This window comes from Pantoea sp. Sc1 (assembly GCF_000255315.1).
GTDB classification, from domain to species: Bacteria; Pseudomonadota; Gammaproteobacteria; order Enterobacterales; family Enterobacteriaceae; genus Pantoea; species Pantoea anthophila.
Genome location: NZ_AJFP01000003.1, coordinates 1 through 115,343 on the forward strand (window position 1 = coordinate 1; position 115,343 = coordinate 115,343).

Below are 115,343 nucleotides of genomic sequence, written 5' to 3' on the forward strand. Positions count from 1 at the left end.
TCGGTCAGTTGCAGAAGCTGATAGCCATCAAACTCAGCAGGCAGATTCGGCAGGAATAGCGTCACCTCTTTGACGGGAGGCACCCGTATTGCCTGCTGAACCCCGAAAGCCGCCAGCCCCATCGCCAGCAGGACGGTCAGATAGCGCGCACCGGGCGACAGCGGCAGCGGATGTCGCAGCAGCAGGGCAAGCAGCATGACAGCATCCAGCACGATCTGAAACACGGCCAGCAGCAGCACGGTGCCGTAAGCCCAGTTAAACAGAATGATGATGGCGCGGGGCATCTCGGCCGAGAAGATCCCGCCGGATGTGAAGCGACTCACCAGCAGATATTGAGAGGCCAGCAGCGCCAGTGCAGAGAGCAGGATTTTTACGGACAGGGGCAGGGACAAAGGAATAATGACGCGGGCAATGACATACCAGCTGGGTAAGCTGAAAATCAGGTGAAACATGGCAATCTTCCGGTGAGGCGCTGACGGTCAGCGCAGGCAGTTAAGAGAGGATAGCGAATGAAACCGTTTTAGCACGGTAAGGTATAGGATGAGTTTGCCGGGTCTGCTTCACGGCAGGTGCTCTGGCCGTGTTCAATCCGGCGCTGCGGGGCGCCTGGCCGGGACGAAAAAACCCGCGTGACCGGCACGCCGGCCACGCGGGTAACATCAGGTCTCACCCTTTGCGACACGCGGGTTCAGCGCAGCACACCCGACGTTGTCTGCGTCTCATCCGTCACGCGCGTCATGGCGATCGGAATGCTTTTGTAAGCCGGAATGCCGCTCTGCGTGTCGTGGCTGTCGAGCGGCACCATCACGTTGGCTTCCGGATAGTAGGCCCCGACCGATCCGGGTGCCATATCGATAATCACAATCGTCAGGTTTTTCATCTGGCGGGAGGTAGGATTGCCTTCAGGGTCCAGCGCCATCAGATCGACACGGTCGCCCACCCGCAACTGGCGTTTTTCCGCCTCTTCGGCATTAATAAACAGCACATCACGACGGCCCGTGACGCCACGATAGCGGTCGTTCAGCCCATAAAGGGTCGTGTTGTACTGGTCGTGACTGCGCAGGGTGGTCAGCACCAGGTCATGGCATTTCAGCGAGCGGGGATCTTCATTGATGCCCTGCATCACTTTGAACTGCGCCTTACCGGAAGGCGTATGCCAGACGCGTTCCGATGCGGCGTTATAGAGCCGGAATCCACCAGGGTGCTTAATCCGCTCGTTGAAGTTTTCGAACGCCGGAAAGACCGCTTCGATGGCGTCACGGATGCGGCTGTAATCGGCTGCCATCGCGGACCAGTCCACCACGCTGTCTGGCAGGGTCGCTTTAGCCAGCGCGGCCACCAGTGCCGGTTCCGATTTGAGATGCGGCGATGCCGGATCGAGCGAGCCGCGCGAGGCATGCACCATGGACATCGAATCTTCCACCGTCACACTCTGCGCGCCCGTTGCCTGCACATCCGTCTCCGTGCGGCCCAGCACCGGCAGCAGATAGTTATGCCTGCCGAGCAGCAGGTGTGAGCGATTCAGCTTGGTCGCCATATGCACAACCAGATCGAGATTGCGCATCGCCGGGAAGGTGACCTGGGGATCGGAGATCGCTTCTGCCAGATTACCACCCAGACAGAGCAGCGCTTTGGCTTTGCCATCGCGCATCGCCTTAATCGCCTCAACGGCACCGTGACCATGCTTCTGCGGCGGCCGGAAGCCAAACACTTTCTCAATACTGTCCAGCAGCGATTGCGGCGGGATCTCCGTGATGCCCACTGTGCGATCGCCCTGAACGTTGGAGTGACCGCGTAACGGACAGATACCTGCACCGGGTTTACCGATGTTGCCGCGCATCAGCAGCAGGTTGGCAATCTGCTGCACATTCTGGGTGCCGTACTGGTGTTGAGTGATCCCCATGCCGTAGCAGATAATCGTGCGTTCAGCGCTGGCATAAAGCCGGGCAACGTGCTGGATCTCTTCACGCGTCATCCCCGAGACCTTCAGGATATGATCCCAGTCGGTGCTCTCCAGGTCGGCTTTCAGCGCGTCGAAGCCTTCGGTGTGCTGAGTGATAAACGCCTCATCAATGACGCCCGGTTTGCCTTGACTCAGCGCTTCTTCATGCAGGGTCAGCAGGATTTTCATCACCCCTTTCAGCATCGCTGCATCGCCGCCCACCCGTACTTTGTAATAGGTTGAGGCCAGTTCAGTCGAGCTGAGCGACAGCATCTCTATCGGGCTTTGCGGTGAGGTAAAGCGCTCCAGACCGCGCTCCCGCAGGGGGTTGATCGCCACAATCGTGCCACCGCGCTTGGCGACTTCGCGCAGCGTCCCCAGCATGCGTGGGTGATTCGTACCGGGATTGTGACCAATGCATAACACCAGGTCGCAGTGGTCGAAATCCTCCAGCTCCACCGTGCCTTTGCCGACGCCGATGGACTCCGGCAGTCCGACGCTGGTGGGTTCATGACACATGTTTGAGCAGTCGGGGAAATTATTGGTGCCATATTCGCGGGCGAAGAGCTGCCACAGAAACGCGGCTTCATTTGAGGCCCGGCCGGAGGTGTAAAACTCCACGCTGTCCGGGTCTTCGTAACTGCGCAGGTGTTCACCAATCTCACGAAACGCGGTTTCCCATTCGATGGGCTGATAGGTGTCAGATGCGGCATCGTACTTCATCGGATGCGTCAGGCGGCCTTCGCCCTCCAGGTGCAGTGCGCTGCGCTCCCATAGCTCTGTCACCGTATGGGCGGCAAAGAAGGCGGGTGTGGTGCGTTTGCTGGTCGCTTCCCATGACACCGCTTTTGCCCCGTTTTCGCAGAATTCAAAGGACGAGGCATGTTGTGGATCCGGCCAGGCACATCCCGGACAGTCAAAGCCCTGCGGCTGGTTAACTTTGAACAGGGCGATAACATCCTGTTTTACAGACATCTGGCCGCGGATAGCATCGGCAACCGCCTTTAATGCACCCCAGCCACCGGCCGCGCCACCATAAGGGGCAATGCCATTTGTGCGATTTTGCTCTTTCATAATGCTCCACATTGTCTCTATTGTTATCGGCTAAGTCTGGTACAGAAAACCGTTAACCGCGTGGATTCTGGCTAATATGTCGCGAAATTCTTTCTCAAAATGTTTCGGTGGGTGCTGCGCCATCCTTTTCAGCGCGAAAATAAGCAGAGCGCCGCGCTGTCTTTGTCAGGAAATAAGCGAGGCGGACTGTCATGACTTAACAGGAATATCGTGCGTAATTTAAGGTTGGTAAGCATTGGTATCGCTCTTAACTTTTTAACTGACTGTTATTATTTATTTTAATAGAAGTGAATGGCTTGGAAAGTACCCGGAAATTAATTAGTTTCTGATAGGGAAAGTTGTGTCAATGAATTTCCTGACCTGTATTAAAGCGGCAATAATATTCACAGCCGCAGAAGGGAGATATCAGCAGAGGGTGCAGCGTGCGTGTTCAGCGTAAATATGACGGCAGCGTATTCTTGTGTTTCGCGCCTGCCGTAATGACAGAGGCGGTTGCTCAGGCTATATCTTCACGATCCCCGCGCGTCGTGGGATGCGAAATAACCAGAAATTCGACCGCTGCATCACCGTTATTCTGCGCCTGATGTGCAGATTGCGGGGGGATTTCGATACCCTGTTGCGCGCTGATATCCTGCACGGTGCCGTCAAGCTCCATCGTCAGCACTCCGCTAAGGACAAAGAAAAACTGTCTGGACGCCGCATGATAGTGCCGTTTCTCACGTGTGCCGGGCGGCATTTTTTCATGAATGATTAACATATCCTGGCGGTTGACCAGGTACCAGCCGTCGCATCTGTCACCCCACTGATAATGTTCCGCATTCTCTTTTGAAATCATCGTTCTGCTCCGGCGTCGTCGCTCATCTTCTCTGGCTGACTATAGCTGGCCAGGAAATTGATTTTCAAACATTTATTTCAGCCATCGTTTTCTTCCTGCGCAGCCTGATATTCTGAGTGGCGAGCGCCCGTTGGCAATCTGGCGCATGATCGCTGGCGATGAGTGGCAGGCTGCCACGGAGGATAAGAGATGCAGTGGTGTAATCAGGCGCAGTCTGACATCCGTCTTGAGTGGGGGCCCGCGGCCGTCGGTTACGTTGCTCAGGATGTGGACTGTATTGTGATCGTTGACGTCATGTCATTTTCCACCTGTGTCAGTCTGGCGGTCGACCAGGGCGCACAGGTTTATCCGTACCCCTGGAAAGATGCCTCTGCGTTGACGTATGCAGACAGCATTGGAGCAAGGGCAGCCAGCCCTGACAGGCTGAGTGGTTCAGGCGGTTTCAGTCTCTCTCCGGCGTCGATGCGAAAACTGGCCGCGGGCGAAAAACTGGTGCTTCCCTCTCCCAATGGTTCAGCGATTTCGTTCCTGGCGCGGGAGAGTGGCGTGACGGTATTCAGCGGCTGTTTCCGGAATCTCTCACTCACTGCCAGAGCCTGTCGTGACTTCCGGCGCGTCCTGGTTATCCCCTGCGGCGAGCGTTGGCCTGACGGCACGCTTCGCCCTGCGATCGAGGACTATCTGGCCGCAGGCGGCATTATTGACGCTATCGGACGTGAACGCTGTTCCCCGGAAGCGCAGGGGGCGGTCGCCGCCTGGCAGCAGATCAATCCGCTATCCCTTCGCGAGTGCTCTTCAGCCCGGGAACTTCAGCAGCGCGGATTTGGTGAGGATGTCGATCTCTGTCTGGAGGTGGACAGCGGGCAACAGGCATGTCAGTTGCAGGGTGATTTTTATACCGCCCGGCAGTGAAGGATCTGAGCCTGTCAGTGCGCGTTCAGCGACCCGACAGGCGGGAAGGGCAGAAGTTACTTCTTCTTATTCATCATCGATTTCAGGTCAGCAAAAGGATTGTAGGTGGCTTCACCGACATCCTTTTGTGCATCCTCGCCTGCCACGACGCGGGTGCCGTACTGGTCCGCCTCGGTATACTTCGAGTGCTCATGGTCATGACAATAGAGACACAACAGTTCCCAGTTACTGCCATCTTCCGGGTTGTTGGTGTGGTCATGGTCAATATGGTGAACCGTCAGTTCACGCAGGTTTGAATAAACAAACTCGCGCGAGCAGCGACCACACACCCAGGGATAGAGTTTGAGTGCTTTTTCACGGTAGCCGCTTTCAAGCCGCGCATAGTTTTTAGGGATTAAAGCCATTGCCGAAAGTACCTGTTATGCAGAGAGGTTCACGAGAGTGCTGCCAATATATCCCACAATCGGAGAGAAGAAGAGATCATCCTCTGCTGTTGTGAAGGAGTGGGTAAAAACAGCCATTTATTTCAATCGGATAGCCGGAATAAATGGCTGTTTTGCGCTTTGCTTACGGCGTTCCACTAAATGTAATGCATAACACCATAAACGGCCCAGAAAATGGCGTTAGCACCAAGATAAGTCCAGCATCCCCAGTAGGCAATGGGTTCGCGGCGAGTGCGAAGTTTAGGCAGAAAGGCCAGTAAATAGAGTGCAGAGGCAATAAGCGAAACGAAATAGAAAAATTTCATCGTTCTCTCCTGATTAATATCCTTTATTTCAGGATAGTCAGGACTGACTATTTTGCGCGGTGCTTCATCAGACGAATGATAAACCCTCCCTCTGCCAGCCTGTATCGGCAACGTTCAGAAGGAAACAGAGCGAAACGGCGGAGTGAGAGCACCGGACATCGTCGGCAGAGATGCCACTCCATGGCGTACAAACTCCTAAAGCGCTTTATTCAGAACTACTTAGAAGGACGGCGACTAATCTTGCCTCCTTTCCGACCCGCTTCCCTGGCTTTTTCATGATCATTCTTGAAATTGCCCCCACTGACCTTGCCTCCTGCACTGCCAGCTTCACTCGCGCGTTCTGGATCGTTGGCAAAATTACCGGCACCACCTCTGTATTTCTGTTGTGTCATAGAAAGACCTCCTATCAGTGTTCCGTGAGATAAAAAGGACTAGCTAGTCACAGCAGGAAGGATAGTCGTCCGCTTCGTTTAAGCAAAGGCTGACCATGAATTCCTTGATAAGCGGAGGGGTAATGAATGAATTTTTAGCGCCGGCAGGGTCATGGCAGTTGAACTACGCTTAAAAGCCTGACGAAAAAGGAGAACGCAATGCGTAATGACACCTTAATCGACACGCTGGAGCTGGGTTCCGGTGGACAGAAACAGAAATATGAAATTTATGGTGATGATGACCAGATGCCCACTTATGCCGTGATCTACCGGCAGCAGGGCGAGAGCTGGCAGGCCCTGGAGGAGAAGCTTACTTTCGCTGCGCAGGATGAACAGCAGGAGGCAACAGGAGCAATGGGCTACGGCTCCGGCGATACATTGCCAGATTTGCGCGATCTGCCCGCTGAAGCGCGGGCGCGGTGCGAAGAACACTGGCAGGAGCAGAACGAAAGGTAGAAGGAAAGTGTGCCGCTCAGTTCCTGAAACCGTGCGGCCACGTAATTTATCCGGATGCGGCGGAAGAGAGGCCCGCGCAGCTTTATATCTTCCTGGCCTGCCGCTGCCCGGGGTTACATTATGCTAATAAAATGTAACAAATTCATTGATTAAACCACCTGCAGCAATCGTTAAAGGTTTTCCCACTACGGGCGATAACCCATAGGCGTTGAGCCCGCCGATCATTGACGAAACCGGTACTCAGCGCCGAGTTCTGAACGCGAACGGACCTGCATTTAGCCCTCCTTTTACACACCAGTAAACGCAAAATTTATGCGTAAGTTAATCTTATAAAAGCGAAAATAATAATATGTCGATCATCAAGACGATCAAAAGTCGCCTGCCTGCTGCGCGTCTCCGGCGTAGCAGCCAGCCTGCAAATGGCACTTACGATTGCCGTGCAATGCCTGCTTCACTCTCTTCCATCGGCCTGAGCGCACGCGCGGGCGGGATCCTGATGACCTTTGTTCCGCCTGAGGCGGATTTCCGGCGGGTCAGTCAGGCCTGGCAACGCTTTACGTCTGCCGATCTGACGGTGCTGACACTCTCCTCTAATGGCGCGCTGAGCAGCAGCCGTCCACAGAGCACCTACTGTGAGGGGAATGGTCCCGAAGGGAGCTATCTCTGGCTGCCGGACACGCTGATCGCCCGTCATGAGACGCACATTGTCGATCTTCATGTCGCCGATACGCAGACCGCCAGCCAGCGCATCAGCGCCATCCAGCAGGAGCTGGCGCGATTGCCGGTGCGGATGCCGCTCTCTGCCGACCGTACTTTCGCCATGATTTACTGTGACGGGCTTTCCGCATCAGAAGGTTTTCTGATGCAGGCCTGGTACAACAGCGGCCGCTTCCCCTGCCTGGCCATTGGCGGTTCAGCGGGCGGCCGGATCTCCTTTGATGGCACCTGGATCGGTGTCGGTGGCAAGGTGCTGCAGGGCAAAGCGGTGATCGTTTTCTGCCAGATGGCGCCAGGAAAATCCTTTGCGCCGTTTAAAAGCCAGAACTTTACGCCACGCGATCAGAGCTGGCTGATTGCTGAAGCTGACCCGGTCGCGCGTACCGTCACCTCGGTATTTAACCGTCACGGTCAGCAGCAGCCCTTTGTTCCGGCGCTGTGCGAACACCTCAACTGCAGTGAAGCGCAACTGGCCGAGCGGCTGAAAGGGCTGACCTTTGGCGTTAAAGTCGGGGATGAGTTTTTTATCCGCTCCATTGCCAAAATCGAATCCAGCGGCGTGCAGTTTTTCTGCGACCTGGAGTTTGGTGACCGGCTGTTCCTGATGCAGGAAAAAGATTTCCAGCAGACGACGCAGCAGGAGTGGCAGGCGTTTACCGCTCAGCACGGTAAACCGGCGGCGATTCTGATGAATGACTGTATCCTGCGCCGCGTCGGCAATGCCGACAAGCTGCACAATGCCCATTTCTTTAAAGGGATTGCCGCCGCCGGTTTTTCCAGCTTCGGCGAAATTCTGGGCGTGCCGATCAACCAGACGCTTTCGGCGCTGGTGTTCTTCAATCGCGATGTGAAAGCCATGAGCCAGTTCCCGGTGGAGTATGCCGGTTATGCCGCGCATTACGCGCAACGCGGTCTGCGTCGCTGGGAAGCGCTGAACAGCATCCAGACGCGGGTGCTCGATCGGGTCATCACCTATCAGCAGGCACTGACTCCGCTGATGGAAGCGCTGCCGGTGCTGGAACTGGCGACCCAGAGCCAGGGCGAAACCCTGAGCCTGGCGGAGAGCAGCATCCGTAACATCAGTAACATCGCGACCGAAAGTCAGCAGGCACAGGGCCGGCTGGATGAGGGGCTGGACGATCTGGAGAAAATCTCTAACGGCATCAACGACATTACGCACGGCATCAGCAACATTGCTTTCCAGACCAATATTCTGGCCCTGAATGCGGCAGTTGAGGCGGCGCGCGCAGGCGAGGCGGGACGCGGCTTTGCCGTGGTGGCAGGCGAGGTTCGTCGGCTGGCGCACTCGTCGAAAGAGCAGGCTGAAGCGACCGCCAGTAACATCAGTGAGGCCGTAAGCACCATCTCACGTATCCGGCTGGTGGCCAGTGATTCAGCGCAGACCGCCGCGCAGATGGCAGAGCGCAGCATCAACGCAGCCGACACGCTGGCTGCCATGAATCAGCAGACGCGACATGAGCGCGCCGATATTGCGAAGCACCTCGGAAGCCTGCGTGAACTCACGCAGGGCATGGACGCGATGCAGGAGGCAGTAGCCCAGCTTAAGGTGCTGCAGACGCTCTCCGGCGCACAGGTTAAAGGCTGATTTATCTCGATAAAATGTAAGAAATTGCGATATAAGCGCATCGGCCAGGCAAGCCGCGCCCGCAGTTGTTACACTTGTCGGTGATTAACCACGCAGAGGTATAAATGAAAATCAAAAGTTATGCAGCCATGCAGGCTGGCCAGGCCCTGGAACTCTATGAGTACGATGCCGCCGAGCTGGCAGCCGAAGAAGTTGAGGTCGAGGTCGAGTATTGTGGCGTCTGCCACTCAGACCTGTCGATGATCGACAACGAATGGGGCATCTCTCAGTTTCCGGTGATCGCCGGACACGAAGTCATCGGCCGGGTCTCTGCCCTGGGTGATGCGGCTAAAAACAAAGGACTCTCTGTCGGTCAGCGAGTGGGCATTGGCTGGACGGCAAAAAGTTGTCAGCACTGTGATGCCTGTATCAACGGCGAACAGGTCAACTGCCAGCAGGGCAGTATCCCGACCATCATGAACAAAGGTGGTTTTGCCGAGAAGCTGCGCGCTGACTGGCAGTGGGTGATCCCGCTGCCGGAGAAGCTGGATGCAGCGACCGCGGGTCCCCTGCTGTGTGGCGGGATTACCGTCTTTAAACCGCTGCTGATGAGCAACATTACTGCCACCAGCCGCGTCGGCGTGATTGGTATCGGCGGTCTGGGCCACATTGCGATTAAGATCCTGCACGCGATGGGCGCCGAAGTTGTGGCCTTCAGTTCAACTCCGGATAAGAAGCAGTCAATCCTGGATATGGGTGCGGACGAAGTGGTCAACAGCCGCGACGCTGAAGCCCTGAAGAAACAGGCGGGTCGTTTTGATCTGATCCTGAGCACCGTCGCTGTCGACCTCGACTGGAAGCCCTATTTCGCTGCGCTGGCTCCTCAGGGCAAATTCCACACCGTGGGTGCTGTGATGAAGCCGATTGAAGTGAGTGCTTTCGAACTGATCATGGGTGACAAGGCGGTGACGGGGTCGTCTACCGGTTCGCCAGGGCAGCTGCGTTCCCTGCTGCGCCTCGCTTCCCGGGCTGACATTGCCCCACAGGTTGAGTATTTCCCGATGTCTGACATCAATAAGGCGCTGGACCACGTTCGTGCCGGTAAAGCCAATTACCGGGTGGTACTGAAAGCCGATTTCTGATGGAAGCCTGAATAATCAATGCCGCAGCAGCCTGCTGCGGCATTTTTTTTATCTTCACTGTGTGACTAATCCCTCTTCCAGAGCCGCGGCAATGACGTCATCTGCTGTGACGCCGAACCATTTTTCTATCGGACATGCCCGATGACGACGATGCCAGGCGGCAACCATCTGATAGCCCAGCGTATACCCATACCAGCGGCGATATGCACCGGTGCCGAAGAACCAGGCTGAATGGTCGTACCGGGCGCTTTGCAGCGTCGTCAGTGGGACCGGGTTAGCCTGTAATTCACTGCGCTCGATGGCACACTCCCAGGGTTCTGCCGCTGTTTCCAGCAGCCAGCAGACAAACTGACCGGCCAGACCTTCGCTGACTAATGCCTCGCCCAGCGTCCAGCCATACCCGGGCCCGCGCATGCGCAGACAGTGATGGACCTCATGCACGATCTGCCGTATCAGCCTGCCATTTTGCAGCTCCCGGGACAGGTTCGGGTTTGCCGGATCAATGGCCATGCCGAACAATGTCGAACTGTAAGCCCTGCCTGCAAAACCTATTTCAGGTATCACAGCCTCCGGTACGCACTGAATTAATATATCCAGACGTGGAACGTCTGTTACGCACGAGAGATGGTGGAAGGCGGTCTCAGCTTCCCTGACGATAACCGATTCGTACTGCCTGACCTGACCTGATGCCTCCAGCCAGTGCAGTTTCCAAAGATGGTTCACAGGGAACTCCTTTCAGGGGGATAGTCATTTCTCTATCAGGCAGTCTGGCGTAATCCTGTCGAATCTGAAAGCGATGCCCTTTATCACTGACAGGAGGGGCTGAAAACTTCGACGGGTATCGCATCAGGTATCGACTGCTGTCTTGATATTCTCGCCAGCACGATGACATTGCCATCGTGCTGGCGCATGGTGGTGCCGACTTAGGGGAAGGTAGGCAGGCACAGTTTCTTGATCGACCGATGTTTAATAACATACGCGGCGGGATGGGGCATGACCAGGGCAAGGATCAGACCCTGGTCATGCCTGAATACCGCGATCGGCTGCACCGTGCAACCAGCGTACGGCAGTACGTTCACCCTGATCAGATCAGGAAATCATTCAGCGACTGACCCTTATCAATGGCCGTTTTGATCACGCTGGGCGTCCGACCCTGACCTGTCCAGAAGTGAACCTGGCCCTGATCATCGCTGTAACGGTATTTCGCCGGACGCTTCGCCCGTTTCTTTTTACCGGTAGCCGGGGTCGGGGTGCTGTTGACCAGCTCCGCCGGATTAATGCCTTCTTCCTGCAACAGCTCCTGGTAGAAGGCCAGCTTCTCCGCCTTCTCACGCGCCTCTGCTGCCCGCGCATTTTCCTCTTCGCGACGCTCGTTCACCACGGCCTCTAATTTCTGATGTAACTCTTCCAGCGTGGCCACAGTCAGATGGCGTGCCTCGGCGCGAAGCGTGCGGATATTATTCAGGCTGTTCAGGTTCTTATTCATACAAAATTCTCAAATACTCAAGTTAATCAATAAAGTGCAAATTTTTCAGCGGGCAAGGGTAACACTGACCCGCATGCCATTTGAAGTCTCTCTGTAGATTTATGCACTGCTTTTCCGGTTTTGGGTGTGTTACCTGAGTTGAACCGACGTAATATAAAAGCGAAATCTGCTGATAAAATAGCGATTATCGCTATCGAAAGGGGATTGCGGGATTTACATTTTTGCCGGGGGATAACTGTGCTTAAATCAGTCAACAGGTTTTATTAAGGACAGGCATGAAGTTTCGCCGTAAAAATGATGAGACAGCGTCAGGGATTTCCCCCCTTCTCAGAAGCATTACGCTGTCAGGCGTATTGCTTGCTGTCCTGGTGATTGGATCCGATCTCTGGTCGTTGCGTGAAGACTGGAACAACACCGTCAGGAAAGTTGAAGATACGGCGGTCAACCTGTCGCTGTCGCAGGCGCGCCAGGCGGACGATACATTTTTACAGACCGAACTCTCTTTGCGTGAATTACAGCGCGAGCTCGAAAAGCAGATTGCGACGAACGGGGTGGATGGCCAGGGGCTGAGTGAGACGATGCGCCTGCTGCAGAGCCGTCTGCCTCAGCTTCACGGCCTGTTTTACTATGATGCGCACGGTAAGTGGATAGCAACTTCCATGAATCGCATCCCGCCTGATATCAATAACGCCGATCGCGAATATTTTGCTTATCACCGCTCCAGCCTGCGAAACACTCTGCATGTTGGCCCGGTGCTGCGCAGTCGCACCACGCATGAACTGGTGATTCCGGTGACGCTGCGCGTTAATGATGCCTATAATGGGTTTCGCGGCGTTTTACTGGCTACCATCAAGGTGGACTATTTCCGCCGTTTTTACAGCTACTACGAACTCAGTGAAGGGGATGTACTGGTGCTGATGCTGGCAGACAGTACGGTGCTCTACGCCCGGCCAATGCCGGATAGCTACATCGGCAAAAACCTCTCGGTGAGTCCGCTTTTCCTGCAGATGCTGGCGAATGCCGACAAAGGCAGCGGTCAGTGGACCGCCGCGCTGGATGGTAAACAGCGCATCTTTGGTTTTGTCCGATCGCAGCGCTATCCGCTGGTGGTTGCCGCCGGGTATGACAAACGCGCCCTGTTTCAGCACTGGCTCAGAGGCTGGGTACAGGATCTGATACTGAGCCTCATCCTGCTGGCCGTTATCATCTTACTGGGTAACTTTGTACTGCGTCAGGCACGGCATACGCTGCGGTATCAGCGTGAGCTGACCCGACTGCGCGATGAGCTGACCGCAGCTAACCGCTCCCTGGAAAATCTGGCTCACAGCGATGGCCTGACTGGCGTCGCCAACCGGCGCTATTTTGATCAAATGCTGATGCAGAGCCTGCAGAAGGCTGCGCTCAGCGGCGAGCCCGTATCACTGATTCTGTTTGATATCGACTATTTCAAACGTTACAACGATACCTATGGCCATGTGGCCGGTGATGACTGTCTGAAAAAAGTCGCTGCCGTGCTGGCAGAGAAGACGCGGCGTAAAAACGAACTCACGGCACGCTACGGCGGAGAAGAGTTTGCGATTATTCTGCCGGATCAGCCGCTGTCAGCCGCGCTCCATCTCGCTAAAACCCTCATCGAAGCCGTTAATCAGCTTGATATTCCGCACCTCACTTCTGAACTGCCGCAAAAGCATGTCACGCTGAGTGCTGGCTGTGCTGTAAGCCTGGCGGCTGACTCTCCGTCAGCGCCTCAGGCGTTGATAGCGCGCGCGGACGAGGCTCTGTATCGTGCAAAACGGGCAGGGCGAAACCAGGTTATGGGTGAAGAGCAGTAACGCGGAAGATCAACCATTGAGGGAACTAATGTGGTGTCAGGAGGGTATGACAGACATGCATGACGGGGTTAGTTTCATCGCGTTTCACTTAACAACAGGATGCAGAAAACCCGCCGGGCAACGCCGGGCGGGTTTTGATAAACGCCTGCTGGATTAAATCAGGAAATCGTCCAGCGATTTACCTTCATCAATGGCAGCTTTAATCGCAGAAGGGGTACGGCCCTGACCGGTCCACTGCTTAACTTCGCCATTTTCATCGGTGTACTGATATTTGGCAGGGCGGGGCGCACGCTTTTTCTTCTCTGTCGGCGCAGTCTGCATACCATTTAACAGCTCGTTAGGATCGATACCTTCCTGCAGCAGTAATTCGCGGTATTTTGCTAGTTTTTCTGCTTTTTCACGATTAGCCGCTTCTGAAGCCTGCGCTTCTTCACGACGCTCGCTAACGACAACGGAGAGTTTTTCCAGCATTTCTTCTAAAGCAGCAAGATCAAGTTCGCGAGCGTTAGCGCGAAGGGTACGGATATTATTCAAGCTATTGAGAGTGTCACTCATCAAAGTCACCATAGTCATGTTCAGATAATAAAATACAGAGCGGGTTCACGCTGATGCTTTTCGTCAGACCTGCTTTTTTAGGATGCTTGCCTTCGAAGAATCAAATACAGAACCTGGAGTTCAACACAGCCATATTAATCGCTTTCTGAGAGAGTTGAAACTCTATTTAGCGCATCAGCGTTAAACAAAAGTAAATTTATGCATTTTTACCCTTTTCTCACGTACGCTGTCAAAAAAAACCTGTCAGCCCTCATCGGATAATTCAGTCTGTTACCAGACTTGTTCGCCATTTTTCAAGCGAAGCCGTGTGCTCTCAGATTAGGTTCATGAGCAGAAAAAGATAAAATTATTTACACCGGGCGTCAGATAAACGGCGAATGCTTATCCTGTCAGGAAGGGATAAGCTGTGAAAACCCTTATTAAATAACGCCAGAGCGGTTAATTCCAGGCCGCCTGGTTAGACCGGTTTTATTTGTAACGCACTGTATTTGATTAATTTTATTTGGAGTGGCCTGGTGCTGTTAACATAATCAGGATGCGGATAGTTTACTAAACGTTGTGCCGTTTGGCTTTAATACGTTACGCGAATACGTGCTTAAACCGATGGACATAACTTAAGCGGAATCATGCGACGCTAATCCGTTCTTCAGAGATTATTTACGGTTCTAATTACTCTGCGTACAGGCACAGACTGGACAACTAAGTGCATCAGGGGGCGCTAATGTCATCGTGCGTAATATTATCTGACGGTATTATTGCACAGGATGCATTAAACGTGGCACATCATTGCTGTCTGAGGTGGGTGAGGATCTTATGATCAGCATCGTAAAAACATTGCAAAGCGCACAGGTATCGACAGCCTGTTGCATGACACCCTGCAAAATAGCGCCCCTGACTATCCCCTAACCTTGGCGGGCATTAACAGAGTCCGATGGTTGCCTGATGTAATTAATTTGCTTTTAAGAAGCGTACAGTTTAACGCTGTATATAACAGCCAGAGTACAGATGTCGATACCGGCTCAGGCTTTGATGTGCCCGTTTCGCCAGATAATATGGTCAGATTTTACACGGTTATAAACAGCTGAGACCGTTCTGAGTCTGACGATGACATCATGGATCAGGTGATCCGGAAAACGTTGCGCTGTCGGGTTGAGCTACACTCAGAGAACAGAGGGGTTAACAGCAGCGTCAGGATTGATTAAGCGGGGGAGTAACGTGTTTAAGGGGAATAAAAAGTCATTACCGGTTCGTTACTGTCAAATGTGCAAAAAACCGATGAGCTGGCGGAAAAAATGGGAAAGATGCTGGGAGGAAGTGAAATATTGTTCTGAACGCTGCCGACGCGCGGCGCATGCACAGCGCAGGGATCAAACAGAGAACGATCCTCTGTAAAACGTTATAACGGTGAAACAGAACGGGCCAGAAGGCGTTCTCCTGGCCACGCCTGTCATCAGATCATCACTGCTGAACCTCAATCTGTTGCCAGCCCTGTCTGAACATACAATCTTTCACCAGAATTTCGCGCTGACTTTCGTTCGCGTCACTGGTGGAGTAGTCGGTATCCGTTGTTTTATGCTTGTCGTCGTGAGACGTGTATTTGCCACTGACAATGTTATCAGGCGGCAACTCACGCAGCGCCTGAGCCTGACACGCGGTTTCTGCCATCATCTCCTGCTGCTCAGAGGCATCAGGTTTAACCCATTTGTACTGAACGCATCCGGTCAGACAGAGAGTGAAGAAAAGTAACAGGAAAGGTTTCATCATCTGTTTCTCAGCGATTATTCAAAAGTCATACCGCCACCGACATACGTGGTTTTAACACCGGCGGCTATAATTTCTGGCCCAGTCTCCAGGCTATAGCCCGTTCCTGTCTGAGCAACCTCAACGTCATCTATCGTCTTTTTATCCACTGACTGTCCGGATAGATACCGCTGGAGGAGTGGCCCGTCTCTGCCTCAAGGGTGGTGAAGTGTTTACCCTGTTCTGCGTTGTGGCCTGTCGCCATTGCAGAGGAAGAGGCACACAGTGCTAAGCCAGGACCGCTCAAACGACATTCCATCGAACCTGTTTTCCGTGAAGTCAGAGGATGAGGTAACTCTGCTCAGTGCAGAAAAGGCCTATTTTTGTACAATTTCCTTAACATCATGCTGCTGGAGCTGATGCATATTTCCATCTGTATCTTTATAGGCAATCATGCCGGTCTCTTTGTCTTTAGCCGGCTTGCCTTTGGTGGTAATCATGTGACCATCCGTGGTTGAGATGATGTAACTCCCGGAGCAGGCAGCCAGTGACATGGCTGAGAGCATCATGGCAAGGATAATGGCACTTCTGTGGATAAAGGCTGAGGATTTCATAACCGTTCCCGTATATTCCTGTTTAAGACGATGCCGTATTATGTTTTCGCATTCTTAAACGACGTGATAACAGTAGGGCGTTCAAAAGATTTATGTGAATTAAATTGATCTGGATCATTTATAACAAGCCGAGTCCCCTCTCTTAACGGCAGCCTTATCCAGCCACTACAATCCGCTTTAAATTCTGGCAGAACAATGACACCGAAGAGCACACACGCTTATGCTTGGCGTTATGCAAAGATTTCGCATCGGGATAAAGCCTCAATGTAATTGCACGTTACTATTGGATTTCAAATTAACCCTATATTGCTTCTCACCTGAGTGGTTCTTTTTTACATAAATCGCTAAGTCATTCAGGCGTTATAGCCGACTCAAGGGGAGGGTATTTGCCGAATCAGGGCGAATTTAATGGTGTTACTTGCTTAACAGCCCGCGAGGGATTACGTTTTCAAAGACAATTCAGAGAGCAGGATATAGCATCCATAACAGCATCCTGGCACTTGTACCGGATAATGGAAGCCACGACGGTCTGAGGCCTGATGTGCAGACGGAAAAGAAAGAGCAGATTATTTGTCATCAATCTTTTTATTAGTTACAACAACCAATAAGAGCTGGCAGTATTATCCGAGCTAGCCTGCGCCTCGCTGCCCCTCTCTGACAATTATCATCGAGCTGTTCTGAAACTCCGAGTGCCCTTTGACAAGCCGCCCCGCACGGCCCGGAGGGCCGTAACACCTGTTTTTATAGCATATGCATGATGTAACTAAATATACAGGTGGATGTCAGATCAGATATAGCGGCCGGTCAGTAAACCCAATGCTTAACTTAAATAAAAGGCTCCTGAGGTGTCAGAAACCTTTTCCGGTATCACGCGGTCAGATAATGCAACGATTCGCCCATTGCGCAGGCCGAATCAACTGACCTGAAAAGCAATAAAAAGACCGTTATTGAACCAGGTCACTTTCTCGCCCGCCTCGTTGAGCATCCATCCGGCTTCACCCATAGACGAATTGTTCCAGCTTTTGTATTCAGTCGCGCTGGCCAGACCGATAGCATTAATGGTTTTAGCGGCACGATTATAATTGAAGCAGCAATCTGAATTCAGGCCAGCATCATTCCACATCCCGAGTAACTCTGCGTAGCCGATATCAGCACCGCTGACGCTTTTCGCTTCTGATATATTTAATAAGCGCATATTAACTCCCTCAACATTTAAGTTACATTAACTGGGTATTGCGGCGTCATTTTATCAAAAAAGTCTTTTTTCACGCTCCTGGTCCAATAAATTTGCAGGCCAGAATAACAATTAAATTTTTTCAAAGAGAATAGCTAATCGAACTGCTTCGATTGACATTTTTGCAGGCACACGATATCCACTTAAAAAAGTGAGCCAGGCTTTATTGCAGGTTAAAAAGGTGAACAGAACGTGAGTAAGAACAGCATAACGTTTTGAGCCATGTGCCTTGTGTTTAAATAACGCCCGTTGTAACTCTGCATCGTTGCTCTTGCGCCTGTGGTAGTAAACGTGTCCCTATTTCGGAGTCAGGGCAGATGAAGACAAACTATACCCCTACACCTCATGACGCTATGTTCCGTCAATTTCTGACCCAGCCAGATGTTGCCCGTGATTTTATGGAAATCCATCTTCCGGCAGAGCTTCGGGAAATATGCGATCTCAGCACACTCACGCTGGAATCCGGTTCGTTTGTCGAGGATGACCTTCGGCAATATTTCAGCGACGTGCTTTACAGCCTTAAAATACGCGCTGGCGACGGTTACATTCATGTTCTGATTGAGCATCAGTCTACGCCCGACAAACATATGGCCTTCCGTCTGATGCGCTATGCGGTGGCGGCCATGCAGCGTCATCTGGAAGCGAAACATCCGACGCCCAATCCTTTGTTCGCGAACTGGCACAGCGTGTGTCGCAACACGGAGACGCACTCATGACCATCGCACAACAACTTGAGCAAAAAGGCATCGAGGAAGGGATTCAGATTGGCAGAGAGAAGGGCCATTCTGAAGGTGAACGCGACGCAACCCTGAAAATTGCGCGGACGATGCTGCAGAATGGCCTCGACCGCGATACCGTCATGAAGATGACCGGCCTGACCGACGAGGAACTGTCACAAATCCGCCACTGAGTTCGCCTCATCCTCCCGTTAATCCCGCTGAATTATCCCTTTTACAGCCTGTTGAACTGCCGTTTACCCTGACGGCCATTTTCCCCTGCCTGTCCGACGTCAGATCAAAAATCGAAACGCTTATCATTTGTAGAATAAGTGCTTCTTACTCAGAGGCAGAACAGGGTATGACAATTAACGCAGGCTGCTCCTACCGGATAGTGGGCTATCAACCCTCGGTCAATTCTACCTGGCGTCAGAAATTATTGACGATGGGCATGCTGCCGGGCGCAGTGATTGAAATTATTCGTGTCGCCCCCCTGGGTGACCCGGTACAGATCTCAACCCGTCGTGTCACTCTGGCGGTGCGGCAGGGTGACCTGGACGCAATTATTCTGGAGGAAATCGTCTGATGAAAAAGATAACCATCGGGCTGATTGGTAATCCTAACACCGGCAAAACAACGCTGTTTAATCAGCTCACCGGCGCCCGCCAGCGGGTGGGGAACTGGGCGGGCGTCACAGTTGAGCGTAAAGAGGGACAGTTTTTCACCGCTCAGTCAGATGTCCGGCTCGTCGATTTACCGGGAACCCGCTCGCTGACAACGCTGTCCGCTGAAAGCTCCATCGATGAGAGCATCGCCTGCCAGTACCTTTATCAGGAACATGCCGATGTGGTAATCAACGTCGTCGATGCCTCCCGTCTTGAAAGCAATCTGTTCCTGACGCTTCAGCTGCTGGAACTCGGGCTACCCTGTATTATTGCCCTCAACATGCAGGATATCGCCGCCAGCCAGAACATCACTATCGATACGGAAGCCCTGTCAGCCCGGATGGGCTGTCCGGTTGTTTCACTGACCTCAACCCGGGGTGACGGCATTGCACAGCTTAAGGCGTTGATCGATGAACCGCAGATTTACCGCGCACCGGAGCAGGTGCGCTACCCGGCAGCGATTGAATCGGCCATCGGGCAGCTATGTCAGCAGATGTCCGCCTCAACAGCGCCACAGAAACGCCGCTGGCTGGCCTTACAGTTGCTGGAGGGGGATATCAACAGCCCGAAGCTTTGTCCGGAACTGGAATCCCACTTACCTGAAATCAGGCAGCAGGCGGGCGAAGAGGCGGGTGTACAGATTGCCGACTATCGTTATCGCGCCATTAATGCAATCTGTGCGGCCGTCAGTCATAGCGATCAGGCCGTGCCCGCGAATCTGACCAGCCGGATTGATCAGGTTGTGCTGAACCGCTGGCTGGGCATTCCGATATTTCTGGCGGTGATGTATGTGATGTTCGTGCTTTCCATCAATATCGGCGCCGCCCTGCAGCCGCTTTTCGACAGCAGTTCGGTGGCAATATTCATTCATGGTGCACAATGGCTGGGTGCGGTCTGTCACTTCCCGGCCTGGCTGACGGTGTTTCTGGCGCAGGGGATCGGGGCTGGCATCAACACCGTGCTGCCGATTATTCCGCAGATTGGCCTGATGTTCCTGTTTCTCGCTTTTCTGGAAGACTCGGGCTATATGGCTCGCGCCGCCTTTGTGATGGATCGGTTGATGCAGTCACTGGGCCTGCCGGGCAAATCATTTGTGCCGCTGATTGTTGGCTTTGGCTGTAACGTGCCGTCAGTGATGGGGACACGCACGCTGGACACGCCGCGTGAGCGTCTGCTGACCGTGCTGATTGCACCCTTTATGTCATGCGGTGCGCGGCTGGCAATCTTTGCGGTGTTCGCTGCGGCATTTTTTCATGCGCACAGCTCCAGCCTGGTTTTCTCCCTCTATCTGCTGGGTATTGTCGTCGCGGTCGTGACCGGGCTGGTACTCAAGCATACCCTGCTGGGAGGTGAAGCCTCACCGTTCATCATGGAGCTGCCGGTCTATCACCGGCCCCATCTCAAAAGTCTGCTGCTGCAGACGTGGCAACGGCTGAAAATGTTTGTGGTGCGGGCCGGGCAGGTCATCATCCTGGTGAGCATGCTGATTGGTGTACTGAGCAGTTTTGCATTCAATGGCCAGCTGGTGAATGACATTAACCACTCCGCACTGGCTGCGACCAGTAAAGCGATTACGCCGGCGCTGCTGCCGATGGGTGTCACACAGGATAACTGGCAGGCCACTGTCGGACTGGTGAGCGGTATTATGGCGAAAGAGGTGGTAGTGGGAACACTCAACAGTCTTTACACCACCGAGGCGATTCAGAGCAGCCCGTTCGATCCGCAGGCTTTTGACCTGGGAGGAGAGTTAAGAGAGGCGCTGACTGACACCTGGGCTGGTTTAGCGGCTGCGTTCAGGATTGATGCACTGGCGCATCCCATTGAAGCCAGTAAAGGTGATGGCGAGATGGCCTCCGGCCCGATGAATGTGATGTCGGATAAATTTGGCAGCGGCTTTGCCGCCTATAGCTATTTGATCTTTGTACTGCTTTACGTCCCCTGCGTTTCCGTCATGGGGGCGATTGCACGCGAAGCAGGCAAAAAATGGATGATGTTCTCCTTTTTCTGGGGACTGAACATCGCCTACACCACGGCAACGCTCTTTTATCAGGCGGTCACGTTTGCCCGTCATCCCGCATTCAGCGCGATCTGCATCTTATGTGTCCTGGTGCTGAATGTCATCATTCTGCTGGCACTGCGCAAAGCAGGGAACCGTGTGCAGAACATCCCCATCATGTTCAGGGAGGAGAAAAGACGCTGTCAGGGCTGCCACGGCAATTGTGATAAGCAGGGCGGATATGCCTGACCCGATCAACCGGAGATAGCGTCAGTTAATGACCAGGGGCAAGGCCGGAGATCTGAATATAATGGCGGCGACGCGTCAGGAAACGGCGAAACCGCCTGTTAATCAGTGAGATGGTTCAGGAATAAAGCCCGAAAAGTGCTGTCCCGTACCGGTTTACTCACAGGCTGTCCACTTTTTCTGTGGATAACTTCATCCGCCGAAGACGCTGAACGCGCTTTTATGTCAGCGTTAATCAGGCAATGCGCCGTCAGCATGCTGTTCCATAAACTCCACCATGGCCCCTTTATGGGCTTCGACATGACGAATATAGCGCATCAGCGTCTCCGGCTTTTTCCAGGTGCCTTCCTGCATGATTCTGGCTATGGGGTAGCCTTTGTCTGCCATATCCTGTGCTGCGCCAACCCTTGCGCTGTGGCCACTCCAGCCGGTATAGCGATTTTTATTGGCTTTCACGCCTCCGGTTTTTCCGACGCAGCGCCAGGCGCGTTCGAAAATCTGCTCCAGAGCCCGGGTGCTCATAGGTTTTTCGGCTGGGAGGGAACGCCCCGAGCGGTGGACAGCGGTAAACAGGTAGGCATCGGGCTGGCCGGAAAGCCCGGATGCCTCCAGCCACTCCTCCAGCCGCTGGGTGGAACGCGAACTGAGGGCTTTAATTAATCCACCGGTCTGTACGACGGTTTTGGTCCAGGCCACGTCCAGAATGATACGTCCATCACCGGCACGCATCACATCACGCACCCGTAACCGCGACAGTTCACTGATACGCAGCAGCGTTGCGTATGCGACGTGCAGAAAGGCCAGATCGCGGCGCGCCTGGAGGCTGTCAGCACCTGACCACTGCCTGTCCAGCGCCAGCAGATCGCTCAGCCTGAAGGGCACAGCCTGTCCCGCCCGCTCGCCACTCATCACCGCCACCCGGTTGATCTTCTTCATCGCACGAAAAACCTGCGGCGAGGTGTTGGGCACGGGCAGACCTGCGTTACGGTGTAACATCGAAATCAGAGCCGCATGTGATGTAACGGTGGAGGAAGCCCGCCCGCTTTCAGCCAGGAAAGTAAGATAGTCGCGCAAATCATCGGCGCTCATCGGCAGGAAGCTGCGCTGATTTTCTTCCGACCACTGATTGCAGATCCGCATCACGCTCAGAAGCTGTCGCCACGTGTTAGGCGAAAAGGCCTCTTTGTCCTGCACAAATTGTCTGAGGCGTTCAACGATATCCCCGCTCCGGTTCATCTGCAGTTCAGTTAACGGCACTAGCTCTGTCATTTTTGCTCACTGATTAACCGAAAACGGCGTTGATCGCGCTACGTGAATTCTGAGAAAAAAGCAGGGGGTTAACCGGCCAGAATTTACGTAGCGCTGCCATTTTATAAAGTGGTTTTGACTGTCTGTCATCATAACCCGGCGCATCCATACTGTCATGACTTCGTATAAGAATAATTATACGAAGTTAGTAAGAAGATCCACTTTTCATCAGGAGGCAACGACGGCCGCAAGGAATCTACTGACATTCGCGAGGATATCGACACCGTATGGAAAGTGACAGGAAAGAGGCTCAGGAATGAAATTCAGAAATCGCGCCAGAGGTTTATCCGAATTTAAGCGGGAAGGCAGCGAAGCTGATGGTTTATGTTTAACTGAGAGCCGTCAATATACAGTCGTGAAGTAATTAGCCATCTGGCGTTGATTAAAAAACTGCAACGCTATATTTCCCTCCGCTTTGAATATCACCCGAAACGCTGCGGACACGTTATCTGCGCCCCCTGCTTTACTCCTGAAAAATGCGCCTTAACGCCGTTAAAAATCCGATGAGGAGAACATGAAATCAGCATATAAATCTAAATAATCGCATATCAGAGATTTAAGTTTCATGCAGAGCAGGGCGTAAGGTAACGTTACGCCACAATAGCAGAGCACGTATAGCCAGCATTAACAAAAGAATAACTAAACCCGGCTGCTTTTTATTCATTACGGCATCAGAAAATAATTACATCCTTTACATTTCAGATTCACGATTCCTTATTTTAACCCGTATTTACCGGTGTTCTCTCAGAGATCAGAGAGAGCGCCACCCTAAGCCAGGATGAGTTAATGGAGACTATTTCATGAAAAAAACATTATTATCATTATCCCTGACAGGTCTGCTTTGTGCGCCCGCCATTACGCTGGCACAGCAGCCGGAAACCTGCATTAAAGCCTCTGAACAGGATGTCGCCAGCCTGTTCGACAAGTGGAATGACACGCTGGCAACCGGCGATGCGACGAAGGTTTCGCAACTCTATGTCAGTGATGCAGTATTACTGCCCACCATCTCCAATCAGGTCAGACTCACCGATCAGGAACGGATTGATTATTTCAAAGACTTTCTGAAAAAAGGGCCGCGCGGTAAAATCAACTCCCGCACCATCAGAACCGGCTGTAATAAAGCAATTGATGCCGGCGTTTATACCTTTACGTTTAAAGATAACACGCAGGTAACCGCGCGCTATACGTTTACTTACGTCTGGGATGGAAAAGGCTGGAAAATTTCGACCCATCACTCCTCGGCCATGCCGGAGTCGGCAAGCAAATAATACCTGCACATCATTACCATAAAAATTAAAACCAGCCTCTGAAGCTGGTTTTAATTTCATATAAATCGACACTTCCCCTTCTGTAGTACCAGACATATATGCATTTAAAATGCAAAGCTGCAATATGAATTAGCTTTGCGGATATTGTAATAACCGCGCTATTTACTTCGTTCTGACCAGCTGCCTATTATCGCTTTCAACGTTAATTAATGTGATGCACTCAATATCAGCCTGCCTGATTTGATGTCTCGCTCTTTTACCGGAAGCGCCATGAATCTTATTTCCGATCCACCCGAAACCTTTCAGGCGGCCGTCATAACCTGTCAAAAACAGGCCATTCAGGCTGCGCATGCGCTGGCTGAACAGGCGAAACCGGGTGCTGTTGCCCGGGATCAGCAGCGGCTCTATCCCCGTGAACTGATCAGCCAGTTTACCCGGCTCGGACTGGGCAGCATCAGCGTGCCACGCCGCTTTGGCGGGGGCGGGCTGGATTTCCAGACCGTGGCGGAGGTCTTCCGCATCATCTCTGCCAGCGATCCCTCCCTGGGCCAGATCCCGCAGAACCACTTTGGCCTGATCCAGTTCATTCTTGGCGAAGGCGAACCGTCACAGCAGGAAAAATGGCTGCAGGCGGTGGTCAGTGGCAAGCGACTTGGCAATGGTGGCCCTGAAAAGAACACCCGCCATACGCGCGACATCCAGGCCCGACTGGTGCGTGAGGGTCAGACATCGCGTCTGAGCGGGGTGAAGTTCTACTCAACCGGCGCATTGTTCGCGGATATCCTGGTCACGACCGCACTGCAGGAGGACGACAAGCCGGCCATGGCTTTTATCCCGCTGCCTGCCGAAGGGGTGGAGATCGTGGATGACTGGTCAGGGATGGGTCAGCGTACCACCGCCAGCGGAACGGTAAGGCTTGATCGGGTCATCGTCGGGCCTGACGCAATCATTCCCCTGCCATCGTCAGACAAACCGACCCTGCGAGGTGCGGTGTCACAGCTGATTCAGGCAGCGATTGATGCCGGTATCGCGCAGGGCGCGCTGGACGATGCGCTGGAGTTTGTCCGCCATCACTCACGTCCCTGGGTGGATGCAGGCGTCGCTCGCAACGCTGATGACCCCTATATCCTGGCTGACATCGGGCGCATCAGTACCGAACTGAGTGCCGCGAATGCCCTGCTGCGACGGGCGGCCCGCGTGCTTGATTCGCTGGCCTCGCAGCCTCTGACGGCGGAAAACAGCGCCGCCGCCTCAATTGCCGTGGCGGAAGCCAAGGTGCTGACCACCGATATCGCGCTGCGTGCCAGCGAAAAGCTGCTGGAATGGGGTGGAAGCCGCGCGACGCTGCTGCAGCATGGACTCGACCGCCACTGGCGCAATGCCCGCACCCACACGCTGCATGACCCGGTGCGCTGGAAAACCCACGCCATTGGCAATTACTACCTCAATGCGATCTACCCTGCGCGCCATGCGTGGATTTAAGGAGAAAGAATGAGTCAGGTTCAGCCGAAACAGCCCGCCGACCGCCTCCGCAGTGAGCAACAGGCGCTGGACGTGGCCGCGCAACTGGCGCAGGCGTTCCGTGCGGGTGCCGCCGAGCGGGATCGCGAACGTGAGCTGCCCTATGCCCCCTTGCAGAGACTGTTTCAGTCAGGCCTGGGGGCGATCACCGTTCCAAAGACGTATGGCGGTATTGCGGTTTCAACCGCCACGCTCGCCTCCGTTATCACCCTGCTCAGTGAGGCCGATGCGGCGATAGGGCAGGTTCCGCAGAATCACTTCTACGCGCTGGAAGTCCTGCGCCTCAACGGCAGTGAATCACAAAAGCAACACTTTTATGGCGAGGTACTGGCTGGCGTCCATCTGGGAAATGCACTGGCGGAATTTGCCTCCCGCGCGGCACATCAGCGCACCACACAGATCCGCGATAATGTCCTTAACGGCACGAAATTTTACGCCACCGGTGCGCTGTTTGCCGATCGCATTCCCACGGCAGCGCGCGACGAAGACGAGAAAGAGCAGCTGGTATTTGTGCCCCGACATCAGGCAGGCGTGACGGTTATTGATGACTGGAGTGGCTTCGGCCAGCGCACCACCGGCAGCGGCAGCGTCCTGTTTGAGAACGTCAGGGTGGAGGCAGACGATGTGGTGCCGTTTCAGACCGCATTTGAGCGGCCGACCTCGCTGGGCCCTTTTGCACAGATCCTGCATGCCGCGATCGATCAGGGCATTGCCCAGGCGGCGTTTTATGACATGCTCGACTTTCTGCGTCAGCGTGCCCGGCCGTGGCCAGACAGCGGCGTGACCCGCGCCTGTGAGGACCCCTTAACGCTCGATCGCACCGGGCGTCTGGCGGCACGGTTGCGGGCTGGCGAGGCGCTCATCGCGGAGGCGGGTGCAGCCATTGACGTTGCGCAACAACAGCCTGATGCTGATACGGTGGCGCAGGCTTCGATTGAGGTGGCGAAGGCGCGCGCCTGGACCACCGAGGTCGCACTGGAGGCCGCTAACCTGCTGTTTGAACTCGGCGGCACACGGGCCAGCCTGCGTGAATATCATCTCGACCGCCACTGGCGCAATGCGCGCACTCACACCCTGCACGATCCGGTGCGCTGGAAATATCCCGCGATAGGCAACTTCCTGCTCAATGGCGTACTGCCACCGCGCCGGGGTACGCTATGAGTCAGAAACAGGTTCTGCTCAACGCCTTCAACATGAATTGTGTCGGGCACATTCATTACGGCATGTGGACACACCCTCAGGATCACTCCACCGAATTCAATAGCCTGAGTTACTGGACCGATCTGGCACGCCTGCTGGAGCGCGGGCTGTTCGACGGACTGTTTATCGCGGATATCCTGGGCGTCTATGACGTTTATCAGCAGGGTATCGGGCTGACGGCGAGCGAGTCGATTCAGCTGCCGGTCAACGATCCGCTGATGCTGGTTTCAGCCATGGCGGGCGTCACACAGCATCTCGGTTTTGCGGTGACCGCCAACCTCAGCTATGAAGCACCGTTTCCCTTTGCCCGTCGTCTCTCAACGCTCGACCATCTTACGCAGGGGCGGATTGGCTGGAACATCGTCACCGGCTACCTGGACAGTGCCGCACGGGCGATGGGTAACAAACAGCTGCTGGCGCATGACCAGCGTTACGCTCAGGCGGATGAGTTTCTCGACGTCAGCTATCAGCTCTGGGAAGGCAGCTGGCAGGATGATGCCCTCGTCGTCGACCGCCAGCGTCGTCTTTATGCCGATGCCAGCAAAATTCATCCCATCAGACATCAGGGGGAATTTTATCAGGTTGAGGGGTATCACCTCAGCAGTCCGTCACCCCAGCGCACGCCGCTGCTGTTCCAGGCCGGCACCTCTGCCCGAGGTATTCAGTTTGCGGCGCGTCATGCCGAGTGCACCTTCGTCAATGCCGCGACACCCGCGGCAATGCGTCAGCAGACGCAGCGGCTGCGTGAAGCGGCGACCGCAGCGGGCCGCCGTGCAGAGGACCTGCGTATTTTTATGGGAGTCGGTGTGATTGTGGCTCCGACCGAGCGGGAAGCGCAGGAGAAGCACCGCAGCTATCTCGAATATGCCAGCCCGGAGGCGGGTATCGCCCATTTTTCCAGCTCGATTGGCCTCGATCTGGCAGCTTTCGGTCCCGATGAGCCCATCATCAGCGGTGAAACTCGCGCAATAGAGTCGGTCAGTCAGGCGTACAGCGGCTGGACCCGCCGTCGCCTGCTGGAGCAGCACGCCATGGGCAGTCGTTATCCCCTGATTATCGGCAATCCCGCGCAGGTTGCGGAGGCGCTGCTGCAGTGGATGGATGAGGGAGATATCGACGGCTTCAACCTGACCCGCATTCTTAACCCGCAAAGTTACCGTGATTTTATCGAGTTAGTCGTGCCGGAATTACAACAGCGCGGTCGCTACAAAACGGCTTATCAGCCCGGATCACTGCGCAACAAACTCTTTCAGCAGGATCGCCTGCCCGATCGCCACCCGGCGGCGCAGTGGCGTCATGCCACCGGCCGTCGTTGATCCGCTTAACCTCAAGGAATCATCATGACACGTACAAACAGATTACGCGCCACGCTGGGCGGCTTGCTGCTGACACTCTCTGCTGCCGTCGCCGCTGCGGACTATTCCGGTCCGCTCAAAGTGGGCACGACCGCGGCCTTTGCCCCGCCGCTGGAGACGGCGGTGGCGGAAGCGAAAAAGCAGGGGCTGGCGGTTGAACTGGTTGAATTTACCGACTGGACTGCGCCCAACGTCAGCGTGGAGAATGGCGATATCGACGTTAACCTGTTCCAGCATAAGCCTTTTCTGGAGAACGCTAATCAGTCAGGAGGGTTCCATCTGGTCGCTTATGCGCCTGCTATCATCAACAATATCGGGCTTTACTCTAAAAAGCACAGCGCCATTGACCAGGTGCCGGAAGGGGGCACCGTCGCCATCGCCAACGATCCAATCAACGGCGCGCGTGGATTACTCCTGCTGCAGAAGGCGGGGCTGATTACCCTCAAACCGGGCGCCGGACTGAAATCCACGGTCGATGATATCGTCAGCAATCCTAAGAAGCTGAAAATCATTGAGGTCGAAGCGGTACAGCTCTCACGGTCGCTGGAAGAGGTCGACCTGGCGCAGGGGTATCCACACTATCTGCGTCTGGCGAAAACCATCGATCCGAATCACGCGCTGCTGTTCGACGGGCTGGAACATCCGGAATATGTGATTCAGTTTGTGATTCGGGAGGGGCACCAGGACGATCCGCGCCTGGCAAAATTTGTCGATATCTATCAGCATTCGCCGGTGGTACGCGCCAGCCTCGACAGCTTCTACGGCAAACTCTATCAGCCCGGCTGGAGTCAGTAACGATGGTCAGCCTGGTCATTCCTGACGCGACGGCGTTGCCCCATGCCGCCGCCGCAATCCGCACCCACGCTGCTGCTCACGTCAGGCTGGAAGCGGTCAGTAAACGCTATCCCGGTCAGACGGCCGATGCGCTGCATCACATCAATCTGGAGATCCAGCGCGGTGAGATTTTCGGCATCATCGGCCGCAGCGGCGCAGGTAAATCCACGCTTATCCGCTGCCTGAATCGCCTGGAAGATCCCACCGGTGGACGCATCGTCATCGACGGCACCGACATCAGCGCGCTGGGCGCGCGGCAGCTGGTCGAATGGCGGCGCAGCACGGGCATGATCTTTCAGCACTTCAATCTGCTCTCTGCCAAAACCGTCAGACAGAATATTGAGCTGCCGCTCAGGGTCGCCGGCGTGCCGGCGGCGGCGCGGGCGCGAAAGGTGGATGAACTGCTGGCGCTGGTCGGGCTGGAGGCACGGCAACACGCCTGGCCTGCGCAGCTCTCCGGGGGGCAGAAGCAGCGCGTCGGTATTGCCCGTGCGCTGGTGCACGATCCGGAACTGCTGCTGTGCGATGAGGCGACCTCAGCACTCGATCCCGAGACCACGCGTGCGATTCTGGCGCTGCTGAAAAAGATTAATCAGCAGCGTCATATCACCATTGTGCTGATCACCCACGAGATGGATGTGGTGCATGACCTTTGCCACAACGTGGCGGTCATCGATCAGGGGGAAATCATCGAACGCGGCCCGGTCTGGCAGGTCTACAGCGACCCGCAGCAGGAAACCACGCGTCAGCTGCTCAATCCCGGTTATCAGACGCTGCCCGAATCCGTTGCCGCCCGCCTGAGTGATCACCGGCTGCATCAGGATGCGCGGCTGTTACTGCGTTTGCGCTACACCGGGCAGGGTGCCCGGCCTGATATCGGCGCGCTGGGCGCGCGGGTGCCGGGGGAAATCACGCTGATCCACAGCGCGATTGAGTGGGTGGAACAGAAACCGGTGGGGCAGCTGCTGGTGCTGCTGGATGCACAGCATGAGGCGCAATCCGTCACCGCTCAACTGGCGCACATTGCCGATCGACTGGAGGTAGTGGGTTATGTCACAGGCTATTGATCGTTTGTGGACCGCGTTACTGGACACCCTGCTGATGGTTGGCGTCTCCTCTGCGCTGGCGCTGGCGCTGGGGTTGCCGATGGCGGTGATTCTGGTGGTCAGCGGACGGGGCGATCTCTTTCCCAGTCCGGCACTCAATCGGGTGCTGGGCTGGATAGTGAATCTCTTCCGCTCCATACCCTTTCTGATTCTGATGGTGGCGTTAATCCCCTTTACCCGCTGGATCGTCGGGACGACCTACGGCGTCTGGGCGGCCGTCGTGCCGCTGACCCTGGCGGCAACCCCGTTCTTTGCCCGCATTGCGGAGGTCAGCCTGCGGGAAGTGGATAAAGGGCTGACCGAAGCGGCGCAGGCGATGGGTTTTCATCGCTGGCACATTATCTGGCATGTGCTGCTGCCGGAGGCGCGCCCTGGCATCGTCAGCGGTTTCACCATTACGCTGGTCACCATGATCAACGCCTCAGCCATGGCGGGTGCCATCGGTGCCGGGGGATTAGGGGATCTGGCCTATCGTTATGGTTACCAGCGCTTTGACATGCAGGTCATGGTAACGGTCATCGTGGTGCTGGTCGCACTGGTCACGCTGCTTCAGTTATGCGGTGACCGGCTGTCGCGTCGTCTGAATCATCGCTGAGCGGGTAAGGCCGGGAACCCCCGGCCTTAGCGATCTCACGCGCCTTCGCCATTGCCTATCTGCCAGATGAACGTCGGATCGCTGCCGTTCACTTCCCAGTCACCCACATTGCGGATTTTGTAGATCACCGGATTGTGTGATGAGACCGTGCGGGCGTTACGCCAGTGGCGGTCCAGCGCCTTGCTGACGCGGGTGTCCGACGCGCCAAGCGCATTAAACAGCTCCGTGGCGGCCCGCGTCACCAGCTCCGTGGCTACGGTCTGCGCTTTAGCCGATTCCACTTCTGCCAGCACGTTAACCGCGTGAAGCGCTGCATCATCCGCGCCGCTGAGCTGTAATTCAAACGCCCGCTGCAGTGAGTGGGTCGCGCGCTCAACGGCGGCTTCAGCGGCCCAGGCCCAGCTGCTGATCTGTCCGACCACCTGCAGCACCTGTACATCCTGCCTCACCTGAGGGGCATTGCCGTGGCTGTAAATCCGCTTACGCTGCGCTACCCCCTGTGCCGCATCGCGCACCACCGCCCGGCCAATTCCCGCCAGCGTTGCGAGCAGGACATGCTGGTAAAAAGCGGTCTGATAGCGGAAGCGCTCGCTGAAATCATAAACGTGGGGCTGCTCAACCCCGGCCTGATGAAAGCGGGTGGTGCCACTGCCGGTCAGCCGCTGCCCGAAACCATCCCAGTCGTCATCGCGCTCCACCCCGTTCTGGTGCGTGTTCACCAGCGCAATCACATCACGGCCGTTGTCCGTCCGCTTTGCATAGACATCGATCCAGTCGGCATAGAGGGTTCCGGTGCTGTAAAACTTTTCACCGCTGATCACCCATCCCGCCGGCGCGGGGGAAACCTGGGTGATCACCTCACCCAGCTTCACCGCGCCGACCTCGCTCCAGCCGCTGCCCACCAGCTCACCGTCGACGAAACGCCGGAACCAGCGACGGCGTGCGTCGCTGTCAGGCTGGTTCAGGCGATCCTCGATAAAGGCAAAGTGCGCGCGCAGCGCCTGTGGCAGGTTCGAATCTGCCTCGGCCAGGTCAGTCAGTAACGAAAAGAGCTGGGGCAGCGAAACACCAAAGCCGCCGTCCTCTTTCGGGATTCGCAGTGTGCCGAACCGGGCCTCTTTCAGCCAGCGGATCGGCTCATGCAGCAGCGTGCGGCCGGTTTCCCATGCCGCCGCCTCGCTGGCAATACGGGCAAAAAGCGGTCTGAAATGGTCACGCAGCGCGGCAAATTCAGTCGGGTTGAGTTCAGACATGATCGTCTCCTGTGGCGGGTTGTTCATCAATGTCCTGTCGGGTCGGTTCAAACCGGACGATCAACAGGAAAATAATCGGAATAAGGGCGGCGAGAGAGACAATCCAGAACATATTGGTGCCGTAGCGCGCCTGCAGAATGGGCAGAATAAACAGCGCCAGCGCACTGCCAATGCCGGAAAGCGAGCGGCTGAAGCCGACGCCGGTGGCCCGGATATGCGTCGGGTAGGAGAGTGCCGGATAGATCATCAACTGCGCACCCGGCCCGAAACCTTCAGCAAACAGCCAGAGACCGAGCATCAGCACCGCCACCACCACACCCGTCGTCGCCTGCGGATGGCCAATCAGTGCCAGCGAGATCAGCGCGATAAACTGCAGCGCAAAGCCGGCAATCGCCACATGACGGGAGGGAAATTTCCACGCCAGCCGCATGCCCAGCAGGCCGCCGGTAAAGGCAAACAACGCATTCAGTCCCAGCGAGGCAGAGATGGTTTCGAAGACGCCCGCTCCCAGAAACTGCGCAAGGATCGACGGCAGGAAGAAGGCGATGGCGGTGTATTCAAAGGCGATACAGACGTTCATCACCCCACTGACCAGCGTGCGCTCCAGATAAGGCTTCTGAAACAGCACCCGGAAACTCACTTTCGGCGCCGCCTTCACGGTAACGCCTCTTTCGGGCTGCACTTCATGCGCCTCGATGCCGTAAGAGTCGCGCAGGATACGCACCGCACCACGCAGATCGCCCTGATTAGCCGCCCAGAGAGGAGACTCGTTCATGAATCTGCTGCGCACCGCAATAATCAGCAGGGCCGGTACGGCACCAAACAGCAGCGAGGCGCGCCATAACCAGTCGATGTGTTCAGCAGGCAGCAGAAAATAGAGCGCAAAAATAATGAAGAAACAGGCGGATGAGGCGGCATACCACATCGGGCACCAGGCCGCGAGGCGCGACGCTTTATTGCCTTTGCCGGAGAATTTAGAAAACTCCGCCAGATAAGCCATGGCTACCGGCAGATCGATCCCCACGCCGATCCCCATCAGAAAGCGCGCACCAATCAGCACCCAGACGTTGGGTGCCAGACCCGCAGCGATGGCGGAGACGACAAAGAAGAGCATATCCGCCATAAATACGGAGTAGCGGCCATATTTATCAGTCAGCCAGCCGCCGATCAGATTGCCCACGATAGTGCCGATCATGATGGAGGAGGTCACCAGCCCGGTGAGCACCGGCGTCAGGCTGAACTCCCTGACGACATCATCAATGCCGTAAGAGAGCGTCGTCAGGTCGTAGGCATCAAGAAACACCCCGCCCAGCGCCAGAAACACGATCCAGCGGGCGTAGCTGTTTTTCTCACTTTTACTGTTGATAAGCCGGGCCACGTCGCTCACCGAACGCACCGGCGTGGAGTGGGGCGGCGGGATGGTCAGGGTGTCGTCAATATTCAGTGTACTCATCGTATCCTCGTTATTGTATTCAGCAGGTAACGAGGCTTTTATAGGTATTCCCGGCGCAGTAAACAACCAACAAATATGGATAACGATTATAATAAATTCAATAAGTTAATGCGATTTTACTGGCATGCGAAAGGCCGGATGAAGGGGTTATTTCATCCGGCAGCGTTCAGGTAAATCCGGTGTCAGGCGGCTGTGCGTACAGCCTGATGCTAAACCGCCAGGTTGAGCGTCCGCTGCGCTGAATCAGAACGCCGGCGATAGCCAGCCCCCGGATGTGGCAATGCCAGCCGTGGCCCCTGTCCGAACAGCTTTTCACGCAGCGTTCCTGGCTGATAATCCTGCTTATAGACACCCCGTTTTTGCAGCTCCGGCACCAGCAGCTCCACCACGTCGGTAAAGGTTTCATGCGTTACGGCGTAGGCGAGGTTAAAACCATCCACATCGGTTTCCTCCACCCAGCTCTGCAGCTCATCCGCCACGGTTTCAGCACTGCCCACCAGCAGTGGCCCGAATCCCCCGATCCCGACCCAGTCTGCCAGGCCCTGGACCGTCCACTGGCGGTTCGGATCGGCGGTGGAGAAGGTCTCTACCGCTGACTGAATCGCATTGGTGTGCAGATGCTTCAGCACCTGATCCGGCTGATACTGGCCGAAATCGATACCCGTCCAGCCGGAGATCAGCGCCAGCGCGCCTTCGTAACTGACATAGCGTTTGTACTCCTGCCATCTGGCCTGCGCTGCCAGGTCAGTTTCACCCACAATCACCGTCTGCAGATTGAAGATCAGTATGTCGCGTGGATCGCGCCCCGCCGCGGCGGCTCGCTGGCGAATATCCGCCACGGTTTTTTTCAGCAGCACTTTCGAGGGCGCCGCCACGAACACGCACTCGGCATGTTCCGCCGCAAACGCCTTGCCGCGGCTGGAGGCTCCCGCCTGGTAAAGTACCGGCGTGCGCTGCGGTGACGGTTCGCAGAGATGAATGCCCGGCACCTGAAAGAAGGTGCCCTGGTGGTTAATCGGATGAATTTTATCGGGGTCGCTGAAAATATGGCGTTCGCGATCGCGCACGATTGCGTCATCTTCCCAGCTTCCCTCAAGCAGTTTGTAGATCACCTGAAGATATTCATCGGCATAGTCATAGCGCGCGTCATGATCGGTCTGCGCCTGCTGGCCGATATTGCGCGCGCCGCTCTCCAGATAGGAGGTCACAATGTTCCAACCGATGCGGCCTTTGGTAAGGTGATCGAGCGTGGAAATGCGCCGTGCAAACGGGTAGGGGTGTTCAAACGAGAGCGAGGCGGTGAGGCCAAACCCCAGATGCTCCGTCACCAGCGCCATCGGCGTGATTAACGCCAGCGGATCGTTGACCGGCACTTGGGTGGCCTGGCGAATGGCCGCCTGATTATTGCCGTTGAGCACATCATAGACGCCCAGCACGTCCGCAATAAACAGCCCGTCAAACTTACCGCGCTCCAGCAGGCGCGCCAGGTCGGTCCAGTATTCCAGATCTTTATACTGCCAGGAGCGGTCGCGGGGATGCGCCCACAGGCCGGGAGATTGATGACCGACACAGTTCATATCGAAAGCGTTAAGACGAATTTCACGTTGCGATGACATAGCGACTCCTGAGCGGATGCGGCAATCGCTTGCCGCCCGCGTATAGATTGAGGTTTTTTCAGGGCTGAATTAGTTCGTCAGGGAGCCGGGACATCGCTCACTGAGGGAGGAGGGCGTAATGCTCAGCAGCCTGTGCGCCACCGCTTCCGCATGCTCTGCCACCTGTGGCAGTCCCATCAGCTCGCCAAAACGTCCTCGTGCGGCAGGCCCGGCGACATAGAGATGCGGGTTGGGTTCGCCCCGGGCATCCAGCGTCTGCGACAGCGCATTGACGCTGATGCCCAGCGACAGTGCATCGGGCTGAATCATGCCGTCGCGGTGTAGCTGGCGCAGCAGGGCATTGCTGTTGAGCAGCGCGTTATGCGCCGGGCCGGTCGTCACAATGACCCGATCCACTACCCGGCTCTCCTGATGCGCGCCCCGCAGCCGCAGCGTCAGCCGGAGCGCGTCTCCCGCCGGTTCGGCGACGATCAGACGCGCCGCCCGCAGCGAAAGCTGACCGCTGGCCTGCAGCTGAGTCAGCACCTGGCTGACCTGAGGGGCGATGCGGTAGCGGTGAACGTCCCACCAGGGACGAAGATGCTGCAGAAAACGTTGCTGTTCATGCAGCGGCAGGCTCTGCCAGATACGCTGCCCGTTGCGGCGAATATCATCCAGCACGAGCTGCCAGGGGAGATTTAGCGCCGCAGCCTGTTTAACCTCCTGACGCACCCGATGTAACCAGCCTCGCGCGCTGGCGGGTTGCGGCAGGCGGTAATCCAGCCTGTACTCTTCTTCACTGCCGCTCAGGTTGGCGCGCGGCACCAGCCCGCGACGCGAGAAAACGGTTATCCCGCCGCGATGCCGCTGGCGGTGCAGCGAGGCGACGACATCAGACATGGTCAGCCCTGAGCCGATGATCGCCACCCGCTCGTCTGGCGCAATCCGGGCCAGCGCATCACCCTGCCAGGGATTAGCGATGACAGCGGGGTGCGCCTGCAGCGGCTTCAGCAGCGCAGGCAGTTCAGGCGGCGGATGACTGATCGCCAGCACCACCTGATCGGCCCGGATGCGCTGACCCGAAGCCGTAGTGACGATGCCATCCTGCAGGGAAACCGCGCTGTCCCGTAAATGGTGAAGCGTCACGGGCGAGTGCTGCTGCTGATAAATAAACTGCGCGTTGACCCAGCGGCCAAACTCACCGCGCTGCGGGTAAACATTGCCGTCATGCCACAGCGCGTCCGGATCGTCGCGGAAGTGCGGCGAGGCGCGGTAGTCACGGTCAAACGCGCCGGCTTCATCCCCGGCCAGCTGCATTCTGGCAGCCGGCACATTGATACGATGCGCCGGATCGGGCGTGCCATACGCCACGCCCTGCGCCAGCTGCGCCCGCGGTTCGATCACCGTCACGCTCAACCCCGCCTCGCCCAGCCGGGCGAGATGGATCGCCAGTGCGGTGCCGGTGAATCCACCGCCAATGATGACAATCTGCTGTTGTGACATAAACGAGCCTTTTCTTCTGTTAACTGGCGCTGGAGTGCTTTTCCGGGCGGCGGTCGCCGCCAATGGTTTCGCCAAAGGGCCCGGTATTCACGCTGCGCTGTTTCTTTTCAGCATTTGCCGCCAGCGGTAACAGCGGCATTACCAGATCGGCAAAGCGGTGCGCCTCTTCAAGGTGCGGATAGCCGGAGAAGATAAAGTTCTCAATCCCCAGCGCCTGATATTCACGAATACGATCGGCAACCTGCTGCGGATTGCCCACCAGCGCGGTGCCTGCGCCGCCGCGCACCAGTCCCACGCCCGCCCAGAGATTAGGCCCGATGCGCAGACTCTCGCGCGACCCCTGATGCAGCGCACTCATCCGCGCCTGACCGGCTGAATCCATCCGGGCGAAAATCTTCTGCGCTGCAGCGATCGTCTCGTCATCCAGATGCGAGATCAGCCGATCGGCGGCGGCCCAGGCCTCCTCTTCCGTTTCCCTAACAATGACATGTAACCGGATGCCATAGGAGAGCGTGCGGCCCTGTTCCTGCGCCCGCTGACGCACCACCGCCAGCTTCTCTGCCACCTGTTCGACCGGTTCTCCCCAGGTCAGATAGGTATCGATCTGGCTGGCGGCAACGTCGATAGCCGCCTCCGAGGAACCGCCAAAATAGAGCGGCGGGCCGTTCTCCTGCACCGGGGGAAAGAGGATCTCCGCGCCTTCTACGCGAATGTGCTCTCCTGCGAAGTCGACCTTCTCGCCTTTCAGCAGGCGGGAGTAGACGTCGAGAAACTCCCTGGTCACCTGATAGCGCTCGGCGTGACTGAGGAAGATGCCATCACCCTTGTTCTCCACCGGGTCGCCGCCGGTGACCACGTTAATCAGCAGACGCCCGCCCGAGAGGCGATCCAGCGTCGCGGCCATGCGTGCCGCCAGGCTCGGCGGTTGAAGGCCGGGGCGCACGGCCACCAGATAGCGCAGGTTTTTGGTGATCGGGGCCAGCGCCGAGGCGACCAGCCATGAATCTTCGCAGCTCTTGCCGGTCGGGATTAACACACCGTAGTAGCCCAGATTGTCTGCTGCCAGCGCCACCTGCTGTAAATAGGGTAAATCGACCGCCCGGCCTCCTTCGGTTGTCCCCAGATAGCGCCCGTCACCGTGGGTGGGCAGAAACCAGAAGAGATTCAGGTTTTCCTGTGTCGCGTGGCTCATTAGCAGATTCCTTTATAACGATATTTGAATTTAATACATAGGGATAATCCCTTTGGTTATATAGCCATTAGCAGATAGCGTGCCAGAGTGAGCAGCTATTTTTATCCCGTTAATTCAGTGAGATAGGCATTTACGAATTTAACTGGTGCTGCTGCATTTGCAACAGCCAGGGTGGCAGGCTGTCGCGTCGGCAACAATCCGGCACCTCTGGCCTCTCGTTTATGCGGCGGACGCGCGGTATGGTCATCACTCTTCTGGTAACCCGGTAAAACGAGATGCAGATTTCCAGCCCTGAGTTGATTGACCCCGCATCGCGCGCGTTTAAAAGCGTGCTGGATCAGCTCGCCCCCACCGATGCGACCGTACTGATTATTGGCGAAACCGGCACCGGTAAAGAGGTGATGGCGCGCTATCTGCATCATCACAGCGCGCGCAGCCGGCAACCGTTCCTGGCGGTTAACTGCGGCGCGCTGACCGAAAGTCTGGCGGAGTCAGAACTGTTCGGGCATGAGAAAGGGGCGTTTACCGGCGCACAGGAGCGGCATCGGGGCTGGTTTGAAGCGGCAGAAGGCGGCACGCTGCTGCTGGATGAAGTCGGCGAACTGAGTCTGTCGCTACAGATAAAGCTGCTGCGCGTGCTGCAGGAGCGTGAGATCACCCGCGTCGGATCGTCACGGGCGGTAAAGGTCAACGTGCGGGTGATTGCGGCGACGAACCGTGATCTGGCAGCAGCGATTCGTGAACGGCGATTCCGGGAAGATCTTTACTACCGGCTGAATGTAGCCAGTGTGACGCTGCCCCCGCTGCGCCAGCGCAGCGAGGATATCCCGGTGCTGGCCACACACTTTCTGCAGCTCTATGCGCGTCGCCTGGGCCGTCCTCAGCTCCGCCTCAGCGAGGAGGCGCTGGCGACGCTGATGGCCTACAGCTGGCCGGGCAACATCCGCGAACTGGAGAACACGCTGCACAACGCCGTGCTGCTCAGCAAAAGCTCCGTGGTGACGCCGCAGCAGCTGCGGCTGAGTCCGCTGGCAGAAGGCGATCTGCCGCCTGGCGAAGAGGCGCTGGATCAGTTCCTGCGCCAGCAGATGCAGCAGAGCGAAACGCCACTCTATCCCCGCGTGATTGCCGCGCTGGTGAAAAATGCGCTGGAACTGACCCAGGGCAATCAGCTTCAGGCTGCCGCTCTGCTCGGTATCAGCCGTCATACGCTGCGCACCCAGCTGGGACACCTCGGCGTGATTAAACCGCGCCGCACCGCCCTGCGTCAGCGCCAGACCGCTTCCTGCCAGGCTCCGGAGCGAGAGCGGGAACTGCGCATCGGTTATCAGAAGTTCGGCAACCTCGGCATTCTGAAAGCGCGTCAGTCGCTGGAACAGCAGCTGGCGGATCGTGGCGTCAGCGTATTGTGGAGCGAGTTTCCGGCGGGTCCGCAGCTTCTGCATGCGCTGAGCAATAAGGAGATCGATTTCGGCACCACCGGCGAAGTGCCGCCGCTGTTTGCCCAGGCCAGCAACAGCCCGATGATTTATGTCGCCTGGGAGCCAGCGGCGCCGCAGAGTGTCGCGCTGCTGGTGCCGGACAGCAGCCCGATTCAGCAGATAGGCGATCTCAGAGGGAAGCGTATCGCCGTCAACCGCGGCTCCAACGTTCACTATCTGCTGCTGCAGATTCTGGATGAGGCGGGGTTAGCCCTGGATGATGTGCGTATCGTCTACGCGCCGCCCCGATATCCCTTAACGCCCAGCGATCTCAATGCGGTGGATGCCTGGATGATGTGGGATCCCCTGCTCAGCGATGCCGAGAACAGCGGGCAGTTCAGGGTGATTGCTGACGGTACCGGGCGGGTCAACAACCATCAGTTCTATCTCGCCGAACGCGGATTTGCCGCCCATTCGGGCGATCTGCTGCAGGTTCTGCTTGGCGCGCTGGAGCAGACGGGACGTTACATTGATGCGCACCGCGCGGAAGCGGCCGGGCTGCTCTCCACCGAACTCGGCATCTCTACTTCCTCTCTGATGCATGCCCTGGCCCGGCGCAGTCATCAGACCCAGCGCATGAATTTAGCCATCATCCGCGAACAGCAGACCATCGCAGACCGCTTCTATGCGCTGGGGCTGTTTAGTCGCGCTATCCGGGTTCGCGAGTCAGTCTGGCATCCATAGCGTTTTTTCAGCTAAGCATCGAACTTTTCCTCGCTAAGCGCGGCAACCCGCGTTTGATATGTTGCGCTGACTACAACAGACTCAGGAATGAGAAATGAAAAAAGTATTACTCAGCGCACTCATTATTGCCGCTCAGGCGGGCTTAGCGTTCAGCATCCAGGCAGCAGAGAAGCCCGAAACGATCAACATCGGTTTCCAGAAGGCCAATATCTTCGCGCTGCTGAAATATCGCGGCACGCTGGATCAGGAATTCAAAAAGCAGGGGATCGCGGTTCACTGGATTGAGTTTCCGGCCGGGCCGCAGATGCTTGAAGGGCTGAACATCGGCAGCATCGACCTCGCGGCGACCGGCGACGCGCCGCCCACCTTTGCGCAGGCCGCTCAGGCCGATCTGGTCTATCTGGCACATTCGCCCGCCAACCCGAAAACCGAGGCGATTGTGGTTCCGGCCGACTCGCCGATCAAAAGCGTTGCGGATCTGAAGGGGAAGCGCGTCGCGCTGAACAAAGGCTCTGACGTGAACTATCTGCTGGTTACCGCGCTGGAGCAGGCCGGGCTGAGCTACAAAGACATTACGCCGGTTTATCTGCCTCCTGCCGATGCGCGTGCCGCTTTCCAGCGCGGCGCGGTGGACGCCTGGGTCATCTGGGATCCTTACTATGCAGAAGTAGAAACCAATGCTCACGCGCGGCTGATCAAAAATGCAGAAGGACTGGTGCCCCATTACACCTTCTACCTCGCCAGTCGTAAGTTTGCGGAAGGGTACCCGCAGATCGCCAGCAAGGTCGTGGATGAACTCGGCACGCTCAGCAGCTGGGCCAATCAGCATCAGGAAGAGGCAGCCAGAATCATGTCCACCTCAACCGGGCTGCCCCAGCCTGTCTGGCAGCGCGCGCTGGCGAGAATGCCGTTTGGCGCAGAGCGGATGACGCCAGAGGTCTTCACCCAGCAGCAGGCGCTGGCGGATACCTTTACCCGGATTGGTCTGCTGCCGGTGAAGGTCGATATCCGCAGCGCCACCTGGTCGCAGGATAAAAAGTAGGGGAGAGCCGGGCGGAGGTTCGGGGGGCTTCCGCCTGACGCCAGAGGGGACACCGGCACGGCCTCTCCATCCGTCCGGAGCCTGTTTATGACGGTCAGGATATTATCCGCCACCGGCTTAAGAGCAAAAATTAACCTGCCGTAAGGCAAACGGCAGCAGGATGCAAAGGCGTTGATAAGGTGAGAAACAGGAGGCTTTTAGCGAAGCGGTGCTTACATTTCATAGGGTTACATAATATTAATATCCTCAGACTGCGTCATGCGCTGTTCTACACTTAGACATTCAATCACGTCATTTGATTGAAAAAGCAGCATCACGAAGAGGGTGGCGACCGTAAACATTCACGCAGCCGCAGCCTTCATAACTGATCATGCACGTGAGGAGAACACCATGAAAGCAGTTGTCTATAACGGACCTTTTGACGTTTCAGTCAAAGAGGTGCCGGATCCCAGAATCGTTCGTCCTACCGATGTCATTGTCCGTATTACCACCACCAATATCTGCGGTTCCGACCTCCATATGTATGAAGGGCGCACCAGCTTCGAACAGGGTCGCATCTTTGGCCATGAAAACCTGGGCCAGGTCATTGAAATCGGCGGCGCGGTTGAGCGGGTCAAAGTCGGCGATTATGTCTGCCTGCCTTTTAATGTTGGCTGCGGATTCTGTGAAAATTGCGAGAAAGGGTTAACCGGTTACTGTCTCACGGCAAACCCGGGTACGGCCGGTGCCGCCTATGGCTTTGCTGAAATGGGCGAATGGGATGGCGGACAGGCGGAGCTACTGCGCGTTCCCTATGCTGACTTTAACTGCCTGGTACTGCCGCCTGATGCGGTAGAAAAAGAGGAAGACTACGTTTTACTGTCCGACATCTTCCCCACCGGCTGGCATGCCACTGAACTGGCAGGCTTGCGCCCCGGAGAGAGTGTTGCCATTTATGGTGCCGGACCGGTCGGCCTGATGGCTGCACACTCGGCCCTGATCAAGGGTGCTTCGCAGGTGTTTGTGGTGGATACCCATCCGGACAGACTGGCGCTGGCCGAACAGATGGGCGCAGTGGCCATCAACGGCGTGGGTGATGAGGCCGTCAATAAAATTCTCGAATTAACCGATGGGCGCGGCACGGATTGCGGTTGCGAGTGCGTGGGCTATCAGTGCTGCAATAAACATGGCCACGAGGATAACTCTGCCACGCTGAACAGCCTGGTCGCCTCAACCAAGGCCACAGGCGGCATCGGTGCGGTAGGGGTTTTTGTTCCGCAGGACCCCGGTGGTGCGACCGATCTGGCCAAAGAGGGTAAAGTGCCTTTCGATTTTGGTAATTTCTGGTTCAAGGGTCAGTCGATCAAGACCGGCCAGTGTAATGTCAAAGCGTACAACCGCCAGCTCGCCAGGCTTATCCATCAGGGCAGAGCCAATCCGGCGCAGATCATTTCGCACCGACTCGCGCTGGCAGACGCAGCCGAAGGCTATAAGCATTTTGATGATCGTGATAATGGCTGGACAAAAGTCATTCTGAAACCCTGACAGGTCACTCAGAAGAGATAAGACACATTCAGGTGGTGGGAAGAGGGAGAACGCAAACTGCCTGTCTGTGGCTGGGGATGTTTAGTGCAATCATATCCTGGGATATGAGAGAAGAGGAAAACAGCACGGCAGGCAATGAGATCAGAGATCCATCACGATCATCGGCCCTTTATTTAACATAAATTACATTATGCGAACTCATATAATGTTACGTGAAAACTATGACAGAAGCCCCGAACCGCTCGCGATGAAGATATAAGCAACAAAGTTGGAATTGAGACGGAATTGTAGTGAAAAAATTATACCGGCGGCAGCGGGCATCGTTAACTCAAAATAAAAAGATGTCCGGAGATGACGGTTCAGGATCAGGCAAGCCAGCGGGCGTAGCATATTTACATTATTAATAACGCTTCATAAATTAAAACTATAAATAGCAATCATCATTCATTACTGATATTAAAATGGCAGATATCCACATCAGTCGCATAAAACAACACCATCTTTAATTCCATAAATTTTAACCACATCCTCAATCAAATTGGTTATTGATTTCTTCACGGGCAGCATGGCGTGTCGCATTCGCTACGGTTCCGCGATCTACCAGTTTCCCCTGTAACAACAGATTATAAATTGGTGAATGTGGGCGATTAAGGCGGTTCTGAATAAGCTGAATCGCTTCGTAACCTAACTCACGGCAAGGAACGGCAAAGCCGGTAACAGGCATCTCAGGTGAGCCTTCCAGCCGACTCGCCAGGTCAGTGGTCATTATCGAAATATCTTCGGGCACCCGGAGACCTCGTGCCAGCAGCACATTCTGAACACCAGTGACAATGCCCTTGCCACCCGGCAGAATCACATCCGGCCACTGGTCCCGTGGGTGATCATCCAGCCAGCGATTCAAGGCAGTCTCCGTGTCTCGTGATGAGTAAGCTTCAATCACAATCAAGTCATGCTGTGCATTAAACGGCATATGAAAGTGGCGATAAGCATGCTTGATCCCCTCCAGACGCAAAAATAGCGTTTCGCGTCGCAGGCAGGTCACGGTTAACACGCGTCGATGCCCCTGTTCAAACAGATATTGCATTGCGGCAAAACCAATTGCCCGATGATCCGGTGATACTGCATCCAGCATCATGTCTTTATCACGCGAGTTGATTAGCACGCAGGGTTTACCCAGTGACGAGGCCAGATTGAAAATAGCTTGATCGTCGGTGCCAATAATGATGATCGCGCTTATATTTTTCGCCCCTGCTTTTTCCAGAAACAGTTTCACATCGGCCCGTTGCTCTTCCAGAGGACAATAACTGATATGGACATCGTGAGATGCACAGGCCGCAGCAATACCACGGGTAACTTCGAGGTAGAAGTGATCTCCGCGCGGAGTGAATGTGCGTCCCGGAGCAAAGACGACGATGTCATTAATCAGAAGGCGACCACTTACCATGTCCTGCAATACGCCGAGTCGACGCGCGCAATTAACAATCGCTTCCCGTGCTTTCTCGCTGGTATAGGATTTGCCGCTCAACACGCGTGAAACTGTACTTACTGAGTAACCGGTCAGGGTTGAAATTTCATCCATCCGAAGCTTGCCAGCCATAATGTGATCTCTATCCCAATCAGTTTTTGCAAATTTTTGCAAACGTAATGCTATGACATTACAACTATTTTACATCGGGTTCCCAAGTATTCGCCCTGCTCTGCGAACATTCTCACAAAAAGAGTTTGCTCCTTTCACTGCCCTTTTTTTATGTTCGCCCCAGGCATCTTAATAACGGTAACAGGTGGAGAATCCCGATGTTAAAAGTTGCGATAGTCGGCATGGGCAATATTACCCATTCACATATCCAGGCGTTTTTACAATTTCCTGAGCGAGGCAAAATTGTCGCAGTTGCCGATGTCTATCCGGAAAAAGCGCGCGAGAAATTACAGCGTTATGGTTTGCATGATGTACGGGTTTATAGCGATCTCGGGGAGATGCTGGCCGGGGGTGATGATATTGATGTGGTGGATGTCTGCACTCCGCCTTATGTGCACGCAGAAAACACCATTACAGCATTGCAGGCAGGTAAGCACGTACTGTGCGAAAAACCTATGGCCGCCTCGCTTGAGGAGTGCGATGCAATGATCGCGGCTCAAAAAGCGAGCGGGAAAATATTGTCGGTAGTGGCCCAGAATCGCTTTACCGACGCCTTCTGGCGTCTGAAAGCCGCCGTTGACTCCGGGCTGGCTGGCAAAATTTGCCATGCGCAGGTGGATTCGTTTTGGTGGCGCGGCCACTCCTACTATGACTTGTGGTGGCGCGGTACGTGGGAGAAAGAAGGCGGCGGCTGCACCCTTAACCATGCGGTACACCATATCGATGCCATGCAATGGATACTGGGTGCGCCGACTGAAGTCGTCGCCATGATCAGCAACGTGTCACACGATAACGCGGAAGTCGAAGATCTCAGCGCCGCCATATTCCGCTATCCCAATGGTGCCTTGGCACAGCTGACAGCCTCCGTAGTCCATCACGGCGAAGAACAGAAGATCGTGTTGCAGGGAGAAAAAGCGCGTCTCTCAGCACCGTGGAAAGTCGTCGCTATGCAGGCGGCGGAAAATGGTTTCCCGGAAAAAGAGAACAACCTTTCACTTGAAAGCGAGCTTGAACGTTTTCAGGCGGATATGCAGCCACTTGCCTGGACTCTGCACGCCGGACAGGTTGATGACTTCTTCTCCGCCATCGAGCATCAGCGCACACCGTTGGTTGACGGCGAGCAGGGTAAACGCTCACTGGAACTGATCACCGCGATCTATAAATCCGCCATCGTCAGAAGCACGGTCTCACTGCCGATTGCACGTGATGACACCTTCTACCGTACCGGCGGATTAATCGCCAGCGCCCCACACTTCTATGAAAAACAGTGTTCGGTAGAAAACTTTGCCGACGTCGATGATATCCCTCTGGGTAAAAACTTTGCGTGAGAAAATAACCATGAACAAACAGGATGGCATGAACTACGCACCGAAAGGTAAACCACTGCCGGTGGTACAGCCTGGCGAATTTGTTATAGCGGCAACCGGCCTTGATCATGGCCACATTTACGCCATGTGCAATGGCTTAACGGAGGCCGGCGCGACGCTGAAGTGGGTCTATGATATCGATCCGGCCAGAGTGGATAAGTTTGTACAGCAATTCCCTCAGGTTAAGGTGGCAGACTCACTGGAGACTCTTCTGACTGACCCGCAGGTTCAACTGATTGCCGCAGCGGCAATTCCGTCACAACGCTGTGCGTTAGGCCTGAAAGTGATGGCTGCGGGTAAGGATTATTTCACCGACAAAGCGCCTCTCACCACTCTCGAACAGCTCGAAGATGCTAAAGCAATGTGCGCCCAAACCGGACGCAAATATGCGGTTTACTACAGTGAACGCTTGCATGTGGAAAGCGCAGTATTTGCCGGGCAGTTAGTAGAAAAAGGGAGCATTGGGCGGGTAGTGCAAACCCTCGGTACCGGCCCGCATCGGGAAGGTATCGGTCGCCCCGAATGGTTCTATCAGCGCCGCTATTTTGGCGGCATTCTGTGTGATATCGGCAGCCACCAGATTGAACAGTTCCTCTATTACACCGGCAATAGTGATGCCACTGTTGTTGCCAGTCAGGTGAGGAATTTCCATCATCCGCAGCATCCACAATTTGAAGACTTCGGTGATGCCATGCTGGCTGGCGAAAATGGCGCTACAGGCTATTTTCGCTGTGACTGGTTCACGCCTGATGGCTTATCCACATGGGGTGATGGACGCATGACACTGCTCGGTACTGATGGTTATATCGAAATCCGTAAATACACCGATTTAACGCGTGGTGAGCAGGATGTGGTCTATCTGGTTAATAAAGAGGGGGAGTTTCGCTATACCGTTTCTGGCGAAGTCGGTTACCCCTTTTTCGGCCAGTTAATTAAAGATTGTATCAACCGTACCGAACATGCCATGACGCAGGCGCATGCGTTTAAAGCAGCTGAACTTTGCGTCAAAGCGCAGATGTTAGCTAACGCGTCATAACGCATCTGTTTAATACGTTGAGTTCCAATTCTGTTGATAACAATAGCGGCAGGGCATTGCACCTTGCCGTTAATACAACCCCTACCAGAACAGGAATCGGATCGATGGTTAAACCTACAGAACGTCGTGTGGGCTATGGCGTAGCCATTGGCTACGGCTTAACAGATTTATTTGGCGGCGGTGCTTTTGCCGTTATCGGCACCTGGCTGCTGTTCTTCTATACCACCTACTGCGGATTATCCGTATTTGAAGCGGGATCGATATTTGCCATCGCCCGCGTGATCGACGCAATATTAAGCCCGATTATGGGGTACATTACGGATAATTTCGGTAATACCCGACTGGGGCGTAAATTTGGCCGCCGCCGTTTCTTTCTGCTTATCTCCTCGCCTTTAATGTTGTTGTACGGTGCATTGTGGGTAACGGATATGGGCTACTGGTATTACCTGGGTACCTATCTCACCATCGAATTACTGTCGGCAATGGTGCTGGTACCGTGGGAAACACTGTCGTCAGAAATGACTAATCGCTTTAGTGAACGCACACGTCTCTCAGGTGTCCGCCTGATGTTCTCGGCGCTTGGTAGTTTCCTGGCAGTTTCCGTGCCAGGTCTAATTATGCAATACACCGGCAAAGATAACGCCATCACCTATACCCTGACTGGGGTAATCTTCTCGGTGATCTATTGCATCTCGGTATTTATTACCTGGCTGACAACCTGGGAAGCGAAAGATATTCAACCTGAGCAGGATATTGCACAGCATCCCGCGCGAAAAGGTGGTTTCACGGCACATTTTAAATACCTTTTTCTGGACCTGGCCTCTTCATTCCGGATTAAAGCTTTCCGTCAGCATCTGTTGATTTACCTGTTTTCCTTTACCGCGATCGACGCGTTTGTGGCGGTATTTACCTACTTTGTCATTTATGGTCTGAAACAGGATGCATCCCTGGCGTCATTGCTACTAAGCAATATGATGTTTATGTCCATTCCGGGCACGTTTATTTTTATGATGTTACTCGGCCGTTTCAATATGACGCCGTCTAATGCCTTACGTATCGCTTACCTGGGTATTATGGCTGTATTTATTTTTCTGTTTGCGATTTATCAATGGCAATGGCAGGTGCCTACGCTGGCCTTTAGCGCGGTATTTCTGTTCCTGGGGATTATGCGTGCTGGCCTCATTTATATTCCGTGGAATATTTACAGCTTCATTCCCGACATTGATGAAATGGTGACCTGTAAACGGCGCGAAGGGATCTTTGCCGGCGTCATGGTATTAACGCGAAAAAGCTCGGTAGCGGTCGCCATATTTATGATTGGTGTGGTGCTGCAGGAGAGTGGTTTTGTAAAAGGCAACGGTTCACAACCGGAGAGTGCCGTGCAGGCGATCGTTGGATTGATGGTGTTTGTCACTGCTGGTCTTCTGGCCGTTAGTTTCTGGCTGACTTTCAGGTTCAAACTAACCCAGCGCAGCCACAAATTATTAGTTAAAGAGGTGGCACGCCGTAAACTCGGCGGCACGCCGGCGCAGTGCGATGAAGCAACCCGGGCCGTGATTAAAGAACTCACCGGTTATGCCTATGACGAAGTCTGGGGAACAGCGCGCACGAAAACCAGCAGCGATACGGCGATTAGTCGCGAATTGAAATCGAAGCTTTAACCACACTACAGCGGAGCCATCAAACCGGGACTTACTGATGAGCCAATTTATGATTATCACAGCCATTTGAATCCACGAGAAATGGCTGAAGATCCCCGGTTTGCCAATCTGAGCGAGATAGGGCTGGGAACTTTCAGACGGCGGGCATCGCGGGTAAGGTCCAGTTTGGCTCGGCCTGGTGGTTCAACGATCAACAGTACGGGGTGCTGCGACAGCCGGAACGGGTCGCACAGACAGGACTTCTGAGCCAGTTTATCGGTATGTTGACCGGTTCACGCAGTTTTCTATCCTGTCCGCGTCATGAATACTTGCGGCGTATTCTGTGTAACCTGCTCGGTTAGTGGGTCAGGAATGGCATATTACCGGATGATGAGAAGCGGCCCGGAAGCATGGTGCAGGATATCTGCTTTAACAACGCAGGACGTTATTTTACGCAGTAATCGTGACCAATCTGCAGGACCACGTTGCATTATAGCCCGGCAGTTGCACTATGGCACAATTCGCTTTAAGCGGTTTCACAGCCTGAATTACAACGACACGCAGCCCCCGTTCTTGAGCAATCCTTCCCGGTGTCCTACCTTCAATCAGCGCCCTTAACGCCTCTCATCAAGCCAACCGGAGTCAAGATGACTAACAATCCCAACCCCCATTCCTGCAGCGACACCCTCTTTTTCGATGTCAATGAGACCCTGCTGGACACCACCGAACTGAATCAGGTGGTCGCACAGCGACTCGGTGACCGGCCGGAACGTGCCGAAGCCTGGTTTACCTCGGTGCTGCACCACTCTCTGGTCGAATCCGTGACCGGCAGCTGGCATAGCTTTGATGATATCGCCGAAGCGGTGCTGAAGATGACGGCTTCGCGTTACGGTGTAACCCTGCCTGAAGAAGCAACGCCCCTGGCTGACATTATCGCCGCAATGCCGCCGCATCCTGATGTCGCCGCAGGGCTGACTGCCCTGCAGCAGCAGGGTTTTACGCTGGTTGCGCTGACCAACTCCTCTGCCGCGCTGGCTGAACAACAACTCAGTTCAGCCGGGCTGGCACCGCTATTCGCCCGCATTCTCAGCGTGGAGCAGGTTAAGGTTTATAAGCCCGATCTGAGAGTTTATCAGTGGGCAATGAAAGAGATGGGCAAGCCTGCCGCAGAGTGCATGATGGTGGCGGCGCATGGCTGGGATGTCGGTGGCGCAAAACGGGCAGGGATGAAGACCGCATTTATCACCCGCAAAGGCCAGTCACCTTATCCACTGGCGCCTGCACCGGATTTGATCGTCAGCGATACAGGTGCGCTGGCCGCACAGCTTAAACGGCTCAGCTTAACGCAATGACCGGCAGATCAAATCCGGGCATTCAGCCTGCCTGTGTCTCAAATGCCGATCTGACCGCTTCCACGATGCGTCCGGACAGCGTCGCGTCGTCCAGCATCGGGAACGTTTTTTTAAGCTTGCCTGAGATCTGCCAGCCATTTTCCTTCAGCGAACGAATAATCCGGCTTGCATCCTGATCGGGCATTTCCACAACCTCTTTCAGACGCTGCTGCGCACGCTGAAATATGACTAACACGCGCGCTTCATCTGCCATTTCTGTTCGAACGGTGTGCTCTATCACTCTGCACGTATAGAGCACATGCTCGGTTAGGTCGGGATAACGCCAGGCGAAGCGGGCATCCTCATAGTCGCTGAAAATGAAGTTACTTTGCGTGCCATCTTCATAGGTTTCGAGTTCACCAAACCGATAGCAGCCTGCATAACGCCGCATAAGCCGTTTAGAAAACACGTCCAGCGTGCGATCGTAACCGACGCGAAAGTCCATCGAGCTGGTGATGGTGGCCGAGACGGGCAGAATGACCCCATCCGGTATCGCTCCGTCACGAATCAGCGTGTCATTAATTAAAAAGCGATGGATCCGGCCATTGCCATCGCGCATGGGATGGATATAGACAAATCCAAACGCAATAACAGCGGCACGGGCCAGCGGCGCGGCTCCGTGCGTCGCCTGTTCAAAGGCTTTCAGCCCCTGCATGAAACGAGGAACATCATCATAGTGCGGCGCAATATAGTGGACGATATCTTCACGCATTGTCGACTGCCCGACAAATACCGGCGAGCGTCGCAGACCCAGTCCCAGTGCATCCTGTCCCAGAATGCCCTGCTGTATCGTGTGCAGGCTGACATCGTTGAGCGGATCGTCCAGCTGACCGCAATACTGCGCGATAACGTGGGCAAACCGCTGAATGCGATCGCCCTGGTCCGACTCTTTCTCGATCAGAAAACTGGCGCGTGACTCTTTAAATGTCAGCCAGCTGGCGGTGCGCATCAGAATATCTGCGCCAAAGGCCTTATCCAGATCTGAAAAAGCAGCGTTGAGATCGAACGCCAGCGCCTGTTCAACGGCAGCTGTTCTGCGCACCAGGGGGCAGAAATCGATCGATCCCGGCAGGTTATCGTTAATGCGCCAGCGTCTGCTGCGTTTCACGGTGGTTCGGGTCAGATACGCTTTCGATGAAATCGCGTCAATATAGCCACCATTAGTGACATCGGGCACCTGCAGCAGATTACCGGTCAGCCACTCATAGAAAAACCCTGCCCGACGCGCATATTGTCCGAACGGCTCCTGACGACACCACGCCTCCAGAGGTTCCGGCCCGATTGCCGTAAACAGGCGGGCAAAAAACTCCAGGTGGATCTCTTCATATTTGAGGCCAAAAGCAAAATGCCCGGCAAAATCATCTTCCGGCTGATAGCCAGGAGGATAGTAATTTTCCACCTGTCCCTGACTGTCATGATGAGAACGTACCGTTCCAATCGCTGATTTCACACGCAGTGGCTGCGCCAGTCTGATTGCATAACGTTCGCGCAATGCGCTAAAGCCGACCAGCATACTGAATCCTTTATTTTTCACGCTAAAACGCTAACAGAAAGGATTTTTATCACGAAAACGATAATTTCGCTACGCCAACCCGGCTAATCTTTGCCCGAAAACGTGAATAAAAAAGAGAGTTGATGCGAAAACAGTAATGCAGACCCTATTCAGGGCTTAACCACGATGCACAAAAGCCCGATGACAATCATCACCACGCCCGCCAGGCTATGCCAGCTGAACGCCTCATGAAATACCGGCAGAGAAACTGCAGCCAGCCAGACCAGCACATAACTCAGGCTGAGCAGCGGATAGACCCGGTTCAGGGGGAAATGTCCCAGCGCCCGGATCCAGCAGAGCATGGAGAGGCCATAGGCGCCCAGCCCCGCCACCAGCAGCAGGGCGGGCAGTAGGCCGATAGCGGGCAGTGACGTCAGGCTGCTGACATCGGGCAACTGCGGCATCGCCCAGCGCATCATCAGCTGCGCCGCCGAGACCAGCAGCACGCTGCAGGCAACCCATCCATACCCTTTCATATCTGACTCGCCATCAGCGCCACGCCAGTGACCACCAGCAGCGTGCCGGTTATCTGGCGCGGCGTTAACCGTTCACGCCACAGGAGACGTCCGGCCAGCGCCACAAAAATAAAGTTAAGGCTCAGCATCGGGTAGGCCTGGCTGACCGGCACCCGCTGCAGCACCAATAGCCAGAGGAGCATCGCAACGCCCAGCAGCAGCACGCTCACGCCAATCCAGCTCAGGCGCGTCCGGCGGGATACCGCCCTCGTCGCCTGCTTCTGGCAAAGCTGTGCGCTGCAGCTGAGCAGACTGACCAGAATAATCAGCAGCAGCATTACTTCGTCTGGCTGTAGTAGAGGCAGACCAGCCTGCCCTGACGATAGACGGCGTCCGGCACCGGCACATCCTCATCGATATCGCTGTGAACCGAGTCCATCAGCAACAGCAGCGACACGCTCCCCTCGCGACGATGTGGGGCAAGCCAGCCGGCGAAATCTGCCCGTGAAACAAAACGGGACTGTGCATCCGGGTAGCCGAGCCCATATTCCAGTTCCCCTTTACTGTCATAGAAACCGATATCGCTGCGCTGCAGGTGCCAGGCGGCCGCAGAGGCGATGCCAGGGTTATCAGCCAGGATAAAGCGGCTGGTGGCCAGTTGCTTACTGATAACCGCCACAAAGCGCTGTGGCTGTTTGGCATCGCGGATCTTATCGGGGATGGCCGCACCGATAACCAGCGCAAGGCCCAGCGGGCAGAGTGCCGCCGCCAGCCAGCGACGCGAGGAAGAACGGCAGCTGTACGCCCCCACCAGCCCCCAGCAGAGAAATGCCACTGCCGCCAGCACCAGCTTCAGCATCTCATGCGTGGCGAACAGCGGATGATGCGTCAGACTCCAGGGGGCCAGCACCAGCAGTACGGCGGCCAGCGTCAGGATACCAAATATCAGGTTCAGCCAGCCATTCAGCGTCAGGGCGCGCCCTGCCCGCTGCGCAGCGTTCAGGCCATAATGGGCCATCAGCAGTGACAGCGGAACAAAACAGGGCAGGATATAGGTCGGGAGTTTGCCCTTAGCCAGACTGAAAAACAGCAGCGGCATCACCGTCCAGCTCAGCAGATAGAGCGCACCGGGATGCTGATGACGCTCACGCCAGCCCGTAAGCAGAGCCCCCGGCAACAGTGCCAGCCACGGCAGCGTGCCCAGCAACAGAATCGGCAGGTAATACCAGAATGGGGCTTTGTGCTGCGCATTCGCCTCTGCGAAGCGCTGGATATGCTCGACCCAGAAGAAGTAGTGCCAGAAATCGGGAGCCTGATGATAAATGGCCAGCACCCAGGGCGCGCTGATTGCCGCAGCAGAGAGCAGCGCCAGTGGGCCGAAGCAGAGCAGCTCCGGCACTCTCCTGCGCCAGATCGCCCAAGGCAGGATTGTCAGTACCGGCAGCGCCAGTGCCAGAAAGCCTTTGGTCATGAATCCCATGCCGCAGGCCAGCCCCAGCAGCAGATAGCCGCCCACGCGCCCGGCGCGTCCACTGGCCTCTGTCGCCAGCCAGAAGCTGCACATGGCGGCCGCCAGCCAGAGCATCAGCATCGGATCGAGCACCGCATAGGTGCCGACCCCATAGACCAGCAGCGAGCTGAGGAAAATGATCGCGCCGGTGATCGCGGTTCGCGAGGAAGCAAACATCCGCCTGCCGAGCCAGAAAATCAGGGCGGCGGTCAGGGCAGTGGAGAATATCGAGCCGGCCCGTACGCCAAAATTATTGTGGCCAAACAGCCACTGACCCAGCGAGTTAATCCAGTAACCCGCAATCGGTTTTTCAAAATAGCGCAGGCCGAAAAAGTGCGGCGTGATCCAGTTGCCGGATGCCAGCATCTCCCGGCTGATCTCCGCATAGCGGGTTTCATCCGGCTGCCAGAGATCGCGGAACACTGGCGGGACAAGGTAATAGAGGATAAAAAAGCTGAAAAACAGCAGCCATATTGTCTGGTTACGTATCCGCACTAGTTCGCCTCTTCCATCCGTTTCTGGCAGCCCAGCCACCCTTCCCGTCCGGCAATTTCGCCTCTGACCACCCGGCCTAATGGCAGCGTCGTCAGATCGGCGGGCAGCAGTTCACTGAGCGGACAGAACTGAATGCCGTTATCGGCGGCCAGGGTCAGGAGGCGATCGAAGTCCGGGTAGCCGATGATCCCCTCCACTTCGGCGTGAACGGTGTAAACCGCCCCCTCTTCCGCAGCGAGCATTCGGGTCAGAATGAAGTCGTTGTACCCCTCTGCGCTGACCTCACGCCCCACCACCTCATCCCAGGTCGGCAGCGTTACCGGGATCTGCACCGTCCCAATCTGCCCGTCTGGCAGCACCGGCCGGAACGGGCCGCTACCGCGACAGTCGCTGTTGTAAGTGAATCCGAACGGCTGTTTAGCGGCGACCACCCGGCCATCCGCGCGCCATCCGGCCACGGCCGAGCAGCTGACCGGATGGCCGAGGATCTCACTCAGCAGGTCGGTGCCGCGCGCTATCTGCTCTGCCAGCTTTTCCTGCGGCCAGACGCCCGCCCAGGTCTGCCACGCAAAGTGGTCCCAGGCGTGCAGTCCCACCTCATGCTGACGGGTGGCGTCCTGAATAATGTGCCGCAGACGGCGCCCCATCTGCTTGCCTGGCCACGCCGTTCCGGCCAGCAGGATATCCCAGCCATAGAGCGACGCGGCCCGGGAACGCACCATTTTCAGGAGAAAGGCCGGCTTCACCAGCCGCCAGAGATGGCGGCCCATGTTGTCCGGCCCCACACTGAAGAAAAAGCTGGCCCGTACAGCATGACGCCGGAACAGCGTAAGCAGCGCCGGCACGCCCTGCTGCGTGCCGCGCCAGGTATCTACGTCAATCCGCAGACCGATCTTCTTCATCACTTGTCAGCCTGTTGCTCAATGGTGCGCAGGAAGAAGTCGAGCGTGTTGTCGATGGTGACATCCATCGTCACGGTTGGGGTCCAGCCGAGTAAGCGGCGCGCATTGCGGATAGCAGGTTTGCGGTGCTCCACATCCTGATACCCTTTTCCGTAGTAGCTGCTGCTCTCCACTTCGCGGAAACCGGCAAACGGCGGGAACTGGCTGCGCAGCGGGTGACGCTCAAAGCTCTCCAGCAGCTGCTCGGCCAGCTCTTTGATACTGGCTTCGTTGTCCGGGTTACCGATATTGATGATCTGCCCATCACAATTCTGCTGTTTGTTCTCGATGATGCGGAACAGCGCCTCCACGCCATCTTTGATATCGGTAAAGCAGCGCTTCTGTTTGCCGCCGTCAATCAGCTTGATGGGCGAACCTTCCACCAGGTTGAGGATCAGCTGGGTAATGGCGCGGGAGCTGCCGATACGCGCGGCATTGAGGTTGTCCAGACGCGGTCCCATCCAGTTGAACGGCCGGAACAGGGTAAAGCGCAGCCCCTCTTTTTCGCCATAGGCCCAGATCACCCGATCCAGCAGCTGTTTGGAGACCGAATAGATCCAGCGCTGTTTGTTGATCGGCCCGACCACCAGGTTGGAACAATCTTCATCGAAGCTGTCATCGGTACACATGCCGTACACCTCAGAGGTGGACGGGAAAATGATGCGCTTCTGATACTTCACACAGTCGCGAATGATTTTCAGGTTTTCTTCAAAATCGAGCTCAAACACGCGCAGCGGATTGCGGGTGTACTCAATCGGCGTGGCGATCGCCACCAGCGGCAGGATGACGTCACATTTCTTGATGTGATACTCAATCCATTCGGAGTGGATAGCGATGTCCCCTTCGACGAAGTGGAAACGCGGATGGTCGAGGAAGCGGCTGATGGCATCGGAACTGATATCCAGGCCATACACCTCGAAATGCGCATCCTCCAGCAGCCGTTCGGTAAGATGGTTACCGATAAAGCCGTTAACGCCGAGGATCAGCACCCGGGTGCGGCGCTGGAGCGCCGACTGCGGCTGCGAATAGAGCAGCGCGCCAGGCACCATGCCCAGACTCTGCGCCAGCTGACTGCCGTTCATATAGACGCCATGCTCGGACTGCCCGGTCTGGATTTCAAGCGCCCCTTCACCACAGGCAATCAGGAACGGCTGCTTAGAGATTACCGTGCCCGGTCTGGCCTGATGCGGCTCGTGATGAACCCGGCTCTTCCAGACAATGAAGCGGACCGATCCGGCGAAGGCAAAGGCGCCAGGCCAGGGATCGGTGACCGCTCTGACCAGATTGTGAATCGTCTGAGCAGGCTGGTTCCAGTCAATCCGTCCATCTTCGGCGGTGCGACGGCCCACACGGGTCGCCTGACTCTCATCCTGGGGCCACTCACTGACCTCACCCTGACGCAGACGAGGTAAAACGTCGCCCAGAAGCTGCTCTGCGACACTGATGAGTTTACGGTGCAGGGTCAGCGCATTGTCGTGGTCGTCGATAGCCACCGCCTGCTGCGCCAGAATATGACCGGCATCGGCACGCTTTACCATGCGATGCAGGGTGACACCCGTTTCGCGTTCACCGTTCACCAGCGCCCAGTTTAGGGGTGCCCGCCCCCGGTATTTTGGCAGCAGCGAACCATGCAGGTTAAAGGCCCCTTTTTGCGCGCATTGCAGGATCTCATCGCTGAGCAGATGGCGATAATAGAAGGAGAAAATCATCTCTGGCGCCATGCTGCGGATACGATCCAGCCAGATCGGGTGATTCGCCTCGTCGGGCGCATAGACCGGGATGCCATGCTCTGCCGCCAGACGCGCAACCGAGCCGAAAAAAGGATTTTCGGTCGCCACATCGTTGTGGGTGAAAATGGCGGTGATCTCATAGCCTGCCTTCAGCAGCGCATTGATGCCGACACAGCCCATATCGTGATAGGCGAAAACGAGGGTCTTCATGATTGAGTATCCTGTACTGATGGCTCTTCTGGAGCCTGAACAATGCGTTGAACGAAATAGCGCGGACGCGCCCGAACGTCGTTATAAATGCGCCCGATGTACTCCCCGAGCAGTCCCATGCCCACAAACTGGGCACCCGTAAACATGAACAGCACGGCAAACAGAACAAAAACGCCATCCCCCGCCCAGGCCGCACCAAAGAAGAGGCGCAGAACAATCAGCACCAGCGAGAAAGCGAAGCCAGCGAGTGCAATCAGGCTGCCGATAACGCTGAGCAGTCGCAGGGGGGTGGTGGTCAGGCAGGTCACCAGGTCGTACATCAGGTTGATCAGGCGCATAAAGCTGTATTTCGAGTCGCCAAATGCACGCTCAGCGTGGATCACCGGCAGTTCGATGGTGTGACGGGCAAAGGTGTTCGCCAGAATCGGAATAAAGGTGCTGCGCTCGTGGCAGTTGAGCATCGCCTCAACGATGTGGCGACGATAGGCGCGCAGCATACAGCCGTAATCCCCCATCGCTTTGCCGGTCACTCGCTGGATCAGCCGGTTGAGCGTGCGCGAGGCTTTACGCCGGAACCAGGTGTCCTGGCGCTGCTGCCGGACCGTGCCGACTACGTCATAGCCCTGACGCGCCGCCTCAACCAGCCGCGGGATCTCCTCCGGCGGGTTCTGCAGATCGGCATCGAGCGTGATAATCAGATCGCCACGCACCTGACTGAAACCGGCCATGATGGCGGAGTGCTGCCCGTAATTGCGGTTGAGCAGCACACCGATGACCCGGCTGCCGGGTGCGGAAGCCGCCTGCTCAATCAGCCCGGCGGAACGGTCACTGCTGCCGTCATCGACCAGCAGGATTTCATAGTCCATCTGCAGTGTGTCGCAGGCGGCAGCGGTGCGCTGAAGCAGCTCCGGCAGGCTCTCCTGCTCGTTGTAGACCGGGATAACCACGGAGAGTCTGTTGATCGGTTTATTCTCACCCATATCAGACTCCGGCAATATCATGTAGCGCCTGAATGACGCGCTCGACATCCTGGTCCGTCATTGAGGGAAACAGGGGAATCGAACACATCTGCTGGCTGTTGCGTTCACTGGCGGGCAGACGTAAATCGGGATAGCGCTCGCGATAATATCTGTGGGTGTGGGCGGCCCGGAAATGCAGGCCGCTGCCGATATTGCGCGCCTTCAGCGCCTGCATAAACGCATCACGCGAAAAACCACACCGGCGTTCATCAATACGGATAATAAACAGATGCCACGCATGCTGATGAGGCCAGGCGGGCAGTGACAGCGGCGTGAACGGCAGTGCGCGCAGCGCGGCAAGATAGCGTTCGGCAATCTCGCGGCGGCGTGCAATGAAACCGGACAGTTTCTGTAACTGCACCAGCGCAATGGCTGCGCTGATGTCGGGCAGGTTGTATTTAAAGCCGGGCATCATCACTTCTGCCTGCGGCAGACGGCCCTGCGTCTGGCGATCAAAAGCATCAACGGCCAGACCATGAAACTTCAGGCTGCGTATGCGATCGGCCAGCGCGGCGTCATCGGTCACCACCAGGCCACCTTCCGCACAGGTGATATTTTTAATGGCGTGAAACGAAAAAATTGCCGTGCCGCGGTGCCCGATCGGCTTTCCGTGATAGGTCGTGCCTGCCGCATGTGCCGCATCTTCAATGATGGCAATGCTATGCTGCTCAGCCAGCTGGTAGATCGGGTTAAGATCGACCGGTGCGCCAGCGTAATGGACCGGAATAATGGCGCGGGTCCGGGGCGTAATCGCCTGTGCAATCAGTTCCGGCGTCACCATCAGGGTATCAGGGTCGACATCGATCATGACCGGCGTGGCGCCCAGCAGCGTGATCAGATTCAGCGTGGAAACCCAGGTCATGGAGGGCGTAATCACCTCATCACCGGGCCCAATTCCCATTGCCATCAGCGTGACGTGCATTCCGGCGGTGGCAGAGCTGACGGCAATCGCGTGCAGGTTGCCGGTCAGCCGGACAAAGGCCTGCTCCAGTCCGGCGCACTGAGCGCCGGTTGTGATCCAGCCCGAGTCAAAGACCGCTTTCACGGCTGACAGCTCTTCATCACCCAATGAGGGACGGGAAAAAGGCAAAAAATCCATGCTAAAACTCCTGCAGATCAAACCCATAAGCGATCGCGCGAAATTAATCAGGCACAACGCCGGAAACAGAACTTAAATAGCGATTTATCATCCGCCGGCAGGGATGTTATTTACCCCAGGCGTCCATTTCTGGAATAGGGGTTGCCGGACGGGTAATACAAACTAGCGCACGAAAGTTAACTGAACATTAAATGAAGGGAATGAATAACAATAAATTAATGCAGGGTTCATTTGGTCATTTCTGAAAAAGTTCACTGATATGCATTAATATCGCCTCCGGGCAGACTTCTTTTTGATTGATTGATGATTTGTTTATAAAACAACGGAATCTGCCGCTGAATGATCGGCTTTCCATTATGTCCGGTCAGGGAGCCTCTCAGATAAAAATAGCTTACTGAAGAACGCAGATGATTAATCACCGCCCTCTTACAATCCCGGTAAACGTCAGATTCCATATTCCCGCCTTAATGTATTCTTAATATTTCCCGTTATTTTTGCGCTGAGACGACGGCCACCGTTAACGTTTCGTGAATCTCAGATGACAGCACGTTAATATTTGTCACATACGTCACGACAGAAAGGTAAAACAGTGTTACAAAGTCAATAAAACCGCGGTTTCAGGCGTCAGCGTTTGAGCCCGCTCAGAATGAGAAAATAGTGATGAACCGTGTCGCCTGCTTATACGCTCTGCTCGCCTTGTTCAGCCCGGCGCTTTACGCCGCCCCCGTCACCTATACCATCGCGCCTGAGAAAACGTCGATCGGCCTTTCATGGCGTGCCTTTGGTCATGACTTTTCTCAGGCCACACTGCGCGGCGTGACCGGCACGGTGACGCTTAATCGCGATGAAGAGCGTGATGACCATATTGACGTCACCATTCCGGTCGCGACGCTGGTGGCCTCAAACAGGCTGTTAACCTGGCAACTGAAAAGCGATCTGTTTTTCGATGCAGAGCATTATCCGCAGATTCACTTCGTCAGCAGCCGCGTTGCCTCGATGGGGGGCGCTGATTACCGGATTTTCGGGTTGTTAACGGTCAAAGATGTCAGCCGGCTAGTGGTGATGCTGGCCACGCTCGACAGCGGACAGGCCTTTGACCCCGCCTCAGATTCGCTGGCCCTGCATGCCTCGACCGCGATTTCCCGCACGGCATTCCGGGTGGATCGGCTGGTCGGCGTGGTGGATGATCGCGTCAACATTGCACTGACCATTGCGGCGGAAGTGAAGCGGCCGCTGTCCTCACCGTTAACATCGTCCCGATAAGGGTTGTCCCTTAACCTGACTCGCAAGATAAACGCTCAGGTCAGGCTAAAAAACTATAGCCAACCTGAATACTAAAATAAAAAACTATATATGCGGTTTTCGCAGCTTTAATCTTTTATGACTTCGGGGTGGCGTTAATATTGCTTCTGGTGCGGCTTAACGTTTATGAACTGCGTGTTCAGAGAGAACCGGACAGCCTGCATCAATCAATTAACAGGCAGGCAGAAAGATCGCAACGGGGCGGGCCCGACGGATATTACGGCACGCCAGGGCAGATCTGCGTACTGACGACATTATGAGAATCTGGTTTGGAACACGCTTTATCCCCGATGCGCACGACAACAGAAAGGGTGCTGCATGCCATCGTCTTTGAGGTGGTCGCCAATTGTCTGGTGTTCATCATTCTGATGATCTGCGCCTCCGCGGCGCCTGCGCAGTCGGCACTGTTGACGGTAGCTTCATCAGCACTGGCGATGGGATGGAACTATCTGTTTAACCTGTTGTTTGACCAGTTCCTGTTGCGAAAAGGCATGAAAAAAAGCTGGCGGATAAGATGCCTTCACGCCCTGTTATTTGAAGCGGGGTTGTTAGTGGTATTAATCCCCTTTGCCGCATGGTGGCTGGATATCTCGCTGCTTTCAGCGTTGAAGCTTGAATGCGGTCTGGTGCTGTTCTTTCTGGTTTATACCTGTCTGTTCAATCTGCTATGGGATTATGGAAGAGAATTGCAAACACATTATGAATAAAGTCTATTATCTGGAAAAGTTAAGAAACTGCCCCTCCAGGGATATCCTGGATATCGTGACAAGCTATATGCGTAAAAAACTGCCTTATGACGATCTCTCTTCCTTTGAAGGTGCCTACGATCATCGCAAAGCCGAGCTGATAATGAATGAGACCTTCACTGAAGTACCTGCAGATGTCTGGCGACTGGTCTGCTGATCCGGTCAGATAATCTGCAGACCGGGCATCACGTCATCCGGTAATGACGTGATGCCCGGCGAGCAGGAAACCGTGCGCGATCAGAAATGGTATGACAACCCGATCAGCCCGCTGTAATCCGTATTAAAGACGCCCCCAAAACTGCTATCGACTTTTGCATTCACAGAAAGGTCAGGGAGAATTTCGCCCTCCAGCCCGATACTGCTGCGGTAACGGTTATCAGACCAGGCGCTGTAGCGCCGGTCAGACTGGCGATCGGAGAGCGTGGTCGTGGATCCTCTCCTGCCCGGTGAAGTGTGATAAGAGAGGCTGGCATTAAGATTAACCTTTGGCAGTAAAGTCCCCAGGCCGCGTTTCTGCACCATCACCCCACTGGTGGTGAAGCAGGGCGTGGCTGAACTTAATGAGACTGTCGCATCTTCCCCCTTAAGGCTATAGCCGGACAGGATACCGGCGCTGACGCCGACAAAAGGCGCAACAGAGATCGTGTCGTCGGCCAGACGAAACTGATAGCCGGTGCGCAGACTCCCCGCCACTATGTGACTCTCCTTTTTCACCCCCGGGATGCGTAATGCAGGATCGAGGCTTATTTCCTGAGTCAGAAACATATAGCGGCTGGCGGCATCCGTAAACCACCCGCTATCAGAGTGCCATGAATGATAGACCCCCACGGTGGCCAGACGGTGTTTCTCCTGTCCCCCTCCTTTCACCTCACCCAGGGTGTAGCTGGCACTGACGCCTGCCGTGTGCGCACCGCCGCGCCTGTCCCAGCCGACATTCAGCGTCTGCTGATGACTCTTCAGGCCCAGGAAATGCCCTTGTGATTGCTCAATAGTGGCCCAGGTTCCGCTGAGATCCGGAGAGGCGCGCAGACTCTCTGTCCGGCTGTGCAGCTGGCTGACAGCCTCACTGACAATATATTGCCGCGCGGCCATCAAAGCGCGGGTTTGCTGAACCAGTGGCTGGTTGTCATAAACCGTGAACCACTCATCCGGATTGAACTCGGTTTTTTGGGTGTCCTTTTCGGCTTCTGCTGTAGCCTGCGCCTCTGCTTGCGCTTCAGGCTTTGCTTTCTCTTTTTCAGCAGCGGCTGGCTGCTCTGCTGGAGCCTCGGGGTCAGAGGTCACATCCGTTACCGGGGTGGGCTCTGGCGTTACGTCTGCAACAGGGATGACGTCTGATACAGGTGCGGGTTCCGGAACCGGGGTAACATCCGGCAGAGGCATCGGCTCTGGTGCCGGCGTGACATCTGTCACCGGCGCGGGCTCAGGCGCGATATCCGGTACAGGGGGCGGCTCCGGCGTGGCATCGGGTTCTGGTTCTGGTTCTGGTTCTGCCGTTTTACGGCCTTCAAGCACCCATAGCACGCGATTGTTATTGTCTTTCACCTCATAATTCGGCGTGTAAACACTGAATCCGCTGTAACTGTCAGCAAAGGAGAAGTAGCTGTGTGAGGTGCCTGCAGGGGCATCCACCATCACCAGATCCTGAGATAAGGTGGCCTGCCCTTCGTTGCCCAGTAACAGGCTCACGTCCAGCAGATTATCGCCTCCGCTGACAGCGTTTTTAACCATCAGCCGATCGTTTTCACTTGTTGAGGGTTTAGCGCCCAGCAGCAGCTTCAGCCCGGTTGCGTCCAGGGTATCAACGCTTAGCGTTTTGGGAAGCCAGCTACCCGCTGGCACCATCGAAAGCGAAGCGCCACGCTGTGCCCGGAGCGATGTGACGTTACTGTGGCTGGTCATACTCCAGTTTGCGTCTGACGCCAGGGTCATCTGGCTGCTGCCGGATGATGTCACCGCACCCTGATAATCTACTTTACCCAGATAGAGCGACGCATGGTCTGCCAGCCGGACATCACCTTCAACCTCACTGGCAGGCAGCCGCGCCAGCGTCTCTGCGCTTCGTACAGGCTGACTGCAGCGAGTCTCATCGGCGTAAATGGGAGCATAACAACGCCAGCTCTTCTCCCCTGTCAGCGGGCTGTCATTGTAGCCAAATGAGAGCGTGGCTGACTCAGCAGCAACAAAATTCGCTTTGACGCCAGCGTACTCTCCCGCCTGGAAAAAAGCCCCGGCACCCACATTAATCTGCCTGGCGCTGAAAAGTGAGGTGCGCCAGTCGTCATCAATCACCACTCCTCCTGCATGCGCCACGGGCTGTCCCGACAGAATCAGCGTGCCATTATCCACATTCAGATCGCCATTCAGATTCATTCCACCGGTCAGGGCAGTAATGGCTGTCGCGTTGCGCGGCTGGATGTTAACGTTCATCGCGCCATTCAGGATATTTTTCCGTGTCTCACCAAGAAAACCGCGAAAAGCCTGAACGTTAAGTTGCGTCAGACGGTGATTGATAGCTTCATTTGCGTCGGTACCAAGATAAGTCCAGGTTTTCGTCGACGATTTATCGGTAGGGAAGTACCAGTATGAGGCAGTATTTAACTGAAAATATTCGGTCTCCTTCGTATAGGGATTGTTATAAACATAAATGTTACCTGGCGTTCCTTCAGGAGTTCTGCTGCTGAAGGTGTAGAAAGGGACGTCGGCGGCGGTACTGCCCGTAATGTTGAGCGTCGCCGTGGTATCACTGTGGTTGACCAGTTTAGCCCCACCATCCGTATGATTAATTTTTTTGAAGGTCAACGCATTGCCATTTAAATCTAAACGACCACCGCGATAGCCAAAGAAAATCTGGTCAGTCGCGACCTGATGCTCATCGTTTAACACGACAGTTGGCCGGCCACTGACTAACGTCACGGCGGAAAAGGCCTGTTTGTTACCTGAAGTATCAGCCTGCTGATCCAATATAACGCTGCCGTCGCCCACATTCAGTGAGCCCGCATTCACGCCTTCAGCCTTCACGTGGAGCGTGCCCGCGCCAATTTTATGCAGCGCATCGCTGGCTAACCCGTTAACCTGCCAGACAACTTTTTTGCCGGCGTCTATCTCAACCCCGCCCCCTGCCCAGGTTGCGTTCACGCCGCTGGCTGAAGTCAGGGTGTAATCACTGGAAAACTGGAGTTTTCCCGCGCCCATGTTGATCGGTGTGCTTAATGTGATCAGCCCACCATCTCCGTTAAAACGAAGATCTTTCGTGGCATCCAGTTCAGATGTGGAGGCTTTAGCAGGGGCGACGGACGCATAGGCTGAGGTCAGCCCCGACCAGGACCATGAAACGCCACCCTGTTTTATTGCATCGTCGTTCCATAAAACCGTGCCATTTCCGGCGCGATCAACAACGTCCGGCGAGGTATTGGCTGCCTGTACTGAAGCGACAAAATCACCGGGGATGTAACCTGCGACGGCGCGCTTGCGGTAGAGACCGCTGTCAGCGTCATAGCCGACGTGCACCGCAACCAGTTTCCATTGCTGCCCGATGTCGTCCCAGGCAAAAACCGGACTGCCGCTGTCTCCGGCATTAGCTCCGATTGACAGGGGTGTGGTATCTGCATCGTCAGGCCCAAGGTTGTAGTAGCGCAGATAGCTATTATTGGAAATGTCGCGCACATTCGCCGCACTGATAGTGCCACCCGATTTCCAGTTGTAAGCACCCGTCAGGCGTACCCGCTTCGTCTGCTCATCATTAATTTGCTCCTGTGTTCCTGTTCCTGCCCGCGTATACCAGGCATAACGTGATTTATAGTCGGACAGAAAGTCCGCTTTGGAGACATAAGAATAGGGGGCGGCTTCAGTGACGACCTTATCAAGGCGTGGCGCATGGAAATCCTGCGTGCTGAGATCATTGCGATTGATAAGACGGTAAGCGGTGGCGTATCCGGCCCCGTTGCCAAACTCCACCGTTTTATAACCGGTATTGTGCTTAACACTCAGCACATAGGAAGGCGAGACGAGCGTCGCATAACCTGACGAAGAGACTCCGCCAAAATCGGGAACAGGAAAACGAAGATAGTCAGAAAGTGATCCCTCTTTTTTATAAACCGGAACATTCATTGCACCGGCATTATAGTTACCCAGGTTTTCGGCAAAGTCCCGATAGGTCTGCACGTCGATATCATTAAGCATAATACCAGCATACGAAGCAGTGCAGTTAAAAAAGGTGCAGCATAGCGCCGCGCGCCCGAAATATATCAATAGAATATCCTCATGCGGCCATTATTATTTGCGAGAAGGTTTTAATCTAACAAATAGTATCACCTGGCAAATCCTTCCCTGAATCCACAACAGGTACTGATATTGACCAGCATCAAAAAAAACAGGCCATACACCAGCAGGACATCGATAAGCTATTGAACAGAATGACAATAAAATAAATACCAGAATGGAATGGTTATTAATTTAATATTAAATCAACATAGACCTGAAAGGCTTTAGATTGAATAGCTGACTAAAAATAAAAGCAAACAGACACATATGGATAAGAAAAAAACCAGATGCTGTCTGAAGACAGACCTGTTTTATGTAAGGTGAAAAGAAAAATCCTTTCGTGACAGTGGGGGTAAACATAAAATATTAGCTCGGGAAGCCTTCGCCTGAATCGAAAAGATAACTCTATTCAGGCGAGGTCTGAAATTACTGCGGGTGGTCGCGGTGATACAGTGCCCATTGCTCAATACGCTCGCCAGACGGCAGCAGACAGTAAAGGGTACTGTCTGCCGGAGATATTCCCTTTACTTCCTGGCCGCCACGCTGAAGGCACCAGACGCTGGCAGGATTACGCATTGTCATACGCTGCGGTTGCTGAGCGTGTGGAGCACAGGCTGTAAGTTGCAAAGCCAGCAGCATCACTGAAATGCCGGACATCTGTTTTATACGCATAATGAAAGCCTCGGGAATAACGTATTCAAAATAGAGAATGAAAGGGTGGCACTCTGATTGACAGCTGCCCTGTCGTCAGTCATTTACTGTGACCCTGCGGCAGCAGAGAATCGTCTGCCCTGCTACCCGTCAAACGATCCGGAACAATTAAACCTCAACAGAGTTTATGACTCCTCTGTAAAGCTCCAGTAGAGAGAGATCGTTAATAAACGCGTTAAACTCCATATCACCCCGCAAGGCGAATTTTCGCATCACATTATATTTGTGCGCATAGATGGTTTTTTCTGACAGATCCAGACGTTTCGCCGTCTGTCTGACGCTGTAACCTTTTTTTAAAAGACTGAGCACCTGTAACTGTACCACTGTTATGCGAGCGAACTCACAATGCAGACAATCCGCTGGCAAAAAAGCGTGCATCCTGTCCTGAAAGGCCAGCCAGGAACAGATGACTTTCTGAGATATCGTACGAACAGAATCAAGTCGTGAAATAACAATCAGAGAGCGATAACAGACCGGAAGCTGCTCTGTCATAATATCGTCAGTCTGATTAACAAAAACCATGATAATGCTACCGGGCTTCCGATCCCGGTACGCAGGTTGACACATATATAAACGCCATTGCGAAACATTGATCAGGATAAAATCAGCCTGCCTGAGATTGTGGCTGTCAAAACCCGACAAAAACTCCACATTAGCTTCAGTTAACAATGCGCCCTCAATCACTTTTGAGATGCCTATCCTGAAGAAATAATTCTCTTCTGTACAAATGACTTTAAGATCCATTTTTCTCCTCAGGCATCTCAAAAACCTCCATAAATTCAGGTAAACTTCCCGTTAACCAGCACAAGCTCGCCTTTCTCTTTAAGCTCTTTAAGTACTCTGCAAATTGAACTTTTGGAAAGGTGCGAACTATTTTCAATCAGATACAGGGCAGAGAAACGTTTCTTCAGATGAGCCGGTAGTTTTTCCCAGCGTCCGATTAAAGAAATAACCTCATCGTAAGAGTTGCTCTTAGGCAGCTGGATGTAGTCCATCAGATCTGAATACTGTCCTGAAAGAACGGACATGGCATCGTTGAAAAGATCTTTCTCAAAAATCAGCCGCCAGAACACATCATAATCAATGAAACTGACTTTGCCGTAATCTATTCTCTCCAGATAAACCGGTGGCTCATCCAGTGCCGGTGTGACACCAACAACAAAAGGAGCAGAGACAATGTTAAGCACTTTATTTTCACTTTTGAGCTTGAGCAAAAAATCGCCATCAAGAATAAACATAACCCGACGCACATTATCTTTCGTCAGGTGGTAACGGCGTTTTCCGCGCGAGATCTCATCCGGATTAGCCACCTGCGTATATCCTGCTAGTGCATCAATGATTCGTTCATGATTTTCAGTCACTCTATACATAATAATCAACTCAATCTAACTAACACAGGTTAGTGATTAGTAGCAAAATTAGTAAAGCTGGTTTTTATAATCTTCTTTTTCGCCTGGTGTACGACAATCTTCCAGTTCACACTTCTGATATCGGATAAAATACGTAATTGGCTTGACTATAGTAAAACAGGAACTGTGAAACTCAACACCATAAACATGCGAAAAGGGAGAGTACATCGCCAAACAGTGGCGCAGCAACCATACATTACACCGCTTTAAAGTCACTCAATTAGCATATTAACCCATCATGCCGTGACTTACTGAAACTGTTATAACTTTTTTCTATAAAAGAGAACCCAACATATTCATTTGAAGTTTCATGTTATGAAACAGATACAGTATTAACATGAATGTATGCACTTCAATAAAGAAAGCCGATAAATGAAAAGGTCAGAATCACATTGGCATCATTGTTAATTCTCCTGGAAAATTAAAAATACTCAACATCACTCCCTGGAAATGATTAAACCATAACGATGTCAATTAGGAGATTTAAATTAAAAAACGCCATGCATTTAGATTTATGTTCTGATTTGTATTTGATTTTCAGTTTTAAAATCCAATGCACTCAGAACCTCTTTTCGGTGCGTTTCACTTCTGAGCACAAATGATAATGTTATGGCTGATTCCAGTAGCCTCATTCCAGCAGCGATCTCAGAAGCCAGCACCTTTAAAGCAGAGCTGGCGCCGCTAGTCTCATTGCCCTGAACGGGATATAAACAGGCGTCCCTACAGGGAGAGAAAGTGAATCCCTGACACAATAGACTGCCTATCGGCATCACTGTTTCGCGTTAAAAGTTAATCTCTTGTGAGTTCTGAGCAGTGCTCTTATGAGATGACATTTAACATTACTCGCCTTAATTTTCTCACTTCACATCTGATTCCACCGCTTTATTGTACGAAAAGGCGATGAGCAGATTGATTCAGCATGCAGTACGCAATGTGCTGCCGAATAATGAAGATTATCCATTAACTGGCCTCTGCAACGAATTCAGAAGGACCGAGAAGGTGACTGATAGTTAACTCTGTAAAAAATAAAACCTACAGCGTGACAGATTAAAAAATAGTGTGGAAAGGCGTTAAAGCACCCCATCGGGTTGAAAGTCCCGATGCGCTAACGTACCTGAGAGGGTAAATGTTGTTACAGAAGGTTTTTATCGCACCCTGGTCACAGAAAACATGGCTTAATAGGCCGTCTCTGTATAAATGTATACAAATTAACATTATCTTCACCTATTAACAAAAGGCAAAAATATTAACCCTGAATGTCAGCACCCTTCTCATTTGGGAATGATACAGCCACGCTGAAGTTAAATTAAGCTTTATTAAGATTACTTCAGAAGCAACAGATTGCCTCCGGGCTTAACCTTTAAGTGGTCGGACAAGATTATTTGTCCTGTCTGTAGCACGTCAACGCAGTCCAACTTTCAATAGGGAATTTGAACATGAAAAAAATCGCCTTTTTAACCGCATCTGTAGTATCTGCACTGTTAGCTTCTCAGGCATTTGCGGTCTCCAACAATACTATTACGTTCCAGGGATTGGTCACAGGAGAAACCTGTACCGTGACAGTCAATGGTAACACCGCTAAACCTCTGGTGCTCCTGCCAACTATCAGCACCTCTGCGTTATCAAATGGTAATGTCGCGGGTAAGACAACTTTTGATATTGGGGTTACTGGCTGTACAGGAAGTGATACTAATGCCACAACAATCTCTACCAAGCTTACCGGTAATAATGTCACTAAGGCGGGTAATCTGGGTAACCTGGCAACCGAAGGTGCTGCGGAAAACGTAGAAATTCAGATTGTGAGTAATAATGACGATAAAGTTATTACTTTCGGTGAAGGTACTTCTTATATCGGCCAGGGTCATCTGACTCTTGATGCCAAAGCGAAAAATGCCTCTGCAACCTATACTGCGCAATATGTCGCCGTTGAAAAGGACGCAGTTGCCGGTGCGGTGGAAGCCACAATGCAATATGCCATCATCTACCAATAAAAAAATCAGCATGGATGCGAAATATTTTTAATCAGTAAGTGGATTCAATCAGGCCATGGATGGCCTGACTTACTTTATCCAGGGTCTGGTAGTAAAATTTCAACGGATGGTTATTATGCCTCGATTGCTTATCTCTCACTCATCATTGCGTACCATTCTATTACTCCTTCTGTCTCTTGTTATTTACCCGCCAGCATTCGCCAGCGTTGTTATGACGGGATCTCGCATTATTTATCCCTCTGACGAAAAATCGGTCGATGTAAAACTGAAAAATAATGATGCTTTCCCGTACGTAATCCAGGCATGGTTGGACAATGGTGACGAAGAATCTACGCCAGCCACCGGCAAAGCGCCGTTCATCGTCACCCCACCGACATTCAGAATTGCCGCTAAAGATGGTCAGGTTTTGCGCATTTTCTTCACGGGTGCAAATTCATTACCCCAGGATCGTGAATCCGTTTTTTATTTTAATTTTCTTCAGGTCCCACCAGGCAATGTTTCTGGTGACAAAGGCAATCAGATGATGTTGTTATTAAAGAACAGGCTGAAACTGTTTTACCGCCCAAAAGGCCTTAAAATCAGCACCCATCACATTTCTGAATATTTAACATTCAGTAACGTATCGTCGCCCAGCGTACGCATCACCAATAGTTCACCCTATTATGTTTCACTAACCAAAGTCGTTGTCAGAAACAGAGTCGCAAAAGAGACTGCACCGATGATCGCGCCGTTTTCATCTGTTGATGTGCCATTAACAGAACAGAAATTAACAAAAAGCGCCCAGGGAATAGAAATAGGCTTAGTGAATGATTATGGGGCAACGGTGACATATGAGTTTCCAATTCAAAAATAAAAAAACAGATCCTCGTCTGGCTATACTCAGTTGCGTTGTAAAAGCGGCTTTATTGACACAGACTGCTCATGCCGAAGAATACCATTTTGATAGTCGTTTGCTGGCAGGATCCGGTTTTGAGGAAGGCGTAGACCTTAAGCAATTTAACGAAAAACAGATCACTATTCCTGAAGGTCAACAGCTTCTGGATATCAGCCTGAATGGCATAATAATAAAAAGTCAGGTGGCGGTGAATTTTCGCAGGAAGGATGTCGCCGATAAAAGTGCGCAACCCTGTATTGATGCCGACATGGTCAAACTGTTGCAGCTGAAGACCGGCCTGAAAGAAGCGGCTGAATCGCAGTGTCTGTTTCTGTCAGAGATCAGCAGTCAGGGTAACTGGAATATCCGCCAGTCCACGCTGACACTTGATTTTCTGATCCCGCAGATTCTGCTGAACCGCCAGCCACGCGATTACATCCCGACCTCTGAATGGAATGCGGGAGCTCCATTGCTTTTTTTGCGTCATAGCTCCAGCTTTACCCGCAATATTTTGCGCGACACGCACTCCAGCTATCTCTGGAGCATGATCAACGCAGGGGGTAACCTGGGCATGTGGCATTTACGTCATCAGGCCAACCTCCGCTATATGAACAGCAGCGTCAGCACCGATCAGTACAAATGGAATGCTGTACGCACCTGGGTACAGCGTCCCCTGCCCTCTCTTTCCAGCGAACTGGTGGTCGGTGATGCCTACACTGACAGCACGATGTTTGGTTCAATGTCCTTCAACGGCGTGAAGATCGCGACCGACCAGCGTATGTGGCCTCAGGCACGTCGCGGATATGCGCCGGAAGTCCGGGGCGTCGCTACCAGCAACGCCCGTGTGCTGATAAGCCAGGCCGGTAACGTAATCTATGAAACTCAGGTCCCGCCAGGCCCATTTATTATTGACGACTTATATAACACCAAGAGTCAGGGCGACCTGAAAGTACAAATCGTCGAGGCTGACGGCAAATCATCCTTTTTCACTGTGCCTTATGCCGCAGTGCCGAGCTCAATGCGGCCGGGTAATATGAGTTATCAGTTTGCCGCCGGGAAGGTGAGGAACTTTTACTCCGTCCAGAACACCTTTACTGAGGCCGTTTTACAGTATGGTCTCAGTAACAGTCTTACCACCAATACCGGGGCGCGCTTCGCAAATGGATATCAGGCTTTACTGGCCGGTGGCGTCTACGCCTCTCCAGTTGGCGCGCTGTCACTCAACACCACCTGGTCACATGCGAGGGTAGAAAACGACATCACCAGAAGCGGCTGGCGTGCAGAGGCATCGTACAGCAAGAGTTTCCCCACCAGAACGAACCTGGTGCTGGCAGCCTATCGTTACTCGACTTCCGGTTATCGCGATCTGGAAGATGTACTGGGCGTTCGTCGTCAGCAGAATGGTGGGGCGGACTACTACTCCGATACGCTCAGACAGCGAAATCGCTTCTCTGCGACGGTAAGTCAGTACATGGGTGACTACGGTACCCTGTCTTTGAGCGGCAGCAGCACTGACTACTATCATAATCGCTCACGTATCTCAGAGATGCAGCTTTCTTACAACAATATGTGGAAGAAAGTAAGCTACAACCTTAACCTCAGCCGGCAACGCTCCAGCTGGAACAGTAAAGACGTCTATAGCGTTTACGACAGCGATTACGATGCTAACCGCTATCAGAAATACACAGAAAACGTCATCTCATTGGGTTTTTCCCTTCCGCTGGACTGGCGTGATAGCCGTTCCACCGTCTCTCTTGATATGACCAGAGATAAAACGACTTCATCGGCAATGACCACTCTGTCAGGTTCCGCGGGCCAGGAGAGCGATTTCACTTACGCCCTCTATTCCAGTTACGACAAATACCGTGATGTATCTCAGGGAAAAAGCCATGCGATGCGCTGGGGAACGAACGTACAGGAACGGACGCGCCTGGGTGCCGTTCGCGCCTCTTATGCCCGCAGTGATGATTATCACCAGCTTGGACTGGGCACATCGGGCACGCTGGCCATCCACGGGGGCGGTATCACCTATGGTCCTTACGCCAGCGACACCTTTGCACTGATTGAAGCCAAAGGTGCCAGCGGCGCGCGCATCAACAACGGTCAGGGTGCCAGGATCGATACCTTTGGCTACGCCATCATGCCATCGCTGGCTCCCTACCGTTATAACACCATCAGCCTCGACGGCAGCTCAATCTCTCAGGATGTTGAACTCGAAGGCGGTAACGTGCGCGTGGTGCCGGTGCATGGTGGCGTACCCAAAATAGCCTTTAAGACCCTGACGGGTACGCCGGCACTGATTCTCGCCTCGCAGGCCGACGGCACACCTGTTCCGATGGGTGCAGAAGTTAAAGACAGCCAGGGCAACAGCCTTGGGATGGCAGGCCAGAACGGGCAGATTTACGCCCGTCTTCCCAACGCCTCTGGCACGTTGTTTGTCAGTTGGGGGAGCAGTAACACCTGCCGGATCAACTATCAGCTGCCCTCTAAAAAAATTGAGGATGCCAGCTTTGTTCATTTAAACGGCACCTGTATTCAGTGAGGAAGAAGATGAAAACAGCACATAGCCGCCTCAAAATCTGGCTGCTCGCATCCGCTTTCATAGTGTGTACGCCCGCGGCACAGGCGATTTGTCACAAGATAACTAAGGCGGGTGATCGGTTTAACGAACTGCCGCAGGAAGTGGTGAATCGGGGCTATATTGCAAAGTCATGGGGTACGGGCACAGGGGATGCCATAAGTGCGAAGCTTGACTTTGGGGCAATCAGTATCGGAACTGGCGCGGATTCACTTGCGCCAGCCGGAACCGTGCTGGCCTCTGCTGACATGCCATTTCTGACGAAAGGATTGAATGTCGCCTATCAAGCCAATCAGATTGTCTATAAATGTGCACTGTCCGACGCGGACAGCTTGTATGAAATTTATGCCCTGGCTGCCTCATATGGTGCAGAGTATGGTGGTAAAGCCGTGAGTGATGTTGAGGGGGGATACCGGACACCGGCACAGCATATCGCCTATCGCATAACTAACCTGAAAACCGGACTCTATTACAAGAGTGAATGGCAGGAGCGAAAACTGACCGCTGATGATTACATTACTGTAGGTTCACATATTTATATCCCGGCATCATCGTTCAGTAGCGCGACTTTCGAACTGATCAAAAGTGACGACGATTTCGGCCTCCCTACGCGAAATGCTTTCGGGCAAATAACCGTTCCGCAGGGATATATAGCGATCAGAACACCCTTTATAAACAATATCAATAAAACAGGTGAAGTTGCCTATCCACCCAGCTCTGGGTATGCCTCAGCAGTCTGGAGTATGCGCGGCGGTAACACCACTGTCATACAGGGAAAGAATTGTCTCGTTGGGGATTTTGACCAGGTTGTAACCCTGCCGACCATCAGCGCCAATGACTTGAGTAATGGCATGACCAGTAGCAATACCTTCAGCGTGGAGATTAATTGCGAAAAAGGGGCCGTTTCAGGTACTGAATCCAGCGATTCAAAACCGCCAGTCGCGATGGGTTTTCTGGTGACACAACCGACGGCACTGGCTCAGGCTGATGCCCTCGGGCTGAAAACGAGTGCCGGGGGCATCAGCCATTTACTCGACAATAACTACGGCACACAAGGCGTTGCAGAGGGTGTTGGCATCCGCATCTATGCTGGAAGCAGGGCGTTAAACCTGTTGTCCAGTAATGCAATAACGGGCACAGGTTCAGAAGCGGGCTGGTACGGATTTACGGAACTGCTGAGTAAAACCGGGTTATCGCTTAAAGGCGATAAATCCTATGCCGGTGTTTTTACGGCGTCCCTTGAGCAACTTCCGGGACAAACCGCACAGGGAGGATCGGTCAATGCGCAGGCACAGATTCTTGTCAGTCTGCAGTAGCCTGCTATTAGCCAGCGCGCTGACTCTTAGTGCTGGCCCGGCCAGCGCGGTAGTTAACAGCACCCAGAGCCGGCTGGTGTTCAATGAAAAGAGCGTGGCGGAGTCACTTACCGTGGTGAATTCTGTCAGATCCCCGGCACTGGTACAGGTCTGGAGCGATGATGACGATCCTCTCAGTCCGCCCGATCGCATCAGTACACCCCTTGTCGTCGTGCCGCCACTATTTAAACTGGCCCCCGGTGAATCGCGCAACCTGCGTGTCATGCTCATTTCCCGCAAAGGGATGCCTGCAGACCGCGAGCGTCTGTACTGGCTGAACATTTATCAGATTCCACCAAATACTGCCCAGAAGTCGGCGCTGGAGAAGAAAGTAATTTTGCCGCTGCGCATCCGTTTAAAAGTATTTATCCGCCCGACCGGTTTAAAGGAGCCGGAAGAAGATGTCGGTGAAAAATTACGGTTTATCCTCGGCCAGACACAAACTAAACATGCACAACTGACCGTGAACAATCCAACACCCTATTACATGACATTAGGGAGTATCACGCTCGGAAGAACACCGCTGAAAGCAGAGATGATTGCACCCTTTTCGTCTCTCACCCTTGCGGTAAAAGAGATAAGTGCCGATCACACCCTGAACTGGACAGTAATCGATGATTACGGCAAGCATATACCTTATAAAAGAGAGTTGAGCAGCCAGTGAAAGACACTACACACAAAACAATAAATATGACCTATTTTCATAAGTATCATATGTCATACGATTTAATTACCTCGTTCCTCCGGCAGGAAATGAATAACACGCAATTTGATCTGCACCATTTTCCTGATGTAAAAAGTTTACTGAAGGCCGCAGAAGAAAATCGCATCGACGTGATTATTATCAATTCCGCCTGTCTGTTTGATGGATCGTTCCGGGAGACAGAAATCAAAAAGGTGCTCAGCGTACTGTGTGGCAATGAAAACATCATTACTGTTTGTTTTACTCAGAACATGCGGTCTGTGCTGCTGAAAAAGATGCTTGATGCGGGTGTAAACATCATGCTCAGTCTGCAGGATACCCCGCAGGAGCTGGTCAACGCACTCAGAAGCATCATGCCTGCATCGTCAGCAGAAACCTATATTTCCCGCTCTGTGCATGAACATTTTCAGGAGGAGTGCACAGATTTAACACCCAAGGAGTGGGAGGTCATCAATCTGATTCAGGAGGGTTATTCGCTGTCAGAAATAGCGTCTAAAAAATGTCGCGCAATGAGTACTATTTCAACACAAAAAAGAAACGCCATGAATAAGTTACATCTGAGAAATGAAACAGAGCTATTGCGCTTTCTGCACCAGAACGCATTTTTTTAATTCGTATTAATTTCGGAATCTCATGCTGAAAAAATTTTTATTCCCGCTGGCGGGAGGATTATTGCTGTCCGGTCAGGCCGGTGCGCTGTCACTTCAGGAGTCGCTGATGGCTGCAAACAGTTATAATGCAGAAATGAACGCTGCCCGCAGTGAACATGATGCCGACGGGCAGAAAAAATATCAGGGCTTTGCGGGATTACTGCCGGCAATCTCCATTGACGGTGCCTGGGTTAAAACGGATCAGCCGGATGCGGCCTATTCTGCCGGTGTCACCCGCCACAATTATAGCGTCAATCTGACACAGCCCGTTTTTGATATGGCAAAGTATGCCACCTGGCGCAGAAGCGTGGTGATTAGTAATCTGGCCGATGTCAATCTGCTTATTGCACAGCAGAAAATGATCGCCAGTGTCACCACGGCTTATTACGACGTGCTTTATCAACGCAGCGTGCTGGAAACCAGTCATCGCATTCTTGCTGCCTTCAGTGCACGGCTTAAACAGACACAAAAAGCGCTGGAAATAGGCGACGGCACCCGGCTCGATTTAGCTGAAGCACAGGCCAACTATGATAAAGCCGTGGCAGACGAACTGGTGGCAGAAAACGATCTGAACGATGCCAGTCTTGCTTTCCGTCAGCTTACTGGCAGGGATCCCCGGAGCATCCCAGACAGCAGCATGCGCTGTGTGCGCTTTCCCGACAGGCTCGTTCCTGAACAACTGAAACGCGATGCCGCTGCTAACAACCTCGACGTACTTGCCGCTATTCAGACGCACAAAGCCAGTGAGACAGACATTCTGTCCGCCACCTCCAGTCATATGCCGGTCGTCACCCTGCAGGCTGGGTACGGCAAGAACTGGAGTCGGGCAGAAAACGGCAACTATCTTGACACGCTTTTTGGCACCACCTCTAAAACTGATAACACCCAGATTAGCGTTAATGTTTCGATCCCCCTGTTTGGCGGGGGTGGCCCTGTCTCACAAAGTCTGGAAGCGGCGCACCGTTTCGAACAGAGCAAAGAGCTAATCACCGATGCCAGACGCAAAGCGGAACAGCAGGCCATTCAGGCGGCGTCCGGTGTGCATAACAGCCAGTCCCGGATTAAAGCCTGTCAACGCGCAATCGCCTCAGCAGACAAACGCCTGAGTGCCACCCGTTATGGCCGCGAAATCGGTCAGCGCACCCTGATCGATGAATTCAATGCAGAAAAGGATTATTTCCAGGCCGTGCAGGATTTGGCACAGGCGCAGAACGCGCTCATCCAGTCAATCGTCAAATTAAAAGCGGCCACTGGCTCGCTCGACTACGCCGCGATGAAAAGTTTCAGCTGTGGCGCGGCATAACGGGAATCGAATAGATGAATAACGACTTATTTCGCCAGGAAGCGCTGGATGCTAAGAAAACTAAAGTCCTGGGCTCTGTTGCGTTGTATTGCCCCCCTTTCCGCTGGGTTGTCATCACGCTGATCGGACTGCTGGTTGCCGTCATGATCGCCTTTTGCATCTTTGGCACTTACACCAAACGTGAAAGTGCGCAGGGTGTACTGGTACCGGAAAACGGCATGATGACGATTACAGCGATGAGCACCGGCACGGTTATTGCTCTGCCCGCCCGTGAAGGTGAGAGCCTGCAAAAGGGCAGCCTGATCGCCACCGTCTCATCGGAAATTTCAACACGCTATGGCCAGACACGGGAGGCGATTGCGGCCCAGCTGGAGTTCCAGCAAGCAGGGCTGAAAAATCAGCTGACCAATCTTGAGCAACTGCACACCGAAACGCTGAAATCTCTTGAGGAAAAGGTCAGTTTACTCGGCCAGCAATCGGCTGAACTGGAGACCATTTTTCGCCAGCGCACCCAGCAGATTCAGCTGTCCAGAACACAACTCAATAAAATGAGCGCCATGCGCAAAGAGGGCTACGCCTCCAATACGCAGGTAGAACAGCAGCAGAATGAGTTGCTTGATGCCAGCGTGCGTTTACAGGATGTCGCACGTCAGCGTATTGATATCCGCCAGCAACTGGCTCAGGCGCGGCAGCAGCTGCGTGAGCAACCCCTCTCTTATAACCAGCAGAAAAACGAGTTACAGCAAAAGCTTTCCGGGATCACGCAGTCGATCATGGAAAACGAATCCCGTCGTTCGATTGAGCTGCATGCGCCGGAAAACGGCACCGTCAGTGCCGTGCTGGTCAAACAGGGACAGATCGTCACGTCGGGTCAGACCGTGGCGATGATGCTGCCGGATAACGCGCGTTTGCAGGCAAGGATTATGCTCAGCAGCCGCGCCATCGGCTTTATCCGGCCAGGCCAGCGTGTCGTGCTGCGCTATCAACCTTTCCCATGGCAGAAGTTCGGCCAGCAATACGGCACCGTGCTGGAAATTTCAAAGTCGGCCCTGTCACCGCAGGAAGTCGCCAGCCTGACCGGCGATGGTCAGGTGAAAGAGTCGATGTATCAGGTGAAAGTGGCGCTGGATAAGCAGACGGTGCAGGCCTACGGCAGGCAGAGCAGCCTGCACGCGGGCAGTGCGCTGGAGGCAGACTTTATCGTCGATAAACGACGCCTCTACGAGTGGGTTCTGGAGCCATTAAACGCATTGGGCAAAATGACGTCCTTATAATTTCATTATCTTATCAGGTTACCTATGGATTTATTTCACAAACTGAATTTGTCATTTCGCCAGAAACTGCCCGTTTTACGTCAGACCCAGGCGGCTGAATGTGGCCTGACCTGTATCGGCATGATTGCCGGCTACTATGGTCATCACACCGATATGGTCTCGCTGCGCCAGCGCTTCCCGACCTCCCTTAAAGGCAGCACGCTGGCGAATGTGATGTCATTCGCACAGAGCATGGGCATGGGCTGTCGTGCGGTTCGCCTCGAACTGGATGAACTGGACAAACTGAATCTGCCCTGCGTTCTGCACTGGGAGATGAACCACTTTGTCGTGCTGAAAGGCATCGCTAAAAACAGGCTCATTATTCATGACCCGGCGCGTGGCATACGCAAAGTGCCGATGGATGAAGTCTCCGCCTCATTCACTGGCGTCGCGCTGGAGCTTTATCCCGGCGCCACGTTTGAGAAGAAAAACGAGAAAAAATCGATTTCCATGCTGAGCCTGATCCGTAACGTGTCCGGAATTGGCTCTGCGTTCGTGCAGGTGGCCTTACTGTCACTGGCACTGGAATTTTTTGGCATCATCACGCCATTTTACATGCAGTGGGTGATGGATCAGGTGCTGGTCTCTGCGGACCGTGATTTGCTGACGCTGCTCGGTGTCGCCTTTATCTGCATCACCCTGTTTCAGAACCTGATTTCAGCACTGCGAAGCTGGGTTACGACCTGGTTCTCCAGCATGCTGAGCGTACAGTGGTCATCTAATCTGTGCGCCCATCTGCTGGGATTACCGCTCAGTTACTTTGAAGAACGTCATGTTGGCGACATTCTTTCGCGCTTCGGGTCCATCGGCAATATTCAGAGCACGCTAACCGGCCGCTTTATCTCGTCTGTTTTCGACGGGGTAATGGCGCTGGTCACCCTCGGCGTAATTTTCACCTATAACGCCACCCTGACCTGTGTGGTCGTTGGCCTGTTCCTGCTTTATGCACTGATTCGCTGGATCTCATTCGAGCCCTTTCGCCAGGCGAATGAGAATCAGCTGATGGCCTCCGCCGTAGTGCAGTCACAGCTGCTTGAATCGATCCGTGGCGTGCAGGCGATCAAGCTCAACAATAAGCAGGATCTGCGCGTTTCGACTTATACCAATGAAACCGTGGAGTCGACAAACAAGGGGATTACGACGCAGAAACTCTCGATTGGATTCAACACGCTGCAGGGGACAATTTCCGGCGTTGGCAAAATTGTTCTGATCTGGCTGGCTGCGGCGCAGGTGCTGGACGGTAACTTTACCAGCGGGATGCTGGTGGCGTTCATCTCGTTCTCCGATCAGTTTATCTCTCGCTCTGCGGGCCTGATCAACGCGCTGATCGAATTCAAAATGCTCCGCTTACACGGTGAACGTCTCTCCGATATTGTCCTGACGGAGAAAGAGCAGAATATGGAAAGCCACATCGCGCTGGCGGAAGAAACAGGGCCGGTGCGTCTGGATATCAGCGACATGACCTTCCGTTATTCAGCCACTGACGAAGAGATCTTCTCTGACTTCAGCCTGAGCATTGCGGCCGGTGAATCCGTCGCCATCATCGGCCCCTCCGGCCAGGGCAAAACGACGCTGGCAAAATTGCTGCTCGGACTGCTCAAACCGAACGCCGGAATGATCAGCATTAACGGTATCGACCATACAAAACTGGGAATGACGCATTACCGCGATCTAATCGGAAGCGTGATGCAAAACGATATGATGTTTGCCGGCTCCATCATGGACAACATCAGTTTCTTTGATGCCAGCCTGGATAAAGCCAGGGTCGAGTGGGCAGCGCGTATCGCCCAGATACATGGCGACATTATGGCAATGCCTATGGGCTACAACAGCATGGTAGGCGATATGGGTTCGTCTCTCTCCGGAGGGCAGGTGCAGCGCGTCATCCTCGCCCGCGCGCTTTACCGCCAGCCGCGCCTGCTTATCCTTGATGAGGCCACCAGTCATCTGGATGTGGCCAGAGAGAGTGCCATCAATGATGCGATAAAGCACATGAGCATCACCCGCGTCATCATCGCACACCGGCCGGAAACGATCATGAGCGCAGACCGCATTATCCAAATCAACCGCCATGGCGTGACCGAAATCACCAAAGCAGAGTTTGCAGCTTTAGTGAACGCCTCACAGGTGACGCTGGAAATAAATTAACAGAGGGCACTGTTAAGTGCTGCCCAGCCCTGAAACCAAGGAGTGAATATGAAAAACAGTCTAATCTGCCTGGAAGGCACGCTTAAATTTGACGAAGAAGTCAGAACTCAGACAATTAATGTTGTGGCATTCAGAACCGGCCAGCAGATCACCATCAACCGCGACCGGCTTGCTGAAGGACAAACCCTTGGCGAGAATATTGCCTTACAGATCAGTAATGCCGAAAAAATATTTAATCAGTTCAACCTGTTAAAAATGGAAGAGGTTAACGATGGCCATGCATTTAGGAAAACTTTCCAGGTGATTTACAGCTTTATAACCGGCCAGGGCGGCGGTCAGCGAGTCTGGCAGGTAACCTATGCCTGTCTGCTGGCTGATAATGTTACGATCAACTTCACGTCAATTTACCCTGATGAAGTATCCATGAAGAACGAGATGCACAGGCTGGCACATTGCGTAAAGTCATTTGCGCTTAACAACACCTGAGGTATTAACACGGATCTTAAAATGGCCCTACCAGATACAAACACAAAAGCTGAAAGAAATTAAAAATAGAAGTAATTCTATTTAAGAGGCTTCAGGTTAAATGCATAATTAACGCCGAAAATTAACATTAATAACACCACCTGCCATCAGTGACAGGGTCAGGAAGTGGCCGTGCGAGATTTCAGTATCACGGAAGCTGACGTTTGCACCGCTGAATATTCAGGAGGGATGCTTCAACCGCGTTCTGCTGATATCTGCAAGGGATGCTGCGGTCGTCGTCATCATCGGGAATCACTCAACGGGCGTAAAGTCGCTGACGAACCCGTGCCAGCTCATTTCCTGACTGAAGCATAACGGCATAACGCCGCAGCAAAATTAATCGGATAAGAGATAAAAAGAGAAGCGCCAAGCCATTCACTTTATCGTCAGAATATTGAACGTGTAATCCTGATAGGTTATCCATGTAGCACAGGATAATAATTCAGAAAGGCATGCTGTAATAAAAATGCCTGCTTTACCTGTTTTGAAACAAGACAGCATGTCACTGCCGTCATTTTGAAACAGCCTATGAAAAGTCATATTTTAATTTCTCAAATGAGAAGATAAGACATGGCTTAACTTTAAAATTAATCTGAGGAAATAATAATGCGCGATTTAAGCATGATGGAAATTGATGCCGTATCGGGTGCGGGGTTATGGGAATCACTCACCAGCAGCGTTCTGCTGGCAGCGGCAGGCTACGCTGCGGGTGCCACCATCGGCGGCATGCACGGTGGCGACGGTGGCGGTATCCTCGGCATTGGTGCCATTGGCCAGCTGGTGGGTATGTTGGGTGCAGGCATGATCGGTGCCGCGGCGGGTGCTGTCGCCGGTGCAATTATGGGCTGGAATGATTCAGAGTCAGTATATGCACTGGTCAATCAGTTTATCACTAACGCTTTCAACGGCACCTTCCAGGATAATGCGGCAAGCCGCTTGATCTGATGCTTATATGACTGGCGTTGACAAGGTGCAGAACATTCTGCACCTTTTTTTATGTCCGGTAAAAGCGGGCTGCGTTGTGACGCTGACCCTATAAAAATTCCCAAATGAAAATGGAATCTTAAAATGTCGCACAGATTGGAGGTAACAATAAGGGGGTAAAAAAGCTAGACTCAGATTTTTCTGCTGAGTTTAGCCTGATGCATAATCACTACATCATTAATGGATTTATTGAGTTTCATCCTGCGGCCAGTACATTGCGTAATCTGAACGATCCAGAAAAATGTGTAGTCCTCAATTCTCCGGCAGGTCGCTGCCTCTTATTATTAATCACACGAAATGACACGATCATTACGCAGCAGGAGTTTATGGAGATTGTCTGGGAGAAAAATGGGATGCTGGTTTCTCCCAATACCTTTTATCAGAATATTTCTATTCTGCGGAAGGGTTTAAAAAAGGTCGGGCTAGCGGAAGATCCTGTCGTAACAATCCCACGCGTCGGTCTGACACTGGCCAGTGGAACAGATATAAAGAAACGCAGTAGTGAAACGCACATTGATGGCAGTCAGGAAAACACGCACTCCAGAGATGAAGATACTTTTGCGGAAGAACTTTATGATGAGATGAGCCTGCCACCCTCAGCGGATACTGAACCGAGCGAGCCGCTGGTGGCGCACGCTGCCCGGCAGGAATCGGGAGCACCGCTGAAATCTTTCCTGCCAGCGGTTTTACTCTGGACCATGAGCCTGGTCGCACTGATTTTGCTGATGGTAATTCTGAAAACTAACAGCGTATCAGATGCGCCCCGCGTCCATTTTGATGAGTACCCTTTTCTGGCAGATATCAATGGATGCCGGGTTTATATTGCCGACAAAGATGCCCGTTCAGAGGAGAAAAAGAAAACGCTTTCTCTGGTTGAAAAATTGAAAAGCAGCTGCAGCCATTATCCCTGGGTCTATGTGACGCATTATGCGCTCCTGCCCAGAACCTCAGTCATTCGCTGCAATAAACCGATGAGCCAGAAAAATCAGTGCATTTCAGAATATCATTTCAGAGGATTGAATCCGGGTGATTAAAAAAACGCTTATCGTACTAACGGGTATCGTAATTTTAATGGAGGCGTCTTTTCTGGCCTACCCCTATCTTCAGCGCCGTCCCACAGAAAGTTTTAACTGTGTTGCAAACTTAGTAGAACATTACAGTGACGACATTTATCATCTGTCACTCAACTATATGATTCGCGATAACTTTGCGTTAGCCCATATCACCGGCTATTCAGAAATGAATCCTGGAAAGGTGTTTAATCGTAAAGTCTCCTTCAGCCTGCAGCGCAATGGCGATATCTATTATATGTCCGCTGAAAAAAACATCAGGCTACCGGATGACAATCTCAGTGATGACGAGATCAGCCAGTATCTCTCGCGGTTTTTCATCGCCTCTGAGAAGGAAGTTTATATGCGAATCATCAGGCAGAAGAACAAAAACTTTCTTTTTATGGTCAATTTTATCCCGACCTATATCTGCAATTCGATATCAGGTTAACAACCTCTTAGTCCGATGCAGGGAAGAGCGGATACACTCAAAGCCTAACGTCCGGTTTCAACGCTTAACAGGCCCCTGCAGAGGCCTGCCGTCATTCAGTAACGCTTGCAGGTAAACAGATAGGAGAGCGGCCCGCTAATCAGGTAGGCCTGCTGATCCACCTGGCGCACATCCAGCTGCAGGTAGGTTGGATCCAGCGTGATCTCCGCCAGCAGCAGATTGAATACCGCATCCGGGGTGGTATCGTTGGTCGAGGTGATAATCGATTTAATTTTATAGCGATAAGTATCGCTCTCTATTTTTCCCCCCTCGCTCAGTGCAATACGGCGATTGAGCGTGGTGACCTTATCTCCCAGCGTGACCTGCCCGTTGAGTAACAGATAACCCGAGTGCGCATCAATAAAACGCAAATCCTGCGACACCGCAAACTCGACTTTCTTTCCTTCCTGACGACTGAGATCGTAGCGGCTGAAGGCCGAGCATCGGAACGGCAAATCAGTTTCCTGATGACGATAAAAATTGATGGCTGCAAAGGTAACCAGCAGCAATATGGCCAGCGCTGCCGTCAGCGTAAGAGTGGCGCTGCGTTTCAATTCATTCTCCAGTCGAGATAATAAACGTTGTCACAGGAAATGATGTGCCCACGCTCATCAAGATTACAGGCTGACAGCATCGTTCTGCCGTAGTTCGTGGTGGTGAACGCCGTGTTTTTATCGAAATAGATCCGTCGCCCGGCGCTGCAGGATTGATTATTCTCCCGGAGCATCTGCAGTATCTGTTGATCAATAGACTCGCGCTCTACCACATCCAGGCCTTTCAGCAGTACCGCTTCACAGCCGCCCGCCAGTGACACAGTGGTCAGCCCGCTATTCTTCTGCGCAGGATGGATGAAGATGTAAAAGCTGAAGGCAACGATGAATATCGCCAGAAGAATCAGGGCCACACTCAGTTGTCGGGTCCTGCGCATCGGCTTTGCCACCGGGGCCAGAGAGGGTTCCGGCGCGGTGACGTTATCCGGCGGCACCTCGGTGTCTGTGCCCGCCACCGGCTCCGGCGCGATGTCAGACACCGCCACCGGCTGAGCCGTTTCCCGCACAATCCTGATCTCCGGATTCAGTCGGATGCCAATCTTCGGCAGGGTCATTATCAGATTCTGGCAACCATAGGCCGCAAGCGCCCTGCGCAGAATACTCAGATACTGATTCAGATTACTGTTAGAGCCGCGCAGGCCATACCGGTCCCACACCTCTGTCAGTAAGGTGTCACGCGACAGGATTTCTCCGCCAGAATTCAGCAGCTGCTCAAACAACCGGCCGGAAGAAATACTCAGGCTCAGCGACTCCTGAGTAGGTATATGGCTCAGCGTACAGTCATCTGAATTATACGTAATCTGATCATCGATAATGTAAATCATTAAGAAATCACTGAATTTGCGCTCATTGCCGACAGTATAATTCAGCTGGATTGAAGAAGCACCAGGCAGGGTTAATCCGGTAAATTAATACCGAAAACATCCGCTTAACAGAAACATCGCCGCCGGAATGTTCACTATTCTCCGCACCGCTTACTTAATAGCAGCACTTCCCGTTATTAACGCTTCGCTCATGGCGCCCTGTTCCGCCAGCTTTATAAATCTGTACCTTTCCTGACAAAATTAGGGCTGCCCGGCCGCCTGCGGTTTTATTTCGACACTACAATTAATCGCACCAACATCATTTCAGAGAACGTTGATGAATATTGCAGCTTTTGATATTGGCGGTACCTCTTTAAAAATGGGCGTGGTGGACGATCGGGGAAACATTCTGACGCAGGAGAGCGCCGACATTTCCCACAACGCGCGGGACAAAATTCTGGAAGAAATAGTGGGCTGGCTGGAGAAGAATCCCGGCTGTGAAGGTATCGCCGTGAGTACGCCCGGCTATATCGACCCCGATAAAGGCTTTATTGAGATGGGCGGCACCATCCGTGACTTTGACGGGTTTCATCTGAGCCAGTGGCTGACAGAGAAAACCGCCCTGCCTGCCACGGTGGAAAACGACGCGCACTGTGCCCTGCTGGCGGAATACTGGCTGGGCAAAGCGAAAAAACTGAACGACTTCCTGATGCTGACCATCGGAACCGGGCTGGGCGGAGCCGCTTTCTGCAACGGTGCGCTGATTCGCGGTGGCCGGAACCGGGCCGGTGAATTTGGCTGTCTGCTGACCTCACGCCCCACCAGCAGCGACATTGAACGGCACACCATGAGCCAGAGCTGTACCATGACCGCGCTGCGGGAGAATTACAGTCAGCTCACCGATCGGCCTGTCGACGACGTCAGTGGCAAAGATGTGTTTGACGCCTGCGACCGCCAGGAAAAAATGGCGCAGCAGGTGGTGGAAAAATTCTACCAGGATCTCGCGGCCTGTTTATACAACCTCTTCAGCGTCTTTGATCCGCAGATGATATTTATCGGCGGCGGCATTACGGCGCGGGAACCTTTCCTTGAAGAACTCGCTGAGCAGCTGGAAAAGTATCAGATTGATATTCGCATTGATGCGGCCACCTACGGCAACGACTCCGGCATGCTGGGTGCAACATGGAATTTCCTCCAGCGCCAGCCACAGAAAAATTAGCTGACCGGTCACAGACAGCGTCAGGATAAGGGAGACGCCCAACCCTCTCTGTCGCCTCCCTGTCGCGCCGGCCCGGCTCCGGCGCATCAAACAGGCTCAGTGCAGCACCGGTCAGGGTAAAGACCAGCAGATATAACAGGATGAGCGCGACAAGCAGAGCACGGTGACTGCGCATCCCGCTTATTCCCATGTGGCTCAGAAGGTGTAGCTGAGGGCCAGCGTGACCCCGGCACCGTCGTGCCGTGCGACAATGGGGCTATCGGAGGCAGATTTATCGAGCCAGCTGAAGTCACCCGTGACGCTGGCTGCCCAGGCAGGGGTCAGCTGATGACTCCAGGTCAGGCTGGCGTCCGTTCCATAAAATCCCCCTGAAGCGTTATACCGTGCAAACCCGCTGCGCGCACTCTGCTGGCTGTTCACGCCGTACCAGGTGTTCATGTAGCGTCCATCACCGAACAGACCGGCCACCTGCAGCGCCACGGTATCGTCCGCGGTCTGCCAGGGGATCAGGGTGACGGACGTCCGGTACTGCACGCCCTGACTGTCACTCAATGGCAGCGTCGCTTTCCCCTCCAGCACCAGCCACGGCGTTACAGACCAGCCCAGCGCCAGCGCGGTATTGACCGTCGCGTCGATATTTCCCATTCCCCGCAGCCGGTCATCCCCGTCACGCCAGGAGGAGTTCCGGTCTGAGCGGCCCAGCCCGTAGCCCAGCGTATGCTCAAGGTAAAGTCCGTTATCCGCCTGCAGGTCATAGCCGATACCTTTTTGCGAATCGAGAAAAAACGCTCCGTCGCGCGCCTGAATCACCGGCATCACCTGCCAGTGATTCCTCTTTGCGCCGCTGTAGCGCGGTGCGTTAATGCCCGCAATGCCCAGCGTCATGCTGGGTGGCGGCGTGGGACTCTCTTCGGCCATCGCGGCGGCGGCACTGAAACCCAGCGACAAACAGACCATGTGAAGCGTTATTTTTCCGGTTATCATCACGTTTCCTCATTATCACATCCGGTGCGGAGCTGGGGAGTCAGTACCGCGTCACCGGAGGTGAGTATGCGAGGCGCGTATCAATGAACGGCCAGGGATTTATGAAGAAACAGTCAAGGTGGTCCGGAAATGCAGGAAAAACGTGTACTGATTATTGAAGATGACGCGGATGCAGCGGGCGTCCTTGAGGCTTATCTGAAACGTGAAAACTATGCGGTTACGATAGCCGGTGACGGACCGGGCGGGCTGGAGGCGGCCAGACGCTGGCAGCCCGATCTGATCCTGCTCGATATCATGCTGCCCGGCATGAACGGCACCGAGGTGCTGGCGGCGCTGCGGCGGCGTGACGATACCCCGGTGATCATGGTCACGGCGATGGGTGACGCGCCCGATCGCATCGGTGCGCTGCGCTATGGGGCCGATGACTATGTGGTAAAACCCTATCATCCCGGTGAAGTGGTGGCGCGCGTGCAGGCCGTTCTGCGCCGCAGCCAGCCGCCCGCGGCCGCGGCCGGGGTCCTGCGCTGGGCTGGTTTAACGGTCGATCCCGAGGCGCTCACCGCGATCGTGGAGGGTGACAGCGACGCCCCACACCGGCTCGATCTGACGCCCACCGAATTTTCCCTGCTGGTCACGCTGATGCGCGCCCCGACGCGACCCTTTACCCGCCTGTTTCTGCTGGAGCACTGCCTGCCGGAAAGTGATGCGCTGGAGCGGGTAGTCGACACCCATGTCTACAACCTGCGCCGCAAACTGGAAGCCGCCGGCATCTCTGATGTGCTGCCGGCGGTGCGCAGCGTTGGCTACCGGTTCAGACAGCCATGAAGAACGCAACCCACACCTCACTGTGGCGCTGGATCTGCATCCGGGTCCTGTTGCTGGCGATAGGCAGCGTAGTGCTGATCGCCCTCTGTATGTGGCTGCGATTTGCGGTGCAGGCGGTCTGGGTCTACCACCGGATGCCCCCCATGCTGGTGGAGGAGTTCACCCGGCTGCGCCAGCATCCCGCCAGCGATCCGGCGCGCTTCCATCAGATTGTCGATCAATACTGGGGCATCAATTTTTCCGATCCGTCGCTGGCCTCCTCTGACTGGCTGACCGTCATCCTTCTGGTCGTGGTCACCATTCCGCTTATGGTACTGATCGCGCTGCGCTTTGCGCGTCCGCTCTCCGCACAGTTCAGCCAGCTGGCAACGGCGGCGCGTGCGGTGTCGCAGGGGGAGTTTGGCCGCCCGGCGGCGGTCGTTGACGCGGCTCCGCAGGAGCTGGTGCGCTTTACCGAAGACTTTAATCAGATGACACAGCAGCTGGCGCGTTACGAGCGCGAGCTGCGCGCCTCTCACGTCGCGATGGCGCATGAACTGCGCTCTCCGCTGACGGCGGCGATGGGCCGTCTGCAGGGCATTCTGGATGGCGTTTTCCCGGCCGACCCTCAGCAGCTGGCGATGATTATGAAGCAGCTGACACAACTGAGCCGGCTGACTGACGAACTGCATCTGCTGTCACTGGCGGATGCGGGGCAGCTTACGCTGAACCCGGAGTGCTTTAACCCCGCCGAGCTGCTGCGCGAGCGCACCGGCTGGCTGCTGCCGCAGGCAGAGCAGGCAGGCCTGACCCTCCGCGTGAAAGCCCCTGACAACCTGCTGCTCTGCGCCGATGCGTTCCGGCTGGGGCAGGTGGTGACCATCCTCTGCGAAAATGCGCTGCGCTACGCGGCGGACGGCGGTGAGCTGCTCATCTCCGCCAGCCGGGACGCCCGGGCCACGATACTGACCTTCCGCGATTACGGTCAGGGCGTGGATCCGGACTTCCTGCCACAGCTGTTTGACCGCTTTACCCGCGCCGACTCCTCACGCGCCCGCCACTCCGGCGGCAGCGGACTGGGATTGTCCATTGCCAAAGCCATTGTCGACGCGCACGGCGGGACGATCACCGCCTCGCTACCCGCCGACGGCGGCCTGCTGATTCGGATAACGCTACCGGTTCGATAAATTGTTCTGACTTGACCATTTCTTGATGGTTCATGGAACGTTTCTGGACACGGGCCGGGTTCAATGAGCACAACTCATTACAGGAACCCGGCTATGACAGACTTCTTATCTGATGCTGCCCGCCAGATGTGGCGTCACCTCTTCTCTGTTCACCTCGTGGTGCCGTTCGTCTTTGTGCTGTCCGGGGTGCTGATCATGACCGGCTGCCGCGATAACAGTGCGGCCCCGCCGCCAGCTCCGCCCCGTCCGGTAAAAACCGTGACCGCGCCGCCGCCCGGCGGTGCGGCCTCTCTGCGGCTGACCGGTGAAATCCGGGCGCATGACGAAGTCACCCTGGCCTTCCGGCTTAACGGGCGGGTCGTCAGCCGCACGGCTGAACTGGGCGATCGGGTCAGTGCCGGGCAACCGCTGGCGGCGCTGGAAAACGATCAGACGCGTAACCAGCTGAGCAGCGCCCGGGCCGATCTCGACAGCGCCCGGGCTGCGGAGCGGGTCGCCGCGCTGAATCTGCATCGGATGCGGTTGCTGATGCCCGGCGGTGCTATCGCCCGCAGCCAGCTGGACAGTGCCCAGGCGGACTGGCAGAGCGCGCAGTCCCGCCGCCTCAGTAGCGAAGCGGCGCTGAAAAATGCTCAGGATAGCCTCAGCTGGACCCAACTGACGGCCCCTGCTGCGGGCCTGATCACCGCTATCACGGTTCAGCCGGGTCAGGTGGTCAGTGCCGGACAAAGCGTAATAACGCTGGCCGCAGGGGATGCTCGCGATGCGGTGTTTGATCTGACCACCACCGAGCGGCTGCAGATCGCTGATCGCACACCGCTGAAGGTGACGCTGCTTGCCGACCCCGGCATCGAGGCCAGCGGCACGGTCCGTGACATCAGTCCGCAGGCTGACCCGCAGACCCGCACCTGGCGGCTGCGTGTCACGCTGAATCAGCCGCCCGAGGCGATGGCGCCCGGTGCCACCGTTATGGTTACCCTGCCCGACTCGCAACCGCCGGTCATCGCCCTGCCCGCCAGCGCCCTGACGCGCTTAGCCGACCAGCCGGCACTGCTGGTTGTGGATGCGGCTTCCCGTCTGCAGCTTCGCCCGGTGGTGCTGGCCCGCTTTGATGCTCAGCAAATCTTCGTCGCATCCGGTATTCAGCCGGGCGAGCGTATCGTTACCGCCGGTGTCGCCACCCTGCAGCCTGGCGAAAAAGTGTTGCCTGCGCAGGAGGAACCATGAAAAAACCGGCTGGCTTTAACCTCTCTGGCTGGGCGCTGGCGCATCAGCAGCTGGTGGTCTTTTTCATGCTGCTGGTGATGGCCGCGGGCGTGATGAGCTATGAACATCTGTCACGTAATGAAGATCCGGCGTTTACCATCAAAACCGCGGTGGTCTCTGCCCAATGGCCGGGTGCCGACGTTAATACCATGGTGCAGCTGGTGACGGACGTGCTGGAGCAGAAGGTGCAGGAACTCCCCTCTCTCGATACGGTGGAGAGTGAAACCCGCGTCGGGCAGACGGTCATCTATGTCAATCTGCGTGACGATACGCCGCCGTCTCAGGTCGCGGGCATCTGGTATCAGCTGCGCAAAAAGATGCAGGATGTGAGCACCTCTCTGCCGCAGGGCGTGCAGGGTCCGGCGGTGAACGACGAGTTTGATGACACCTTCGGCACGATTTATGGCTTCACGGCGGAGGGCTTTAGCGCCCGTGAGCTGCGCGACCGCGTCGATGACCTGCGGCGCGCTCTGGCGACCCTGCCCGACATCGGCAAAACCCGGCTGCTGGGGGTGCAGGAGCAACAGGTAGTTATTGCCTTTTCTCCGCAAAAGCTCAATGGCATGGGCGTCGATTTGCAGCAGGTCAGCGACGCCATCAACGCGCAGAACGAGGTCGTCCCGGCGGGCAGCCTGCGCACCGACCGCGAGAGTATTGCGATGCGTGTCAGCGGCACCCTGACCTCCGTCGACAGCCTGCAGGCGATGACGCTGCATATTGGCGATCGCTTTATCCCGCTGACCGATCTTGCGACGATCAGCCTGCAACCCGCCGAACCGCCCGCCCCGACGTTCCGGGTCAATGGCGTGCCCGCTATCGGGCTGGCCGTCTCCATGGCCGCCAGCGGCAACCTGCTCGACTTTGGTCAGCAGCTGAATCAGCGCATGCAGACGCTGGCTGGTCAGTTACCGCACGGCATCACCATGACCCGCGTTGCCGATCAGTCTGCGGTGGTAAAAACGGCGGTCAGCGGTTTTGTGCGAATCCTGGGCGAAGCCGTGGTGATTGTGTTAGCCGTGTCGTTTATCTCGCTGGGGCTGCGCGCCGGACTGGTGGTGGCGGCGGCGATCCCGCTGGTGCTGGCGATGACCTTTACCGGTATGTTGCTGGCCGGTATCGGGCTGCAGCGCATCTCGCTGGGTGCGCTGATTATCGCACTGGGGCTGCTGGTGGATGACGCCATGATCACCGTCGAGGCGATGGTGGCGAGGCTGGAAGCGGGTGACAGTAAGTGGCAGGCCGCCACCTGGGCGTTTAAAACCACCGCCTTTCCGATGCTGACCGGCACGCTGGTCATGATCGCCGGGTTCATTCCGGTCGGGTTTGCCGCCTCCAGCGCCGGCGAGTACTGCTACTCGCTGTTTGTGGTGATCGCGCTGGCGCTGCTCTGCTCGTGGGTCGTCGCGGTGATCTTCTCTCCGCTTACCGGCTGCTGGCTGCTGTCGGCAAAACTGAATCATGCCGACCCGCGACCGGGCGTGCTGATGCGCGGCTATCACTGGCTGCTGGAAGTCATTCTGCGTCATCGGGGCGTGACGGTGAGCGCGGCGCTGGCGGTGCTGCTGGTCAGCCTGTACGCCACCACGTTTATGCAGGGTGAATTTTTCCCGGCGTCCGACCGCCCCGAACTGCTGGTCAGCCTCACGCTTCCCGCCAGTGCGACGCAGGCTGAAACCACACGCCGGACCGCACAGCTGGAAGAGGTGCTGCGCCATGACCGCGATGTCGCCAGCTTCAGCAGCTACGCAGGGTCGGGCGCCATCCGTTTCTATCTGCCGATGGATGTGCTGCTGGAGAATGAAAACATCGCGCAGCTGGTGGTGGTCGCCAGAAACCTGTCGGTGCGCGACCGGTTGCAGCGCAGGCTGGAGAGCAGACTCGGTGAGAACTTCAGTGATATCACCACACGGGTCTCGCCGCTGGAGCTGGGACCGCCGGTTGGCTGGCCACTGAAATACCGCCTTACCGGACCGGATTATGGTCATGTCCGGCTGGCGGCATCCCGGCTGGCGGCGCTGATTGCCCACTCACCGCTGACCCGCGAGGTCAATCTGACCGCCGGAGAACCGGAGCGTGTCATGACGCTGGCCGTCAATCAGACCGAAGCCCGCGCGGCCGGACTCTCCTCCGGGACGATAGCCCGTGCCCTGAATACGCTGATGTCCGGCAGCGTGGTGACGACACTGCGCGACCGCAACCGGCTGATTGATGTGGTGTTACGCGGCAATGACGCCGAGCGGCAGGATACGGCGACGCTGGCGGGTTTGATGATCACCAATGCCAGCGGTCAGAAGATCCCGCTGCGCCAGGTGGCGACCCTGAAGTGGGGCGTGGATGACCCGGTGATCTGGCGGCGTCAGCGGCTGCCCTACATCACGGTGCAGACGGATATCGCCCCCGGCCAGCGGGCGGAAGCGGTCTCCCAACAGCTGACACCGGCTATCGCCGCCCTGCGTGCTTCCCTGCCCGCCGGGTACACGATTGAGGAAGCGGGCACGGTAGCGGAGTCGGACAAGGGCAACAGTTCGGTCTTTGCCCTGCTGCCGATGACGCTCTGCGCCATGCTGGTCCTGCTGATGATTCAGCTGCAACGCTTTTCCGGCATGCTGCTCGCGCTGAGCATGGCCCCCTTCGGCCTGCCCGGCATCGTTTCCGCCATGCTGCCGACCGGCACCCCGCTGGGCTTTGTGGCGCTGCTGGGGATTATTGCACTGGCAGGTATCATCATCCGCAATGCGGTGATCATGATCAGTGAAGTGGATGCCAATGCCCGCGCCGGGCTGGCCGCGGGTGAGGCCATCCGCCAGGCGGCGCATCACCGCGCGCGGCCTATCCTGCTGACCGCCTGCGCCGCGATCCTCGGTATGATCCCCATCGCCCATCAGGTTTTCTGGGGACCGATGGCGCTGGCGATTATCGGGGGGCTGGTCAGCGGAACGCTGGTGACGCTCACCGTGCTGCCCGCCGCGTTAAGCCTGTTGATGCAGCGCCGGTCACGCTGAAACGGTGTCAGGCGATCCCGCGGGATCGCCTGACATGCTCAGTTCATCACCTCCACCAGAATCAGCGGGCACTTTCTGACTTTACAGGCCTGGGTATAGGCCAGCGAACAGACCGAACAGAGGTCGCGCACGTCAGACTGGTACTCATACTCCATGAAATAGCGGAACTGGCCACCCGCCGAATCTGTTCTCCAGAATCGCTGCGGCTCCAGAATTTCATCCAGTTGCCTGAATGTCAGGGCTGACGGGTTATGAAACCCGACTCTTACGCGGTATGTAGTCATGCCCCGATTATTAATATCCCGCCCACCGCCCGCCAGCTGGTTATTGTTTTCAGTTCAATAGCTGGCACTTATCAACCCGCTTCGCCTGAAGCCGACTGTTCCGCCAGCAGCGACAGCAGGTGCAGCACCGCTTTCGAGGGGTGATGCCGCCGCCAGGCAAACGCCACGTCGGTGAACAGCGTGTTGTTTTCGATATCGCTGAAGCTGACGTCCGGGTTATCAACGCAGCGCATCGACTCCGGCACCAGCGCAATCCCGCACCCTGCCGCCACCATACCGAGTGACGTGGTGATCTGCGGCGCCTGCTGGAAGGTGTGGCGCGAGAAACCCGCCCGCAGACAGGCGGTGACAATCAGCTCATACAGGCTGGGCGAAACGTCACGCGGGAAAATCACCAGGGTTTCATCAGCCAGGGCCGATAAGGGCAGGACGGGTGTGCCGCTGAGAGGGTGGCAGCGCGGCAGCGCAATCAGCATCTTTTCGGTGGAGATGACGCGCAGATTAAACGCCTTACTGCTTTCGCACGGCAGCCGGATAAAGGCGGCATCCAGCAATCCCTCCTGCAAATCCTGCATCAGCAGGGACATGTTCTCTTCGCGCGTCAGCAGCTCCATCGCCGGATAACGCCCGGTAAAGCGGCGGATCAGGGTAAAGATATAAGGATTAAAGGCAACCGAGCTGGCGAATCCCAGTGACAGCTGGCCGCTGATCCCACGGGCGATCCCGCGCGCATTCTCCAGCGCCTGGTCGGCAAGTTGCACAATCTGCACGGCATCCGCCAGAAAAGCCTCGCCGGCCTCGGTGAGTTCCACCCCACGCGTCAGCCGCTTCAGCAGGGGCGTGCCAATCTCCTGCTCCAGCCGCAATATCTGCTGACTCAGCGGTGGCTGCGATATCCCCAGCATTTCGGCGGCGCGGGTGAAGTGAAGCGTCTCGGCAACGGCAACAAAATAACGCAGGTGGCGCAGTTCCATATCAAAAACGTCTCAAAGTTAACAGGTTTCGCTATTGGATCTTACGACTGAATCGGTTCACCCTTAGGTTAACACGGCTTAACGGTTAACTTACGAGGCATCAAATGAGCAATTGTGTAACTGATTGTTCCTGTGAGGATCAACTAAAACGAACTGTCTTAACACTTTCCCAGGATGCACCAGAAAGTGTTATCTATCAGACCTCTTTAATGAGTGCGCTACTGAGCGGCGTTTATGACGGGAACACGCGGATTGCCGATCTTCTGCGCAAAGGCGATTTTGGCCTGGGCACCTTTAACCGGCTGGATGGCGAGCTGATCGCCTTTGACAGTCAGGTTTACCAGCTGCACGCCGATGGCAGCGCCCATCCGGCCGATCCGGCGCAGAAAACCCCGTTTGCTGTCATGACCTTTTTCAAACCGCAATATCTGTTTGAGTTTGACCGGCCGATGTCGCGTGAGGCCATCCATCAGGTGATCGACAGTGAAATCACCTCCGACAACCAGTTCTGCGCGCTGCGGATCAGTGGCCGCTTCAGCCGGGTCGAGACCCGCACCGTACCCTGCCAGTGTCGCCCCTATCGCTCCATGCCGGAAGTGCTGGGCGATCAGCCGACCTTTGCGTTCCGCCAGCGTGCGGGGGAACTGATCGGCTTCCGCACGCCCCAGTACATGCAGGGGATTAACGTCGCGGGCTATCACGAACATTTTATTACTGACGATCGCGAAGGCGGTGGACACATTCTGGATTATGCGCTGGAACAGGGAACCCTGACCTTCGGTGCCATCAGCAAACTGGTCGTGGATTTGCCGCAGGACAGTGACTTTCTCAATGCCGACCTGAACCCCGCCAATCTTGACGCTGCCATCCGTGCGGTCGAAAGCTAATCAGAGGAATGACAATGAAAACTCCAACCGATACCACGCTCTGGACCTGTGGCGCTGACCTGGTGGTCGCGCAGCTTGAGGCGCAGGGCGTCCGCCACGTCTTTGGTATTCCCGGCGCCAAGATTGATAAGGTTTTTGACTCCCTGCTGGACTCCTCCATCCAGACGATTCCGGTTCGCCACGAGGCGAACGCGGCGTTCATGGCAGCAGCCGTAGGCCGCCTTACCGGCAATGCGGGAGTGGCGCTGGTCACCTCCGGACCGGGTTGTTCTAACCTGATCACCGGCATGGCTACCGCCACCAGCGAAGGTGACCCGGTGGTCGCCCTCGGCGGCCAGGTAAAACGCTCCGACAGCGCCAAACAGGTGCACCAGAGCATGGATACCGTCTCGATGTTCCGCCCGATCACCAAATATGCAGTTGAGGTCACCGATCCCTCCGCGCTCTCCGAGTGCCTGTCGAATGCGTTTCGTCATGCCGAACATGGCCGGGGCGGCGGCGCGTTTGTCAGCCTGCCGCAGGATATTGTCGACCAGCCTGTTACCGGCAAAGCACTGAGCAGCAAAGCGCGTCCCGTCCTGGGCGCAGCACCGGACGCGATGATCGATGCCGTGAGCCAGGCTATCGCCGGGGCTAAAAATCCGGTCATCCTGCTGGGACTGATGGCGAGTCAGCCCGAGAACAGCGAGGCGATCCACGATCTGCTGAGCCGCAGTCACATCCCGGTCACCAGTACCTATCAGGCCGCCGGTGCCATCCGCCAGGAGCACTTTTCACGCTTTGCCGGACGTGTCGGATTATTTAACAACCAGGCGGGCGACCGGCTGCTGCAACAGGCTGATCTGATCATTACCATCGGTTACAGCCCGGTGGAGTATGAACCGGCCATGTGGAACAGCGGCAACGCTACCCTGATTCACATCGACGTGATCCCCGCAGAGACCGACAACCGCTACCTGCCGGACGCCGAGCTGGTGGGCGATATCGCCGCCACGCTGCGTAAACTGGCGGCGCGCATCACCGCGCCGCTGCAGCTGACGCCGGAAGCCGCCACCATCCTCGATGACCGTCAGCAGCAGCGGAAACTGCTGGCGATGCAGGGTGCCAGCCTCAATCAGTTTGCCCTGCATCCGCTGCGCATCGTGCGTGCCATGCAGGACATCATTAACAGCGACGTCAGCCTCACGGTGGACATGGGCAGCTTCCACATCTGGATCGCCCGCTATCTCTACAGCTTCCGCGCCCGCCAGATCATGATCTCCAACGGTCAGCAGACCATGGGCGTCGCCCTGCCGTGGGCAATCGGGGCCTGGCTGGTCGACCCGCAACGCAAAGTCGTTTCGGTCTCGGGCGATGGTGGCTTCCTGCAGTCCAGCATGGAGCTGGAGACCGCCGTCCGGCTGAAAGCCAACATTCTGCACATCGTCTGGGTCGACAACGCCTACAACATGGTGGCGATGCAGGAAGAGAAAAAATATCACCGCGTCTCGGGCGTTAACTTTGGCCCGGTCGATTTCAAAGCCTATGCCGAAGCGTTTGGCGCAGCAGGCTTTGCGGTGACCAGCGCGGCAGAACTGGAGCCGACGCTGCGTAAAGCGATGGATGTTCAGGGACCTGCGGTGGTGGCTGTCCCGGTGGATTACGCCGATAACCCGCTGCTGATGGGCCAGCTGCATCTGAGCCAGCTTCTTTAATTTCATGCAAAAAGGAAATCACGATGAAAAACAGAGTGGCATTTGTAACCGGCGCAGGCCAGGGCATTGGTGAAGCGATTGCCCTGCGTCTGGCGAAAGATGGACTGGCGGTCGCGGTGGCGGACTTTAATCAGGAAACCGCCCGTCAGGTGGCGGAGAAGATTACTCAGCAGGGCGGTAAAGCAATCGCGTTGAAAGTGGATGTGTCGCAGCGCGATCAGGTGATGGCGGCAGTTGAGGAGGCGCGTCGTGCGCTGGGAGGCTTCGACGTCATCGTCAACAACGCCGGTATTGCCCCGTCGACGCCGATTGCGGAGATCACCGAAGAGGTGGTCGACAAGGTTTACAACGTCAACGTCAAAGGCGTGATCTGGGGTATGCAGGCGGCGATAAAGGCCTTTGCGGCTGAAGGGCACGGCGGCAAAATTATCAACGCCTGCTCTCAGGCCGGACACGTCGGCAACCCGGAGCTGGCAGTCTACAGCTCCAGTAAATTTGCCGTGCGGGGCCTGACACAAACCGCCGCGCGCGACCTGGCCGCGGCCGGCATCACGGTCAACGCCTTCTGTCCCGGCATCGTCAGGACGCCAATGTGGGAAGCGATCGATCGGCAGATCTCGGAAGCGGCCGGAAAACCGGCCGGTTACGGCACGGAAGCGTTCGCCAGACGCATTACGCTGGGACGTCTCTCTGAGCCGGAAGATGTGGCGGCCTGTGTGGCCTATCTCGCCAGCCCTGACTCCGACTACATGACCGGCCAGTCCCTGCTGATCGACGGCGGCATGGTCTTTAACTGATCCCCCTGCCTGCTGCGCCAGCGCGCAGCAGCTGTTTTTCCTGCCCGGCTTCACCCTTAAATATTTTTTATCTGAAAAGCGGTTAACCATCAGCAGGTTGCCCGCCTGGCCGCGCCCCTGCTGGTTTTTTGTCACTGCAGAGGTTAAAGCTGCTTATCACCCTGCCGATAAAACAGAGACTCCTCTCCCTGTTCGAAGCGACCATGTTAACAATCAACCATAACGAAACCGCCGCGATAGCGAACAAAACGCGGTACGGCACTGACTCTGTTCTGGGACGAACGGTTGAACGACTATCATCAGGGATGCGGATTAACAGTGCTAAAGATGACGCGGCGGGCCAGGCCATTGCCAACCGCATGACGGCCAATGTAAATGCCGATGCGGTTGTTGCGCGCGGCCTCAATGACGCGATCAGCTACTCCCAGACGGCAGGCGGCGGTTTGGGCACCATCGCCAATCTGCTGATTCAGGCCCGCACGCTCTCCGTGCAGGCGGCAAACGGCACGCTCTCTGATGCGGATCGGCAGAGCGTTAACGACCAGTATCAGCAGATTCTGGCCGGTATTGATGAAGTGGCCGATCACACTGAGATTTTTGGCCGCTATCCGCTGGCGACCGATAATCCCGATCTCCCGCCCGCCAAGCTGGGCAACGTTGATCCCATCAACACCAAATTTCCGGTTTCGGGCAGGAATTACTCCTTCAGCTCCGGGGTGATCCCGCTGGCCTATATTCCGGCAGGCGCGACGTCGATTACCATCACCATCGACTCGCTGGGTCAGGATGATGACCTTCAGCTGTTTACCCGCGACGGTAAGCATCTGGTCGGCACGCCGCTGGAAGGCAGCGCGCCCGACTACACCTGGACCAGCAAGGGGATAACCGATGCGGCGACCGCAAAATCGCGCCTGCTGACCAGCAGTAACGGCTTTGACAGCAACGCGGCCTATGACAGCTCCTCCCTGCTGGAAGGGGGATCGAGCTGGGCGCTGGCGGGCAGTAACAGCGGCAGCTACAACGGCATGAACATCACCTACAGTGGTGACGGCGATCGCTATGAAGATGCCACCAGCGGCGATTTCAACAACGGCACCATTACCGGCAACCGGCTGGAGCGCATCACGCTGGATACCGTCAGCGAAGATCTGATTGTGGTGGTGGTCGGCAACGGATCTTTCACCAGCAATCTGACCTGGGGGATCCTGCCTGAGCCGAAAGGGATTCCCGCCATACCGCCGCATAAGAGCCAGCCGATGGAGGTGATTACCAGTGCGGATTATGGTCAGCCGGTGCAGTCGGACTCAATTCCGGCCACGCCCTCGGACACCAAAACGCTGAAGCTGAATAACACCACGCTGCTGACCAGCGGTGATATCTCCGTCACCATGAAAGCGCTGGATTCAGCCCTGGAGAAGATCAGCAGTTATCAGTCGCTCTATGGCGCGAAGATTAACCGCTACGAGTCGAACCGGAATGTGCTGTCGCAGCAGGGTGTGGATACCGCCACCGCCCGCAGCCGTATTCAGGATGCTGACTACGCGGAAGAAGCGAGCCAGCTGGCACGCAGCCAGATTATTCAGCAGGGGCAGACCGCCGTCAGCAAAATGGCCAACAAAACGCCTGAGACGATTATCCAGTTGCTGAATAATTAAAGCCCATCAGGCTGAGCGCTCGCGCTCAGCCGCTTACCCTTTATGACTTTCCGCCGCTGCATCAGCCCCCGTCTGGCCCGCAATTCCCTCTTACGCCCCCCTATCGTTTGATCTCAGTCACACAATCTCGTTTAACATTCGTTTAAAGATGATCCCGATCACCCTTCCCTGTTAAAGAAATGCTAAAACCTGATAACAATTTAATATCATCTTTCCGATCAGGGTTAATTAAAACAACAGGTTAATCGTTACCACGCTAAGCAATTTCCTGAATTTTCCTGACTGAACGCCACCTTTTCATTACTTTTACGCCATTGTGAGGGCTGTTATTTTGCTGACGATACTGGGTTTTTCCATGGTTGTTTGCTTCATGTATCTCATCATGACCAAACGCATGTCAGCCTTAATTGCGCTGATCCTGATACCAACCATTTTTGCGCTGATTGGCGGTTTTTACGCGGGACTGGGCGAAATGATGCTGGATGGCGTCAAAAAGCTGGCCCCCACCGGTGTCATGCTGACCTTCTCGATTCTCTATTTTGGTCTGATGATCGACGCCGGCCTGTTTGACCCGCTGGTCCGTTTTATTCTCCGGCTGGTGCGCGGCGATCCGCTTAAAGTGCTGGTCGGCACCGCCGTGCTGACGCTGCTGGTTTCACTGGATGGTGACAGCTCCACCACTTACATGATCGCCATCGCGGCTTTCCTGCCCCTCTATCACCGGCTGGGTATGAACGTGCTGATGATGACCTGTCTGGTCAACCTCGCCAGCGGCATCATGAACCTCTCGCCCTGGGGTGGCCCGACCGCCCGCGCCGCCGCCGCCCTGCGCATTGACGCCCTCGACATCTTTATCCCGATGCTGCCCGCCATGCTGCTGGCCTGCGTCAGCCTGGTCGCGATGGCCATGCTGTTTGGCCTGCGTGAGCGCAAGCGTTTAGGCGTCATGACGCTGAAAGATCACCATCTCGACAACATCGAACTGGGACTGGGCGATGCCGATGAGTGCGCCGCCAACCGCCGTCCGAAGATGTTCTGGCCCAACTTCATCCTGACCACCGTGCTGCTGGTGCTGCTGGTGGTCGGGTTAATGCCGATTCAGATCCTGTTTATGCTGGCGTTTGCGATTGCCGTGATGCTCAACTATCCGAGCCTGGAGGAGCAGAAAGCGCGCATCAGCTCTCATGCCGGTAACGTGCTGGCTGTGACCGCGCTGATTTTTGCCGCCGGTATCTTCACCGGTATTCTCTCCGGCACCGGCATGGTGGATGCCATGGCGAAGAGCCTGCTGGCGGTGATCCCGCACAGCTTCGGACCTTATCTGGCCGTCTTCACCGCGCTGGTCAGTCTGCCGTTCACCTTCTTTATGTCGAACGATGCCTTTTACTTCGGCATTCTGCCGGTCATCGCACAGACGGCGGCCAGCTACGGCATTACCGCAGAGGAGATCGCCCGCGCCTCTATCGTCGGTCAGCCTTTCCATCTGCTGAGTCCGCTGGTGCCGTCAGTCTATCTGCTGGTGGGGCTGGCAAAAGTCGACATCGGCGACCACCAGCGCTTTGCGATTAAATGGGGGATTCTGGTCAGTCTGGTGCTGATGGCGGGCGGTCTGCTCACCGGCGCTTTCCCGTTCTTCCATCGTTAACTCTGCTTTCTGGCGGATAACCGGCAATTTTGCCCGGTTATCCGCTTCACCGCTCCGCCTACTGTTACAACCCTCTCTACACTCTAAAGCCAGGCTGATCTGCTGCGTGCCGGAGACGAGCCGAAGCACCTCAGCCATTCTGCCGATGATTGCGATGGAGGCCCGATGAAAATTCACCACCTCAACTGTGGCTGTATGTGCCCACTGGGCGGAGCATTTTATGATGGATTCAGCAAAGGCATCAAAGCGCATCTGGTCTGTCACTGCCTGCTGATTGAGACGGACCGCGACGGGCTGGTGCTGGTCGACACCGGCTTTGGCCGCCAGGATATCCACGCGCCGGGCAGCCGCCTGTCGGGCTTTTTCCGCGCGCTGAACAATATTCAGCGTCGCGACGAGCTGACCGCCCTGTCACAGGTCAGGGCGCTGGGCTTCCGGGCTGAGGATGTGCGGCATATTATTCTGACCCACCTCGATTTTGATCATGCGGGCGGACTGACCGATTTTCCGCAGGCGCGTATCCACCTGCTACAGCAGGAGGTGGACACGGCCCATCAGCGTCATAGCTGGCTGTCGCGGGAGCGTTATCGTCCCGGACAATGGGGTGGGATCAGCCACTGGGAGACCTATCAGCCGCAGGGCGAAACGTGGTTTGGTTTTGAGGCGGTAAATCGCCTGCGGGATTTACCGCCGGAGATTCTGCTGGTGCCGCTGGCGGGCCATACGCCGGGTCACGCAGGTATCGCCATTCAGCAGCCTGACGGCTGGCTGCTGCACGGTGGCGATGCGTGGTTCTATCGGGGCGAAATGCGCCAGCAGACGCGCCACTGCACGCCTGGACTGCGTTTTTACCAGTGGATGATGGCGATGGATAACGGCGCCAGACGACACAACCAGCAACGCCTGCGGGAGCTCTCCTGTCAGCGCGGCAGCGAGATCACCTTTTTCTGCAGTCACGACGCACGTGAACTGGAGGCCCTGCAGGTTAATGCGCCGCGGTTCAGCCAGAGTGCCCGGCCCGATTAATCCGGATCGCCCGCTCGCTTTTGCAGCTGGGCTGACAGCCAGGGAGCGGTCAGACTCTCTGATGACTGACTGACCGTCTCTGGTGAGCCGGATGAAACAATCCGGCCCCCCTTATCGCCCGAACCCGGCCCCAGATCGATCACCCAGTCCGACTCCGCCACGATACGCATATTATGTTCTGCCATGATGACCGTATGACCACGTTTAACCAGCTCATCCAGCACCCGCAGCAGCTTATCCATATCCGCCGGATGCAATCCGGTCGAAGGTTCATCGAGCAGATAGAGCGTGGCGGTGCGCTGGACCCGCTGCAGTTCCCAGGCGAGCTTGATACGCTGACACTCTCCGCCGGAAAGTTCCGTGGCGGGCTGCCCCAGCCGGAGATATCCCAGCCCCAGCGCCGTCAGTGCCGACAGCGAACGCTGAATCCCTTCGTTGCCGCTAAAGACCGCCGTTGCCTCGTCCACCGTGAGATCGAGCACATCCGCAATCGTCAGGTTGTTCCACCTTACCTCCAGCGTCCCGGGGTTGTAGCGGCTGCCCGCGCAGACGGAGCAGGTGGCCGTGGCGCTGGGCATGAACAGCAGCTCAATGGAGATCTGCCCCTGCCCCTCACACGCAGGACAGCGCCCGGCAGGCAGATTGAATGAGAACCGCCCGGCGTCGAAGCCTTTTGCCTTCGCCTCGGGGGTATCGGCATACAGTCGGCGGATGATGTCGAAAAAGCCGGTGTAGGTGGCCAGGTTGGAGCGCGGCGTCCGTCCGATAGGACGCTGATCGATTCTGATGAGTCGGCCCAAGGCGTCGCTTCCGCTGACCACGCGTCCCTTCACATCGGGCACCAGATCCTCGTCCTCCCCCTCCTCGCTGTCGGACTCTTTATCCGCATGACCGAGCATTTCAGGCAACACGCGATTCAGCAGCGTCGATTTCCCTGAGCCTGACACCCCGGTGATGGCCGTCATTCTCGCCAGCGGAAGGGCGATATCCATCCCGACAATATTGTTGCAGTCGATCGCTTCCAGCCTGAGCCACTCTTCCGGCGACTGACGCTCGCGCAGTCCGGTGTAGCGTCGGGAGAAGAGATAGCCTGAGGTGGGCGATTCGACCTCTTTCACCCCCGCCGGGGCGCCGTTGTAGACGATCGCCCCGCCGTAACCGCCCGGACCGGGTCCGATCTCTACCAGCCAGTCCGCTTCCGCGATAAGGTCAGTGTTATGTTCCACGACTATCAGCGAGTTGCCTGCGCGGACCAGCCTTTTCAGGGAGGCAAGCAGCGCTTTCACATCTTCCGGATGCAGCCCGGCGGACGGCTCATCCAGCACGTAGAGCACGCCAAACAGGCGTGAAATCATCTGGGTTGCCAGACGGACGCGCTGCAGCTCGCCGGAGGAGAGCAGCGTGGTGCGACGTCCCGGCGCGAGATGTCCCAGGCCCAGCGCGTCAAGCTGCTCAAGCCGCATACAGATGTCTGCCGCCATCCGGATGACCGCCTCACGCAGCGCCGGCTCTTCAGGCAGATCGGGAGAGTCGCCACGGGCATAGGGACGAAAGCGTTCCGCCAGCGCAGAAACTGTCAGCTCGCTCAGACTGGCGATGTCATACCCGGCAAACGTCACGGAGAGCGCATCGCGGTTGAGTCGTTTACCGTGGCACTCAGAACAGGGCGTGACCGCCACAAAGCGCGCCAGCCGTTTTCTGACCGATTCGCTGCCGCCCGAATAGCTCTGCAACACGATTTTTGCGGCGCTGGTGTAAGTGCCGGTGTATCCCGGTTCCTCACCTGCCGCTATCGCCTTTTCGCGCTGCTTAGCGTTGAGACCTTCGTAGATGGGCACCGACGGCTGCTCCTCGGTCAGCAGTATCCACTGCCGGTCACGCTCAGACAGAGTGTGCCACGGCGCATCGATATCGTAGCCGAGCGTGTCAAGGATGCTGCGCAGATTCTTGTTGTGCCAGCCCCTGGGCCAGGCGGCGATAGCCCCCTGCCGGATGCTCAGTGAGCTATCCGGCACCAGCGCCTCAGTTCTGACAGTGTGAACCTTTCCCAGCCCCTGACAGTGGGGACAGGCACCCTTTGGGTTGTTCGGTGAAAAATAGTCGGCCGTCATAAAAGGAACACCGTCCGGTCTGGCACCCGCACGGGAATAGAGCAGACGCAGCGTGACGGCGATCCGGGTGAGGCTGCCGACCGTCGATCGCTCCTGCGCGCCCGCCCGGCTCTGCTGCAGGGCCACCGCAGGCGGAAGTCCGTCAATGTTATCGACATCCGGCGCCGCAGCCTGATCGATCAGACGGCGGGCGTGAGGTGAAACCGACTCGATAAACCGGCGCTGCGCTTCCGCATAGATCGTATCAAAGGCGAGGGACGATTTACCGGAGCCGGAAACCCCGGTGAACACCACCATGGCGTTACGGGGAAAACGCAGCGACACCTCTTTAAGGTTATGGGTGCGCGCGCCCTGCACGGAGATACAGGGATCGATCTCCCCCTCTTCAGCGCGGTATGTCTCGGTAAAGCGGTGTTCTGTCATGATGTCCCTGCCTGGTGAAATGCGGCCGACTGATGATCGCCTGCGATGAATGGCCGAAAACTGCAGCGGCTAATCTGGCGGACGCACTGGCCCGCTTCTGAAAAACATCAGCAAGGGTAGTCAGGGAACCGGGATTTAACAATTTATGGGGTGGAGTAACGCCTTGAATCGGCAAGGGGGCACACGTTCAGAGGGGGGGCCGGAGGAACATGGCCTTCTGTAGTCAGCCGGGAAAGGGGCAGAGACGCCCCCCTTCCGGCCCTCACAGCATCACGGTTTTTTAAACTTGTCTTCGACTTTCTCTTTCGCTTCCGCGATTTTGTCCCCGGCCTTGTCCATCAGCCCCTCTTTGTGATCGGGATGGTCTGGCGTCAGCGAGCGGTGATCCTGCTCTGCGCGGGCCTGTCGCGTGCCTTCCAGCAGGGGATCGGTCGCCGTGCCCTGGCCGCTGACCGGTGCGGCGCGGGTGTGATCGGCCCTGGCATGGTCGATGTCGACTTCCTGACGGCGCACCGAGTCATTGATGGTCTCCACCCGGTCGCTCTCCTCTTTACGTAGCACCACCTCTTCGATGATTTGCGCGGTCTTATTAACCACCGGCTGCTCGTGCGACTCCTCCACTTCCACCGTTTTTTCTGACCAGTCGACATTATCGGGCGAACCCGCTTCGTTCACCGGGCGGCGGAAGATTTCGGCGTGCTGCTCATGCAGCGAGACATTTTCAGACACCCGATCGGTGACCGTATAGCGACGGACGCGGGTCGAGCCTTCGCTGACCAGTCGCTTACCCACTTCCAGTCGCTCTTCAGCCAGACGCAGCACATCCTCATCACTCTCATCACCGGTCAGCGCGGTGCGGGTCGTGCCGCGCTCACTGTTCAGCGGATTGACCGTCTCGTTACCCGGTAACGTTCCGCTGGCTGGCGGCGTCAGGCTACTGTTAACCGTAGCGTCACCGGGAACGGCGGCGGTACGCTCCGTCAGCTCTTCATGGGCATCAAGAATGCCCAGCGCGCGCGGCAGCTCATCTTCATCAGCGCGCAGCGACAGCACCACCCCGCCGGTACGCATCGCATCTTCATACACTTCAGCCTGATCTTCCTCCAGCGTGTTGCCGAACAGGCGTTGCCAGAAGCCAGGATGGCGGGCCTCATGGCCTTCTGTCCGCAGTCGTTCGCCGGAGATGATATCGATATCATCATCCAGGAAGCCTGCTTTGATCAGGTTACGTTTTGCCCCCTCTGCCAGTGAGATATTGCTGAACATTGTTACGATTGTTTCACGCGCCATATTGTGTTCCTCGCTGATGGATTCGGATGACTCTGGATGAGGGGATCGGGTCAGGTGAGCGTGCTGTCTGCGCAGGGTCACGACCTGTTCTGTCGCCGCCTCGCTGACGACCGTGCGGATGTGCCACTCCTCTTTCAGCACCAGATGACGAACGATCTCGACTTCCTCTTCCACAATCGGGATGATCAGAACGCCATTTTCCTCCCGGATCGTCGGCATCGCCGCCAGCCTTTCCGATTTGGGAATGCGCTCTATCGCCGCCGTCTGCTGCCGGAGCATCAGCGCCATCGTCTGCTGATGCTCAGTGACCTGCCGGGTTACCCTGACAACGCCGTCACTGATCCGCTGTGTTGACACCTCTGCCGTTTCTTCAGCAAGGCTTATCACCTGCTCGTTATCCGCTGACCCTGATTTTTCAGGAGGCTGATTGTTCATGGTTAACCTGCCTGTCATACAGAGCGATCATTTGTACTTCCCCTGGCCTTGAGCATAAGTCACTGCTTTTCGGTTAGTTAAAGCCTGGCACAAAGATGGGCAAAAGAAAGGAAAATGCAGATAAACGCAGCCATATGAGGATAACGTGGCGCTAAAATCGCATAACCGAGGCGGCAGATAAAAAAAGGCTCTTACTGTGTCAGACAGTCAGATTGCTGTCTTAGCCTGCTCAAAAAAAGGGCCAGTCCTTTTTCAGGCTGGCCCGGGAAACAGAGACGTCTGCGTTCAGGGATTGAGCCACTGACACGCCTTCAGTTCGCCGTCGGGTGCATAGCGAAACAGGGCGCGCTGATTGTCGTTACGCTGTAACTGGTAGCCCTCCAGTGTGGTGACCTGCAGGATCACCACGCCGAAGTGCGGCTCGCCAGACTCTGCGGCGTGAACAGCGGGCATCTTATTCGCCGGTATCGGTATCTCGCCCGGCGGCCCGCCCTGATAGGTCTGCCGGGTGTGCTGAGGTAATGCCTGCCAGGCCTGCCGGGCGATATCACTCCCCGCCGCATAACAGCTGACCCGGCCCGCCAGTCGCAGCTGCAGGCGGCGTTGCAGACAATAACCCAGAACTGTGACCGCCGGATTGGCCGCCATCTCCTGCCACTTCGGGCTGCGGACATCAGTGTGAAAAGTCAGCATCCGACGGGGACTGCGACTCTGGCGCAGGACCAGCGTGCGCGCCTGGGGGCGCTGCTCAGCGTCAACGGTACAGAGTGCCAGATAACGAAATGCGTCCTGTGGATCGGCGGCGGCCGCCTCCAGCGCTGCCCAGGCGGTTGCTTCAAACTGTGTCAAATCCATCGGGGTTTCTCTCGTCAGGGTCAGGGGTTAAGCCAGACGGCTCTGCTCAAGCGTAGCAACGAAGTGACCAGATGGCCTGCCATCGCGGGAGGTAAACCGCGGGATCGGGATCCTTTCGCCAACCCGGTCGTCACTGAACGGGTCAGGAAGGGGGAAAATGCGTGCCGCATGTTCTGTTTCTGCGTCTCTGTGTTATTTTTGCGCTATCCCTGAGATCGCGAAAAGCGTTACGCCATGGAGGCGGCTATGTTGTCTGAAATGCGTTCGCCACGTCTGACCTACCGGCCGCTCTCCCCTGAGGACTGGCCCTTCTATCTGGCAGTCAGTCAGGACAGATCGGTGATGAAATATATCTGTGACCCGCGCAGCGCCGAAGAGATAAAAACCCGCTCTTTTGATGTTCGCCTGCCTGAATGGGAAAAGGGCTGCCAGCACTGGCTCTGCCTGGTGATGGAGGAAAAAGCCAGCGGGCTGCCCGCAGGTTTCTGCGGGTTTATCGATCGCGGAGACGGCATTGCCGAGTTCGGTTTTATAGTTGCCGCCCATGCGCAGGGAAAAGGCTACGGCCGTGAGTCACTGCATGCCACCATCAGGCTCTGCTTTGAGCAGCTGGATTACCGTCGTCTGGTCGCCACGGTGACGGCGGGTAATGCAGCCTCACGCCGCACCCTGCTCTCGGCGGGTTTCGTTCAGGAGGGGACACTGCGGCAGAATTTCTTTCTGGACGGCGCGTGGCAGGATGACTGGATCTTCGGCCTGCTGAAACAGGAGTACCGGCCCTGAGGCCGGGAGAGGCCACAGATGACTCTCCATCGCCTCAGTGACGCGCGATTAGCGCAGGGCTGCCCCTGAACCGGCCGCGATGGCCGCGGCAGGCAGAGACGGCGTTTCTGCGCAGAGCATCGCTTCAAAATCGGCCGGACTCAGCGGCTGGCACAGCCCGTTCCCCTGCATAATGTCGCATCCTGCCGTCGTCACGAACGCGATCTGCTCTTTTTCCTCGACCCCTTCGGCGGCGACCCGGATACCCAGACTTTTACCCAGCCCGGCGATAGCCCGGAACATCATACGCACCCGCATACTGGAGCCCAGCTCGCGCGTCAGTGACTTATCGATTTTAAAGCCCGACACAAAGCTGTAGCGCAGCAGGTTGATCGCGCCCAGCGTCCGTCCGAAATGGTCGATAACGAATGAAGCACCGGTCTGCCGGATAGCTTCAACCTGCACCGGCATATCCTGCACCAGCACCGTCAGCAGGGGCTCATCCACTTCCAGCTCGACAAAACCGGCATCGCCACCGGCACTCTCCCGGAGCACTTTCTCCAGGCTGTTGCCCACCAGCTGGCGCGGAAACAGATTGATGCTGACGCGAAGATGAGGCGCGCGCACCTGCCACTGCCGGACCTGATCCAGCGCCGTCCGGATAATCCACTCCCCCAGCGTGACGGAAAGCGGGCTCTTCACCAGCATGGCGATGAAATCAGCCGGCAACAGCAGGCCGCGCGTCGGATGCTGCCAGCGCACCAGCGTCTCACAGCCGGTGAGCTTGCCGCTTTCGACGTCGTAGCGGGGCTGATAGTAGAGCGTGAACTGCTGCTGCCGCACCGCGGACTCCAGTTCGCGTTCAAAGCGACGGCGCTGCTGCTCCGCTTCACGAAAGGCGGGTCTGAACAGGATGCTGCAGCCTTTGCCCGACGCTTTGGCACGATAGAGCGCCAGGTCGGCGGCGGACATGACCGCAGAGGGATCCCGGCCGTGCTCCGGGTAGGAGGCGATACCGGTGCTGGCGCCGACCACAACCGGTGAGTCGTGATAGCTGAACGGCGTCTGAACGGCGGCAATCAGCTTCTCTGCCGTCAGCGCCGCCTCCGCGCAGCCCCCCGTCAGCAGAATGACAAATTCATCACCGCCCAGGCGCGCCGCCGTCACCGCACCGGTGCACACGGTACGAATCTGTTCGGCAACGTGACACAGCAGCGCATCCCCGGCCGCATGGCCCAGGGTATCGTTCACTTCCTTAAAGCCATCAAGATCGGTCATCAGTAACGTATAGGGGATCTCCGCTTTAGTGAGCTGAGCGACCTGATCCATAAACGCGCTGCGGCTGGCGAGGCGCGTCAGCATATCGAGAGAGGCCAGCTCACAAAGCCGTGCCTCACTTTCATAACGGGCGGTAACGTCGCGGATAATCATGCCCACCAGCCGCTCTCCCCCTTCACGCCAGCCGGAGAAAGAGACCTCGGCCGGAAATTCGCGTCCGTTACGCGTCAGTCCCCAGATCTGCAGAGAGCGCGGACGCGAGATCGCCGATTCATCGGAGGTAATCCGGGCCAGCTCATTACGGTAGTCTGTCTGGCAGCGCGCCGGGATCAGCTCACTGACGAACTGACCGCGCATCTCCTCCGCGCTGTAGCCGAACAGCGCGGTAGCAGCAGGGTTCCAGAAGGTGATGCCGCGCTGCAGATCCGTGCAGATAATGGCATCAGGCGAGGTAGAGGAGATCGCCTCCAGCCGCTGCTGACTGGTATAGCGCAGTAATTTAAGCCGGTGCATCTCCATGCGATCCATCACCAGCGCGGCAATATCGCTGAGATGCTGCCGATCTTCTGCGGTCAGCGGCGCGCGGGGATGCGTATCGGTCAGGCAGACCGTGCCGATGTGATGACCATCCGGCGTGGAGAGCGGAATACCGGCATAAAAGCGGATATAGGGATAGCCATGCACCAGCGGGCTGTCGCAGAAGCGCGGATCCTGCAGGGTATCCGGGACACAGAGTATCCGTCCCTGCGTTAAGGTGTGATGGCAGAACGCGACGTTGCGTGACGTACCCGTAATGTTCAGTCCGTAACGGGAAGCAAAGAACTGCCGCTTTTCGTCAATGAGGGAAACAAACGCGACGGGCACCTTAAACAGTCGGGCGGCAAGCGTAGTCAGACGATCCAGCGCATCGTTTGGCGGTGAATCCATCATCTCGTACTGCCTGAGTGCATCGAGGCGCGCCGCCTCGGCATCATGATAAACGGGACGTTTCAGGATAACTTCCTCTGCGGATCGGTACTGTGGACGGCATGACACAGCATAAAGAGGACACGTTCAATCAGACAGGCCAGGCAGTATATGCTGCTGACCCGCTGCCGTAAGAAAGGCCCGTCAGTAAAATCTGGCGCAGCCGATGGCTGCGCTTCGCTTAATCTGTTTATCGGCCTGCCATATTCTAACTTCAGAGAAAACAGCGGCTGAAAACCCTATTTTTTCTGTTTTGCGACCAGCTCAAAGTGCGGATGCTCCCCGGCCAGCAGCATCAGCAATTCATATTCCCCCTGACTGAGCCGCGCAGGATTTTTTGACGCCTCCTTGGTCTGCCAGACACGCTGGCTGAGGTCGAAACGCTCTGCGGCGATCTCCTGAGAAAACCCGGCGGCAAGGCGGAGTTCACGAACGTTGCACTGCACGGCGACAGGCCGCTGTAAAATCTGATTTCCCATATGAAACTCCCGGCTTAGGGTGGCCGTAAAGAAGGCCAGACGCCATCACGCGCCCGACCAAAGCATAAATGCTGGTTATGTTTTAATCGCCCGGCACAGCAGGCCGTCCTGTGAAATCAGTGAATGCAGCGTGCGATGATTAAATAAGGCAAATTATCTTTCTGACGATGCCTGAATAATAAGCACATCGATAAAAGAATAACCGACAGGATGAGTTGCAGACTCATCCTGCGATTATTGCCGCACGCTCTGCCCTTAAAAAATAAGGTGTCAGAGCGCGATGTAATAATCATTCGCGAACGTGCACGCGTTTTTCATACAGGCCTATTCCTCGTCGGGCGACTGATGTCAGGCCTGACTAAAGGCAGCCCATCCGCCAGGCTGTTCCGTGGCTTCCCGTCTGTTCGCCACGGCAACCGCCTGATGCGGGAGGGTAAAGCGGGTGATGACGCTGCCCAGCGTTTGCGTCTGACCGCTGAGACTGCCCGCGGTGGCTGACACCTGCTGCACCAGCGTCGCATTCTGCTGCGTCACGCGGTCGAGCTCAGCAACGGCGACGGTGACCTGAGCGATGCCTTTACTCTGTTCATCTGACGCCAGCGCAATCTGCCCGATAAGCTCATTGACGCCGCCAACGCCGCGCAGGACGGCTTCCATCGTGGTGCCGGCGCTCTCCGCTGCACGGCGGCCATCGTCAACCCGCGCCACCGTATCTGAAATCAGCTCTTCAATCTCTTTAGACGCCGCCGCACTGCGCTGCGCCAGCGAGCGCACTTCGCTGGCCACGACGGCAAAGCCGCGGCCCTGCTCACCGGCGCGCGCTGCCTCAACGGCCGCATTCAGCGCCAGAATATTGGTCTGAAACGCGATGCCGTTAATGGTGGCAGTAAACTGACGAATTTTTTCTGACCCTTCCGCGATGCTGGTAATGGCCGCAGTCACCGTCTGAACCAGCTTCGCGCCCTGCTGCGTGGTATCGGTTGTACTGACGGCCAGCTCCCGCGCTTCACGGGCGTTCTGCGCGTTGTGGCGCACGGTGACGGTAATCTCTTCCATGCTGGCGGCGGTCTGCTCCAGAGCTGCAGCCTGGGTGGAGGTCCGATCGGAGAGGTCTGCGTTGCCTGCAGCAATATCCGCGGCTTCACGATGAAGAATGGCGGCGTTATCGCGGATAGCGCTGACCATATGCAACAGGCTGTGCTGCATCTCTTTCACCAGAGGAACCAGCTGTCCGACACAGTTACGGCCCAGATCTTCCGGCTCCTGTGTCAGATCGCCATCCGCAATGATTTTCAGGTGACCACGAATTTTTGCCACCGGACGCACCAGATGCACGACCAGATAGCGATCGCAGAACAGCAGTAACGCGAACGCCGCCAGCAGCGCCGCCAGCAGTACACCCTGCAGCTGATGCCGGTCAGCCCTGAGCGACGCCTGATGCTGCGCCAGCTGCTGCGTGATGCTGTTCAGTTGCGCCCGTGCCGCAGAGGCATAGTCTGCAGGTGTGGTGGTGAGTGCCGTACGCAGACGCTCCCAGTCAGCGCCTTCCGGCATGGCAGCCATCACCGCACTTTTGTCGGCGGCGCTTCCGCTCTGCATGGCAATAGCGCTTTGCGTCAGAAAGCTGAGCTGCTGAGTGAGAACGGCGCTGCGATCGGTCTGACGATAGATGTCGCGCAGCACATGGCTACTGTAGCCGCCAGCCAGTGCAACCACGCCCAGTGAAATGATCATCATCCACAGCACGACGCGCCGGATGGTGAAATGCCGGAGTGAGTTCATAAGGTTTCCCTGATGTTGTTATTGGTGTGTGTAAAAGTCGGGCAATAATAAGTTCTGTCATCTGCTTTAGTGCGTTATTATATAGTGCACTATTTTTGTTCTTTCTATCCTGGCAGGATATTTCAGAAATACAAATTTTTTGACGACAAAATAAAAGAATCGCCGTTCTGAAAATATTTTATTGAAGAAAGCCGATCCGGTAACCGTTTGCCGCTCTCTGCATTCCGTTACGTAATAAATTTGTCAGGACACTTTATTTTTACGGAAATTGCCTGTACTCATTACACACTACTCTGCAATTTTTCTGCTTAATTTCGCTCCGTAACCAGCCGGGGCGGAGGAATTCATGTTCATAAGTCTCAGCGGCGGCGATGATGGTCGCACGCGAACCCTGCGCGCGTTGCGCAATCCCGACGAAAGTCGTGATGAAGTGCTGCGTCAGTTTGTCCGACTGGCCAGTCAGGCGCTCAGCATTCCTGGCAGTTTTATCTCCGTGCTGGATGATGAGCAGCAGCATGTCATGGCCGCGCATAATTTTACCCTTACCCGGTCCAGCCGCGAAGATTCGCTCTGCCGGTATGCGGTCGACAGCGACAGCACCGTGGTGATCCCGGATACCCTGCTGGATGAACGGTTTGCGACGCACCCCTTGATCATTGGCGCACCTTTTATCCGCTTCTATGCCGGTACGCCGCTGAAAAACAGCACGGGCATGATTCTGGGCACCCTGTGTGTCACCGACACCACGCCCCACCCTTTCAGTCCGGCTCAGGTCACCATGCTCACAATGCTGGCCACCCTGGTCATGTCATTCCTGGAAGCCTGGTATTCGGCAGGTTTTGCCGATCCCGTCACCGGATTGCCCAACCGTCAGCGACTTATCCGCGACCTCCAGTTTCTGGCCGCCTCAGGTGATCGGACGCCACGGCGACTGGTCCTGATTGACTGCATTGATATGCCGCGCGCTTACGAGCTGGCGCGTTCGATGGGGATGGGCCCGGTTGAAAGCCTGCTGAAAGATGTCGCCACGCTGCTGCCTCTGCGCCTGCGCCCGGCGCCGGGCGAGATACTCTATACCGTGGCCACCGGGCGTTTTGCCCTGTTAACCCGCCAGGAGAGCCGGCTGAGTGCCGGATGGGTGGCGAAGCAGCTGACGGGCATCAGCGCAGATCTGGGCGACGGGCTGTCTGTCGCGCTGATGACGCATACCGGTGAGGCCAGTTTCATCACCGGTGAAATGCCCGCACAGGAGATCCTGCGCCGCGCCGTCAGCGCCCTTCATGAAGCGATCGCCCGGGATGTCGCGTCGATGTGTTTCAGTGAAGCCACCGACACACGGCATACTCAGGATTTCACGCTGATGCACGATCTGGCCCTGGCGATACGGGAAAACAAAGGATTGTGGCTCGCGTATCAACCGAAAATCTGTCTGCATAGCGGAAAGCCGATTGGGCTGGAAGCGCTGATCCGCTGGCGGCATCCGCAGCGCGGCGAGCTTTCTCCGGCAGAGTTTCTGCCTTTTGCCGGACAGACTGAACTGCTCAGCGAGCTGACCCGCTGGGTGACCGAGCAGGCCATCACTCGCCTTTCCCGGCTGCGTGACAACTATATTCAGTTGCCCGTCACCATCAACGTCAGCAGCAGCGATTTCTCCCGCAGCGGGTTTGCCGACGAGCTTGAAGAGCAGATGATCAAGGCAAAGCTGCCGGTTTCACTGCTGGGCATCGAGTGCCTGGAGACAGAGCGGATTCTGGAGAGCCCGTCAGCGATGCAGGGGCTTGAGATGCTGAAACTGCGCGGATTTGGGATCTCTCTGGATGACTTTGGTACCGGCTACAGCAACATCAGCTACCTGCGACGTATGCCTCTGGACGTGATCAAGCTGGACCGCTCGCTGATCAGTGAAATCTCCAGTGATACCGGCTCGCGGGTTATCGCCCGCAGTATTATTGCGATGCTGAAAGATCTCGATTATACGGTGCTGGCCGAAGGCGTGGAGAATGCGGAAACGGTCAACACGCTGACCGAATTTGGCTGCGATCAGGCGCAGGGATTTTTCTACTCCCGGCCGCTGGCGGAAGCGGCGCTGGATGAGTGGCTCGGCTGGCGACTCCGCAGCAAATGCTGAGCCGGTTGCGCCAGCGTCAGCCCTCTACCGGGCCGGATCAAACACGCTGAATCCCGCCGATCCGGCAATCACGACGGTATTGCGTCCGGCGCCTTTTGCCTCATAGAGCGCTTCATCCGCACGCCGCAACAGCGCTTCGCGTTCGCTGTTGTGATCCCGCGACGCGACGCCTGCGGATATCGTCATCGTCCCGACAAACGGAAACAGGGTGGCGCTGACGCTCTCACGGATACGTTCCGCCGTGCGGGCGGCGTCCGGTAGCGACGTGTCCGGCAGCAGCAGAATAAACTCTTCTCCCCCAAACCGGCTGACAATATCCCCCGTACGACTGGCCTGACGCAGCAGCGCCGCCAGACTTACCAGCACCGCATCACCCGCATCGTGTCCGTACCAGTCATTGATCTTTTTGAAATGGTCGATATCGATGGCGATTACGCACTGTTCATGTTCGTTGTCACTCTGCGCCGCCAGCGCCGAGAATCCGCGCCGGTTGCAGAGTCCGGTCAGGGGGTCAGTCATCGCTTCATCGTTCAGTGCCGCCAGATGTCCGGCGACGGCGTGACGATGCTCCTGCACCGCGTCCCGGAGCCTGTCGGCTTCGTAATACCAGGTTTTGACCGAGGAGAGAGATTCCGCCTGCGCTTCGCTGCCGCCGTTGCGGACTCTGTCCGCCAGCTTCTCAAGCGGAGAGGCGATGCGTCCCGCCAGAAAAGCAATAATCGCCGCGGTCAGGACGATAATGCCCAGCGTGAACCAGATAGCGTTTTCCGCCGTGCGCATCAGCAGGTGCCTGACCGTTTCTGAGGTGCCGGTAATAAACACGTTCCAGCCGGTTTTGTGCAGTGTGCCATAGCCGATCAGATAGTGACGACCGTCGTTTTCCAGCGTGAAGTGCCCGCTCTCCGTATCCTCAAGCCGCTTCTGCAGCGCCGGGCTCAGCTGCATTTTCGTGCCGACCTGCGCCGGGTCGTGACTGAAGACGATCAGACCGTCATTGCTGACCACGCTCACCGTAGAGCCTTTGGTATAAAAATGCTGGCTCAGGATGTCGCTCAGCATGCTCTGTTTTTTGAGATAGATCGTGCCGCCTATGTAGCCCAGGTAGCGGCCATCGGCGCTGAACAGCGGCTGGGATAAAAACAGCACATAGTTACCGGCGGCAGAGGTGAACGGCGCGGAGATAAAGGGCTTTTTGGTGGAAATCGCCTGCAGGCTGGCCGCCGAGTGGAGTTTTACGCCAACCAGTTTCAGACTTTCCGGTGAAGTTGCGGCAATAACAGCGTCATGATTCACCACCACGACCGAGTTGAAAAAGCCCGACTGCATCCGCAGGCGATCGGTTTCGCTTTTCAGCTGTGTCAGATTGCCGAGGTCCCTGATCTGCGACGCACTCCACGCCAGTTCGCGCTGCGCTGTCGCCAGATAACGATCGGTGGTATCTGCCAGTTTGCGGGCATAGGCAATGTTCCCCTCAAGCAGGCTGTCTTCAATATTGGCCTTCTGAAACAGCAGCAGCGCACCCAGCAGCAGACCGGAGGTCAGGATGACGCCGCCAATGGAAAGCAGCGTCAGCAGAGAGCGAAGACGTATTTTTTCGTGGGGCATTGCAGTCGGAATCCGGAGTAAGTATCCCTATAGTGTAACTGTTGATGGCACGGCTGAAGGGGAGAAAAGAAGAAGATTTCCCTCTCCTTCCGGATGATTAACGTTCCGGCGCTGCCCGACAGCGCGCACACCGGTC

General features: G+C 55.6%; 95 protein-coding genes and 3 pseudogenes (1 of these 98 running past the window's edge). 53 read left to right on the plus strand and 45 right to left on the minus strand.

From position 1 onward, the window contains the following. From S7A_RS19720 to S7A_RS19730, 3 genes and pseudogenes are all read right to left on the minus strand, one after another. Positions 1–452 (minus strand): annotated as a pseudogene (locus tag S7A_RS19720) (metallophosphoesterase); the annotation flags it as partial. Between the two features lie 236 nt (positions 453–688). After that, positions 689–3,016 carry an FdhF/YdeP family oxidoreductase gene (locus S7A_RS19725; RefSeq protein ID WP_009093116.1) on the minus strand — a complete coding sequence of 776 codons (2,328 nt, stop codon included), beginning with the start codon at positions 3,014–3,016 and terminating at the stop codon, positions 689–691. 496 nt (positions 3,017–3,512) lie between these two features. Beyond that, on the minus strand, positions 3,513–3,851 hold the full coding sequence (locus S7A_RS19730) for a cupin domain-containing protein (RefSeq protein WP_009093117.1): 339 nt from the start codon (positions 3,849–3,851) through the stop codon (positions 3,513–3,515). A 189-nt stretch (positions 3,852–4,040) separates the two neighbouring features. Here S7A_RS19730 and S7A_RS19735 point away from each other — a divergent pair, with 189 nt between their 5' ends. Beyond that, positions 4,041–4,763: a 2-phosphosulfolactate phosphatase gene (locus tag S7A_RS19735; protein ID WP_009093118.1), complete on the plus strand. Its 723-nt coding sequence runs from the start codon at positions 4,041–4,043 to the stop codon at positions 4,761–4,763. A 56-nt stretch (positions 4,764–4,819) separates the two neighbouring features. Here the strand turns inward: S7A_RS19735 and yajD are convergent, their stop codons facing one another. From yajD to S7A_RS21045, 3 genes are all read right to left on the minus strand, one after another. Next, positions 4,820–5,167, minus strand: a complete 348-nt coding sequence (gene yajD / locus S7A_RS19740; protein WP_009093119.1) for an HNH nuclease YajD — start codon at positions 5,165–5,167, stop codon at positions 4,820–4,822. 176 nt (positions 5,168–5,343) lie between these two features. Further along, positions 5,344–5,511 (minus strand): hypothetical protein, encoded by a 168-nt coding sequence (locus S7A_RS21540; protein ID WP_009093121.1) that lies wholly within the window; start codon positions 5,509–5,511, stop codon positions 5,344–5,346. 215 nt (positions 5,512–5,726) lie between these two features. Further along, positions 5,727–5,903, minus strand: a complete 177-nt coding sequence (locus tag S7A_RS21045; protein WP_009093122.1) for a general stress protein — start codon at positions 5,901–5,903, stop codon at positions 5,727–5,729. A gap of 198 nt (positions 5,904–6,101) precedes the next feature. On the opposite strand from S7A_RS21045, the gene S7A_RS19745 reads away from it, so the two are divergent. From S7A_RS19745 to S7A_RS19755, 3 genes are all read left to right on the plus strand, one after another. After that, the gene (locus S7A_RS19745) at positions 6,102–6,398 is read left to right on the plus strand and encodes a hypothetical protein (RefSeq protein ID WP_009093123.1); all 297 of its coding nucleotides are present in this window, start codon (positions 6,102–6,104) and stop codon (positions 6,396–6,398) included. A gap of 349 nt (positions 6,399–6,747) precedes the next feature. Next, entirely contained in the window at positions 6,748–8,721 is a 1,974-nt protein-coding gene (locus S7A_RS19750) for a methyl-accepting chemotaxis protein (RefSeq protein WP_009093124.1), read from the plus strand. 104 nt (positions 8,722–8,825) lie between these two features. Beyond that, positions 8,826–9,842, plus strand: a complete 1,017-nt coding sequence (locus tag S7A_RS19755; RefSeq protein ID WP_009093125.1) for an NAD(P)-dependent alcohol dehydrogenase — start codon at positions 8,826–8,828, stop codon at positions 9,840–9,842. Positions 9,843–9,896: 54 nt separating this feature from the next. On the opposite strand, the gene S7A_RS19760 is transcribed toward S7A_RS19755, so the two are convergent. Both S7A_RS19760 and S7A_RS19765 read right to left on the minus strand, forming a co-directional pair. Beyond that, a complete protein-coding gene (locus tag S7A_RS19760) occupies positions 9,897–10,565 on the minus strand; it encodes a DUF2268 domain-containing putative Zn-dependent protease (protein WP_033736863.1) in 669 nt (222 codons plus the stop codon). 361 nt (positions 10,566–10,926) lie between these two features. Then, a complete protein-coding gene (locus tag S7A_RS19765) occupies positions 10,927–11,328 on the minus strand; it encodes an H-NS family nucleoid-associated regulatory protein (RefSeq protein WP_009093128.1) in 402 nt (133 codons plus the stop codon). A 275-nt stretch (positions 11,329–11,603) separates the two neighbouring features. Between S7A_RS19765 and S7A_RS19770 the strand changes: the two genes are divergently transcribed. Then, positions 11,604–13,160: a sensor domain-containing diguanylate cyclase gene (locus S7A_RS19770; protein ID WP_033736864.1), complete on the plus strand. Its 1,557-nt coding sequence runs from the start codon at positions 11,604–11,606 to the stop codon at positions 13,158–13,160. Positions 13,161–13,313: 153 nt separating this feature from the next. Here S7A_RS19770 and S7A_RS19775 read toward each other — a convergent pair whose 3' ends face one another. Beyond that, positions 13,314–13,715 (minus strand): H-NS family nucleoid-associated regulatory protein, encoded by a 402-nt coding sequence (locus S7A_RS19775; protein WP_009093130.1) that lies wholly within the window; start codon positions 13,713–13,715, stop codon positions 13,314–13,316. 1,215 nt (positions 13,716–14,930) lie between these two features. Here S7A_RS19775 and S7A_RS21050 point away from each other — a divergent pair. Continuing rightward, positions 14,931–15,107 carry a DUF2256 domain-containing protein gene (locus S7A_RS21050; protein ID WP_009093131.1) on the plus strand — a complete coding sequence of 59 codons (177 nt, stop codon included), beginning with the start codon at positions 14,931–14,933 and terminating at the stop codon, positions 15,105–15,107. Between the two features lie 66 nt (positions 15,108–15,173). On the opposite strand, the gene S7A_RS19780 is transcribed toward S7A_RS21050, so the two are convergent. From S7A_RS19780 to S7A_RS19790, 3 genes are all read right to left on the minus strand, one after another. Next, positions 15,174–15,479, minus strand: a complete 306-nt coding sequence (locus S7A_RS19780) for a hypothetical protein (protein WP_033736866.1) — start codon at positions 15,477–15,479, stop codon at positions 15,174–15,176. 353 nt (positions 15,480–15,832) lie between these two features. Continuing rightward, the gene (locus S7A_RS19785) at positions 15,833–16,069 is read right to left on the minus strand and encodes a YgdI/YgdR family lipoprotein (RefSeq protein WP_009093133.1); all 237 of its coding nucleotides are present in this window, start codon (positions 16,067–16,069) and stop codon (positions 15,833–15,835) included. Positions 16,070–16,982: 913 nt separating this feature from the next. After that, positions 16,983–17,264, minus strand: coding sequence for a hypothetical protein (locus S7A_RS19790; protein WP_009093134.1), 282 nt, complete (start codon positions 17,262–17,264; stop codon positions 16,983–16,985). Between the two features lie 356 nt (positions 17,265–17,620). Between S7A_RS19790 and S7A_RS19795 the strand changes: the two are divergent. The 3 genes and pseudogenes from S7A_RS19795 to feoB all read left to right on the plus strand — a co-directional run bounded on the left by S7A_RS19795 (position 17,621) and on the right by feoB (position 20,929). Further along, positions 17,621–18,213, plus strand: a pseudogene (locus S7A_RS19795) (Rpn family recombination-promoting nuclease/putative transposase). Positions 18,214–18,380: 167 nt separating this feature from the next. Next, entirely contained in the window at positions 18,381–18,605 is a 225-nt protein-coding gene (locus S7A_RS19800) for a FeoA domain-containing protein (protein WP_009093139.1), read from the plus strand. Then, the gene (gene feoB / locus S7A_RS19805) at positions 18,605–20,929 is read left to right on the plus strand and encodes a Fe(2+) transporter permease subunit FeoB (RefSeq protein ID WP_009093140.1); all 2,325 of its coding nucleotides are present in this window, start codon (positions 18,605–18,607) and stop codon (positions 20,927–20,929) included. The genes S7A_RS19800 and feoB overlap by 1 nt, the downstream gene beginning before the upstream one ends. 228 nt (positions 20,930–21,157) lie before the next feature. Here feoB and S7A_RS19810 read toward each other — a convergent pair whose 3' ends face one another. Beyond that, positions 21,158–22,195 (minus strand): tyrosine-type recombinase/integrase, encoded by a 1,038-nt coding sequence (locus tag S7A_RS19810; RefSeq protein ID WP_009093141.1) that lies wholly within the window; start codon positions 22,193–22,195, stop codon positions 21,158–21,160. 839 nt (positions 22,196–23,034) lie between these two features. On the opposite strand from S7A_RS19810, the gene S7A_RS19815 reads away from it, so the two are divergent. From S7A_RS19815 to S7A_RS19845, 7 genes are all read left to right on the plus strand, one after another. Continuing rightward, entirely contained in the window at positions 23,035–23,502 is a 468-nt protein-coding gene (locus S7A_RS19815; RefSeq protein ID WP_009093142.1) for an SgcJ/EcaC family oxidoreductase, read from the plus strand. Between the two features lie 270 nt (positions 23,503–23,772). After that, on the plus strand, positions 23,773–24,984 hold the full coding sequence (locus S7A_RS19820; protein ID WP_009093143.1) for an SfnB family sulfur acquisition oxidoreductase: 1,212 nt from the start codon (positions 23,773–23,775) through the stop codon (positions 24,982–24,984). Positions 24,985–24,993: 9 nt separating this feature from the next. After that, a complete protein-coding gene (locus tag S7A_RS19825; RefSeq protein ID WP_009093144.1) occupies positions 24,994–26,184 on the plus strand; it encodes an SfnB family sulfur acquisition oxidoreductase in 1,191 nt (396 codons plus the stop codon). After that, positions 26,181–27,539, plus strand: a complete 1,359-nt coding sequence (locus S7A_RS19830; RefSeq protein ID WP_009093145.1) for an LLM class flavin-dependent oxidoreductase — start codon at positions 26,181–26,183, stop codon at positions 27,537–27,539. Before S7A_RS19825 ends, S7A_RS19830 begins: the two co-directional genes overlap by 4 nt. Positions 27,540–27,563: 24 nt before the next feature. Further along, on the plus strand, positions 27,564–28,373 hold the full coding sequence (locus S7A_RS19835; RefSeq protein WP_009093146.1) for a MetQ/NlpA family ABC transporter substrate-binding protein: 810 nt from the start codon (positions 27,564–27,566) through the stop codon (positions 28,371–28,373). Between the two features lie 2 nt (positions 28,374–28,375). After that, positions 28,376–29,479, plus strand: coding sequence for a methionine ABC transporter ATP-binding protein (locus S7A_RS19840; RefSeq protein ID WP_009093147.1), 1,104 nt, complete (start codon positions 28,376–28,378; stop codon positions 29,477–29,479). After that, a complete protein-coding gene (locus S7A_RS19845) occupies positions 29,463–30,113 on the plus strand; it encodes a methionine ABC transporter permease (protein ID WP_009093148.1) in 651 nt (216 codons plus the stop codon). Before S7A_RS19840 ends, S7A_RS19845 begins: the two co-directional genes overlap by 17 nt. A gap of 35 nt (positions 30,114–30,148) precedes the next feature. Here the strand turns inward: S7A_RS19845 and S7A_RS19850 are convergent, their stop codons facing one another. From S7A_RS19850 to ssuD, 5 genes are all read right to left on the minus strand, one after another. Next, positions 30,149–31,366 carry a monooxygenase gene (locus S7A_RS19850; protein WP_009093149.1) on the minus strand — a complete coding sequence of 406 codons (1,218 nt, stop codon included), beginning with the start codon at positions 31,364–31,366 and terminating at the stop codon, positions 30,149–30,151. Then, positions 31,359–32,819: an MFS transporter gene (locus tag S7A_RS19855; RefSeq protein WP_009093150.1), complete on the minus strand. Its 1,461-nt coding sequence runs from the start codon at positions 32,817–32,819 to the stop codon at positions 31,359–31,361. Before S7A_RS19855 ends, S7A_RS19850 begins: the two co-directional genes overlap by 8 nt. A 209-nt stretch (positions 32,820–33,028) precedes the next feature. Continuing rightward, on the minus strand, positions 33,029–34,435 hold the full coding sequence (locus S7A_RS19860) for an LLM class flavin-dependent oxidoreductase (protein ID WP_009093151.1): 1,407 nt from the start codon (positions 34,433–34,435) through the stop codon (positions 33,029–33,031). 69 nt (positions 34,436–34,504) lie between these two features. Continuing rightward, positions 34,505–35,917: an FAD/NAD(P)-binding protein gene (locus tag S7A_RS19865; protein WP_009093152.1), complete on the minus strand. Its 1,413-nt coding sequence runs from the start codon at positions 35,915–35,917 to the stop codon at positions 34,505–34,507. 19 nt (positions 35,918–35,936) lie between these two features. Next, positions 35,937–37,109 (minus strand): FMNH2-dependent alkanesulfonate monooxygenase, encoded by a 1,173-nt coding sequence (gene ssuD / locus S7A_RS19870; RefSeq protein ID WP_009093153.1) that lies wholly within the window; start codon positions 37,107–37,109, stop codon positions 35,937–35,939. Between the two features lie 275 nt (positions 37,110–37,384). On the opposite strand from ssuD, the gene S7A_RS19875 reads away from it, so the two are divergent. The 3 genes from S7A_RS19875 to S7A_RS19885 all read left to right on the plus strand — a co-directional run bounded on the left by S7A_RS19875 (position 37,385) and on the right by S7A_RS19885 (position 41,840). Next, positions 37,385–39,274, plus strand: coding sequence for a sigma-54-dependent Fis family transcriptional regulator (locus tag S7A_RS19875; protein WP_009093154.1), 1,890 nt, complete (start codon positions 37,385–37,387; stop codon positions 39,272–39,274). Between the two features lie 94 nt (positions 39,275–39,368). Then, positions 39,369–40,316: a sulfonate ABC transporter substrate-binding protein gene (locus S7A_RS19880; protein WP_009093155.1), complete on the plus strand. Its 948-nt coding sequence runs from the start codon at positions 39,369–39,371 to the stop codon at positions 40,314–40,316. A 390-nt stretch (positions 40,317–40,706) separates the two neighbouring features. Next, positions 40,707–41,840, plus strand: a complete 1,134-nt coding sequence (locus tag S7A_RS19885) for a glutathione-independent formaldehyde dehydrogenase (RefSeq protein ID WP_009093156.1) — start codon at positions 40,707–40,709, stop codon at positions 41,838–41,840. Between the two features lie 529 nt (positions 41,841–42,369). Here the strand turns inward: S7A_RS19885 and S7A_RS19890 are convergent. Beyond that, positions 42,370–43,437 carry a LacI family DNA-binding transcriptional regulator gene (locus S7A_RS19890; RefSeq protein WP_033736869.1) on the minus strand — a complete coding sequence of 356 codons (1,068 nt, stop codon included), beginning with the start codon at positions 43,435–43,437 and terminating at the stop codon, positions 42,370–42,372. A 197-nt stretch (positions 43,438–43,634) separates the two neighbouring features. On the opposite strand from S7A_RS19890, the gene S7A_RS19895 reads away from it, so the two are divergent. The 5 genes and pseudogenes from S7A_RS19895 (at position 43,635) to S7A_RS19910 (ending at position 48,871) form a co-directional block, all read left to right on the plus strand. Further along, entirely contained in the window at positions 43,635–44,804 is a 1,170-nt protein-coding gene (locus tag S7A_RS19895; RefSeq protein WP_009093159.1) for a Gfo/Idh/MocA family protein, read from the plus strand. A gap of 10 nt (positions 44,805–44,814) precedes the next feature. Then, the gene (locus tag S7A_RS19900; RefSeq protein WP_009093161.1) at positions 44,815–45,879 is read left to right on the plus strand and encodes a Gfo/Idh/MocA family protein; all 1,065 of its coding nucleotides are present in this window, start codon (positions 44,815–44,817) and stop codon (positions 45,877–45,879) included. Between the two features lie 104 nt (positions 45,880–45,983). Beyond that, on the plus strand, positions 45,984–47,540 hold the full coding sequence (locus tag S7A_RS19905; RefSeq protein WP_009093162.1) for an MFS transporter: 1,557 nt from the start codon (positions 45,984–45,986) through the stop codon (positions 47,538–47,540). Between the two features lie 125 nt (positions 47,541–47,665). Continuing rightward, positions 47,666–47,980 (plus strand): annotated as a pseudogene (locus tag S7A_RS21055) (glucuronate isomerase); the annotation flags it as partial. A 186-nt stretch (positions 47,981–48,166) separates the two neighbouring features. Next, positions 48,167–48,871, plus strand: coding sequence for a haloacid dehalogenase type II (locus S7A_RS19910; protein ID WP_009093163.1), 705 nt, complete (start codon positions 48,167–48,169; stop codon positions 48,869–48,871). A gap of 22 nt (positions 48,872–48,893) precedes the next feature. Here S7A_RS19910 and S7A_RS19915 read toward each other — a convergent pair whose 3' ends face one another. From S7A_RS19915 to S7A_RS21370, 9 genes are all read right to left on the minus strand, one after another. Continuing rightward, positions 48,894–50,423: a Fic family protein gene (locus S7A_RS19915; protein ID WP_009093164.1), complete on the minus strand. Its 1,530-nt coding sequence runs from the start codon at positions 50,421–50,423 to the stop codon at positions 48,894–48,896. Positions 50,424–50,572: 149 nt separating this feature from the next. Continuing rightward, the gene (gene arnF / locus S7A_RS19920) at positions 50,573–50,938 is read right to left on the minus strand and encodes a 4-amino-4-deoxy-L-arabinose-phosphoundecaprenol flippase subunit ArnF (RefSeq protein WP_009093165.1); all 366 of its coding nucleotides are present in this window, start codon (positions 50,936–50,938) and stop codon (positions 50,573–50,575) included. Then, positions 50,935–51,255, minus strand: a complete 321-nt coding sequence (gene arnE / locus S7A_RS19925) for a 4-amino-4-deoxy-L-arabinose-phosphoundecaprenol flippase subunit ArnE (protein WP_009093166.1) — start codon at positions 51,253–51,255, stop codon at positions 50,935–50,937. The genes arnF and arnE overlap by 4 nt, the downstream gene beginning before the upstream one ends. Further along, positions 51,255–52,922, minus strand: coding sequence for a lipid IV(A) 4-amino-4-deoxy-L-arabinosyltransferase (gene arnT / locus S7A_RS19930; protein WP_009093169.1), 1,668 nt, complete (start codon positions 52,920–52,922; stop codon positions 51,255–51,257). Before arnT ends, arnE begins: the two co-directional genes overlap by 1 nt. Continuing rightward, positions 52,922–53,824, minus strand: a complete 903-nt coding sequence (arnD, locus tag S7A_RS19935) for a 4-deoxy-4-formamido-L-arabinose-phosphoundecaprenol deformylase (protein ID WP_009093171.1) — start codon at positions 53,822–53,824, stop codon at positions 52,922–52,924. Before arnD ends, arnT begins: the two co-directional genes overlap by 1 nt. Then, positions 53,824–55,803 carry a bifunctional UDP-4-amino-4-deoxy-L-arabinose formyltransferase/UDP-glucuronic acid oxidase ArnA gene (gene arnA, locus S7A_RS19940; RefSeq protein ID WP_009093173.1) on the minus strand — a complete coding sequence of 660 codons (1,980 nt, stop codon included), beginning with the start codon at positions 55,801–55,803 and terminating at the stop codon, positions 53,824–53,826. The genes arnD and arnA overlap by 1 nt, the downstream gene beginning before the upstream one ends. Continuing rightward, positions 55,800–56,783 (minus strand): undecaprenyl-phosphate 4-deoxy-4-formamido-L-arabinose transferase, encoded by a 984-nt coding sequence (gene arnC, locus S7A_RS19945; RefSeq protein WP_009093174.1) that lies wholly within the window; start codon positions 56,781–56,783, stop codon positions 55,800–55,802. Before arnC ends, arnA begins: the two co-directional genes overlap by 4 nt. 1 nt (position 56,784) lies before the next feature. Next, positions 56,785–57,921, minus strand: a complete 1,137-nt coding sequence (arnB, locus tag S7A_RS19950) for a UDP-4-amino-4-deoxy-L-arabinose aminotransferase (RefSeq protein WP_009093175.1) — start codon at positions 57,919–57,921, stop codon at positions 56,785–56,787. 251 nt (positions 57,922–58,172) lie between these two features. Beyond that, positions 58,173–58,376, minus strand: coding sequence for a hypothetical protein (locus tag S7A_RS21370; protein ID WP_140029881.1), 204 nt, complete (start codon positions 58,374–58,376; stop codon positions 58,173–58,175). 205 nt (positions 58,377–58,581) lie between these two features. On the opposite strand from S7A_RS21370, the gene S7A_RS19955 reads away from it, so the two are divergent. From S7A_RS19955 to S7A_RS21745, 3 genes are all read left to right on the plus strand, one after another. After that, entirely contained in the window at positions 58,582–59,184 is a 603-nt protein-coding gene (locus tag S7A_RS19955; RefSeq protein ID WP_009093176.1) for a YceI family protein, read from the plus strand. 308 nt (positions 59,185–59,492) lie between these two features. Further along, positions 59,493–59,930 (plus strand): PACE efflux transporter, encoded by a 438-nt coding sequence (locus S7A_RS19960; protein WP_050544672.1) that lies wholly within the window; start codon positions 59,493–59,495, stop codon positions 59,928–59,930. Further along, complete coding sequence (locus S7A_RS21745) at positions 59,923–60,126, plus strand: Hha/YmoA family nucleoid-associated regulatory protein (protein WP_009093180.1); 204 nt, start codon at positions 59,923–59,925, stop codon at positions 60,124–60,126. The genes S7A_RS19960 and S7A_RS21745 overlap by 8 nt, the downstream gene beginning before the upstream one ends. 80 nt (positions 60,127–60,206) lie before the next feature. Here the strand turns inward: S7A_RS21745 and S7A_RS19970 are convergent, their stop codons facing one another. From S7A_RS19970 to S7A_RS19980, 4 genes are all read right to left on the minus strand, one after another. Further along, positions 60,207–64,133 (minus strand): S6 family peptidase, encoded by a 3,927-nt coding sequence (locus S7A_RS19970; RefSeq protein ID WP_158000263.1) that lies wholly within the window; start codon positions 64,131–64,133, stop codon positions 60,207–60,209. A gap of 525 nt (positions 64,134–64,658) precedes the next feature. Beyond that, entirely contained in the window at positions 64,659–64,904 is a 246-nt protein-coding gene (locus tag S7A_RS21060; protein ID WP_071987834.1) for a DUF333 domain-containing protein, read from the minus strand. Between the two features lie 147 nt (positions 64,905–65,051). After that, positions 65,052–65,687: a LuxR family transcriptional regulator gene (locus S7A_RS19975; RefSeq protein WP_009093183.1), complete on the minus strand. Its 636-nt coding sequence runs from the start codon at positions 65,685–65,687 to the stop codon at positions 65,052–65,054. 35 nt (positions 65,688–65,722) lie between these two features. Then, the gene (locus S7A_RS19980; RefSeq protein ID WP_033736875.1) at positions 65,723–66,313 is read right to left on the minus strand and encodes a helix-turn-helix domain-containing protein; all 591 of its coding nucleotides are present in this window, start codon (positions 66,311–66,313) and stop codon (positions 65,723–65,725) included. Between the two features lie 1,469 nt (positions 66,314–67,782). On the opposite strand from S7A_RS19980, the gene S7A_RS19985 reads away from it, so the two are divergent. The 13 genes from S7A_RS19985 to S7A_RS20045 all read left to right on the plus strand — a co-directional run bounded on the left by S7A_RS19985 (position 67,783) and on the right by S7A_RS20045 (position 82,276). Further along, entirely contained in the window at positions 67,783–68,343 is a 561-nt protein-coding gene (locus tag S7A_RS19985) for a fimbrial protein (protein ID WP_237712332.1), read from the plus strand. A gap of 55 nt (positions 68,344–68,398) precedes the next feature. Next, positions 68,399–69,196, plus strand: a complete 798-nt coding sequence (locus S7A_RS19990) for a molecular chaperone (RefSeq protein ID WP_009093187.1) — start codon at positions 68,399–68,401, stop codon at positions 69,194–69,196. After that, positions 69,174–71,759 carry a fimbrial outer membrane usher protein gene (locus S7A_RS19995; protein WP_033736877.1) on the plus strand — a complete coding sequence of 862 codons (2,586 nt, stop codon included), beginning with the start codon at positions 69,174–69,176 and terminating at the stop codon, positions 71,757–71,759. Before S7A_RS19990 ends, S7A_RS19995 begins: the two co-directional genes overlap by 23 nt. 8 nt (positions 71,760–71,767) lie before the next feature. Further along, positions 71,768–73,111: a fimbrial protein gene (locus S7A_RS20000; protein ID WP_009093189.1), complete on the plus strand. Its 1,344-nt coding sequence runs from the start codon at positions 71,768–71,770 to the stop codon at positions 73,109–73,111. Next, complete coding sequence (locus tag S7A_RS20005; RefSeq protein WP_033736879.1) at positions 73,077–73,814, plus strand: fimbria/pilus periplasmic chaperone; 738 nt, start codon at positions 73,077–73,079, stop codon at positions 73,812–73,814. The genes S7A_RS20000 and S7A_RS20005 overlap by 35 nt, the downstream gene beginning before the upstream one ends. An 89-nt stretch (positions 73,815–73,903) precedes the next feature. Further along, a complete protein-coding gene (locus S7A_RS20595) occupies positions 73,904–74,464 on the plus strand; it encodes a LuxR C-terminal-related transcriptional regulator (protein ID WP_050544673.1) in 561 nt (186 codons plus the stop codon). 22 nt (positions 74,465–74,486) lie between these two features. After that, complete coding sequence (locus S7A_RS20015; protein ID WP_009093192.1) at positions 74,487–75,806, plus strand: TolC family outer membrane protein; 1,320 nt, start codon at positions 74,487–74,489, stop codon at positions 75,804–75,806. A gap of 14 nt (positions 75,807–75,820) precedes the next feature. After that, entirely contained in the window at positions 75,821–77,080 is a 1,260-nt protein-coding gene (locus tag S7A_RS20020; RefSeq protein WP_009093193.1) for an HlyD family secretion protein, read from the plus strand. Between the two features lie 24 nt (positions 77,081–77,104). Beyond that, a complete protein-coding gene (locus tag S7A_RS20025) occupies positions 77,105–79,267 on the plus strand; it encodes a peptidase domain-containing ABC transporter (protein ID WP_009093194.1) in 2,163 nt (720 codons plus the stop codon). A 48-nt stretch (positions 79,268–79,315) separates the two neighbouring features. Beyond that, the gene (locus tag S7A_RS20030) at positions 79,316–79,753 is read left to right on the plus strand and encodes a DcrB-related protein (RefSeq protein WP_009093195.1); all 438 of its coding nucleotides are present in this window, start codon (positions 79,316–79,318) and stop codon (positions 79,751–79,753) included. Positions 79,754–80,398: 645 nt separating this feature from the next. Next, positions 80,399–80,737 (plus strand): hypothetical protein, encoded by a 339-nt coding sequence (locus S7A_RS20035; RefSeq protein ID WP_009093197.1) that lies wholly within the window; start codon positions 80,399–80,401, stop codon positions 80,735–80,737. Between the two features lie 197 nt (positions 80,738–80,934). Then, complete coding sequence (locus S7A_RS20040; protein WP_033736881.1) at positions 80,935–81,810, plus strand: winged helix-turn-helix domain-containing protein; 876 nt, start codon at positions 80,935–80,937, stop codon at positions 81,808–81,810. Continuing rightward, positions 81,803–82,276, plus strand: coding sequence for a hypothetical protein (locus tag S7A_RS20045; RefSeq protein ID WP_009093199.1), 474 nt, complete (start codon positions 81,803–81,805; stop codon positions 82,274–82,276). The genes S7A_RS20040 and S7A_RS20045 overlap by 8 nt, the downstream gene beginning before the upstream one ends. 95 nt (positions 82,277–82,371) lie before the next feature. Here the strand turns inward: S7A_RS20045 and S7A_RS20050 are convergent, their stop codons facing one another. After that, the gene (locus tag S7A_RS20050; protein ID WP_009093200.1) at positions 82,372–82,869 is read right to left on the minus strand and encodes a FidL-like protein; all 498 of its coding nucleotides are present in this window, start codon (positions 82,867–82,869) and stop codon (positions 82,372–82,374) included. Next, a complete protein-coding gene (locus S7A_RS20055) occupies positions 82,866–83,690 on the minus strand; it encodes a winged helix-turn-helix domain-containing protein (RefSeq protein ID WP_009093202.1) in 825 nt (274 codons plus the stop codon). The genes S7A_RS20050 and S7A_RS20055 overlap by 4 nt, the downstream gene beginning before the upstream one ends. 316 nt (positions 83,691–84,006) lie before the next feature. On the opposite strand from S7A_RS20055, the gene S7A_RS20060 reads away from it, so the two are divergent. Then, entirely contained in the window at positions 84,007–84,888 is an 882-nt protein-coding gene (locus tag S7A_RS20060) for an ROK family protein (protein WP_009093203.1), read from the plus strand. Between the two features lie 195 nt (positions 84,889–85,083). On the opposite strand, the gene S7A_RS20065 is transcribed toward S7A_RS20060, so the two are convergent. Continuing rightward, positions 85,084–85,872 carry a MipA/OmpV family protein gene (locus S7A_RS20065; protein ID WP_009093204.1) on the minus strand — a complete coding sequence of 263 codons (789 nt, stop codon included), beginning with the start codon at positions 85,870–85,872 and terminating at the stop codon, positions 85,084–85,086. A 129-nt stretch (positions 85,873–86,001) separates the two neighbouring features. On the opposite strand from S7A_RS20065, the gene S7A_RS20070 reads away from it, so the two are divergent. From S7A_RS20070 to S7A_RS20085, 4 genes are all read left to right on the plus strand, one after another. Further along, positions 86,002–86,697, plus strand: coding sequence for a response regulator (locus S7A_RS20070; protein WP_009093205.1), 696 nt, complete (start codon positions 86,002–86,004; stop codon positions 86,695–86,697). Further along, complete coding sequence (locus S7A_RS20075) at positions 86,694–87,863, plus strand: cell wall metabolism sensor histidine kinase WalK (RefSeq protein WP_009093206.1); 1,170 nt, start codon at positions 86,694–86,696, stop codon at positions 87,861–87,863. The genes S7A_RS20070 and S7A_RS20075 overlap by 4 nt, the downstream gene beginning before the upstream one ends. Before the next feature lie 93 nt (positions 87,864–87,956). Continuing rightward, complete coding sequence (locus S7A_RS20080; RefSeq protein WP_009093207.1) at positions 87,957–89,090, plus strand: efflux RND transporter periplasmic adaptor subunit; 1,134 nt, start codon at positions 87,957–87,959, stop codon at positions 89,088–89,090. Continuing rightward, the gene (locus S7A_RS20085; RefSeq protein ID WP_009093208.1) at positions 89,087–92,131 is read left to right on the plus strand and encodes an efflux RND transporter permease subunit; all 3,045 of its coding nucleotides are present in this window, start codon (positions 89,087–89,089) and stop codon (positions 92,129–92,131) included. The genes S7A_RS20080 and S7A_RS20085 overlap by 4 nt, the downstream gene beginning before the upstream one ends. 38 nt (positions 92,132–92,169) lie before the next feature. Here S7A_RS20085 and S7A_RS20090 read toward each other — a convergent pair whose 3' ends face one another. Further along, positions 92,170–92,415, minus strand: a complete 246-nt coding sequence (locus S7A_RS20090; RefSeq protein WP_033736884.1) for a hypothetical protein — start codon at positions 92,413–92,415, stop codon at positions 92,170–92,172. A gap of 71 nt (positions 92,416–92,486) precedes the next feature. Beyond that, entirely contained in the window at positions 92,487–93,389 is a 903-nt protein-coding gene (locus S7A_RS20095) for a LysR family transcriptional regulator (RefSeq protein WP_009093210.1), read from the minus strand. 104 nt (positions 93,390–93,493) lie between these two features. On the opposite strand from S7A_RS20095, the gene budA reads away from it, so the two are divergent. The 6 genes from budA (at position 93,494) to S7A_RS20125 (ending at position 101,093) form a co-directional block, all read left to right on the plus strand. Then, a complete protein-coding gene (budA, locus tag S7A_RS20100) occupies positions 93,494–94,276 on the plus strand; it encodes an acetolactate decarboxylase (protein WP_009093211.1) in 783 nt (260 codons plus the stop codon). Positions 94,277–94,290: 14 nt separating this feature from the next. Beyond that, positions 94,291–95,970: an acetolactate synthase AlsS gene (alsS, locus tag S7A_RS20105; protein WP_009093213.1), complete on the plus strand. Its 1,680-nt coding sequence runs from the start codon at positions 94,291–94,293 to the stop codon at positions 95,968–95,970. A 23-nt stretch (positions 95,971–95,993) separates the two neighbouring features. Further along, entirely contained in the window at positions 95,994–96,767 is a 774-nt protein-coding gene (locus tag S7A_RS20110; protein ID WP_009093214.1) for a (S)-acetoin forming diacetyl reductase, read from the plus strand. A 203-nt stretch (positions 96,768–96,970) separates the two neighbouring features. Then, the gene (locus S7A_RS20115; RefSeq protein WP_071987836.1) at positions 96,971–98,422 is read left to right on the plus strand and encodes a flagellin; all 1,452 of its coding nucleotides are present in this window, start codon (positions 96,971–96,973) and stop codon (positions 98,420–98,422) included. A 331-nt stretch (positions 98,423–98,753) separates the two neighbouring features. Beyond that, complete coding sequence (locus S7A_RS20120; protein WP_009093217.1) at positions 98,754–100,067, plus strand: CitMHS family transporter; 1,314 nt, start codon at positions 98,754–98,756, stop codon at positions 100,065–100,067. 165 nt (positions 100,068–100,232) lie between these two features. Next, on the plus strand, positions 100,233–101,093 hold the full coding sequence (locus tag S7A_RS20125; RefSeq protein WP_009093218.1) for an MBL fold metallo-hydrolase: 861 nt from the start codon (positions 100,233–100,235) through the stop codon (positions 101,091–101,093). On the opposite strand, the gene S7A_RS20130 is transcribed toward S7A_RS20125, so the two are convergent. The 3 genes from S7A_RS20130 to S7A_RS20140 form a co-directional block, all read right to left on the minus strand. Next, positions 101,090–103,627 carry an excinuclease ABC subunit UvrA gene (locus S7A_RS20130; RefSeq protein WP_009093219.1) on the minus strand — a complete coding sequence of 846 codons (2,538 nt, stop codon included), beginning with the start codon at positions 103,625–103,627 and terminating at the stop codon, positions 101,090–101,092. The two genes, S7A_RS20125 and S7A_RS20130, sit on opposite strands and share 4 nt — an antisense overlap. Positions 103,628–103,897: 270 nt before the next feature. Further along, complete coding sequence (locus S7A_RS20135) at positions 103,898–105,370, minus strand: YsnF/AvaK domain-containing protein (RefSeq protein ID WP_336794748.1); 1,473 nt, start codon at positions 105,368–105,370, stop codon at positions 103,898–103,900. A gap of 267 nt (positions 105,371–105,637) precedes the next feature. After that, positions 105,638–106,207, minus strand: a complete 570-nt coding sequence (locus S7A_RS20140; protein WP_009093221.1) for a pyridoxamine 5'-phosphate oxidase family protein — start codon at positions 106,205–106,207, stop codon at positions 105,638–105,640. Positions 106,208–106,453: 246 nt separating this feature from the next. On the opposite strand from S7A_RS20140, the gene S7A_RS20145 reads away from it, so the two are divergent. After that, a complete protein-coding gene (locus tag S7A_RS20145; protein WP_009093222.1) occupies positions 106,454–106,990 on the plus strand; it encodes a GNAT family N-acetyltransferase in 537 nt (178 codons plus the stop codon). 48 nt (positions 106,991–107,038) lie between these two features. Here the strand turns inward: S7A_RS20145 and S7A_RS20150 are convergent, their stop codons facing one another. From S7A_RS20150 to S7A_RS20160, 3 genes are all read right to left on the minus strand, one after another. Next, positions 107,039–109,174 carry an EAL domain-containing protein gene (locus tag S7A_RS20150; RefSeq protein WP_033736904.1) on the minus strand — a complete coding sequence of 712 codons (2,136 nt, stop codon included), beginning with the start codon at positions 109,172–109,174 and terminating at the stop codon, positions 107,039–107,041. Between the two features lie 278 nt (positions 109,175–109,452). Then, positions 109,453–109,692: a hypothetical protein gene (locus tag S7A_RS20155; protein WP_009093224.1), complete on the minus strand. Its 240-nt coding sequence runs from the start codon at positions 109,690–109,692 to the stop codon at positions 109,453–109,455. A 348-nt stretch (positions 109,693–110,040) separates the two neighbouring features. After that, entirely contained in the window at positions 110,041–111,474 is a 1,434-nt protein-coding gene (locus S7A_RS20160; RefSeq protein WP_009093225.1) for a methyl-accepting chemotaxis protein, read from the minus strand. A gap of 346 nt (positions 111,475–111,820) precedes the next feature. On the opposite strand from S7A_RS20160, the gene S7A_RS20165 reads away from it, so the two are divergent. After that, positions 111,821–113,602, plus strand: coding sequence for a sensor domain-containing phosphodiesterase (locus S7A_RS20165; RefSeq protein WP_009093227.1), 1,782 nt, complete (start codon positions 111,821–111,823; stop codon positions 113,600–113,602). A 24-nt stretch (positions 113,603–113,626) separates the two neighbouring features. Here S7A_RS20165 and S7A_RS20170 read toward each other — a convergent pair whose 3' ends face one another. After that, positions 113,627–115,207 carry a diguanylate cyclase gene (locus S7A_RS20170; protein WP_009093228.1) on the minus strand — a complete coding sequence of 527 codons (1,581 nt, stop codon included), beginning with the start codon at positions 115,205–115,207 and terminating at the stop codon, positions 113,627–113,629. 134 nt (positions 115,208–115,341) lie between these two features. Continuing rightward, positions 115,342–115,343 carry a 2-nt sliver of a sigma-54-dependent Fis family transcriptional regulator gene (locus S7A_RS20175; RefSeq protein WP_009093229.1) on the minus strand. The gene runs 1,879 nt beyond the window's last position, so just 2 of its 1,881 coding nucleotides fall inside the window; its start codon lies off the right edge, out of view; only part of the stop codon is in view: it crosses the right edge, with 2 bases visible at positions 115,342–115,343.

What these genes read in the sequence shown, in the direction of transcription:
- S7A_RS20065 (WP_009093204.1), bottom strand. Translation starts at nt 85,872, where the DNA reads ATGATAACCGGAAAAATAACGCTTCACATGGTCTGTTTGTCGCTGGGT.
- S7A_RS20005 (WP_033736879.1), top strand. Translation starts at nt 73,077, where the DNA reads ATGCGCAGGCACAGATTCTTGTCAGTCTGCAGTAGCCTGCTATTAGCC.
- S7A_RS20130 (WP_009093219.1), bottom strand. Translation starts at nt 103,627, where the DNA reads ATGACAGAACACCGCTTTACCGAGACATACCGCGCTGAAGAGGGGGAG.
- S7A_RS19855 (WP_009093150.1), bottom strand. Translation starts at nt 32,819, where the DNA reads ATGAGTACACTGAATATTGACGACACCCTGACCATCCCGCCGCCCCAC.
- S7A_RS20000 (WP_009093189.1), top strand. Translation starts at nt 71,768, where the DNA reads ATGAAAACAGCACATAGCCGCCTCAAAATCTGGCTGCTCGCATCCGCT.
- feoB (WP_009093140.1), top strand. Translation starts at nt 18,605, where the DNA reads ATGAAAAAGATAACCATCGGGCTGATTGGTAATCCTAACACCGGCAAA.
- yajD (WP_009093119.1), bottom strand. Translation starts at nt 5,167, where the DNA reads ATGGCTTTAATCCCTAAAAACTATGCGCGGCTTGAAAGCGGCTACCGT.
- S7A_RS19770 (WP_033736864.1), top strand. Translation starts at nt 11,604, where the DNA reads ATGAAGTTTCGCCGTAAAAATGATGAGACAGCGTCAGGGATTTCCCCC.
- S7A_RS19840 (WP_009093147.1), top strand. Translation starts at nt 28,376, where the DNA reads ATGGTCAGCCTGGTCATTCCTGACGCGACGGCGTTGCCCCATGCCGCC.
- S7A_RS20055 (WP_009093202.1), bottom strand. Translation starts at nt 83,690, where the DNA reads ATGATTTACATTATCGATGATCAGATTACGTATAATTCAGATGACTGT.
- arnB (WP_009093175.1), bottom strand. Translation starts at nt 57,921, where the DNA reads ATGGATTTTTTGCCTTTTTCCCGTCCCTCATTGGGTGATGAAGAGCTG.
- S7A_RS19890 (WP_033736869.1), bottom strand. Translation starts at nt 43,437, where the DNA reads ATGGCTGGCAAGCTTCGGATGGATGAAATTTCAACCCTGACCGGTTAC.
- S7A_RS20110 (WP_009093214.1), top strand. Translation starts at nt 95,994, where the DNA reads ATGAAAAACAGAGTGGCATTTGTAACCGGCGCAGGCCAGGGCATTGGT.
- S7A_RS20165 (WP_009093227.1), top strand. Translation starts at nt 111,821, where the DNA reads ATGTTCATAAGTCTCAGCGGCGGCGATGATGGTCGCACGCGAACCCTG.
- S7A_RS19730 (WP_009093117.1), bottom strand. Translation starts at nt 3,851, where the DNA reads ATGATTTCAAAAGAGAATGCGGAACATTATCAGTGGGGTGACAGATGC.
- S7A_RS19885 (WP_009093156.1), top strand. Translation starts at nt 40,707, where the DNA reads ATGAAAGCAGTTGTCTATAACGGACCTTTTGACGTTTCAGTCAAAGAG.
- S7A_RS19830 (WP_009093145.1), top strand. Translation starts at nt 26,181, where the DNA reads ATGAGTCAGAAACAGGTTCTGCTCAACGCCTTCAACATGAATTGTGTC.
- S7A_RS19780 (WP_033736866.1), bottom strand. Translation starts at nt 15,479, where the DNA reads ATGATGAAACCTTTCCTGTTACTTTTCTTCACTCTCTGTCTGACCGGA.
- S7A_RS19980 (WP_033736875.1), bottom strand. Translation starts at nt 66,313, where the DNA reads ATGTATAGAGTGACTGAAAATCATGAACGAATCATTGATGCACTAGCA.
- S7A_RS20030 (WP_009093195.1), top strand. Translation starts at nt 79,316, where the DNA reads ATGAAAAACAGTCTAATCTGCCTGGAAGGCACGCTTAAATTTGACGAA.
- arnD (WP_009093171.1), bottom strand. Translation starts at nt 53,824, where the DNA reads ATGAAGAAGATCGGTCTGCGGATTGACGTAGATACCTGGCGCGGCACG.
- S7A_RS19850 (WP_009093149.1), bottom strand. Translation starts at nt 31,366, where the DNA reads ATGTCTGAACTCAACCCGACTGAATTTGCCGCGCTGCGTGACCATTTC.
- S7A_RS19745 (WP_009093123.1), top strand. Translation starts at nt 6,102, where the DNA reads ATGCGTAATGACACCTTAATCGACACGCTGGAGCTGGGTTCCGGTGGA.
- S7A_RS20595 (WP_050544673.1), top strand. Translation starts at nt 73,904, where the DNA reads ATGAATAACACGCAATTTGATCTGCACCATTTTCCTGATGTAAAAAGT.
- S7A_RS19880 (WP_009093155.1), top strand. Translation starts at nt 39,369, where the DNA reads ATGAAAAAAGTATTACTCAGCGCACTCATTATTGCCGCTCAGGCGGGC.
- S7A_RS19975 (WP_009093183.1), bottom strand. Translation starts at nt 65,687, where the DNA reads ATGGATCTTAAAGTCATTTGTACAGAAGAGAATTATTTCTTCAGGATA.
- S7A_RS19790 (WP_009093134.1), bottom strand. Translation starts at nt 17,264, where the DNA reads ATGCGCTTATTAAATATATCAGAAGCGAAAAGCGTCAGCGGTGCTGAT.
- S7A_RS20125 (WP_009093218.1), top strand. Translation starts at nt 100,233, where the DNA reads ATGAAAATTCACCACCTCAACTGTGGCTGTATGTGCCCACTGGGCGGA.
- S7A_RS21540 (WP_009093121.1), bottom strand. Translation starts at nt 5,511, where the DNA reads ATGAAATTTTTCTATTTCGTTTCGCTTATTGCCTCTGCACTCTATTTA.
- S7A_RS19835 (WP_009093146.1), top strand. Translation starts at nt 27,564, where the DNA reads ATGACACGTACAAACAGATTACGCGCCACGCTGGGCGGCTTGCTGCTG.
- S7A_RS21370 (WP_140029881.1), bottom strand. Translation starts at nt 58,376, where the DNA reads ATGGAATCTGACGTTTACCGGGATTGTAAGAGGGCGGTGATTAATCAT.
- S7A_RS20020 (WP_009093193.1), top strand. Translation starts at nt 75,821, where the DNA reads ATGAATAACGACTTATTTCGCCAGGAAGCGCTGGATGCTAAGAAAACT.
- S7A_RS19755 (WP_009093125.1), top strand. Translation starts at nt 8,826, where the DNA reads ATGAAAATCAAAAGTTATGCAGCCATGCAGGCTGGCCAGGCCCTGGAA.
- S7A_RS21045 (WP_009093122.1), bottom strand. Translation starts at nt 5,903, where the DNA reads ATGACACAACAGAAATACAGAGGTGGTGCCGGTAATTTTGCCAACGAT.
- S7A_RS19990 (WP_009093187.1), top strand. Translation starts at nt 68,399, where the DNA reads ATGGATGGCCTGACTTACTTTATCCAGGGTCTGGTAGTAAAATTTCAA.
- S7A_RS20040 (WP_033736881.1), top strand. Translation starts at nt 80,935, where the DNA reads ATGCATAATCACTACATCATTAATGGATTTATTGAGTTTCATCCTGCG.
- arnE (WP_009093166.1), bottom strand. Translation starts at nt 51,255, where the DNA reads ATGCTGCTGCTGATTATTCTGGTCAGTCTGCTCAGCTGCAGCGCACAG.
- S7A_RS20075 (WP_009093206.1), top strand. Translation starts at nt 86,694, where the DNA reads ATGAAGAACGCAACCCACACCTCACTGTGGCGCTGGATCTGCATCCGG.
- S7A_RS19800 (WP_009093139.1), top strand. Translation starts at nt 18,381, where the DNA reads ATGACAATTAACGCAGGCTGCTCCTACCGGATAGTGGGCTATCAACCC.
- S7A_RS19915 (WP_009093164.1), bottom strand. Translation starts at nt 50,423, where the DNA reads ATGCTGGTCGGCTTTAGCGCATTGCGCGAACGTTATGCAATCAGACTG.
- S7A_RS19875 (WP_009093154.1), top strand. Translation starts at nt 37,385, where the DNA reads ATGCAGATTTCCAGCCCTGAGTTGATTGACCCCGCATCGCGCGCGTTT.
- S7A_RS20140 (WP_009093221.1), bottom strand. Translation starts at nt 106,207, where the DNA reads ATGGATTTGACACAGTTTGAAGCAACCGCCTGGGCAGCGCTGGAGGCG.
- S7A_RS20160 (WP_009093225.1), bottom strand. Translation starts at nt 111,474, where the DNA reads ATGAACTCACTCCGGCATTTCACCATCCGGCGCGTCGTGCTGTGGATG.
- S7A_RS19955 (WP_009093176.1), top strand. Translation starts at nt 58,582, where the DNA reads ATGAACCGTGTCGCCTGCTTATACGCTCTGCTCGCCTTGTTCAGCCCG.
- S7A_RS20095 (WP_009093210.1), bottom strand. Translation starts at nt 93,389, where the DNA reads ATGGAACTGCGCCACCTGCGTTATTTTGTTGCCGTTGCCGAGACGCTT.
- S7A_RS19825 (WP_009093144.1), top strand. Translation starts at nt 24,994, where the DNA reads ATGAGTCAGGTTCAGCCGAAACAGCCCGCCGACCGCCTCCGCAGTGAG.
- S7A_RS19750 (WP_009093124.1), top strand. Translation starts at nt 6,748, where the DNA reads ATGTCGATCATCAAGACGATCAAAAGTCGCCTGCCTGCTGCGCGTCTC.
- S7A_RS20015 (WP_009093192.1), top strand. Translation starts at nt 74,487, where the DNA reads ATGCTGAAAAAATTTTTATTCCCGCTGGCGGGAGGATTATTGCTGTCC.
- S7A_RS20170 (WP_009093228.1), bottom strand. Translation starts at nt 115,207, where the DNA reads ATGCCCCACGAAAAAATACGTCTTCGCTCTCTGCTGACGCTGCTTTCC.
- S7A_RS20080 (WP_009093207.1), top strand. Translation starts at nt 87,957, where the DNA reads ATGACAGACTTCTTATCTGATGCTGCCCGCCAGATGTGGCGTCACCTC.
- alsS (WP_009093213.1), top strand. Translation starts at nt 94,291, where the DNA reads ATGAAAACTCCAACCGATACCACGCTCTGGACCTGTGGCGCTGACCTG.
- arnA (WP_009093173.1), bottom strand. Translation starts at nt 55,803, where the DNA reads ATGAAGACCCTCGTTTTCGCCTATCACGATATGGGCTGTGTCGGCATC.
- S7A_RS19735 (WP_009093118.1), top strand. Translation starts at nt 4,041, where the DNA reads ATGCAGTGGTGTAATCAGGCGCAGTCTGACATCCGTCTTGAGTGGGGG.
- S7A_RS21060 (WP_071987834.1), bottom strand. Translation starts at nt 64,904, where the DNA reads ATGCGTATAAAACAGATGTCCGGCATTTCAGTGATGCTGCTGGCTTTG.
- arnC (WP_009093174.1), bottom strand. Translation starts at nt 56,783, where the DNA reads ATGGGTGAGAATAAACCGATCAACAGACTCTCCGTGGTTATCCCGGTC.
- S7A_RS20135 (WP_336794748.1), bottom strand. Translation starts at nt 105,370, where the DNA reads ATGACAGGCAGGTTAACCATGAACAATCAGCCTCCTGAAAAATCAGGG.
- S7A_RS20025 (WP_009093194.1), top strand. Translation starts at nt 77,105, where the DNA reads ATGGATTTATTTCACAAACTGAATTTGTCATTTCGCCAGAAACTGCCC.
- S7A_RS19725 (WP_009093116.1), bottom strand. Translation starts at nt 3,016, where the DNA reads ATGAAAGAGCAAAATCGCACAAATGGCATTGCCCCTTATGGTGGCGCG.
- S7A_RS19775 (WP_009093130.1), bottom strand. Translation starts at nt 13,715, where the DNA reads ATGAGTGACACTCTCAATAGCTTGAATAATATCCGTACCCTTCGCGCT.
- S7A_RS19905 (WP_009093162.1), top strand. Translation starts at nt 45,984, where the DNA reads ATGGTTAAACCTACAGAACGTCGTGTGGGCTATGGCGTAGCCATTGGC.
- S7A_RS19765 (WP_009093128.1), bottom strand. Translation starts at nt 11,328, where the DNA reads ATGAATAAGAACCTGAACAGCCTGAATAATATCCGCACGCTTCGCGCC.
- S7A_RS19860 (WP_009093151.1), bottom strand. Translation starts at nt 34,435, where the DNA reads ATGTCATCGCAACGTGAAATTCGTCTTAACGCTTTCGATATGAACTGT.
- S7A_RS20115 (WP_071987836.1), top strand. Translation starts at nt 96,971, where the DNA reads ATGTTAACAATCAACCATAACGAAACCGCCGCGATAGCGAACAAAACG.
- S7A_RS19820 (WP_009093143.1), top strand. Translation starts at nt 23,773, where the DNA reads ATGAATCTTATTTCCGATCCACCCGAAACCTTTCAGGCGGCCGTCATA.
- S7A_RS19910 (WP_009093163.1), top strand. Translation starts at nt 48,167, where the DNA reads ATGACTAACAATCCCAACCCCCATTCCTGCAGCGACACCCTCTTTTTC.
- S7A_RS20085 (WP_009093208.1), top strand. Translation starts at nt 89,087, where the DNA reads ATGAAAAAACCGGCTGGCTTTAACCTCTCTGGCTGGGCGCTGGCGCAT.
- S7A_RS19785 (WP_009093133.1), bottom strand. Translation starts at nt 16,069, where the DNA reads ATGAAATCCTCAGCCTTTATCCACAGAAGTGCCATTATCCTTGCCATG.
- S7A_RS19815 (WP_009093142.1), top strand. Translation starts at nt 23,035, where the DNA reads ATGAAAAAAACATTATTATCATTATCCCTGACAGGTCTGCTTTGTGCG.
- ssuD (WP_009093153.1), bottom strand. Translation starts at nt 37,109, where the DNA reads ATGAGCCACGCGACACAGGAAAACCTGAATCTCTTCTGGTTTCTGCCC.
- S7A_RS20090 (WP_033736884.1), bottom strand. Translation starts at nt 92,415, where the DNA reads ATGACTACATACCGCGTAAGAGTCGGGTTTCATAACCCGTCAGCCCTG.
- S7A_RS19995 (WP_033736877.1), top strand. Translation starts at nt 69,174, where the DNA reads ATGAGTTTCCAATTCAAAAATAAAAAAACAGATCCTCGTCTGGCTATA.
- S7A_RS20145 (WP_009093222.1), top strand. Translation starts at nt 106,454, where the DNA reads ATGTTGTCTGAAATGCGTTCGCCACGTCTGACCTACCGGCCGCTCTCC.
- S7A_RS19895 (WP_009093159.1), top strand. Translation starts at nt 43,635, where the DNA reads ATGTTAAAAGTTGCGATAGTCGGCATGGGCAATATTACCCATTCACAT.
- S7A_RS21745 (WP_009093180.1), top strand. Translation starts at nt 59,923, where the DNA reads ATGAATAAAGTCTATTATCTGGAAAAGTTAAGAAACTGCCCCTCCAGG.
- budA (WP_009093211.1), top strand. Translation starts at nt 93,494, where the DNA reads ATGAGCAATTGTGTAACTGATTGTTCCTGTGAGGATCAACTAAAACGA.
- S7A_RS20035 (WP_009093197.1), top strand. Translation starts at nt 80,399, where the DNA reads ATGCGCGATTTAAGCATGATGGAAATTGATGCCGTATCGGGTGCGGGG.
- S7A_RS20155 (WP_009093224.1), bottom strand. Translation starts at nt 109,692, where the DNA reads ATGGGAAATCAGATTTTACAGCGGCCTGTCGCCGTGCAGTGCAACGTT.
- S7A_RS19865 (WP_009093152.1), bottom strand. Translation starts at nt 35,917, where the DNA reads ATGTCACAACAGCAGATTGTCATCATTGGCGGTGGATTCACCGGCACC.
- S7A_RS19900 (WP_009093161.1), top strand. Translation starts at nt 44,815, where the DNA reads ATGAACAAACAGGATGGCATGAACTACGCACCGAAAGGTAAACCACTG.
- S7A_RS19845 (WP_009093148.1), top strand. Translation starts at nt 29,463, where the DNA reads ATGTCACAGGCTATTGATCGTTTGTGGACCGCGTTACTGGACACCCTG.
- S7A_RS20060 (WP_009093203.1), top strand. Translation starts at nt 84,007, where the DNA reads ATGAATATTGCAGCTTTTGATATTGGCGGTACCTCTTTAAAAATGGGC.
- S7A_RS20070 (WP_009093205.1), top strand. Translation starts at nt 86,002, where the DNA reads ATGCAGGAAAAACGTGTACTGATTATTGAAGATGACGCGGATGCAGCG.
- S7A_RS20150 (WP_033736904.1), bottom strand. Translation starts at nt 109,174, where the DNA reads ATGGATTCACCGCCAAACGATGCGCTGGATCGTCTGACTACGCTTGCC.
- arnF (WP_009093165.1), bottom strand. Translation starts at nt 50,938, where the DNA reads ATGAAAGGGTATGGATGGGTTGCCTGCAGCGTGCTGCTGGTCTCGGCG.
- S7A_RS19810 (WP_009093141.1), bottom strand. Translation starts at nt 22,195, where the DNA reads ATGACAGAGCTAGTGCCGTTAACTGAACTGCAGATGAACCGGAGCGGG.